Consider the following 102,957-nt stretch of genomic DNA (forward strand, 5'->3'; position numbering starts at 1 on the left):
GACGTCGGTGGCGGAAGCGCTGGCACGCGAGAGCGGCAGGAGGTAGGAATTTATCTTTCCTGCTTAAAAATCGCTCAGCAGATTATGAAGACTTTAAAAAGAGGCGGAATCACGAAAAGTGTTCTGCTTTTCTTTCTATTAGGAAAGTGCATTATTTAAGGATAGGGAACAAAGAACCCTGAGCAGAAAGCAAGATAAGAGCAGCAAGCTGCGTTGATTATAAAATCAAATAATAAATAGCGTAGATATTTTACCTTTTTGTCAGGTGATGTCTTATTTCATGAATATGATTATTCCAAGTTAATACTATGAATATAACTTAAAGATACTATTGGAATAATGTCCTGAATATTGTATAATATTCGGGACAAAAGGAGGAATTAACTTGGCAAATAGTTATTCCAGAAAGATTCAAGAAAGGATTCGGGATGCTGCCGAAGGAACTGTTTTCATCGGCGCAGATTTTGCTGATATTGCAGATACAGAAACGGTAAGACGAAATTTAAATCGTTTGACACAGGCAGGCTTAATCCGACGAGTTCTAAAGGGAGTTTATGAAAAGCCGGAATACAGCGAAATGCTGAAGGAATATGTAGCGGCAGATCCGGAAGTCGTGGCCAAAGCGCTGGCACGGAATTATCACTGGAGCATTGCCCCGTGCGGGAATACAGCTCTGAATTTGCTGGGACTTTCTACACAGGTAACCGCGGTTTGGTCCTATATCAGCGATGGTCCTTATAAGACCTATGAATGGGATTCCACAAAGCTGGAATTTAAGCATCGAACAAACAAAGAGATTACAGGACTTTCCTATATGACGATCCTTGTAATTCAGGCGTTGAAAACATTGGGGAAAGCAAACGTTACAGAGAAAACGATCCAGATACTTCGTTTTCGATTAAGTAAAGAGGATAAAGAGGTTATGTTAACAGAGGCGGCAGAGTCCACAGATTGGGTTTATAATACAATTCGGAAGATTGCGGAGAGGGACTGAAAAAGTGATCAATGTTGCTAGATTTTCGGACAATGATAAACGGATACTCTTTAGAAATACAGCTCATAAAATGGGGCTGAATGATACCGTTGTGGAAAAGGACTTCTGGGTTTGCTTTACACTCGATTATTTATTTCATCGGTCTCCTTGGATGGATTTTATAACATTTAAGGGGGGGACCAGCCTTTCAAAAGCCTTCAACCTGATCAACCGGTTTTCGGAAGATATTGATCTGATCCTGGACTGGCGGATATTAGGATATGGCAAAGACGAGCCTTGGGAACAGCGTTCAAACACAAAGCAGGATGCATTTAACAAAGAGGCCAACATCAGGGCAGAGATTTTTTTAAATGAAATTTTCTGCCTGGCAATCAGGAAGGATTTATCACAAGAGCTTGGCTGTGAAGTAAACATTAAAATGGATGAAAAAGAAAAGCAAACAGTCATTTTTTCTTATCCGAAACTGTTTACCAATACCAGAATCCTGCAGGTGATTCGTTTGGAAATTGGAGCCTTGGCGGCATGGACGCCAGCGATGACAGCCGAGATCACACCCTATGCCGCGAAGTATTATCCGGATATTTTTCGCCAGAAAAGCACCTCCATTTTGACTGTGGCTCCAGAACGGACATTTTGGGAAAAGGCTACAATCTTACATCATGAGGCGAACAGGCCGGAACATTTGGAAATGCCCCAGCGCTATTCCCGACATTATTATGACGTATATCGAATGGCTGATTCCCCAGTAAAGGAATCTGCCTTTTCGCAGCTTGATCTTCTGAAGAAGGTTGTGAACTTCAAAATGAAGTTTTATCCACGGGCTTGGGCAAAGTATCCGGAAGCTGTGCCAGGGACGTTAAAGCTTATACCAGCGGAGTATCGTTTTGCAGCTTTGAAGGCAGACTACGAGGCTATGAAAGATATGCTTTTCGGAGATGTTCCTGAGTTTGAGACAGTTATCGCTGGAGTCCGGGAATTGGAAAAAGAAATCAACATGCTCAAATAAGCATAATTCGGTGAGGATTTTGTGTTTTTAGATTATTTCCATCGTCCTGTGATGGCAACAGAAGAACGGGAAGAACGCTTTAAAACTATTATTTAAAGATCAAGGATCTGCCTCCGCTGATCCTTGATGACGAAGATCGGAATGTTTATTATGAAGCGCTGCAAGCGTATGACGAACAGGAAGATGCGGAAGTTATGCGGACGTTTATCGAATTTTCGTTGATCAAAGCATGGAAAAAATGCATGAAAGAAAGCGCCTGAGAAATCAGTTGCCGGATCATAAACGCTGAAGACTGGAAACAGTCTTTTTTGTTTGTGATTTTCTTAGTATCGTAGAAAATTGAATCAAATTGAGAGAGTGAAGGGGAATGACGGTGAGAATTTCATTCGATCTGACTGCAGGGGCTTTTCTTCAATATTGAGAGACGTTAAAGTAAAAGCAGGAAGGGAACGTGATCGGAATGGAACCTGTTTTAATGGAAGATCTTGAACGTTACTGCTTTTTATCAAAACTGACCGGGAATCACAATGCGGATCATCCGGTATTTGTCTGTGTTGCTGGACGGATGGATAAGGAAGCAAATTGTTACCGCTATACATTGAAAATGAATAAAAATGGAGAGTGGCGGACTGTCTGCGAGTTGGAAAAACCAGGCGTCCTGTTGTTTCTCGACGCGGATACACTGTTGTTAAGCGGGGTGAAATCCACGGATGCCCCAGTTCAGCCGAATTCTGCCCAAACCCGGTTTTCCACATTCTTGTGTTCGACGGAGGAATGGAAAGAAACGTTCACGCTGCCGCTGAAGACGACGGATGTTCAGCGATTAACGAAAACCCAGCTGCTGATCAAAGCGGAAATTCAGCTGGAAGCCGCCGATGCTTATGCCTTGGATCCAGAACAGGCTGAGGCCTGGCAAAAAACACAGCGGGAAAACGCCGATTATACCGTGCTGGAAGAACTGCCGTGGTGCGCGGATGGCCGCGGTGTTATTCAGGGAAAACGGATGCGGTTGTTTGTTTACGACACATTAACCACAGAATTATTCCCGCTGACCGATCCGCGGATGAACTGCGGCAGTGTTTCCACTTGCCCTGAGTTGGGGAAAGCTTTGTTCACCGGGATGACCTATGGGCGGAAGGCATCCCAACGCGAAGGCTTGTATTGCTTCGACGCCCAAACGGGAAGTGTGACGACGCTGATCGAAGAAGGGGTTTACCGGCGGATCAAAGAGCCGCGTTTTGTCAGCGGAACGGTTGTGTTCGCCGCGACCGACGGTCTGCGGTATGGCAAGAATGAATCGCTGAACTTCTACACACTGAATCCGGATACCGGCGCTGTGACGCTGTTGGCAAAGCTGGATGATCCGCTGGGCAGCTCGATCGTTACCGACTGCCGGTTAAGCAGCGGCAGTGCGGTAAAAACGGACGGGACTTCGCTTTACTTTACGATGAATCAAGGCTGGACGACGCCTTTATTCCAGCTTGATCTGAAAGGAAATCTCAGACGCGTGCTGGATTTTAACGGTTCTATTGACGATTTTGACGTGACAGGACAAACCGTGCGGTTTATCGGTCAACGGGCTCATCGGCTTCAGGAAATCGAACAGGCACAACTGCCGCAAGGCAAGCTGACTTCGCTGACCGATTGGAACGCGGACGCGCTGGCCGATCGCGATGTCATCCAGCCGCGGTATCTGTCATTTCATTCTGGCGGCAGGCAGATCGACGGCTGGGTTCTGACGCCCTGGCATTATGATCCAAACCAACGCTACCCGGCGGTGTTGGAAATCCACGGCGGACCCAATACCGCTTATGGTGAAGTTTTCCACCATGAAATGCAGATGCTGGCGGGCAAGGGATATTTCGTTCTTTTCTGCAATCCAGTCGGTTCCGTTGGCCGCGGGAACGCGTTTGCGGATATCCGCGGACGGTATGGCTGCGAGGATTATCAGAATTTGACTGATTTTCTCGACGAAGCCATTCAGGCTTATCCGGCGATCGATCCAAAACGAATCGCGGTGAGCGGGGGCAGCTACGGCGGGTTTATGGTCAACTGGATGATCGGCCATACACACCGCTTTGCCTGCGCGATCAGTCAGCGCTCCATCGCCAATTTTATGACGATCTACGGTCTCAGCGACTTCGGCTATTATTTCGTGCGTGATCAGCTGAGCGCGGATCCGCTGAATGAACAGGATCAGGCCAGGCTGTGGCGCCATTCGCCGCTGCGCTATGCCGGACAGGTCAAAACACCGACGCTGTTTCTGCATTCGGAAGACGATCATCGCTGCTCGATCAGCGAGGGCTTGCAGATGTTTACCGCTTTAAGCGATCGCGGCGTACCGACCCGGATGGTGTGCTTCAAGGGCGAACATCATGAGCTGAGCCGCAGCGGCAAGCCGCTGCACCGTCTGCGCCGGCTCGCGGAAATCCAGCGCTGGCTTGACTGCTATTGTCCAGCGAACGGATCATCGGAAGCGGTGTTTTCAGGGAAAGAAGGACGTTAACCGCCTCCCTTTTTCCTTGCTGAAAAGAAAGGAAAATCCCGTCGAATCCGGTCCGAAATAAGATTGACACCTCTGGCGAAATCGCTTACAATAAAAACGAAGTTGGATTGTTATTGTTTTATAAAACAAGCAAAACCAATTTGCAGGGCTTTTGTTCTGCAGATTGGTTTTTTTGTTTTTCAGGGTAGTTGTCCATAAAATTACAGTTCAGCTTGCAGGACATGGAAAGAGAGGAATTCCTTATGAAAGTCTTGATCGGCCAGTTTGTTACGGAATCCAACGCCAACATTCCCCATCAGTGTGAAATCACGGATTATGACATCGCCTTCGGCGAAGAATGTATCCAGAAGATGCAGATCCGTCCGGTTTTTGAGAAGCACGGGATCGAGCTGATTCCTTCGATTTACGCCAATGCCGGAGCGGCGGGCGTCGTCAGTCCGCGCGCGTTCGCTTATATTGAAAGCTGCTTTCTGAAGGCGGTGAGGGAACATCTCCATGAGATCGACGGAATTTATTTCATGCTTCATGGCGCGAGCGAGGTCGCAAAGCTGGAAGGCGGATCCGGTGATCATCACATTCTTCAGGAAGTCCGCAAGCTGGTCGGCCCTTATGTTCCGATCGCGGTGGCCTGTGATCCGCATGGCAATCTGAAACAGGACTATGTCGAATCGATTCAGATTCTGCGCAGCTATCGGCAGTCGCCGCATACGGATAAGGAAGAAACCTATGAAAAGGTGACGAGCTTGTTATGCGAGCTGCTGAAGCACCGCCAGGCAATCCACGCTGTGTACCGCAAGCTGCCGTTGATTCTGGGTGGGGAACAGAGCGTTTCCGCGGACGAACCGGTGCGCTCAATCAACCAGTATATGGACGAGCTGGAACAGGATCCGCGGATTCAGAGCTGTTCCTGGCATGTCGGCTATATCCGCCATGACTGCGACGTCGCCGGCTGCGGCATCGTCGTGGTGCCGGCCCGGACCGAGGATCAGGCCTACGCGGAAACGATCGCCGATCAGTTGGCGGCGTATGTCTGGGACCGCCGCCATGAATTCCATTACACCGGTCTGACCGCAAAGCCCGAGGAAGCGCTGGCGATGACGCTGGCGTTTGAGGGAAGCCCGGCGGTAATCACCGATTCCGGAGATAATACGACCTCCGGCGCAACCGGATGGAACACGTTTGTGCTGCGTCAGGTGTTAGCGGTGGAAGCACTGAAAAAAAGCTTCCTGTTCGCGCCGATCTGTGATCCGAAGACCGCGGATCAGCTGAAAACCTGTCAGCCTGGCGAAACAGTCCGGATTGATTTGGGCGTGGGCTATGACGCGCTTTCAGAAAGCGTCCCGCTGGACGTCGTCGTGAAAAGTCATGGTGAAATCGCGCGCTTTGTCGGTGAGGAACTGATCAAAGTCTTCGGCAGCTGCACGCTGGTAAGCGTCAAAGACCGGCCGATTGATATTATCATTTCAAACACCAGCCAGCCGATCATCGTCAATCCGCAGCTGCGCCACCTCGGCATCGAATGGACGGATTACGACGTCACGGTCGTGAAGCAAGGCTATATCTTCCCGGATTTCAAAGCGCAGGCCCAATTCTACGTCATGTCGCTGACCGACGGCGCGACCCCGCAGGACACCGCTTCGATTCCCTTCAAGCGGATCATGCGGCCGATGTTCCCGATCGATCAGATTTAAAGCCAGTAAGTTCAAATCAATGTGTCCCAAGGAGGAAATCAAGATGAAAGTTATGGTAGGCTTATTTACAACCGAATCCAACGCCAACGTGCCGGGGAAAAACGAGATTGGCAGCTACGATCTCGGCTTCGGCGACGACTGTGTCCGCAAGCTGCGGGTCGGCGAGGTATTCCAGGCCGCCGGGATCGATGTGATTCCGTCCGTGTATGCCAGCGCCGGGGCCTCCGGCGTGATCACGCGCAAAACCTTCGATTACATCGAATCGCTGTTTGTCCGCACGGTCAAGGAACATCTCCATGAGATCGACGGCATCTATCTGCATCTGCACGGCGCCAGCGAGGTGGAAGGTCTGGGTTCCGGGGATCATCACATCCTGGCCGCGATCCGCAAGCTGACCGGCCCGTATCTGCCGATCGCCGTAGCCTGCGATCCGCATGGCAACCTGTGCCAGGAATATGTGGACAACTGCACGATTCTGCGCAGCTACCGCGAGTCCCCGCACACCGACGCGGATGAAACCAAACGTCAGGTCGCGCAGATGTTATGCGATCTGTTGAAGCACCGTCAGAACATTCATGCGATTTACCGCAAGCTGCCGTTAATCCTCGGCGGGGAACAGAGCGTGTCGACGGACGAGCCGGTTCGCTCAATCAATCAGTTTATGAATGAGCTGGAACAGGATCCGCGGATTTTGAGCTGTTCCTGGCATGTCGGCTACATCCGTCACGACAGCGACGTCGCCGGCTGCGGCATCGTCGTCGTCCCCGCCACGGAAAAAGACAGCGCTTATGCGGAAACGGTTGCGGATCAGCTGGCTGCCTATGTCTGGGACCGCCGGCATGAATTTCACTACACCGGCCTGACCGCGAAACCGGAAAAAGCGCTGGAAATGGCGCTGGCCTTTGAAGGCAAACCGGTATTTATCACCGATTCCGGGGATAACGTCACCTCCGGCGCGACCGGCTGGAATACGTTTATCTTACGTCAGGTGCTGGCTGTTCCGCAGCTGACCAAGCGCTTCCTGTTTTCCAATATCTGCGATCCGAATACCTGGCAGCTTCTCGATTCGCTGCCGTCCGGGACAGAAACTCAGATCACGCTGGGCGTTGGCGCCGACGCAAATTCCGCACCGGTTACGCTCGATGTGATCGTGCGAAGCAAGGGCAGTCTGCGCGGATATCTGATGCATGATCACGATGCGCATTACGGGGACGCCGTCGTCGTGTCCGTCAAGGGTCTGCCGATCGAGATCAGCGTGGCGTCCACGCGCCAGACAATGTGTGAGAAACATCAGTTTGATGCGCTGGGGATTGATTGGGATGATTACGACGTGATCGTCGTCAAACAGGGCTATATCTTCCCGGATCTCAAAGCGAAGGGCCAGCTGTGCATCATGTCGCTGACCGGCGGCGCGACGCCGCAGGATACCGCCTCGATTCCATTCAAGCGGATTCAGCGGCCGATGTTCCCGATCGATGAGATTTAGGGGACAGAGTTCATGAAGATTTTAATCGGTTTCTTCACCACCGAGTCCAACGCAAACATCCGGCAGAAAGCGACGCTGGCGGATTATGATCTGGCATGGGGGGAAGACTGCCTGCGAAAAAACAAAGTCAGCGACGTTTTCAGCCAGGCCGGGATTGAGATGATTCCCACGCTGTATGCCAATGCGGCCGGGGCCGGCGTGATCGAAAGAAAGGCCTTTGAGTATATTGAAAATAATTTCTTAACGGCGGTGCGGGAGCATCTGCACGAGCTGGATGGGATTTACCTGCATCTGCACGGCGCCAGTACCGTGGAGGGGTTAGGCTCCGGCGATCATCACATTCTGAAGAAAATCCGGGAATTGACCGGGCCGTATCTGCCGATTGCCGTGGTGTGCGATCCGCATGGGAATCTCACGCAGGAATATGTCGAAGCCTGTACGATTCTGCGCAGTTATCGGGAAAGTCCGCATACCGATGCGGATGAAACGAAACGGAAGGTGGCTCAGCTGCTTTGCGATCTGTTGAAAAAACGTCAGAATATCCATGCGGTTTACCGCAAGCTGCCGTTAATTCTCGGTGGGGAACAGAGCGTGTCGGCGGATGAGCCGGTGCGTTCGATCAATCGGTATCTGGATGAGCTGGAACAGGATCTGCGGATTCTGAGCTGTTCCTGGCATGTCGGCTATCTGCGTCACGATTGTCCGGAGGCGGGATGCGGCATCGTCGTCGTTCCGGCCAGCGGAAAGGATCAGGCGTATGCGGAGACGATCGCCGATCAGCTAGCGGAGTATGTCTGGCAGCGGCGGCATGAATTCCACTATACGGGATTGACGGCAAAGCCGCAGGAAGCCTTGCGGATGGCGCTGGAATTTGATGGCAAGCCGGTGTTTCTGACCGATTCCGGAGATAATGTGACCTCGGGCGCCAGCGGATGGAATACCCGTGTGTTGCGACAGTTTCTCGCTGTTGGTCATTTACAGAAACGCGTCCTGTTCGCGTCGATCTGCGATCCCAAGGCCGTTAACCAGCTGCAGGATCACGCGGTCGGCGAACGCGCGGTCTTTAACTTGGGCATGAATGCCGACGTCCATTCTGAAAGCGTCACCTTGAAAGGCACGATCATCGCGAAGGGACCGTTAATGGGCAATCTGTGGAGCGGGCGTCAGCGGGTCTGGGGACAAACCGTCACCGTCCAACTGGAAACGAAACCGATCGATGTCTTGATCGCTTCCAAAAACAATACGTTGTGCGAACAGCACCAATACGAGGCTGCGGGCGTGGATTGGGATGACTACGACGTGATCGTCGTGAAGCAGGGCTACATTTTTCCGGAATTAAAGGCGAAAGGGAAACTGTGCGTGATGTCGCTGACCGACGGCGCGACGCCGCAGGATACCGCCTCGATTCCCTTCAAGCAGATTCAGCGGCCGATGTTTCCAATCGATGAGATTTAAGGAGGGAAAAGCGATGAAAGTTATGATCGGCACATTGTATGCCGAATGCAACGATCAGATTCCAACGCGGGCCCGGCTGGAAAATTTCGATCTGGCCCGGGGCGAAGCCTGTATTGATAAAATGAAGATCCGGTCTGTCTTTGAACAGGCGCAGATCACGCTCATTCCGGCGCTGTATGCCGACGGCGGATCGACCGGTGTGATCGAGCGGCCGGCTTACGATTATATTGAATCCCAGATGCTTCAGACGTTAAAAACGCATCTTCACGAACTGGACGGAATCTATTTGTTTCTGCACGGCGCCAGTGAGGTGGAAGGGATGGGGTCTGGCGAACATCGGCTGCTGAAAAAAATCCGGGAGCTGACCGGGCCGTATCTGCCGATTGCCGTCACCGCCGATCCGCACGGCAACCTGTGCCGGGACTATGTGGAACAATGCACGATCCTGCGCAGCTACCGCGAATCGCCGCACACCGACGCCGACGCGACGAAACGCCGAGTCGCGCAGATGTTGTGCGATCTGTTGAAAAAACGGCAGAATATCCATGCCCTTTACCGCAAGCTGCCGTTGATCTTAGGCGGGGAACAGAGCGTGTCGACGGATGAACCGGTGCGCTCAATCAATCAGTATATGGATGAGCTGGAAAAGGATCCGCGGATTTTAAGCTGTTCCTGGCATGTCGGTTATATCCGTCACGATACCGATGTCGCCGGCTGCGGCATCGTCGTGGTGCCGGCCACGGAAAGCGACAGCGCTTATGCGGAAACGATTGCGGATCAGCTGGCGGAATACGTCTGGCAAAAACGCCATGAATTCCACTACACCGGTCTGACGGCCGATTTGGAGGAAGCGCTGGACATGGCTGTCAATTTTGAAGGCAAACCGGTGTTTGTCAGCGATTCCGGGGATAATGTCACCTCCGGGGCGACCGGCTGGAACACGTTGGTATTACGCCGTGTATTGGCGCGGAAGACGCGGACAAAATCATTTCTGTTTGCGGCAATCTGCGATCCCGGAGCATTTGGGAAGCTTAACGCCCTGGCAGTGGGATCTGCCGCACAGTTTACGCTGGGCGTCAATCATGACGCCTGCTCAGAAAGCGTGGCGCTGCGGGGAACGATCAAAGCCAAAGGCAAGCTGATGGGCTACGCGCTGCATGACGTCAACGCGGTGTTCGGCGAATGTGTCGTTGTTTCGCTGCAGGATGAGAACATCGACATTATCGTCAGCAGCACCCGGCAGGTGCTGTGTGAGCAGCATCAGTTTGAAAACGCCGGCGTGAACTGGGATGACTACGACGTGATCGTTGTCAAGCAGGGCTATCTTTTTCCAGAGTGCAAAGCGAAGGGCAGACTGTGCGTCATGGCGCTGACCCCGGGAGCGACGCCGCAGAACACCGCGATGATTCCGTTCAAGCGGATTCAGCGGCCGATGTTTCCGATCGATGAAATATAAGGAGAACAAGAAGATGGAAATTAATGCCCAACGGTTATGGGACCGGCTTCACCAGTTAGGCCAGATCGGCGTCGATCCGCAGGGCGGCGTCACCCGCTGGACTTTTACCGACGCGGATACTCAGGCGAAGAACTGGCTGATCGGCGAAATGAAGGCGGCCGGGCTGGACGTGCATGAGGATCCGGTCGGCAACGTCATCGGCGTCTACAATCCCGGCGGCAGCCCGTTAGCGCCGGTGCTGTGCGGCTCCCACTTCGACACCGTGCGCAACGCCGGCATTTTCGACGGCTGTCTGGGACTGTTGGCGGGCGTGGAAGCGGCGCAGACGTTTAAGGAAAATCAAACAGAATTGAAACGGCCGCTGTGGATTATCGGTTACCGCGATGAGGAAGGCAACCGGTTCAATTCCGGGATGATCGGAAGTAAGACGGTCACCGGAAAGGCGTTGCCTGAAGATTTCCTGGTTCAGGACGCGGCGGGCATCACGCTGAAGGAGGCGATGGAACGCTGCGGATATCATCCGGAAGCGTATCGTCAGGGTCAGATCGATCCGATTTATGCCAGCATGGAGCTGCATATCGAACAAGGCAAGGTTCTGGAACAGAATCAATGTCCGGTCGGGATCGTCGAAGGCATTCCGTATCTGCGCTTCTATGAAGTGACGCTGAGCGGATGCAGCGGCCATGCGGGCGCGACGCCGATGAACGACCGGCAGGATCCCGTGCTGGCGATGACCGAATGGATTCATCAAATCACGGAATCAGCCCGTCAGAAGACCTACACCGTCGCAACAGTCGGCTGCATTCAGACCTTCCCCGGCTCCACGAACGTCATCTGCGATCACGTCACCTTCACGCTGGACATCCGCAGTCTGGACGAAGCTCAGATTGAAGCCTGCCTGCGGGAGATCGAGACGTTGGAAGCCCGCCTGGAAAGCGAGGGCATTCAGGTCCGGCGCGAACTGCGGCATATTCTGTATGGCATGGATTGCGATGAACGGCTGAAACACCAGCTGGAAATGATTGTGGAAAAGCGGGATCTGCCGGTCTTCCGGCTGATGAGCGGCGCGGGCCATGACAGTCAGAATTTCAAGGATGTCTGTCCGTGCGCAATGATTTTCGTCCGTTCGGTCAACGGCTATTCGCACCGCAAGGAAGAATATACGCCGATCGAAGACTGCGCGGCAGGCGCGAATGTGCTGCTGGACATGCTTTATCAGCTTGCCAACGAAGAAGATCGTGCATCGTCATCCCCGCAAACGATCCTTTGAAACGATTGCCCGGTGATCAGCACCGGTTCGTTTCCGCTCATCATCCATGCAGGAAAAGAAACAAGCGTCATTGAAAAAATCCAGGATCAACAAGAATAAATAAGGAGAGAAGTCACTATGAAAGTTTTGATGGGAACCTTCGTCACAGAATCCAACGCCAACGTCCCGGCTAAAACCCGGATCAACCATTACGACATGGCCTTCGGCGAGGACTGCCTGCGCAAGATGAACGTTGCGGACATCTACGCCGCGGCCGGCATTGAAACGATCGGCGCGATCTACGCCGACGCCGGCGGCAACGGCGTCGTCACAAAAGACGCGTTTGATTACATCGAAGGCTGTTTCGCGGACGCGGTCCGGGCGCACCTGCAGGAGATCGACGGAATTTATCTGTTTCTGCACGGCGCCAGCGAAGTCGAGGAGATCGGCTCCGGCGATCATCACATCCTGAAAACAATCCGTGAAATAACCGGCCCGTATCTGCCGATCGCCGTGGTTTGCGATCCGCACGGCAATCTGTGTCAGGAATATGTGGACAACTGTACGATTCTGCGCAGCTACCGCGAATCCCCGCATACCGACGCCCAAGCATCCAAACGCATCGTCTCGCAGATGCTGTGCGACCTGCTTCACGACCGCCAGCACATCCACGCCGTATACCGCAAGCTGCCGCTGATCCTGGGGGGCGAACAGAGCGTATCGGCGGATGAACCGGTGCGTTCAATCAACCGCTACATGGACGAGCTGGAACACGATCCGCGGATCCGCAGCGTGTCCTGGCATGTCGGCTACATCCGGCATGACTGCGACGTAGCCGGCTGCGGGATTGTCGTCGTGCCTCAGAACACCGCCGATCAGGCCTATGCGGAAACCATCGCCGATCAGCTGGCAGATTATGTATGGAACAAGCGCCATGAATTCCATTATACGGGATTGACCGCCCATCCGGACGAAGCGTTGAAAATGGCGCTGGACTGCGCGGAAAAACCAGTGTTCATCACCGATTCCGGCGATAACGTCACCTCCGGCGCAACCGGCTGGAACACGTTCGTTCTGCGCCAGGTTTTAGCGGTAAAGGAGCTGAACAAACGCTTCCTGTTTGCGACGATCTGCGATCCGGCCGCCTATGAAATGTTGGCAAAGCTGCCGGACGGCACGGAAACAAACTTGAAACTGGGTGTGGGTTATGACGAATACTCCGCCCCGGTGACGCTGGAAGTCGTCGTGAAATCAAAGGGCGAGCTGCGCGGCTTCATGTACCGCGATCATAACCGGGCTTATGGCTACTGCGTCACGGTCAGCGTGAAGGGACTGCCTGTCGAGATCATGGTTGCCAGCAATCGTCAGGCGATGGTGGAAATCCACCAGTTTACCGATGCCGGTATTGCGTTGGACGACTACGATGTGATCGTCGTCAAGCAGGGCTATATCTTCCCGGAACTCAAGGCTGCGGGCAAGCTGTGCGTGATGTCGCTGACCGGTGGCGCGACGCCGCAGGACACCGCGTCGATTCCGTTTAAACGAATTATGCGGCCGATGTTTCCGATCGACCAGATATGAGGTGAAGACCATGAAAATAATTGCGGCTAAATTTACCCTGGAAGCCAACGAGCACGTCCCGATGTTCTGCGATCTGGAAAACACCGCCCTGAGCTTTGGCAAAGAGGCGCTGTCGCACATGCAGCTGGGCGATGTGTTTGACCGTCCGGACATCGAACTGATCCCGGTTCTCTGCGCTGATGCCGGCTGCAGCGGCGTGATGCGCAAGGGCTGTTTCGATTATCTCGAGCAGCGGATTTTGAGCGCCGTTCGCGAACATTTGCCAGAGCTGGACGGGATCTATCTGCATCTGCACGGCGCGAGCTTCGTGGAGGAAATCGGCAGCGGCGAGCAGCATTTAGTGCGGGAAATCCGCAAGCTGACCGGACCGTATCTGCCGATCGCGATCGCCTGCGACCCGCACGGCAATCTGACGCGGGATTATGTGGAAAACACGACGTTTATCCGCTCTTACCGGGAAGCGCCGCACACCGATATCGCGGCGACGGTGCAGCGCACCGCCCAAACGCTGATCGAGCGGATCGAACATCCGCAGAGCGTCCGGCCGGTGTACCGCAAGCTGCCGTTGATTCTGGGCGGGGAACAAAGCGTTTCGCTGGATGAACCGGTGCGCACCATCAACCAATTTATGGATCAGCTGGAACAGGATCCGCGGATCTTAAGCTGTTCGTGGCACGTCGGTTATCTGCGTCACGACTGTCCGGAGGCTGGCTGCGGGATCGTCGTGATTCCTCAGACGGAAGCCGATCAGGCGTATGCTGAAACGATCGCCGATCAGCTGGCGGAATTCGTCTGGAACAAACGCCATGAATTCCACTACACCGGCACCACCGCGGTCCCGGACGAAGCGCTGGCGATGGCTCTGGCCTTTGACGGCAAGCCGGTCTTCATCACGGATTCCGGCGATAACGTTACCTCCGGCGCAATGGGCGCGAACACGTTCATTTTAAGACAGGTACTGACTCTGCCGGCGTTGTCCAAGCGCATTCTGTTCGCCGCGATCAACGATCCAGCCGCTTGCCACCGGTTGATGGCCTGTGCGGAGAACGAACAGGTTTCGCTGCGTTTGGGGATGGGACTGGATGCATACAGTGAACCGGTCGATCTCGATGTTACTGTGCTGCATCATGGCCGTCAGGCGGGAACGGCGATGTATGGCGAGGAAGGCGATTACGGACCGATCGTTACCGTGCGGCTGTCGGGGACACCGATTGATATCGTGGTCACTGACAACAATCATTCGTTTGTCGAAATCCGTCAGCTGACCGCCTGCGGCATTAACGTGGAAGACTATGATATTTTCATCGTCAAGCAAGGCTACATCCATCCGGAGCTGAAGGCTCTGGGCAAGCTGTGCGTGATGTCGCTGACCGGCGGGGCGACGCCGCAGGATACCCGGCTTATTCCGTTTAAACAAATCTTGCGCCCGATGTTTCCGATCGATGAAATTTAACGCTGTTCAGGTGCGGTTCATCGCCCGGCAATCCCAGAGCTTTTCTCCCCTTGCTGGTCTTTGCGGAGGAAGAATGGGATGCCGTCCATGAACCCAAACGGACAATTTCCCGCGGATTTTCTGTGGTCTGCTTCCACCAGCGCCTGGCAGTTTGAAGGCGGCGCGCTGGACGAAGGCAAAGGCCCGTCCGTTCAGGATATCCGGCCGGGTCAGCGGGAAATCCTGCGAACGGCCTCCGATCATCTGCATCATCTGGAGGAAGACGTCGCACTGTTGAAAGCAATGGGATTAAAGGCCTATCGCTTTTCGATTTCGTGGTCCCGCGTGCTGCCGCAGGGGCGCGGTCAAGTCAACGCGCAGGGACTGGCGTTTTATACCCGTTTGATCAAGCTGTTGAAGGAAAATCAGATAGAACCGATCGTCACGCTTTATCATGACGATCTGCCCTGGGCGCTGGCCAGGCAGGGCGGCTGGGCATGCCGGGAAACGATCGACGCCTTTGAGGACTATTGCGGGCTGATGCTCGATCACTTCGCCGGGCAAGTCCTGTACTGGCAGCCGATTTGCGAACAAAACCTGTTGACGATCCATCGGCTGCTTTCACCCTCCAGTTCGCTGGCGCAGGCATTTCAGGAAAATCATCACCGGACGCTGGCGCAGGCCCGCGTCTTCCGGCGGTTTCATCAACGCGGATATCCGGGCTGGATCGGTCCGGCGCTGAATCTGGTGAAGGTTTACCCGCTGACACCGGACCCCGAGGATGTGGAAGCCGCAATGAATATGGAATTGATCCGGAACTGGCTGGATCTCGATCTGGCCGTGAGCGGCCGGTATTCCGCCCCGGCCGCGGCGCTGTTAACCCGGCTGGGCGCGATGCCGAAGCTGGAGCCTGGGGATGTGGAAACTTTAAAAAGCGGGTTGGCGACGATGGTTTCGTTCAGCAGCTATACCTCGGTCACCGTCAAAAAAGGCGCGGCCGCAAGTTTCACGGATCCCACCGGGATGAAATATGGCTTCAATCTGCCCGGAATCTTTGAAATTGTTAAAAATCCAAAGCTGGGAACGAGCGGCTTCGACTGGGAAGTCGATCCGGCGGGAACCCGCCTGATCCTGGAAGACGTGGCGCAGCGCACAGAGCTTCCGCTGTTCATCATCGAACGCGGGCTGGGATTGAAGGAAACCCCGGATACCCGGGGTGAGATCCGGGATGTCCGGCGGATTGCCTATCTGCGGAAACAGATCGAGCAGGCACGCCTGGCGCTGGCGCACGGCGTACCGCTGATCGGATACTGCACCTGGAGCGCGTTTGATCTGGCCAGTACGCAAAACGGCTATCAGAAACGATACGGTCTGATCTACGTCGACCGGGAGGATGACGATCCCAAAGACTGCCGGCGGATTCCCAAGCTGAGCTATGCCTGGTTTCAAAAGGTCATTGCCAGCAACGGACAGGATCTGGAACTGACGGAAGAACTCAACGGTGAATCCGAATAATTTAAAAATCAGAGAACGGAGGATAGGAAATGAAGGAAAAATTTCTATGGGGCAGCGCGACTGCCGCTTACCAATGCGAAGGCGCCTGGGATGCGGAAGGCAAAGGCCCGAGCATCTGGGATCAATTCTGCCACAGCGAGAAGAACACGACCGGGATTACCGGCGATGTATCCTGCGACTTCTATCATCATTATCAGGAAGATATCCGGATGATGGCCGAGGGCGGTCAGAATACATATCGTTTTTCCATCAGCTGGTCGCGGATCGTGCCGAAGGCGGACCGTGTGATCAATGAAAAAGGCTTTGAATTCTATGACAAGGTTCTGACGGAATGTGAAAAATACGGGATTGTGCCGAATGTGACCTTAGTTCATTATGACCTGCCGGATTATGTCGGCGATCAGGGCGGCTGGTGCTGGCCGGGCATTTCCGATGAATTCGCCTATTACGCAGCGGCGGTGTTCCGTCATTTCGGCGACCGGATTCCGCTGTACGTCACGATTAACGAACCGACGCACAACGCTTCGTGTTGTTACATGGTCGGCAATTATCCACCGAACGAACAGGTCAATATGCAGCATTTCTGCGAGTGTGCCTACAACATGATTCTGTGCAACGCCAAGGCGATCCGCGAATTCCGCAAGCTGAAGCTGAACGCCAAAATTGGTTTGGTGCACGCTTCCTGCAGCGCTGAATCCGTGCTGGATACGCCGGCGCATCGCGAGGCAGTCGAAAACGGCGATCTGTTTACCAACGACTGGGTGCTGGATCCGGCGATCAAGGGCGAAATCCCGCAGAAGCTCATCGACAAGGTGAAGGCTTCCGGCATTGATCTGTCCTTTATGAAAGAGGAAGATCGGGCGCTGATCCGGGAGAACACGATTGATTTTCTCGGTCAGAACGCGTACAGCCGGCTGCTGGTCAAGCCGTATGTATCTGGAGAAACCTGTGCGACCGTTAACAACGCCGGGAACAATGACGGTTCCGGCAAAGCGGCGAAGGAAGGCAAGACCGTTAAGGGCTGGTTCGAGTCCGATACCGATCCGCGGGTTCCGCTGAATCCATGGGGACGGGAAATCTATCCGCAGTGCATCTACAACACCTTGATCAAGCGAAAGCAGAAATATGGCGATATTCCGATCTATATTACGGAAAACGGTCATGGGGCGTATGATGTTGCGGATGAAAACGGCTGGGTTGAAGATGATGACCGGATCCAGTTCCTTCACGATTTTCTGGAACAGATCCTGAAGGCCAAAGCCGAGGGCGTGAACGTCATGGGCTATTATGTCTGGTCGACGATGGATCTTTACAGCTGGATCAATGGCTATAAGAAGCGCTATGGTCTGGTGCGTGTGGATTATGAGAAGGGGCTGAAGCGGATTCCGAAGAAAAGCTATTACTGGTATAAACAGTTCATCGAGGAGCATCAGGATCTGTAATAAGCCAACGGAAAGCCGGTGGGCATGAAAAACAATTCATGAACCGATAGCTAAATCCAGCTTGTGCTGAATGGAAAAGAAAAAACAGGAGGTGAAACGATGCAGAAATCTGAATTTTTATGGGGCAGCGCGACAGCGTCTTATCAATGCGAGGGCGCGTGGAATCTGGACGGCAAGGACGTTGGCGAATGGGATGTGTTTTCCCATGAAAGCCCGCTCAACATCAACGGCGCGACGGGCGATGTGTCCTGCGACTTTTATCATCATTATCAGGAAGATATTCAAATGTTAAAGGCCGGAGGACAGAACTCTTACCGCTTTTCCCTGTCGTGGTGCCGGATTCTGCCGGAAGGCCGGGGCCGGATCAATGAGGAAGGGATTGCGTTTTACAACCGGGTGATCGACTGCTGCCTGGAAAACGGCGTGGTTCCCAATGTGACGTTGTTCCACTACGATCTGCCGCAGGCGCTGGCTGCGCAGGGCGGCTGGGCGAACCGGGAAATCGTCGAGGCGTTTGCCGAATATGCCGAGGTGTGTTTCAAGGCGTTCGGCGACCGGGTCAAGCTGTGGGTGACGATCAACGAACCGAAATATTACGCTTATTGCAGCAATATCGTAGGCAATTATCCGCCGAACCACAAGCTGGATTTTGACCGTTATTTTAAGACGCTTTATCATGAAGCGCTGGCGAGCGCGAAAGCCGTCGCGGTTTACCGGAAGTTACATCAGGACGGGCGGATCGGGATTGTGCATGACAGCAGCAACGTCGAGGTCGCGCCGCAGACGAAGGATCCCCAGCGGATCCGGATGATCGCCGATCTGTTTTACAACAAGCTGATTCTGGACTGTGCGATCAAGGGCGAGCTGCCGGGCACATTGCTTCCATGGCTGAATGAAAACGGGATCGACACTTCCTATGTGCGGTTTGAGGATGCATTGACCTTGGCGGAAGGAAAAGTCGATTTCCTGGGGCTGAATGTCTACAATCGATTCTATATTACAGACTATAGCGAAGGGGAAACTGAAGTTTTCCACAATAACCGCGGTGCGGGATCGGCGGCGAAGGAAGGCATCCGGATTAAGGATTGGTATGAAACAACGATCGATCCCTCGACGAAGCGTAATCTGTGGGGGCGCGAAATTTATCCGCGCTGCATGTTGAACACCTTGCGGGAAATTCGCGAACGGTATGGCGACATTGATGTCTACATCACGGAAAACGGTCACGGCTGTTATGAAACGCCGGATGAAAACGGCGTCGTGCAGGACGATGAGCGGATTGAGATGATGCAGGGCTATATTGATTTTATGTTCCGCGCAATGGAGGAAGGTTGTCCAGTCCGGGGGTATTATGCCTGGTCGACGATGGATTTGTACAGCTGGGTGAACGGCTATGAGAAACGGTATGGGCTGGTGCGCGTCGACTTTGAGGACAACTGCCGGCGGATTCCGAAGAAAAGCTATGGCTGGTATAAGCAGCTGATCGAAGATTTTCAAAAATAATTATTTCCTAATTGCAGCCGGAGTTGACGACAGCTCGATGCAATCGTGTTGAAAAGCACAGGGCCTCCCTTCCTGTGCTTTTTTCTGTTTTCATTTCTGATAATCGTTTGCGTGAATAATCAAAAAGTCGGCGGCACAGGACAGAAAGACATCCTGAAATATTGACAAATCCGATATTTAAAAAGAAAGGGCAGAACAGAAGCGGGTTAATTCTTATTTAATGTTGTGAGCAATCGTGACCTCCATTCATAATTTGATCCCCATGTTGTTCAAGTTTTCAACAGAGAATCCACAGCTGCCCTCCTTTTTAATAGAGATGCCTTGACAGCGGGATGTCAGGAATGAATTGACTGAGGAAGGCGAGGGGAAAGTAAATTCTGTGATCAAGATTGTATTCTGGTCAGTTTTCAATCGCTAAGCGTGCGGTGTTTTTCAACGTTCAGATTGAGGTCAACAAGAAATTTCGTTACTGCTTTTTAAGCAAATTTTAATTGAGCTTCGATTGGCTGTTATTTGTTTATAGATATAAAGAAGAAAATGGAACGATCTTTCATAGTTTATGGATTAAAAACAGTAGTCCTTTACTAAATCATGATTTACTCAATCTGGATTTGATAAAGGAACATTTCACTCATTCTCCCGCTGTTTCAGGGATAGACTTATAAAGCCATTTCCGTTTAACCGCTCTGTCCCCGGATCGGTAAAAAGTTGAGAAAATTCAGGAGTTTCCGATGGGAACAGGGTTGTAAGATCATGAAATTCCGATATAATGAATCTGGAAAAAGAAATCAGGTGAAATTATGGAAACACAGCGTTTAACTAAGAAGGACAGCGCTCAAATTGTAGAAATTTTAAACCGCGGCGGCGTCGTGGCTTTCCCAACCGATACCGTTTACGGATTGGCCGTTCGTTATGACCTGAAAGAAGCAATCCTGAAAATGAAGGAAGCGAAACAAAGACCGGAAACCAAGCCGTTTCCGATGATGGTTTCGTCGAAAGCCCAGATTGAACGGGTTGCCGTTACCGACGCGCGGTCGCAGAAATTGATCGACCACTGGATGCCTGGGGCCTTGACGCTGGTGTTTAAGAAAAGACCGGAAGTTGACGAATTGGTGACCAATGGATTCCCGACGATTGGAATCCGGATGCCGGATGATGAGTTTGTTTTGGAAATCATCAATCGCGTCGGTGTTCCCCTGTTAGTGCCGAGCGCCAATTTAAGCGGACAACCGTCGTGTACAACGTCGGAAGAAGTGCTGAAGCAGCTGGATGGCCGGATTGACGCGGTCGTTCTGGGCGAAAGCGGCGCGAGTACGGCCAGCACGGTCTGCGATACGACCGGCGATGAGCTGAAAATCTTACGGCAGGGACCAATTAAGCTGGAAGATCTGAAAGCTTCAATTTAAGGATTTAACAGGCAAAAAAAATAAGAAAAGGAGCGGTGAAGATGAAAATTGCAATGGCTTGTGATCATGGCGCTTATAAGAATAAGGAAGCGCTGAAAGCAAAATTGATTCAGGAAGGTTACGAGGTTGAAGATTTCGGATGTTTCAGCGAGGAAAGCATCGACTATCCGAAAGTGGCTTATCCGTGCGCGAAAGCGGTTGCGGAGGGAAAAGCGGACCGCGGCATCGTCATGTGCGGCACAGGGATTGGCGTCAGCATCGTCGCGAATAAAGTGCCGGGCATCCGCTGCGCGCATGTGCATGATCTGGAAACCGCGAAGCTGACCCGCGAGCATAATGATTCCAATGTGCTGGCAATGGGCGGACGGATTATCAGCCAGGAGCTGATCGAACAGATTGCCGAGGTTTGGCTGACGACGCCGTTTTCCAACGAAGAGCGGCATCAGCGCCGGATTGATCAGATTGCGGAATTAGAAAAGAAAGCGTAATTTCAAGCTCAGTAAAAAACGATCGTTCATTTCTGATAAGAAAATGACAACGATCGTTTTTTTTATGATTCATATAAGTCAGACGGTTCTCATCGAAGCGCTGCTTTTTTACAATGGACCTTATTTGTTCAGCGTGTCGATCACAACCGGCAGCACCTGCTTCTTCCGCGAGATGAAGCCCGGCGCAAAACCGCCCGTCAGCACCGTCTTAAACCCTTCCTCGATGACCCAGCCTTTTTTCCCCGTATACAGGAAATGCGAGCCGGAACCTTTCGGATCCGTGAATAAGATCAACAACAGATCGTAATGATGCTGCAGATTCTGCTCTTCCAGATACGCCAGAAAATCCGGCTTGATCTGTAAATATTCGTCCGGGCAGCGGCACACAACCTGTCCGATCGCCACCTTGCTGTCCTGAATCCGGAACTCCTTGAAATCCTCATACATCAATTCCTGGAACGATTTGTTCATCAACGAATCCGATGTTCCGACCAACTCCTCGGACAAGGTCTGCCGGTCAACGCCGGAAATCTGCGCCAGCTTCTCCGCGGTGAGGCGATCGATCTCGGTTGTGGTCGGCGATTTCAAATTCATGGTATCCGAAAGCAATCCGGCTAACAAAACCCCGGCGATCTGCGCGGGAATCTCAAGCTGATGCTGCTCATAGAGATTGGCGACGATCGTGCAGGTGGAGCCGACGATCTGGTTCACAAACGAGATCGGACTCTGCGTTTCAATCCCGCCTAAACGATGATGATCGACAATCTCGATGATCTCCGCAAATTCCAGATCATGAATACTCTGTTCTTTTTCATTATGATCGACTAAAATCAGCTGTTTCTTCCGATAATTAAATAAGTGGTACCGGGAGATCGCTCCGATCACTTCCTCTTTTTCATTGACGACCGGATAGGTGCGGAAGCGCGTCTTCGCAATCCGCTGGCTGGCCCCGTCGACCGTCTCGCTGTTCCGGAATACGACCACATCCCGGGTCATGACCTCCTCAACGCTGGGACTCTGGAAAATGCTGTGCGCCACCGTGATCGCACTGAGCGGCGTATGCAGAATGGAAACCTGTTCCTGTTTCGCCATCTCCAATGTGATCGAATCCACCCAGTTCTCACCGCAGATCAAAATCAACGACGCTTTCTGGCGGATCGCCGAACGCTGTACCTCCGGGTTGTTCCCGACGATCACGATCGTGCCTGCTTCGATGTTGCTGTTCTGACCTAAAGAAGGCATCAGATGAACTTTTCCATTCGGATGAAACGGCGCTTCATGAAGCAGGGAAGCCCGCGTGGTTTTCAAAATGTTGGCTAACGGCACCCGGCTCATCAGATCCTCCAACGCCTCCTCATCTGCCGTCCACAGATTCGTCAGATCAGAAACGGAGACGATGCCCTCCAGATGATGCTTCTTGTCCACGACAAAGATCCCTTTGTTTTTCCGGGACAGGATCGCATCAAGCGCTTCCTTCATCGTCGTGTCCTTGCTTAAAAGCATCGCTTCGTCCATGTCGATTTCCGCCAGCGTGCATTTGGCGCTCGTCAAAAGCATCGGCACTGGCAGCTGGAAACGGTCCAGGATGTATAAAGTTTCCTTGTTGACCGCGCTGAGCCGGGCCGCCACGGTGTTGAGGCCCAGCTTGTTTTTCAGCGCTGAATAGGCGATCGCCGCACAAATCGAGTCGGCGTCAGGATTTTTATGACCAATCACATATACAGGTTTATCCATAGTTTATCCTCACTGACTTCATCATAGCGAAGTTTTTCTGGAAAAACAAGGTCGATTTATGACCGCTTCCCTGCAGATTGCTCAAAGTTTGCGGGCGTTGGCAGTTTTCTAGCACTGATCCGCAGTTTCCTTCGTCTGGAACTAGGGACTCTGGCTGCGTTCATGAGGACAAAACAGCATTCTGAAATGAAGATCAGCCTTGTCCAGGCGTTGACAAAACAGGGTGGTTTGTCCGCTTTTCCGACATATTATTTTGTTTGTCTATGTTCGCAAGGCCGGGCTTTTGCGTATAATAACACCCGAAAAGGAGGTCGTGCGAAAACTCACGAGAAAGTGAGCTGGAATCCTTTGTATTTTGATCAGGGTCAATGGTATAATAACCGTGATAACGCTAACAGAATAAGGAGAGAGCTTATGTTGAAAGTATTGAATCACCCGCTGATCACACACAAGCTGGCCCAGATGCGCAAGGTGGAAACCGGAACCAAGGATTTCCGTCAGAATCTGGATGAAATCGCCGGGTTGATGGCGTATGAAATCTGCCGCGATCTGCCGACCAGACCGGTGACGATTCAAACGCCGATCTGCGAATGCCAGACGGAAGAACTATCCAAGGAAATTGTTCTGATTCCGATCCTGCGCGCCGGGCTGGGGTTAGTCAACGGCATCACCGATCTGATTCCGACCGCCAAGGTTGGATTTATCGGTCTGTACCGCGATGAAGAAACCTTGCAGCCGCACGAATATTTTGCCAAGTTCCCCAACACGATGCCGGACGCCGTGAATATGGTGCTGGATCCGATGCTGGCGACCGGCGGTTCCGCCGTTGCGGCGATCGACATGATCAAAAAACGCGGCGCCAAAACGATTAAGCTGGTCTGTCTGGTCGGCGCGCCGGAAGGCGTCAAAGCCGTTGAGGAAGCGCATCCGGACGTCGATATCTATCTGGCCGCGCTGGATGATCACTTAAATGAAAAAGGCTACATCGTTCCGGGTCTGGGCGATGCCGGCGACCGGATCTTCGGCACGCGTTAGTGAAAGGCCTTGTTCAGGCGTTGACGCTGGGCTTCACTATCGTCGTTTCCATTCTGGCGCCGACGCTGGTCGGACTGGCGCTGGATCATGTCTGCGCCGTCCGCCCCTGGGGCACAGTCGTCGGAATTGTCTGCGGCGCGTTCTGCGCGTTCGGGGCTTTGTGGCAGCTGACAAAAACAAAGTAAGGAAAACGTATGCGTAAACAAGCCATTTCTATCGCGCTGGTTGTATCGGGCCTGATCGTGCTGACCGGCGTCTTCACCGATTGGCGGATTGCGTCCGGCTACGTCTTCGGCGCAATGATTTCCGCACTGCTGTACTGGCGCACGACGATGTTCTGCGATCAGGTTCTTGATCAGCAGGCAGCCGGGAAAATCGGCCTGATCGGCCATTTCCTGTTCAGCTATCTTCTGATGGCGCTGCCGTTGTTGATCGCGGCGCTGGCGCCCGAGGTGTTCAATATCTTCGCGGCGGCCGGCGGTCTGTTTCTGATGAAATTTGTTCTGATTCTTGATTCTGTTTTAGAAAGGAGGGAAAAAGATGGGTAAACCGCTGCACCTGACGATCCAATCGGATGTCTTCGTCATTCTGGGCGTCACTATCCTGTTGTGTCTGGCCGTCATCGCACTGTCGAAGAAAATCGACAAGACCGATCCGCTGGCCAAACCGCACGGGCTGGTCCTGTTGGCAATCATGCTGGTGGAAACGCTCGATAACCAGGTGAAGGACAATGTCGGACCCCGGATCGCTAAAAATCTGTCGCCGTATGTCACGACGATTGCGATTTACATCTTTTTAAGCAATATTCTGGGCCTGTTCGGCTTCTCTTCTCCCACAGGCAATTACAGCGTCACGCTGATGCTGACGATCATCACGTGGGTGCTCGTCCAGATCGCGCAGCTCAAAGCCGGCGGCTTCAAGGCGTACATGCATTCGTTTATCGAACCGATTCCGGTCTTTCTGCCGATGAATATCTTCGGCAAATTCTCGACGCTGCTGTCGATGTCGCTGCGTCTGTTTGGCAACGTGCTGTGCGGAGGCATTATCATGTCTCTGGTTTACAGCTTTACGTCATGGTGCTCGACCGCTTTAATCAATTTTATTGTTCCCGTCGGATCGGCGATCAACTTCATCGCTCCGATTCTGACCCCGGCGCTGCATTTCTACTTTGATTTGTTCGCCGGATTTATCCAGACCCTGATCTTCATTACCCTGACGATGGTCTTTATCGGCAATGAAGTTCCGGACGAGATGAAAAAAGCATAACTATTAGGAGGAAAAAATTATGGATATCGCAAAAGGTTTAATCGCAATCGGCGCCGGTCTGGCTGTTATGACCGGTATGATGACAGGTATTGGTGAAGGTTTCGTCGCCGGCAAGGCCGTTGAGGCGATCGGCCGCAATCCGGAAGCGGAAGGCAAAATTCGTTCGACGATGATTCTGGGTATCGCGCTGTCTGAAACCTGCGCCATTTACGGTTTGTTGGTAGCGATCCTGCTGATCTTCGTCTTCTAAACCAGACACGTGTACGAAAACGATAGAGCAGGAGGGAAGATATGATTGAGATAGATGTAATCGGCCAACTGCTTCCCAATCCGATTACGATGCTGACGCAGCTGTGTTCCACGCTGGTGCTGTTTCTGGTCATTAAGAAATTTTTGTGGAAGAGCATCACCGGCATGCTGGACCGGCGCGCCGAAAAGATGCAGGAGGAGCTGACCGCCAGCGAGCAGGCCCGCCAACAGGCGCAGCAGGATCGCGAAAACGCCCGTCAGGAATTGAAGGAAGCGGTAACCCGTTCCCAGACGATGATTGAAAAGGCGACGGTGGAAGCCAAATCCGTGCGTGAAGAAATTGTGCGCAAAGCAAAAACGGAAGCCGATGATCAAATTATCCGGGCACGCGGCCAGATTGAGTTGGAACGCTCGCAGATGCAGAGTGAAATCCACCGGGAAATGGTCGAAGTCGCAATGAGCGCCGCGGAGAAGCTGATCGGAGAAAAGAGCATTGAGGCCGGCGATCGTCAGGCTGTCGATCAATTTGTAAAGGAAGTAAGCGCGTATGGCCAGTCAGGTCGCTGAACGGTATGGCGAAGCGCTGTTTGAACTGGCAAAGGAAAGCGGCGAACTGGTCCGCTGGGGACAACAGGCCCGCTGCTTAGCGGCCGTCGTGGAAGAAAATCCGCAGCTGCTGGATTTTTTCAATGCGGTGAAGATCAGCGCGGAAGAAAAAAAACAGATGGTGAACACCCTGTTTGCCGGACAAGTTGACAGCATGTTCATTCATTTCCTCGATTTGCTGATCGACAAGAAACGAACGAAGCATGCCGTTGAGATTCTCCGCCAGTTTATCAGTCTGGAAAACGCCGAGCGCGGCGTGGCGGAAGGGGTTGTCTATTCCGCACGCAAATTGGCGAAGGAAGACGTGGAGCGCATCGAACAAGCGATGGCGAAGCGGCAGGGACAGAATCTGGAACTGACCAACCGGGTCGATCCGCGGTTGATTTCCGGCATGAAAGTGGTGATCGGCAATGAAGTCATTGACGGCTCCATGAAATCAAAAATTGAATCACTGAAAAGTGAACTGTTGAAGGAAAGCAGGTGAGAGAATGAGTTTAAGACCTGAAGAAATCAGTGCGCTGATCAAAGAACAGATCAAGCACTATGAAGATAAAATTCAGTCGAACGACGTCGGCTATGTCATTCGTGTCGGCGACGGCATCGCGCTGATTCAGGGATTGGACAAAGCGATGTCCTCCGAGCTGCTGCTGTTCCCGCATGATGTTTACGGCATGGTGCTGAACCTGGAAGAAGACCATGTGGGCGCAGTATTGCTGGGCGACGACACGCTGATTAAAGAAGGCGACGAAGTCAAACGCACCGGCCGGATCGTCGAGGTTCCGGTTGGGGACGGCATGCTGGGACGCGTCGTCAACGCATTAGGCCAGCCGATTGACGGCAAAGGCCCGATTGTCAGCGACAAGACCCGTCCGGTAGAACGGGTAGCGCCGGGCGTTATGACGCGGAAAAGCGTGCATCAGCCGTTGATGACCGGTTTGAAGATCATCGACTCCATGATTCCGATCGGCAAAGGTCAGCGTGAGCTGATCATCGGCGACCGTCAGACCGGCAAGACGGCGATTGCGGTCGATACGATTCTGAACCAGAAGGGACAGGACGTCTATTGTATTTATGTGGCGATCGGTCAGAAGGCAAGCACCGTCGCGCAGATTATGGAAAAACTCCGTCAGCACGATGCGATGGACTACACGACGATCGTTGCGGCGACGGCCAGTGAAATGGCGCCGCTGCAGTATCTGGCGCCGTATGCCGGCTGTGCGATCGGCGAGGAATGGATGGAACAGGGCAAAGATGTCCTGATCATCTATGACGACCTCTCCAAACACGCGGTCGCTTACCGCACCATGTCGCTGCTGTTAAGAAGACCACCGGGACGTGAAGCATATCCGGGCGACGTTTTCTATCTGCATTCCCGTTTGTTGGAACGGGCGGCGAAGCTGAACGACGAGCTGGGCGGCGGTTCCCTGACGGCGCTGCCGATCATCGAAACCCAGGCCGGCGATATTTCGGCGTACATTCCGACCAATGTCATTTCGATTACCGACGGTCAGATTTTCTTGCAGACTGAACTGTTCAACGCCGGCGTGCGGCCGGCCGTCGACAGCGGCTTGTCCGTATCCCGTGTCGGCAGTGCAGCGCAGACCAAAGCGATGAAGCAGGTTTCCGGCTCGCTGAAGCTGGATTTGGCCCAGTATCATGAAATGCTGAGCTTCTCTCAATTCGGTTCCGACCTGGATCCGGTGACCAAAGCGACGATCGATCACGGCGCGCGGCTGACCGAGCTGTTAAAGCAGGGCCAGTATTCTCCGCTGACGATGAGCCAGCAGGTCTTGTCGCTGTTTGCCGCGAAGAACGGATATCTCAAAAATGTACCGGTTGAACAGATCAAGGGCTTCGAGGAAGGCATGCACAAGTTCTTCGCTCAGGATAAAGCCGATCTGATCGCCCGGATTGAATCGGAAAAGAAGCTCGACGCCGATCTGGAAACCGCGCTGAAACAGGCGATGGACGAATATCTGCAGCAGTTTCAGCTGATCAGTGGGATGTAATCCATGGCGCAGGGAAAGCAAGCGTTAAAGGGACGCATCCGTTCCGTCAGCGCCACCCGGAAAATCACCAGCGCGATGGAACTGATCGCCAACGCCAAGCTGCAGAAGCAGCGTGTGCAGATGGAAAAGAACCGGGAATACGCGGATACGCTGCGCCAGATCGTCAGTCAGATTCTGGCGAACAACCCGGAAAGCGAATGCGTTTATTTAAAGAAAAATCAATCGTCGCGTACGCTGACGTTCATGTTCACCTCGGACATGGGCTTGTGCGGGGCATACAACGCCAATCTGCTGCGGATGGCCGGCGAAGTTCTGGATCCGCAGGATCCGATGATCGTGATTGGAACCAAAGGCACAAGTACGCTGCGGCAGAAGGGATTTAATCTGATCCGCGAGCCGATCGGCTCCGATCATGTTGATTTCTATGTGTTTAACGATCTGGCGGATGAAGCGCTGAAACTGTACGTCAGCGGCGAGATTGGCAAGATTCAGATTCTCTATTGCCAGTTTGTCAACGCTGTAACGTTTACGCCGCAGCTGCTGACGCTGCTGCCAGTCAGTCCGATGGAACGCGAAGGCCGGGAGTTTAAGGTGGAAACCTTATTTGAACCAGGGCCGGACGCCATTCTGAATTCGTTAATCCCGATGTACGTCCGCTCGTTGTTATACAGCACGCACATGCAGACCAAAACCGCGGAACAAGGTTCCCGGCGGGTGGCGATGGAAAGCGCGACGGATAACGCCGACGAGCTGATCGACAAGCTGACGCTGCAGTACAATCAGGCACGTCAGGCGGCGATCACGCAGGAAATCACAGAAATTGTCGCCGGGGCGGACGCCTCGTAGCGAAAGGAGAATTTATGGCTAAAAATATTGGAAAAATCGTACAGGTCATCGGGCCGGTCGTGGATATCCGTTATGCCGCCGGTCAGCTGCCGGCCTTGAACAACGCGATCGTGGTGGAGAAAGGCGAAGGCCAGCGCATCACCGTCGAGGTGGCTCAGCATATCGGCGACGACGTTGTCCGCTGCATCGCGATGGCTTCCACCGATGGTCTGGTCCGGGGCATGGACTGCCTCGATACCGAAGCGCCGATCAGCGTGCCGGTAGGCCAGCAGGTGCTGGGCCGGATGTTCAACGTCCTGGGCGAGGAGATCGACGGTCTGGGCGAACTGCCGGAACCAAATAAAAAACTGCCGATTCACCGCGCCGCGCCATCCTTTGAGGAACAGCTGACGTCTGCGGAAATTCTGGAAACCGGCATCAAGGTCATCGACCTGCTTTGCCCGTATGCCCGCGGCGGCAAGATCGGTCTGTTCGGCGGCGCCGGCGTTGGCAAAACCGTGCTGATGCAGGAGCTGATCCACAACATTGCCAAGGAACACGGCGGCATGTCCGTTGTCGCCGGGGTCGGCGAGCGGACCCGTGAAGGCAACGATATGTATCACGAAATGAAGGACTCCGGCGTTCTGGACAAGACCGTGCTGGTCTATGGTCAGATGAACGAAAGCCCGGGCGCGAGAATGCGCGTGGCGCTGTCCGGTTTAACGATGGCGGAATATTTCCGCGATCAGGAAGGTCAGGACGTCCTGTTGTTTATCGACAATATCTTCCGTTTTACCCAGGCGGGTTCGGAAGTTTCCGCACTGCTGGGCCGGATGCCGTCGGCGGTCGGTTATCAGCCGACGTTGGCGACGGAAATGGGTCAGCTGCAGGAACGCATCACCTCGACCAAGCGCGGTTCGATCACGTCGGTTCAGGCAATCTATGTGCCGGCGGACGATCTGACCGACCCGGCGCCGGCGACGACGTTCTCGCATTTGGACGCCAAGACGGTTCTGGATCGTTCGATTGCGGCGCTGGGCATTTATCCGGCAGTGGATCCGCTGGAATCCAGCTCCCGCATGTTGGATCCGCTGGTTGTCGGCGACGAACATTACGAAGTCGCCCGCGGCGTCCAGCAGCTTCTGCAGCGGTATAAAGAGCTGCAGGATATCATCGCGATCCTGGGGATGGACGAATTGTCGGATGAAGACAAGAAAATCGTCAACCGGGCGCGCCGGGCACGTAACTTCCTGTCGCAGCCGTTCCATGTCGCGGAACAGTTCTCCGGGTATAAGGGGAAATATGTACCGTTGAGTGAAACGGTCCGCAGCTTCAAAGAGCTGTTGGCAGGCAAGTATGACGATCTGCCGGAACAGGCGTTTATGTTTGTCGGCACGATTGAAGAAGCGGCGGAGAAAGCCCGCCAGCTGGGGCAGTAGCATATGATCCACTGCCGCGTGGTGACGCCGGAAGGACTGGCGAAGGAAATGGATACCACCATCCTGAATGTGGTCAGCACTGTCGGTCAGCTGGGAATTTTATCCCGTCATGTACCGCTGGTCACGCCGCTGGCCATCTCCCGCATGATTACGGAAGAAAGCGACGGCCGCAAGGAATACGCGGTCGCCGGCGGTCTGTTATATTTTGAAAACGATCTGGCGACGATCCTGACCGACGCGATTGAGTCCAAAGAGGAAATCGATCTGCGCCGGGCCGAGGAAGCGAAGCAGCGCGCCGAAGCACGGCTGGATGATCCGAATATGGATATGCGCCGGGCCGAGGTGGCTTTGAAAAAAGCGATCAACCGGATCTCAGTGAAAAACGAGCTCAAATAAACCAAAGAAAACGGCGATCTGATCTGAAAAGGAAAGGTCGTCGTTTTTGATGTTTTCACCGATCTTTTAATCAAGCTTGACAAAGAAAAGATTAAAGGGATTGAATTTCGGTCAGCCGGAAAGAAAAAATAGGCGGGAACTGGCGTAGAACTGATTTGTTTTCATGAGTTTCAGAAAAGGATCGTCTGTTATTGACCCATTCTCTCGCAAAGCGGTTTCAATCTGAAAAAGAAACTCTTATAATGATAGGAAAGGGAAGGGTGACTTATGAAAACAGTTTATATCCATGGAATCTTGTTAGATGGTTCTGAGAACATGGAACCGCAGGTGGGGATGGCCGTGATTACCGAAGGGGAAAAGATTATTGCGATCGAGCCGCAGCAGTCTGCTTATGAAGGCGCGCAGGTCGTCGATCTGAAAGGGCAGTACATCATGCCGGGGCTGATCAATCTGCACGTTCATCTGCCGGCCAACGGCAAGCCGAAGAAGAAACAGAGTGATCCGAAGAAATTGGTCAAACTGATGACAAGCAACAATTTCCTGCGCAAAATCATGTTGAAGATGTGCGAAGGGTACGCAAAGACACAGCTGATGAGCGGCGTGACGACGATCCGCACGGTCGGCGGCGTTGAGGACGTTGATACGAAGATCCGCGATGCGGTGCTGGCGGGCAAAATCGACGGACCGCGGATTTTGGCGGGAAATATGGCGATTTCTGTACCAGGCGGCCACATGGCCGGATCGCTGGCGTATGAGGCGACCTCTCCGGAACAGGCGCGGTCTTTTGTTCGTCAGATCGCCAAGGACAAGCCGGATCTGATCAAGCTGATGATCACCGGCGGCGTGCTGGACGCGAAGGTTAAAGGGGAGCCGGGAGAATTGAAAATGTCGCCGGAAATCGTGAAGGCGGCGTGCGAAGAAGCGCATGCCCTGGGGCTGCAGGTAGCGGCGCATGTGGAAAGTCCGCAGGGCGTACAGGTCGCGTTGGAAAACGGCGTCGATACGATCGAGCATGGCGCGAAGCCGAGCGCGGAGATTATCCAGCTGTTCAAAGACCGCAAGGCCTGCCAGGTGGCAACACTGTCGCCCGCTTTGCCTTATGCGTTATTTGACCGGGCTGTCAGTCATGTTTCAGAAATGGAACAGTACAATGGCAAGGTCGTTTTCGACGGCATTGTCGAATGTGCGAAGGAATGTCTGGCCAACGGCATTCCGGTCGGCCTGGGCACGGATACGGGCTGTCCGTATATCACGCATTACGATATGTGGCGGGAAGTCAACTACTTCCATAAGTTCTGCGGTGTTTCCAACGCTTTCGCGCTGTATACCGCGACTAAACGCAACGCCGAGTTGGTGGGAATCGGCGATCAGACAGGTTCCATCGAGGTCGGCAAGTTTGCGGATTTCATCGTCACGGAAAAGAATCCGCTGGAAGATCTAACAGCGCTGAGGAAGGTCAGCATGGTGGTCGCCCGCGGCAAGCGTTATGCGGATCCGCAGGTCAAGAAAATGCCGGAGGTCGAACAGGCGCTGGATCAGTTTATTTAGACATAAGGATATAAAGACACAGGTCGCCGGACTGCAGAGATACAGCCCGGCGATCAGTTTATTAAGCTTAAAGAGGGATGAATAAGCATTCAATTTGATCATTTAAGGATTCAATGATATCAAATTTACGAAAATGATAAAATTGAATGGAATTAATCCGGATATCATAATAAAAATCAAATCGTAGAAAAGATTGTGAAATTATCAATTCATAAAATTCCAAATCTGGAGTAAAATTATACTTGTTAAAAGAAATATTCCGAAATGGGAATTTTAATTGAATTAATTTGAGATTCATCTCATGGTAGAATAAATATGACAGAGAACTATCGTGATTGAAAGAGTAATCGACATAGGCGATCGTCCTGGAAAGATTTATGAATCATTCAGGTCATCCATGAGTTCAACTTTGTTGGAATTTATCCTTTGTGCGATGAGTCATGAGCTGTTTGACTGGATGATCACTCTGTCTTCTGATCATGAAGCGCCACCTTCCTGTAAAAAAATTAAACTACCGCTTGTTTTCAGACGGATGAATTTAATCTACACTGGAGTAAATCGGTAGTTTTTTTAGTGTTCTCTATAAAAAACTTTCCTGCAGGAAAAGAAAAGGATTTTTATTGAGATTGACTAGACTATTACAATCGTCTTGACATCATAAGACTATTGTAGTAGTCTTTATTTAACAAGAAGACTATTGAAGTAGTCTGAAAGGAGGACAGGATGAAATTATTCGATTCTGAATTAAAAATCATGGACGTCTTATGGCGGAAAGGCAAAACACCGGCAAAGGAAATTGCCGATGAGCTGGGCCAGAGCATTGGCTGGAATAAGAATACGACGTATACCGTGATCAAAAAATGTTTGGATAAGGGCGCGATTTTGCGCACAGAACCCAACTTTCAATGTGAGGCGTTAGTCCGCCGGGAAGAGGTTCAGAAAGAGGAAACCGTGGAGCTGATCAATAAAATGTTCGGTGGAAGCGACGAGCTGTTCTTTTCTTCCTTCTTAAAGAATAAGGGACTCAGCGATGAAAAAGCCGACGAACTTCTGAAGCTGATCGAAAAGATGAAATGAGGAAAAAATCATGTGGATTATTAAAATGAATATGCCGCTGGTGCTGATGAGTTTGGTCGGGGGCGGAATGATCGTCATCGTGGTGCTGCTCAAAAAAATATTCGGACGGTTTCTGCCGAAACGGTTGTTTCCGCTTTTATGGATCTGCGTCCTGATTCGTCTGCTTCTTCCCTTTTCATTATCGACGCCGTTCAATCTGACTTCACTGCCTGACTGGAAGCTGCCGGTATTCTTTGAACGGTTTGCGGAAAGCACAGATGTGATTGTACAAGCCGGGACAGCCGGTCAGACTGCGGAAACAAACGTAACCGAGGATCGGCAAATTGCTTATACAACGACTAACGAAGTCACGCAGTCAGCGCTTCCGGCATTGCAATGGAATTGGGCGACAATTCGCATGGTCGGAACGCTGCTTTTGGGAGGATTTTTATTCTGGCGCTATACCCAGACACGCCGCAAATTTGACGATAGTATTTTGATCGAAGACGATGAACGGGTCAGCTCCATTCTGGAAGAACGAAATGTGCGGGCGGAAGTATATCTCAACGATCAGATTCAAGGTCCGCTGGTTTCCGGCGTGCTGCGTCCGCTGATTTTCCTGCCCGCGAGTCTGGATTTCCGGGATTCGGAACTGCTGCGAAACATCCTGCTTCACGAATGCGCGCATATCCGCCGCCGGGATAACCTGATGAAGCTGGCCGCATTGCTTGCGCTCTGTATCCACTGGTTTAATCCGCTGGTCTGGCTGATGGTCAACTGGATCAGCCGGGATCTTGAGGAAGCGTGCGACGAAACGGTGCTGACGATCCTGGATATCCAGCAGCGTCAAAGCTATGCCCGGGCGCTGATTCAGATGTCGCGCAAACGTCTGAAATTTGCCTGGAACTACTGTGCGTTCAGCCGCAATGAAGTGGAACGCCGGGTCCGCAGCATCGCTGCCTATAAACCGTTGAAGAAAATTATGACAGTCAGTTGTCTGGGCCTGCTGGTCTGCTTTACCATGATCACCGCGGCGGCAGCCCAAACCCCGTTTTCCTCAGAGCTGTCGTCCATGTGCTATAGTGCGGACTCCCGCTTTATGCTGGAAGCGGAACTGACGCGGGATCTCAATCTGCCATCGACGCAGGAAATCCGCAGCCGTGCCGATCAAGCCTTGATCCAGGTATTGCGCCAGAATCCGCAGGATGGCCTGAACGCTTTGAAAGAAAAAGCCGCAACCGCGCTGGCTGCCGAATTTCACGCCGAGCCGCGGGCCTTCCATATTGCCGCTTATCTTAACTTAAGGGAGGAGAAACTGAATCAGGAATATCGGGAACATGAGCTGATCTATGACCACGAAGGCTATACTTACCAGGGAAAAAAGGTCAGAGTGATGGAGGACAAAATGGCCGGCCTATACTCAATGCAGAGCGATGGTCAGGTTGACGTCTATATTGAACGCGATGACCACGGCCAGATCGTTGATCTGAAAATCTACAGGGTTCAAGATTAATTTGTCTCTGATTCAGAAAGGACACTTTGGGACAGGAAAGAATAAGTTTTACATCGGAGTTTTTACGCTGATTAATTTTAAGAAAAGGATAAGATAAAAGGATAAGATAAAAGAAAACCAGAATGCAAATTGATACGTACAATGACAAGGATACAAAGTCCGTATCATTATTTGGAAGCAACAGGCATTCTGGTTTTTATCATGATTTTAGAAAGATGAATTTCGCAGTCTATCGACACAAGTCAATAAGTTAAGTTTTAAGGTTTGCATGTCTTGCATGGGATATAGCCCATGTTGATCACTTCTTCTCGATCACCATGATAATCCCAACGATTACTGCTTTTTATGGTTTTGACGTGGCGGCAGCTTGGATAGTGAAATTTCATTGTATTTGTATTTAATACATAATCCGCACTCTCACTTTGATATCCTTGCTGACTTGAGGATTCCGATTCCAGGACAATTTGTTTTTCGCTGACGGCAACGGTAATATAATCTTCCAATCCATCACCTTCAACATGGATTTTGGTTGTCCCTGCAGCGACGCCATTGACATTGCCTTGAGAATCGATCGTTGCAATTTCTTCATTATCAGAATAATAGTTTAAATAAGAAGGTGTATTCCCGCCGCTTGAACCATACTGAACATAGGTGCTGACAGTATCCCCGATTTTGATTTGCCAGGCGTTGCTATAATAAGAAGTATTTGCGTATAATAAGAGGGTTTGAGGAGACTGTGCCGGTTCCGGCGTCGGCGCGGGAGTTGGAATCGGGGTAGACTTGACTGCCGCCGGTGAAGGCGTTGGCGAAGGGAGCGAACTTGCAGCGGGCGAAGTGGATGAAGTTGGAGAACTCTCTCCAGCTTTCTGTTCCTGCTCCTTTTCTGCTCCGTTTGAAACATTTTTTTCTTCTTTCTGCGATTCATTGAAATCGTTGACCGCAAGAGCATCGGGTTCCTGAGTTGCCTCAACTGTAGCGGCAGGTGTGGCAGCGGCGGCCGGTTTATCTGTGGAAGGAACATTGGAAAATAAGATCCCTGAAAAGAACAAAAGAAGCATAAGAACAACAGTCAGACTGGGTTTGACTCTGTATTTCTTCTTTATTTCTGCGATGGATTTGATCGGGGCAATGAACAAAGCTGCGAAAATGAACAGGACTGTTGCGAATAATCCACCTCCGGAAATAAAGTTGGCCAGAGCTATCAAGACAATGAATGCAGCGAGGATTCCGGTAAAGCAACGTAAAAGAACGGGGCCTGGCGATGATTTCTTTTTCATTAAAATGAACTCCTTTCATAAAGGCCTGGAATATAAATTTATTATATCATTAAACATTCTTTACTCTAATTAATTTGAAAGAAGCAGGGAAAATGAGTCCTCGTTTTGTAAAACAGGGAAAAAGTTGTTTCATTAGCGTGATCAAGGCTCAGAAAGAGGACTGATGAAAGGATGTTAAAAATAAATCAGCAAGCTGAAAAGAATAAAAAACAGGCATATTGCCTGATGTGATATCGGAAAACCCGCGGTTCAATTTTTTGATCTGATTTTCATTCTTTGATAATCATTTATCATTTTATCGGTAAAGCAGAATCGAAGGAAATAAGAACAAATACGGCGCCGTCAAAACCGCCAGAACTAACGCCGCTTTGCGCTTCTCACTGAGCGACCAGTCCAGCTTGCGGAAACTGATTTTGAGGTTGAAAAAATAAATCAGAGCTCCTGCTGTCGCCACTATCAGCGCAACAAGCAGAAATCCGGCAAAGTTGGAAAATGGATTAAACTGCATTGCGTAGGGAAACGGATCGCTCAAAACGGTGGAGAGAATAAGCAATATTGCGGCGCCGATGAAATCCGCCAGATAACCAAACGCAAAGATCCCAGGAAAGCTCTTTTTCCAGGCTGAAACGAAAGACTTATGATTCATCTTGCAGCCCAGCGCCAACACCAGCGAATCAATCGCGGCGTTCCCAAGGAATGTGATCAGGAAAAGCCAGGTGGAAGGAATAAACAAAAAGAACCAGATGGGAAACAGAATATTATAGAAGCGATCTTTTTTCATAAGCTCTCCTTTACTGAATCAGGCCATTGCGCCAGCTCTGGATTTTCAGCAGCGGCGTATCATTGCCTTGTGAAGATTCCGGTTATCTCTATTATATAAGGAAAAACGATGTGAAGGAAGAAGACCGGCGAAACGTAAGAAAATCGTAATGGGCCGGCATGAATCACTTACCTTTTTATGCCGGCAAGGAAACCAGAGATAAAAGTAACGTTTGACAGCCAGCCTCTTAATCCAGTATGATGAACGAAACAAGACTGTTCGCTGCCGCTTCTGAAAATGAGATTTTGTCCGCTGGAAAAAAGCGGAAGCGGCAAAGAGGGAAAGGAAGGATCTTATGGAAGCGATCGTTCGTGTCGTTGTGCATCTGGCCTGTTTTGCGCTGGCACTGTACGCCATGCAGGCCCTGAACTATGAAAAACTGATCCGCAAAGGGCGCGTCGTGCAGGCCCAGCTGCTGTATATTCTGACCGCGATGTGCATCGCTTTGTTAGCGGCGCAGTTTTTACTCAATCTCGTCATCAAGATCCATGTATAAACAAAAAGGATAGGGACATACTCACCACTAGAGGTGAAATCCATGTATATGTACGAAAAGAAAAGTACCAAAGGCAAAGCGACAGCCGTGATCTTGATGACGATGATTCTGATTCTGATCTCCGGTTTCTTCATTGCCAATTCCACTTTATTCAACAACAAACCCGTCCTTCCGGTCAATCAGCCGGACGCCGTGGCTTCCCTGCATATCCCGGTCGTGCTGCCGGCAGACGAAACCGTCGCCGCGCCGTTTGCGATCAACGCCAAGGAAGTCCTGCATTTCTTCGATAAAACAAAAAGCGAAGACGTGCTCAGTCAGGCCGTTACGGAATTTGAAGGCGTGTATCGTCCGAATCAGGGACTCGATTACGCGTATGACGGCAAAGTCTTCGAGGCCACGGCGATGCTTGGCGGAACGGTGACGGAAGTCAAAGAAGACGCGATGTTCGGCAAGAGCGTCACGGTGAAAACCGGGGAAGATCTGGAAATTACCTATCAGAGCTTATCCCAGGTATCGGTAAAAAAAGATCAGGTTGTCAATCAGAATGATGTCCTTGGCCTGGCAGGCGAAAACATCTATAACAAGGATCTGGGAATCCATCTTCATGTCGTAGTGCAGAAGGACGGTAAGCTGATTGATCCGGCAACGGTCATCGGCATGAAGCCGGCTGAAATAAAATAGCACTTCGGTGCTGTTTTTTTCTGACAGGTACGCGCTGCGATAGCCCTTGAAATAGTTACAAATTCATTAATTCTGGTGTTATTTTAAGGAGTTGTGTTATAATGTTTGTGTTTACACGAGATGCGGAGGTTGGTTTATGTTGTTTACCAAAGAAGTAGGTATCGACTTAGGTACCGCGAATACATTAATTTACGTTAAAGGAGAGGGCATCGTGTTGAACGAGCCTTCCGTTGTTTCATTAGATGCAGAAACGAAGAAGTGCCTGGCTGTCGGCCAGGACGCGAAGGAAATGCTGGGCAGAACGCCGGGCCGCGTCAGTGCGATTCGTCCGTTAAAGGACGGCGTCATCGCCGACTTTGAAGTTACCGAGCTGATGCTCGAGCATTTTATCCGCAAGCTGAAACTCAAGGGAATGTTCTCCCGTCCGACGATTCTGATCTGCTGCCCGTCGAACATCACGTCCGTCGAACGCAACGCGATCCGGGACGCGGCTTACCGCTGCGGCGCCAAGCGCGTTTACATCGAAGAGGAACCAAAGGTTGCGGCGATCGGTGCGGGTCTGGATATCGCCAAGCCGACAGGCTCGATGGTTCTGGATATCGGCGGCGGAACGACCGACGTTGCGATTCTGTCCCTGGGTGAAATCGTCACCAGCACGTCCTTAAAGATTGCGGGCGATAAGCTCGACCGCGATCTGATCAAATATGTAAAGGAAAGCTATAAGCTGTTGATCGGCGACCGCACTGCGGAAGAAATCAAGAAGCGCATCGGCACGGCCTGGAGAGGCAGCCGCAGCGATTCGATGGACGTCAGCGGCCGTGACCTGGTCACCGGTCTGCCGCACACGATCACGCTGAATTCGGAAGAAACAGAACTGGCCATGCGTGAAAGCCTGCAGGACGTCGTCCGGGCCTGCCGTACAGTTCTGGAACAGACACCTCCGGAATTGAGTGCGGATATCGTCAGCCGCGGCGTAGTCTTAACCGGCGGCGGCGCGCTGCTGCAGGGGATCGATCAGCTGCTGATCAACGAGCTGAACGTTCCGGTGTATGTCGCTGAAAACGCGCTGTCCTGCGTAGCGGAAGGCACGGGCGTCATGCTTGAAAATCTGCATCTTGTTCGCTAGTAACCAACAATATCGCTGATTCAGCGATATTTCTTTATCGTAGTCTGGGGGTACTTTCAATGCTGCATTTGATTGAAGGCGCCTTTCCGTTCTTTGCGCTGCCGTTTGTGATTTCTCTGATCTGCGTACCGATTGCCAAGCGCATCGGATTCGCCTTAAAGGTGTACGCAGTGGAAAACAATCGAACGGTTCATCACGGAAAGATAGTGCAGATGGGCGGTCTGGCCGTTTTCGTCGCCTTTATGATTTCAATGGCCTGTTTTTTGAAGGCCGACTCGACCATCAACGGGATCCTGATCGGAGGCTCGGTGGTCTTTTTGGGCGGCTTGCTCGACGACATGATCAATTTGTCGCCATTAAAAAAACTGTTGTTTGAAGTCGCCGGGGCGCTGATCGCGATTCTGGTCGGCGGCATCGGCCTGACGTCGATCACCCTGCCGTTTGGCATTGAGATCAATATGATGCCGTTTTCCTTTCTTGTTTCGTTTATCTGGATTGTCGGCGTGACCAACGCGATCAACCTGATCGACGGACTGGACGGCTTATCGGCAGGCATCTGCTTTATCGTCGTCTGCACGATCGGCTTCATCGGTTTCTTTATGGGACGCCGGGATATTCCGGTGATCTCCTTGATCCTGGCGGGTGCGATCGCCGGATTTCTGCCGTACAATTTCCATCCGGCGTCGATCTTCCAGGGCGACTGCGGGGCGTTGTTCCTCGGATTCACGCTGGCCTGTCTGTCGCTGCTGGGGTTTAAGACGACGACGTTCATCACGCTGGGCTTCCCGGTGATCATTCTGTTCGTTCCGATTTCCGACACGCTGATCGCAATGGTGCGGCGGAAGCTGAGCGGCAAGGGGATCATGCAGGCAGACCGCTCGCATTTGCATCACATCTTAATGTATAAGCTGAAACTGGGACACCGCAACACCGTGCTGGTGCTGTATCTGGTGACGGCGCTGTTTGGCGGCTGTGCCGTCTTGAGCTATTTTAATGAACAATGGGGCATGATCATGCTTGTGTTGCTGACGATTGTGGCCGAGATCTTTGTGGAAGCGACCGAAATGATCAATCCGAAGTGGCATCCGTTATTGGGACTGTGCCGGCGCCTGACGGGACATCCGAAGAAGAAGGCGTTAGTCGAGGAAACAGATCCGAGCGACGCCAGCGAAATCCTGAGTGAAACAGAGTCCGATGCGGAGCATACGGAAGCAAAGGATCAGGAAGAGAAGGGGCCGGCAAAGACAGAAGCCTCGAAAGAGGAAGAGCCATCGGATGAAAATGAAGCAGATTCCGAGAAGAACGAAGACCTGAAATAAAAGGAATAAAAAAGACACGGAATTGGAAGGGGTTTGCGAACTTCATGAATTCCGTGTTTTTAAATGCATAAAAACTGTTTTTTTTACGGTGGGGAAAGGCAGAAGAAAGGCAAAAGAAAGGCAGAAGAAAGACAAGAAAGACAAGAAAGACTGTTAGCCGTCAGCCATTTTCGTTAAGCTTCAAACAACGCTTCGAAATAATGAATGAGATAATGATAAAACGGATGAATCAGGGCTGTCCGGGCGCTGTCCTGCGGATGCAGGGAGATTCTTAATTCCCGGGCACATTGCGGACTGGCTATCGGAATCAGCTTCACGTCTTCGCCGATGGCTCCCCAGGTATGTTCGGGCCAGAAACCGATGCCGCTGCCTGCCCCGATCAGATTGCGCACCGTTGCCGGGCTGTCGCTTTCAAAGATAATTTTCGGCTGAAAGCCTGCCGCCTGACAGAATTGATCGCAGATCTTCCGGAATTTCCGGTTTCCGGCCAGACAGATAAAGCCTTCTTCCTTTAACTCTTTTAAATCAATGGAGCTCAGCCTGCTGTAAAGGGAGGCAGAAGGAACCGCAAGCAGAATCGGTTCCCGGAAAGAAACGGAATTGTCCACTTGGTGCGAAACCGCTGGCAGTTCTGTCAGCGTATCGACGGATAAATCACAAATTTGCGTCAGTTCATTCTGCATGATGGAAAACAAGATTTCCGAATGATCATGTTTATAGGCGATCACGGCGTCCGTCACAGCCCGGGAAGCCGCCAGGACATTGATATGCAGCGTGCAGGCACTGCGCTGAGCCAGCTGCCGCATCTGCTCGGGGATCTGATCTAAAGCTGACAGAGGTTCGCGAAGCATACCGTAAAGCGCACGGCCATAGTCCGTCAGCACGATGTTGCGGCCGCGCGAGGCAACCAGGGGAATGCCGAGTTCATCCTCCAACCGGTGAATTGATTTGGTGATCGCCGGTTGTGCGACGTGCATCCGTTCTGCAGCCCGGGTCACGTGCTGAAGCTCGGCCACGGCGGCAAAATAGCGTAGCTGGGTTAACTCCATAATTCTTCCTCCTTTCATAACGGTTTGTTATTAATTCGATCAATATTAACTATTACTTATTATACATGAACGGTGCTATACTTGGAAAGTCTGATAGGGGGTTTTTTATGAATAAGGATTTAACCGTAGGGAAACCGGCGGTTGTGCTGTGGAAATATTCGCTTCCCCTTTTCGGGAGTATTATTTTCCAACAGCTTTACAACATTGCCGACAGCTTTGTGGCCGGCCGCTGGATCGGTACGTCGGCCTTGGCGGCCGTGGGAAATTCCTATGAAATTACATTGATTTATATCGCGTTTGCGTTTGGCTGCAATATCGGCACGTCAGTCGTTGTAGCGCGGCACTTCGGATCGAAAAATTATAACCGGCTGAAGACGGCGGTGACGACCTCGCTGATCACCAGCACGGTGATCGGACTGGCGCTGACCGGGCTGGGCTTGATCGGCGCGGACTTCCTGTTGAAGCTGATTCAGACGCCGGCGGAAATCTTCGGGGATTCGTTAGAATATCTGTTAATTTATCTGGGCGGCTTCCTGTTTCTTTTAATTTACAACATTGCGACGGGGATTTTTTCAGCGCTGGGTGATTCGCGGACGCCGTTTTATTTCCTGGCGGTGTCTTCCGTTACGAATGTGTTTGTCGATATTCTGTTTGTCGCGCAGCTGAACATGGGCGTGGCTGGCGTAGCGTGGGCGACGTTTCTTTGTCAGGGCGTTGCGGCGGCCGCGGCGTTGACCGTCGTGTTGAAACGGCTGCGAAGTCTTCCGGAAAGCGGAAAGGCGCCGCTGTTTTCCACTGTTTGTCTGAGAGAGCTGACGCTGATTGCGGTGCCGAGTATCTTACAACAGGGCTTTATTTCCGTTGGCAATATCATGATTCAAAGCATGATCAACGGCTTTGGCATGGCGGCGGTGGGCGGCTATTCCGCGGCGGTGAAGCTGAATAATATGACGATCACTTCGATTACGGCGATCGGCAACGGGATGTCCAATTATACGGCGCAGAATGCCGGGGCCGGAATCCCGGAACGGATTGAAGCGGGACTTTCGGCTGGAATCAAACTGGCGGGGATGATCGCGCTGGTGTTCGCTGGGTTGTATTTGGCGGCCGGTCCGACGTTTGTCGGCTTGTTTATCACCGACGGCAATCAGGCGGCCTTATCCGCCGGCGTGATGTTCTTGCGCATCGTTTCGCCGTTCTATCTGGTGATCGCAGTGAAGCTGATCGCGGATGGAGTGCTGCGCGGAGTGAATCGGATGAAGCTGTTTATGACGGCGACGTTGACGGATCTGGTTATCCGCGTTGTCTGCGCTGGTCTTTTCTCAACGGTTCTGGGGCTGGGCTTAACTGGAATCTGGCTGTCCTGGCCGGTTGGCTGGCTGATCGCAGCCACAATGTCGGTGTCCTTCTACCGTGCGGTGAAGCAGCAGCGCTTCGATATCCCGCAGGAAGCGATCCAGCCGGAAATGCCGGCCGAAGAAACGGCGGCGGAATGGATCGAAAGTGAAGCATAATCCAAACTGAGCCAGATCTGAAATAACACTGTATATTCTGATTTTCAAGATGGAAACCTGATGCAATGATTCAATCCCGCATCGGTGGTGAACGCTTTCTGGATTTGCGTTGCCGCCGGTAAAGGGGATTGGATCGGAAGTCAGGTTTTTCTTTTGGAACCGGATGAGGTTGAATTAATTTTTCTGCAATACTTGTGAGCGGCAGGCAGGAAAATTCGTATGCAGAAAAAAAGTATTCTCGCAAACCGAGAAGAAAGCAGGCAAAATGCGAAATCGGGCAACATTATAATCAGGAAGGTGAAGAATGATGAAAAACAACCTGATGCTTGAACGTCCGGCTTTGAATTTGTCGCCGATTTACAGTGAAGATCCTTCGCTCAAGGAACAGTGGGGAGCGTATCTCTCATTAAAGGAAGAAGAATTTTCCGCGCTGTCGGTCCGGCAGGCACATTGCCATCTGGTCAGCGAAGCGAACTGGCTCAACCGCAAGGATGCCCGCAGCTGTGTCCAGCTGGGCGTGAAAGCGAAGATCGGCGATATCTGTTACATCGACTTTGGCCAGGCGTATCTGAATGAAGCGGGTTTTCAGCACTTCGGCGTGATCCTGTCCTTCTGCAATGGCAAAGCGTTCGTCGTGCCGATGACGTCCAATCCGGTAACCTATAAAATGGCGTATGATCCGATCGAATGTCCGAACGGCCGCCGGCATCTGATGCGGATTGGTCTGATCGAAGGCATGAAGAAAGAGTCGGTGCTGTTTCTGAACGACTGCAAATACATCAATACCGCCCGGATTATAGACGTCAAAGCGACGATCCCTGAAAACAGCGCGCTGTTCCGTCATATTGTCAACCGCGTCAAAGAATGCCTGATGCTTTAGAAATTGAAAAGAACTGGAAGATTCGACAGGGTTTTCAGCGAAGCTTTCTTACAATAGCCTTAAGAAGGTGAAAAACATGAGTCAGCTGACCCTAAAGAAGTCTACGGCATGGCTCCGGAAGTTTCATAGGAGCGATGGGTTTTTAGTTTTCAGTTTTTTCTTCACTGCGCTTTCGTTTCGATCCGCAGTGTTTCTTTATCCCGGACTGGCCTTTTTCTATCAGCGCAACCGCAGGGAGGGAATGGCGGCGGCAATCGGCACGCTGGCTGGCAGCTGTTTCTCTGGCTTTGCCGGATTTTACTGTCAATTACTGCTGCTGGTCTTCTTCCTGCTGCTGATTTGTCTGATCCAGCTTTTGCGGCAGAATTTATTCGCGTGGTTTCCAATGATCTGCGGTCTGAACGTCCTGCTGGCCAGTCTGGCGACCGGAACGGCCTTCGCGCAAGGGTTGGCCGCGGCGGGGGCGGGGGTTCTGATCTGCCGCTTCACCCAGTCGGACTGGATGTGGATCGACACGGAATTCAAGCTCAGCATGATGATGCTGGGAATTCTCGGAAGCAGTCTGATCTATCCGATCATGACCATCTTTCCATTGGAAGGCGCATGGATGGCGTCGGTGCTGGTGATGGCATGTCTGGCCATGACGATGCCGGTGCGTGAATATCTGGCGTTGTGTTTAGGCTTGTTATTCTGTTTTCCCATCGGCAGTCATACGCCGGTCTGGTGCGCGGCGTTGTTATTGTTGAACATCCTGCGTCAGGATATGGGCTGGCTGCGCTTCTTAGGCTGGATGGTGCCGTTAATCTGGACCCGGCAGCCAGCCTGGTCGCTGGCTTCAGCGATCGTGATCTTTCTGGCGGCGCAGCAGTTCCCGACCTCGCAGATCACGCAGCGCTGGGTGAGTGAGGAAAAACAGACGCTGAACGGTCAGCGGATCGAAGGCCGCAAGCGGACTTTACTGCACCAGTTATCGCAGTTTTCGCATATCTTTGATTTGATCGCCGATTATTTCAAACCGATTCAGCCTAGTCAGTCGCAGATTCTGGAGGGCATGGCCGATGCTCTGGATACCGTGGCGATGCAGATGAAGCAAAGCGTCGTGGATGACGAAGCGCTGAGCGATAAACTGGTGAATCTGTTGGAAGGGTATCACTTTGAAGTCAAGCGCGTCCATGTTCAGCAGTGGGAGGAAGGTCCGCTGCAGGTAGTGATCGACTTCTCCCAGCTGTCGCACAGCGAATTGGAGGAAGTCGTCCTGCCTCTGATCCACATGGTCGTCGACCCGGATCTGAAGGTGACGCGGTTTCAGCGCAACCGGATTTTCTATACCGGCAGCCGGCTGGAGTTGTCGACCTCTCAGCCTTCAACATTGAAAACACGGTTATTTACTTTAAAGAAGGATCCTGAGGTTTCCGGCGATACCAGCGCGGTGTTCCGCAACGGCCAGACAACGATCTGTACGATCAGCGACGGGATGGGCTGTGGCCCCCAGGCGGCCCGCAGTTCCCAATTTGTCACGCAGGTGCTGCAGCGGATGCTGAGCGCCAAGCTGCCGGTGGAAGCGGCGGTGCAGAGCATCAACGCTCTGCTTCACGCCGATCAGCGGGAGTTGTTCGCAACCTTGGATTTCCTGTGTTATGACCAACGCCGCCATCAGGCGTTCCTGAGCAAGTCCGGCGCATGTCCGACATATCTGATCCGGGAGGATCAGATCATGGAAATCAGCGGTGAATCGCTGCCGATCGGGATCATTCAGGAAATCGAAACAGATTGCTTTCAGATTGACTGTCAGGATCAGGACTGCTTCGTGATGAGCAGCGACGGCGTGGAAAAACAAGTGCTCGATCAGTGGATCCGCGGCGGCGATCCGGATCAGATTCTGCAGCGGATTGAAACCGGTCTGCAGGCGATGGAGGAAACCGGCTGCGCCGACGACGTGACCGTGTTAATCGCCCGTGTCAGCAAGCGCTGACGCGGGTTTTTCACATTTTGGACTTCAAAACAGAAAAAAAGCCTGAATTTATACAATAATCCGGGATTGTCGCAGGCGAATCGCTTGGCAACGGAATACTTCTGTGGTTCAATAAATAAAACCAGGATTCAAGCGGAAGGAGGCGGTACGATGCGGTGGAATCAGCTGGCGGAAAAAAAGTGGATCGTGGGTGTTTCCGGGGGGCCGGATTCGATGGCGCTTCTGGATTTGTGCCGCCGACATCGTGTGAGCGTTGTGTGCGCCCATGTGAATTATCATCATCGGCCGACTGCCGACCGCGATCAACAGATCGTTGAAGCGTATTGCCGCAGCTATGCGATCCCGTTTTATTCGCTGGATCCGGTCAAGGAAACGTCCGGAAACTTTCAAGCCTGGGCGCGCGAGGCGCGGTATGCCTTCTTTGCGCGGCTGGCCGATCAGGAAGCGGCGGCAGGTGTTCTGATTGCTCAGCATCTGGACGATTTTCTGGAAACGGCGCTGCTTCAGCAGGAGTCTGGAAGGCAGTGCGAAGTGCTGGGCATCCGGGAAGAAGGCCGGGTGCTGGGCGTGGTCGTCGTCCGGCCGTTGTTAAGCTGGACGAAGCGGCAGCTGCAGGAATACTGCGGCCGGCATAAAATTGCCTATGGGATCGACGAATCCAATTTGAGCGACGATTACCGCCGCAATCGGCTGCGTCATCATGAACTGGCGGAACTCAGCGAAGCGCAAAAGCGGAGTGAAGTCAGAAAACTGAAGGCGCGCAACCGCAATCGTCAGAAAAAGAAGGAAGCTGTCAAAGCGAAGCTGAATCCTGCGGATCCGGTCATTTCCCAGGAAATATTTCTCACGCTGAGCGAAGCGGAACAACGAATTTTCCTGCGGGCATGGATGCAGGAACAGGGCGTGGTTCCGCCTTCAGAAGCCTTTCTCATCGAGCTGATCAAAGCGCTGAAGCAGAAAAACGGGAATTTCGACGTGAGTTTCAGTAAAGACCGCCGGTTTCAGGCGGCTTACGGATTCTTTTCACTTGACTTCACAGAAGAGGTATCTTATTGTTATGTTCTGGATAAAATAGAATTGTTCGCGACGCCGTATTTCAGGATCGCGGAGAACGGAGAATCCACGGAAGCGGTCACACTCTATCAGGAAGACTTTCCGATCACGATCCGCAATCCCCGTCCCCAAGACGCGATACAGCTCCGATTCGGCACAAAACGCTTAAACCGGTGGTTTATCGACAGGAAGATCCCGCCGGATCAGCGCCGGCGCTGGCCGGTTGTCGTCAACCGCCGCGGCGAGATCGTTCTGGTCCCGAAAATAGGCTGCAATGTCGCACATTACTCTAACAATCCAACTTGTTTTGTGATAAAATAGGGATATTCTGGAGGTTTGGCTATGCATCCGTGTTTAGAAAAAGTTTTACTTAATGAAGAAGAAATTGTAGCTCGCTGCAAAGAGTTGGGACAACAAATTACCCAAGAGTACAAAAACAATGAACAACCACCGCTGTTAGTCGCGCTGCTGAAGGGATCCGTCCCTTTTTTGGCAGAATTGATCAAGCACATTGATCTGGACATTCAGTTTGATTTTATGGACGTTTCCAGCTATGAGGGAACAGAGTCGATCGGCGATATCAAGATTATCAAGGATCTGGACTGCTCTGTCAAAAATCTGGACATCCTGTTGGTCGAAGACATCGTCGATACCGGCAGAACGTTAAAAACGGTCAAGACGATGCTGAAAAACAAAGGGGCGCGGACTGTCCGCGTCGTCACGCTGCTCGATAAGCCGGACCGCCGGGTTGTCGATATTGAGGCGGATTATACCGGCTTTGAAATTCCAAACGAATTCGTAGTCGGATTTGGACTGGACTTCAATCAGAAGTACCGCAATTTCCCTTTTGTCGGTGTCCTGAAAGAAGAATGCTACAAGTAACGCTAGCGAAGGAGTGATACAATGCGTAATAATCGTTGGATCAATTTTGTTCCGTATCTGATTGTGATCCTGGCGCTGTTCAGTTTGATGAACATGAATACCGGGACTGCGACACAGAATCTGACCTACAACGAGTTTCAAAAGTTAGTTGAAGAACAGAAAGTCACCGAAAGTGCAGTGACGGTCGGCGACAATGTGATTAAAATCAAGGGTGTTTTCGAACAGGACGGCAAGAAGGTCGGCTTTACCGCTTCCGTGCCGCGCTCGGAAACCGAAGTCGACGCGCTGATGAGCGCGCTGGAAGCTGCCGACGTCAAGGTCAGCGACATGAACGAATCGAATCTGTTTTTAGATACGATCTTATCGTTGATTCCGTTTGTGATTTTCGGTGCGATGGCGTTTTTCCTGATTTCCAAGATGAACGGCGGCGGCAATAACAAGGCCTTTGAATTCTCAAAATCCCGGGCCCGGCTGGAAGGCAACATCAAGGTTCGCTTTGACGACGTTGCCGGGTGCGATGAAGAAAAACAGGAAATGGCGGAAATTATCGACTACCTGAAATCGCCGAAGAAGTTCGCCAAGATGGGCGCGCGGATTCCGAAGGGCATCCTGATGGTCGGTTCGCCGGGTACTGGTAAAACATTATTGGCGAAGGCGGTTGCGGGTGAAGCGGACGTTCCGTTCTATTCGATTTCCGGTTCGGATTTCGTTGAAATGTTCGTCGGCGTCGGCGCCAGCCGTGTCCGCGACATGTTTAAAAAAGCGCAGCAGACAGCCCCGTGTATGATCTTCATTGATGAAATCGACGCGGTCGGCCGCCAACGCGGCGCGGGTTTAGGCGGCGGTCATGATGAACGGGAACAGACATTAAACCAGCTGTTAGTCGAGATGGACGGTATAACGGACAATGCCGGAATCGTCGTGATTGCGGCGACCAACCGGCCTGACGTCCTCGATCCGGCGCTGTTGCGGCCGGGCCGTTTTGACCGTCAGATTACCGTTTCTCTGCCGGACCGCAGAGGCCGTAAGGCCATTCTGGAAGTCCATGCCCGCAACAAGAAGCTGGCTCCGGAAATTGATCTGGACGCTTTAGCGAAGCGGACGCCGGGCTTTTCCGGTGCGGATCTGGAAAACGTGCTGAACGAAGCCGCGATTCTGGCGGTGCGGGAGAACAGCGATTTAATCCACATGCACAATCTGGACGAAGCGATTGACCGCGTCATGATGGGACCGGCCAAGAAGTCCAGAAAATATGATGAAAAATCCAAGAAATTGGTGGCTTACCATGAGTCCGGCCATGCGATTGTCGGCCTGAATCTGGAAAACTCCAATATTGTTCAGAAAGTGACGATCATTCCGCGCGGCACCGCCGGGGGCTACAACCTGATGACGCCGAAGGAAGAAAAGATCATGAACACGAAGAACGACCTGATGTCGGCGATCACCGGCTACATGGGCGGCCGCGTCGCGGAAGAAGTGTTCTTTGACGATATCACAACCGGCGCGGTGAACGATATCGAGCAGGCGACGAAGATGGCGCGGGATATGGTCACGCTGTACGGCATGAGCGATCTCGGCCCGGTTCAGTATGATCATGGTCAGCAGAACGTCTTTTTGGGCCGCGATTACAACTCGGCGAGCAACGTATCCGGACAGGTTGCGTTTGAAATTGATCAGGAGATTCGCAAGATCATCGACCAGTGCCATGATGAAGCCAAGAAGATTATTCTGGAGCACAGAGATGAACTGATCAAAATCGCGGAAGCGCTGATTGAAAATGAAACGCTGACTGCCGAACAGATTGATAAGATCATTAAAGGCGAACCGTTTTTGGATCTGCCGACACCGGAGATGAAAGCGGCAGCTGCCACGGAATCGGCGGAATCTGCGTCCACGATTGCGGAAACGCCGGAAAATTCACGTCCGGAAGCGGAAGCTGAATAAGTTAACGAAAGGTGGTCTATGCGGCCATCTTTTCTTGTTTGCCAAGGATGAGCGTATGATCTGTTATACAGCGGATCGTTTTGAAATGATTCTGGCTGCGGGGAAGAGGATCATATTCCAGAATTGGAATACAGAACAAGGCTGCCGAAGCGTTGGAATCGAAGCAAGTTGGAAATCAGGTATGGTTTATTGGACCGGGAATCGATTATAATTAAGAAGTTCAGAGTTTATTGCAACCTTCTCAAATTGACAATAACCTGAAAAAAACAGAATAAACGATGGACATGCAGGCTATGAAGTAAGGCAGGAATAACTATGGAATACAATCAAATTTTAGCGAAACGGATACAGGAACTATGCAGGCTTAAACACATCTCAGTAGAGATCTTGGGGAAAAAAGCGAAGATTAACGAGCGGACGTTGACGCGGATCGTAGAGGGAATGTATAAAAATCCAGGTATGGCAACAATTTTCCGCATTGCCTGTGCTTTTGATATGACTTTGGCGGAATTTCTGGATTTTCCTGAAATCAATGATTATGAATTTTCCGAATCCGGATGCGCCTCTTTGTCGAAGACGAAGGATTCCGAGGGATAAAACGGGCGATTCAGGCATAGAAAAAGCCGGAAAAAGGGGTTACAATACAAACAGGAGGTTTGTTATGAAAATTAGTGAAGTCATACAGAAAATGAAACAGTATCATCGCGGAATCGCCAATGGCAAACCGATTGACGACGCGGTAACCCGGGATCAGATCCTTTACGGAAATCCGGATCAGGAATGTACCGGCATCGTGACGACGTGTTATGCTTCAGTCGACGTCATCCGCAAGGCCAGCGCCAGCGGCGCCAATCTGATCATCAGTCATGAAGCGCTGTTCTGGAATCACGGCGATCATACCGACTGGCTGGACGAAGCTCGGAATAAAACCTTTCTGGCAAAAAAGCAGCTGCTGGATGAAACCGGCATCGTCGTCTGGCGGGATCATGATTATATCCATTCCGGGATTCCGATGAACGGCGGCTATGTAGACGGGATTTTTCATGGCGTTATGGTCACTTTAGGCTGGGAAAAATATTTATGCTGCGATCCGGTCCGCCCGATGGTTTTTGAGATACCGGAAACGCCGGTTAAGGAAATTGGACGCCTGATCATGGAGAAATTCCATCTGATCGGATTGAAAATGCTGGGAAACACCGAGGCGAAGGTCAGGAAAGTCGCGATTGCCAGTCACATCCTGGGCGGCGACAACGACATGATCACCCGGATCGATCAGGAAAATATCGACTTGTTGATCTCGATGGAACTGATCGATTTTACCGTCAGCGAATACATCCGCGACAGTGCGATGCTGGGGATGCCGAAAGCGATTCTGGCAGTCGGCCATTTTAATACGGAGGAACCGGGAATGGAATACATGGTCAGCTATATCCCAAAAGCGCTGGGCGAAGCCGTTCCGTGCCGTTATATCCAGTCCGGCGATATGTATGAATTCATGACTGCTTAAACGATGGCATAATTTTCTTAAGGGGCAAAGGTGTTCAGATGCCGCCGGATAAGCTTAAACAGAAGGAATCAAAGTCAGTTGTTAAACGACAGCTGGCTTTTTTTATTGTATCGAAGATCAGTTTTCTGATCCCCATTGCTCTGAAAAATTCCTGCGTCAAAACAACGGGGGAACTGAATGTAAAAAATATAAGAGATAAAAATATAGTCATATTATTGAATGATTATACATATATAGTGCTAGGCGTAAGGCGAGAGAGAGGGCGAAAGACAAAGAGAGAAAGCGAAAATAAATAACATAATAAAGCAATAAATGATTACAAAGTCACTGATTTACGATGCTTTCATTCCAACTCAAAAAGAAAATCCTACAAAAATCTACAAATTTATCTTGACGTAAGCGTATTCACGAAATATATTATGTATATACAATAAACAAAAACATGATTATACAGGAGGAGAAAAATGGAAAAACCGACGATGGCTGGATATATTCTGGATCAAGGCCGGGCACTTCGTCAGTCGTTTGCCGAAAGAGCCTGTTTCGTCAATCCGATGATTGAATTGTTCCTGAATCAAGATATCCGGAAAGTTTATTTTCTGGGTTCAGGAACAAGCTATCATGCGGCGCTGAGCTTTAAGAACTGGTTTGAAAAATACCTGAAGGTGGAAGCGGAAGTCGTGATTCCGACGGTATTTACGAATTATACGCAGATCAATAACAATGAGATCTATCAGCCGCATCAGATTCTGGTCGTCGGCATCAGTCAGTCAGGCACCAGCGTTTCCACGGTGGAGGCGATGCGCAAAGCTAAAAATGCGGGCTACTTTACCGTTGCGCTGACGGAAGCGTTGTCCAGCCTGATCACCCGCGAGGTCGACGTCGTCGTGCCGTTAACCTGCGGCAAGGAAGAAATCCCGATCGAAACCCGAGGCTACATCATCACGCTGCTGACCGGTTATCTGTGGGCTGTTGAAATTGCCTCGGCGCTGGGACAGCTGGAGAAAGCGCAAAGCGAGCAGAAACTGCAGGAAGCGGAAACGATGCTCGAGCATTTCGATGCGTTGATCGAAGAAGTCCAGCAATGGATCGACCGCAATCAGCCGGAGCTGCTGGACATGAAAAAGGGGCATATCGCCGCTTATGGAACAAATTATCCAACCGCGCTGGAAGGCGTTCTGAAAATGTATGAAACCTTCCACAAGCCGCTGAGCGCCTATGAATTGGAGGAACTGATCCACGGGCCGCAGATGGCGTTCGACGATCAAACCTACCTGTATTTCATCGCAAGCAATGAAGTTGAACGCACGCGGATTCCACTGTTTCTGGACTGGATCCGGGAGAATGAAGTGACCGAGCACGTCTTTGTCTTTTATGCCGATCAACAAGCAACAAATCCGAAGGATCTGCATTTCCGCAGTCCGATCGCGCCCGACTTGAGTCCGCTGGCCTTCGTTGTTCCCTTCCAGCTGATGGCGGCCCGTAATTGTGAGGAAATCGGCTACGACACCAGCGTCTATCCGCCGAAACGCCGGGCGTTCGCCCATAAGAAACCGGAGGAACAAGCATGAATCAATTTCTGATCGCCACCCATTCCACGCTCGCCGAAGGGCTGGCCAACGCCATTCATTTCTTCAACAGCGACGCCGCTAACATTCATTATATCAACGCCTATGTCGAAGATAATGAATTTGAAAAAGCGCTGCGCGCCAAGCTGGCTGCCATCGAACCGGGCAACCTGGTTGTTCTGACCGATCTGGCCGGAGGCAGCGTGAATCAGATCGCTGCGAAGCTGATGCAGGAAATGGCCTTTGTCTTGGTGACCGGCGTCAACTTTCCGTTAGTGCTGGAAATGGTTTATCAAAGCGAAGACATTACACCGGAGCTGGCCGCGCAGATCGTGGAGCGCGCAAGAGCGGAAATGATGTGCATGAACACGCTGAACACTGACGCTGAAGAAGCAGATCTAACCGAGGACGACGAGCTGTAAACAAAATCATTGAGGTAATGACCTGAACTGAATCAGGCGTTATAAAAAGGAAAGGAGGATTTTATGATTATTTTAGTCAGAGCGGACGACCGGTTAATTCACGGCATAGTGGCTGTGTCCTGGACTTCCGCGATCAAGCCGGAAACGATTCTGGTAGCCAACGACGAGGCGGCAGGGGACAGCTTTAAGGCCGCGACGATGAAACTGGCCAAACCGGCAGGCGTCAAATTGATCATCAAGACTATCGCGGATTCGATCAAGGCGCTGAACAATCCGATCAATGACCGGAAGAAAATATTCCTGGTCACGGAAACTGTCGAGGATGCCTGCACTATCTGGGAGAGCGTTAAGGGGATCGCCAAGCTCAACATCGGCACAGCCGGCGTCAACAAGAAGCCGGGCGAGGACTACATCCCGACGCTGCCGCAGGTCTTCATGACGCGGAAGGAATTTGAATGCGCCAAGAAAATGGCCGACGCCGGCGTGGAAGTCTTTGCGCAGATCACGCCGTCTTTGGACCGCATGAACTTCAAAGATATTGAAAAAATATTTGCCAAATAAAAAATTATAAGGAGGGCAAAAACTTATGCTACAGGGATTCTTAGTCGCGCTCGTCGCAACCTTGATCTACATGGAAAGCCGCATCGGCGGTCAGCACATGCTCGACCGACCAATTCTCATCGGCCCGATCGTCGGCCTGATCATGGGGGATTTCACCATGGGTTTAATCATCGGCGGCAATCTGGAACTGGTCTGGATGGGCTTAGTCGGTATCGGAACGTCCACACCGCCGGATGTCGTTGTCGGCAGTGCGCTGGCCACTGCGCTAGCAATCAAAACCGGCGCTTCCTATGAAACCACGCTGGCTCTGGCGATTCCAATCGCGCTGTTGGCTCAGGTCGGTTCCATCGGCGTCTGCATCCTCAACACCACCTTCGCGCACCACGCTGACAAATGCGCCGACAAGGGCGACTGGAAGGGCGTTGAAATGTCCAACTGGATGGGCAGCGCGCTGTACTTCGTCTTCAAATTCACGATGATTTTCTTAGGCTTCTTAATCGGCGGCGACGTCATCACGGCGATCGTCAACAACATTCCGCCCGTTATCCAATCCGGTTTGGCTCAGTCCGGCAACCTGCTTCCGGCGTTAGGAATCGCGATGTTGATTCAGCTGACCTTCGACAAGAAGTTCGCGGCGTTCTTATTCCTGGGCTTCGCTTTAGTCGCTTTCTTCAACGTCAGCACGATCGCCGCGGCGGTGATCGGCGTAATCTGCGCTTATGTTTACTATCAGTTCGCTCCGAGCGGCAAGTCCGGCTCCATGAGCGCCAGCGATGAAAGTGAGGAACTGTAAGATTGACGATCGGCATGAAAAAATTAAGCTCGAAAACCTTAAAGAAAGTTTATAATCGTCACTATCAATTATTGGGATGCTTCAACTATGAACGTCAGATGTCGACAGGCTACGCCTGGACAATGATGCCCGCCATCCGCGAGCTGTACGGCGAAGATGAAGCGAAGATGAAGGCCGGCGTCAAACGCCATCTGGAATTCTTCAACTGCGCGACCACACCGAGTCCATTTATCATCGGGATCACCTGCGCGATGGAGGAACAGTGCGCCAGTGCGCCGGACGGCGAATTTGACGTCGCTTCGATCAACTCCGTCAAGGCAGCTTTGATGGGACCGTTAGCCGGCATCGGCGACAGCTTCTTCTGGGGCACCTTCCGCGTCATCGGTGTCGGTGTCGGCGCGCCGTTAGCGGTCGCCGGCAACATCTTAGGCCCGATCCTGTATTTCCTGATCAACTTTATTCCATCGGAAATCGTCCGCCGCGTCGGCTTCAAAATCGGTTATGAAGGCGGCAGCGAATTCCTGACCCGGATTTCCGAAGACGGCACGCTGAACAAGCTGACGGAAGCCGCCCGCATCATGGGTCTGGTCGTTATCGGCGCGATGATGGCTTCAATGGTCAACGTCAATCTGGTTACAGTCCTCAACATTAACGGCGCGCAGGTTGTCCTGCAGGAGATCTTTGACGCAATCTGCCCGAAGATTCTGCCGCTGGGACTGACCTTCGCGTGCTACTGGGGCTTACAGAAACGCTATTCCGGCACGGTCATCATGATCGCACTGCTGGTTCTGGGTGTTCTGGCTGTCGCTTTGGGTCTGTTGTAATCGAATGAAACAGGGGTGAAACGGGATGAAAAAACAAGAAGTTCTGGAAAGCCTGAAAGACGGCTTAATCGTTTCCTGCCAGGCGGTGCCGGAGGAACCTCATTATATGGAAGGCATCACCGTCAAGTTCGCGGAGTGCGCGGCTTGGGCAGGAGCGAAAGGCATTCGCGCGAATTCCCCGGAGGATATCCGGGCGATCAAAGCGCAGGTCGATCTGCCGGTCATCGGAATCTGGAAAATCAACCGCAATGTGAAGGACGTTTATTTAACACCGAATCTGGAAGCAGCCAAAGCGGTATGGGAAGCCGGCGCGGAGATCATCGCCGTGCAGGCGACGCATCACTACCGCGACGATGGCAAGCTGGCGTATGAAACGATCCGGGAAATCAAGGAAAACATTCCGGAAGCGCTGATCTTCGCCGATGTCAGCACTGCGGAGGACGCGCGGATTGCCGCGGAAATGGGGGCGGATTTCGTCGCCCCAACCTTAGCCGGGTATACGAAAGCCGGCGCCTTCGACAAGCTGGAAATCAAGGACGCTCCGGATTATATCCTGCTTCGGGATATCGTCGACGCCGTTAAAGGCACCGGCGCCCGCGTCATCATGGAGGGCAAGGTGGCCACACCGGAGATCGCGGTTCAATGCCTGTATATGGGCGCTTACGCCGTCGTTGTCGGCAACGCGATCACGCGTCCGCACATCACGGCCAAACGGTTTGCCCGGGCGCTGAACCGGTTCCATGACTAATCCGATCCTCTGGATCACGCTGCTGTGTTTGTTCGGCAGCGTGATCTATAAAAAATGGGTGAGCGAGAAAGCGCTGCGGAAGCTGTATGCGTTTAAAATGAAACAGGATACGGACAGCTTTCTCAAACTGCTCGATTCCCCTTACTGCCGATTTAATTTTTCCAAGGTGTCGCTGTTGATGATGAAGCTGAACTATTTTATTGATCTGCAGGATCATGATCAGGTTCGCGCGACCTACGCGCAGTTCGCTTCGCTGAAGATGAACGCGGATGAAAAGATCGCGCTTTATTCCCGGATGTTCGGCTACGCCCTGCAATTTCGCGACCGCGCGCTGGCCGAGACCTGCCGCGACCAGCTGATGCCGTTGTTAAACGGGAAAAAGGGACAGAAAGCGGAACTGATCCGCGGGGAAGTGGAACAGCTCGACCGTATTTACATCCAGAAAGACACCACGTTAATCCAGGAGCTGACCGAGGCGCTGCCGGAATGTGAAAACGACGAAATCAAGTCGCTGATCGCTTTCCGTCTGGCTAAACTTTACCATTATAAAAACCAGCCGGAACAGGTAGAGATTTACCTGAACCAGGCAATGCGGTATACTAATAATGATAAGAATAGAAAATCGCTGATGGCGATGATCAGCGATCCCTCGGAGCTGGATTAAATGAATAAATATGAACAAATAATTAATTACTACCGTCAACAGATCGTCGATAAAGTGCTCAAACCGGGCGATCAACTACCCAACGAAATCGAAATTGCGCAGGCGTTTAAGGTCTCACGCATGACCGCAAACAAGGCCCTGAATATCCTGGCCCAGGAAGGCTGTATCCGCCGGGTCAAAGGACAGGGAAGCTTTGTCGACAACCAACAGATCGTTAAGGCGATCGGCAACCTGACGAGTTTTACCGACGACATCACGAAGATGGGGCAGAAGCCGGGCGCGATTCTGATCGAATATCGGATCGAGCGGGCGGATAAACTGCCGAAGCTGATGGAAAAAATGAAGCTGAGTCCGGACGATGCGATTCATTATATCGTGCGCATCCGCACGGCGGATGAAACGCCGATCGCGATCAGCTATACCTATCTGTCGCAGAAATACATGTCCAGCGTGGACCTGCGGAAGATCGAAGGCTCGGTCTATCAGATCATGCAGGAAAACGGGGCGCAGTTTAAGTACAGCGACGGCGAGATGACGGCGATGATGCCGACGGAAGAAGAAAAGCGGTTGTTGAAAATCAAGGATGTGGCGTTATTGCGTAACATCACCTGGATGTACGACCAGGACGACGATCTGATCGAATACACGGAGATGCTGTATATCGGCTCCCGTTATAACTATTACTACCGGACAGTCAATCAATAAGGAGGCTAATTCATGACGGAAAAAAACTGGGATATGTACCAGTATATTCTGGAATCCAAGCCGGCGGTGCGCAACATCGTCGAGCACCAGGATGAAATATTCAAAGAAGCGCTGGATTACTGCGCAGACGGCACGATCGAACAGATCTATGTCGTCGGATCAGGCACATCCTATCACGGCGCGCTGGCTTGTAAAAAGCTGCTTGAGGATGTGCTGAAGGTTAAGGTCTTTGCCAGCTATCCGATGCAGTTTAAGGACAATGAACTGATTCTGAACCCGCACACGCTGGTCATCGGAATTTCCCAGGCCGGCCGCAGTTCTTCCACGATCGCGGCGCTGGATAAAGCGCGGAAACTGGGCTTAAAGACGATCGTCGTTACCGGCGAGGCCGGCAAACCGGTCAGCGATCATGCGGACGTCACGATATTGCTGGCAATCGGCATGGAATATGCCGGCCCGAAGACCAAGGGGTATATCGGCACGATGGCGACGATTATGCTTCTGGGCATGAAGCTGGCGGTGCGTTTAGGCCGGATTTCAGAAGAAGAGAAAACGCGGTTAACGGAACAGATGGTGAAAACCTGCGACAACATTCCGGAAATTGCGGAACAGGCGAGCCAGTGGTATCTGCGCAATAAGGAAGATCTGCTTCCTTGCCGCCGGATGATTCTGGTCGGCTATGAAAGCTGCATCTCGGCCATGATGGAAGGCACGCTGAAAATTCTGGAAGCGGTGCGTTACAGCGTCGTCGGCTACGAGCAGGAAGAATTCATGCACGGCGTATATCATTCGATTCACGAAGACACGATGATGGTTTATCTGGCTTGCCCGGGGCAGTATTTTGAACGCTGTCTGCGGATGCGGGATTACTTCGCCCGTGAGCGGCATAACCCGAACTATGTGATCACTTCGGATGCTTCCCAAGCTGAGGATCCGCACAACTTCGTTTATCCGTTTGTCAACGATCCGTATTTCGCAACGATGGAGTATATTGTGCCGCTGCAGGTGCTGGCGAGAAAATTATCGCTGGATCTGGGCATAGACTGCAACGTTGCCAGCGATCCGGATTTCCACAAAAAGATGGGCAGCTATACTTACTAGATCGTTTTCCTCCCTTTCCTCGAATCCAGGAAGTGAAATGCTGCGTCTGCCAAAGGATCATTTTCGGCAGAAAGTTCAATAAAAAAGCGTTGTCCTTGAAGGCAGCGCTTTTCATATAGAATGAGCGGGTTCCGATTCAGTTTATTTCTGGGTTTGCAGTTAAACCATCGCTGATTGTCTGGCTTCAATATATAGATCAATATCTTCGACAATATACTTTTCTCCGGTTGTATGCAAAGCTTCAAAACAAGAATAGATGTAATCCCATACACGGTATTTTGTGAACAATTCAGAAACCTGTCTGCCGGTTAAGCCTTTTGCGGATTTATACCTTTCGATACAATAGATTAAAAAATTACCTTCTTTACTCATCATCATGCCTCCTCCGGGAATGTGAATGTGCCTGTCTTTTTTTCTTCATCGAACATATTGAACAAAGTCAGCGCACTCAAATGCCACAACTTCGTATCTTCCTGCTCCAGAAAAGAATATACCTGAGAGTCATAAAATTCTTTAGAGGCAGTAACTTCATCAAACGGGTAATTCTCAGTGATCAGGTGGACTACCTGCGGAACAAGAAGTATGAGCATCGCTTCAAATTTCTGCTTTTCCATTAAAATTCCTCCTCCGGCACCGTGCCAATAAACTTTAAGTAGCTTAACGCTTTTCCTGAGGTGAGCACTAACTGATTATACAGCTTTTTGATTTTAAGAGCCTCCAAGGTCTGTTCCTTAGTCAATGCTCCAGCGGTATAAAGGGTAAATGTGGTGTAAACATTATCGTTAGCAACAGGTCCCAGGATAAAGTCAGATGTTTCTCCCGCATAGTTGCCTGATCTGTTATCTGATACGAAAAAAAAATAGTATATCCTAATTTCAGAAACCCTTAATAAAACACTAAGATCAACTGAATATCCCACACATGATTTGTTCTTAATATCAATAGTTTATGCTCATCTAATCCTAGGTCGAGTAGGAAACTTTATTCCTACTTCTATAATCCGAAAAAGCAGGCGATCTCTCAGCCTGCTTATCCTGAAACTATCTTTGCCAGCTTATCCCATCGGGAAGAAACCGACCGCCGTTAATAAAATGCCTAAGCCCAACAAAAGGAATAACAGCTTGTTGACGCTGACTCCTTTCTGGATGTAATGATAAACAACGACAGATAAGACCAACGGCAGTAAATTCGGCATGATGCTGTTGAGAACATCCGCCAGAATAAACGAACCGCCGCCCATGTTCAGCTGCAGGGAGACCGGCACCGCGACAATCGTCGGAACCAGTCCGCCGATGACGACCAGACCCAGAATCTTTGCGGCCTCCGTCACTTTTTCCAGAGTGCCGTCAGCCTGGATTTTCGCCAGGAATTCCCGGCCACCCTGATACCCCAGCTTAAAGCCATAGACACGGGTCAAGGTTGACGGCAGTAAATTCAACAACAGATACAGCACGACCCCGAGCAGATTGCCGGCCGCAGCCAGCGGAGCGCCGATCCCGCAGGCGATTACCCGGAACGTTCCCCAGAAGAAGCTGTCGCCGATCCCGGCCAGCGGTCCCATCAAAGCGATCTTGACGGAACTGATCGACTGTGGATCAAACGTACCTTCCGGTGCGTTGGCGTATTCCTCTTCCATCGCGCAGGTGATGCCCAGACAAAACGGTACGAAAGCGCAGGTCGTATTGAACATGACGTTGTGACGGATCAGGGCTTCTTTCAGATCTTCCGGATCCGGATAGAGTTTCTGCAGCGCCGGAAGCAGGGCGCGCATGTAGGAAATCCCTTGCTGCTTATCGTAGGTATAACACCCCAGCGCCTGATAGGAACGCCAGAATACCTTATTCAGTTCCTTTTTTGATAATTGAACCGGATTCGTCATGATTAGTCGTCCTCCTCTGCTCTCGGTTTAAATTGATAATAGATGTATGCGCAGACCAATCCCGTCAGTGCGACGCCCATCGTGCCCATTCCCAGATAGGTTGGAAGCAGGAAGCCCAGCGCAAAGAAGCCGGCATATTTCCAATCAAACGTAAATTTCAGCAGAATGCCGATGCCGATCGCAGGCAGGAGCTTGCTGGCATTGATCAGACCGTAGCGGACGACGCCCGGAATGGAATCAATGACCGCCTGGATCGCGACGGATCCGGCCATAAAGCCCAGGGCGATAACGACAAAGTAGACGATGAAATAAATGATGCCTCCGCCGATTCCAGTCCACCAGATCATCTTGGTATCACAGTTTTCCACCGCTTTGTTCGTCAAGGAAGACAGAACGGCAGAGTTCACCGACGAGATAAACGTATTCATAACGCTGGCCAGCAGCGCGACCGGGATTGCCAGCGCGACGCCTTCCTCGACGGTCAGACCACTGGTGATGACCAGCGCCGAGGCCAGCACGCTGCCGCTGACAACCTCTGTCGGCGCAGCCCCGATCTGAACGACACCGGCCCAGATCAGCTCCAGCGTACCGCCGATGATGACGCCTTGCTTTAAATCCCCTAACAAAAGTCCGACGAGCGTACACAGCCAGATCGGCCGCGCGATCATCTGCTGCCCGAACCAGGATTGTTCGATCCGTCCGTAACCCGCGACAAGACCGACGAGAATAGCTTGTAAAATCATACCCTTTTCTCCTTCTTATTCAAATTTTTTAGCGAAATCCGTAAAATCAACGGCCGGCATTTGCGGAGTGATCTGCGCGAACACCTCGACGCCCTGATCATGAATGCGTTTCAGACACGCGAATTCTTCTGGGGAGGCAAAGACGCCGTCGCTGATCTCCACTTTTCCTTCGGTTACCCGCCCCTTTGTACCGTCGACTTCAGGGCCGACATTGACGCGGCGAATCTCCGGACATTGGCTGACGAGCGCTTCCGCGTCGGCGATGGTGCCGACCGTGATAAAGATTTTCTTCGCTTTGTATTTCGGTCCGTTCAAGCGGTCAACCGCCTTGGCCAGCGTCCAGACATACATGTCCACATTGGCCGGCTTGGCCAGCTTTAACGTCATTGTGTGAAAACTGTCGTTGGCCGCCGCATCGTTGGCAACCACTAAAACGTTCGGCTTGAGTTCCCCGACCCAGGTTACGGCGACCATGCCGTGAACCAGCCGTCCGTCGACGCGCAATAAACTGATCATATTGATTTTCCTTTCTAGTCGTCCTCTTCCCCGCAATGAAGCAACAAGTCGTTCATGTAACAGGTTTGACGACAGGCATTCGCAATGATTTCCTTTAAGTGCAGTCCATCCAGATCGGTTTCTGTAAAAACACATTCCAGAATCATCGCCAGATTCATACCCGTGATCAGATGGAATGAGTAATTACGCAGGTTTTTGAAAAAGATCTGATTGACGGAGCCTCCGTATAAATCGGTAAAGACGATGCAGTTTTGGCCGGCATATTGTTGAAGGATTTTTTCCACCTTTGCTTCAAAGCCGGATTCCTGAACGGTTTGTTCCAAAATGACGATGTTTCGGGCGCCGAAAAATTCCAGCGTTTCCTTCATGCCCGACGCAAGCCGGCCATGGGCGGCGATGATAATTTGATTCATTCGATGTTTTTTCCCCCTTTCAATGGATGAAACTGGATGAGAGCTGCCTGATTTAAACTCAGTATAATCTATAAATATATATTTGTAAATATAAAAATTATAAAAATATATATTAAAAATTATAGCCAACAATAATTACATCCCTAATATAAGACAGATTTGCATGACTTCCAGCATATTTCTGACAAAAAACCGCTGAATATCCCGAATTCTTGGGGAACAGAAATGATTTCCAGAAAAGGTAATTTTCAATAAATATATATTTACTGTTGATTTTGGAACAGATTGTGGTATATTTATGATGAGCTGCCCGATGATTCAAGAAAAAGGAGAACAGAATAAAGCATGGAAAAGGAAAAACTCTCAATGATCGGTCATATTCAGGATACACCCCGGGTTTTAAAGAAGGCTTACGCTACCCGCAATGAATATATGACCCGCTTTGTTGACGCTTTTGTCGAGCATGATTTTAAGAAGGTCTATTTCCTGGGATCCGGTACTTCCAATCATGTTTCGATGGTTATTAAAAATCTCTTTGTCGAGCTGCTGCACGTTGAAGGCGTTGCCTGCGCGCCAACGTTGTTTACCTATCATGAGAATCCGAATCCGTCCGGAATTTTTAAAAAAGAAGAAATCTGCGTCATCGGCTTTTCACAGCACGGCGACAGTATCTCGACCTGTGAAGCGGTAAAAAAAGCTGCGGATGACGGGTATTTCACCATTGCGGTGACCGAGCAATTAAACAGCGTGCTGGAAGAACTGGCTGACGTATACTGTCATTTAGTCTGCGAAGAAGAAGAAATCGGTCCGGAAACGCGCGGTTATACGGAAACCATCTTCCAGTTTTACATCCAGGCCATTGAGATCGCGCGGCGTAAAAAACTGATTGATCAAGCCTATTATCAGCAGTTGGATGAAGCGGCCAAGGCGTTGGCCGACAACCTGGAAATAGTTGTCAATGAGTCGATCGACTGGTATAATCGTAATAAAGAAGAATTTTATCAAATGACAAAATCCTCCATCGCAGGCTATGGTCTGAACTATCCAACGGCGCTGGAATCACGCCTGAAATTCTTTGAAACGTATTCCCGGCCGTGTACCGGTTATGAAATGGAAGAACAGATGCATGGACCGATGCGGGCTTACAATCAGGATAACTATATCTTTATGATCGCTTCCGAGGGCCGGAAAGAACTGGAACGTTTGAAAGAGTTAGTTCCATATTATAAAGACGTCTTCACAAAACATGTATTTGTGGTCACCTGTGAGGAGGATGTGGCAAGTTCAGAAAGAGATCTGAAATTCTCAGTGAAAACGACGGATCTGCTTTCGCCGATTCTCTATGTGATTCCTTTTCAGGTGCTTTCAGCACTGATCTGCGAAGACACGGGAATCGACACGAAGGTCAGTCCGGTCAAAAAGCGTTACGTTTCGTCGCATTATCCAAGCCTCAGACATGGAAATGTGGAAGAAACGAAATAAATAGAACACGGCAATTCTGAGAACAAAAGAATTGCCGAAAGTTTAAAAAGCAGGGGGTAAAACATGCCGAAACTTCCAAAATATGTGGAAATCGTGAATTACTTTAAAGAGAAAATCGAAAGCGGAGAGATTGCCAACGATGAACCGTTTCCGCCGGAAAGCGAGATCTGCGCCAGGTTTTCCACCAGTCACATGACGGTTTCCCGGGCCATGAACGAATTAGCCGTGCATGGGTTTATCAAGCGGATAAAAGGCAAGGGCACGTTCGCAGATGACAAATTCAAGGCGAAGATCAAAAAAAGCTCGGTGCGGACTGAAAGCATTACGGATATGATCCGCAACGCCGGATTGGAACCGTCGGCTGAATTGATTAAATATGGAATTATCAAAGGCAAGGAAGCTCCGGACATCGCCGCTCTGCTGCATGTAGCGGAGGACGACTTTCTGCATTTCTTCATCCGGACACGCTTCGGCAACGGCAGTCTGATCTGTATTTCGTATTCCTATATCTCGCAGAATATTCTGCCGACGATGGATATTAAACGGCTGGAAGGTTCACTGAACCAGTACATCGAAGAATTGGGGATTGAGCGTTCCTACGGATATATGGAATTGGGGGCCTGTCTGCCCAGCGCGGAACAGGCCAAGCTGATCGGCTCCAATCATGTTCCTCTGCTTCGTCAGACAATCCTGTGGAATGTCAACGACGAACCCTTTGAATTAACGACGCACTATTTTGTTGGAGATAAGTTTACGATCACGCAGGATAAGATCACGGCGCGGTCCACACAGACGACGCTGTCGGATCACGCGCGGGAACCGCTGGTCAAGTAAGGACTTTCCGGCAGATCCGTCGGATCTGAATGGATTGTTCTTCCTTCATTCTGCTTCAGATAAAAAATGTAAAAAGAAGGGACGCTCTCATTGAAGGAGCGTCCCTTTAGTTCTTCCGGCTTCCGTACAATCCGGGTAAACGGAACACTTTTGGAATCGGAAGTTCCATAACAAAGTCGGTGAAGAATCGGACATCAATAAGAAATTCAATACAGTCCATGATCAGGAAAAATAGAAAACCGTAAGAAATCCGTTATAAAAATTCACAATTCTCCGCTTTTTCTTTTCCCCGGGCAGGCGTATAGTGATGTCAAAGGAGTGTGAAGTTATGCGATTTGGAATATTAGGTTATGGCGGGATCGCGCAGCGCTTCGTTCATGACAGCGTCCAGGTTGAAGAAGCGGAGATTACATGGATTGCTTCTCAGACCTCAGCTAAGCGGGAAGCGGCGGCCGCGGCGGTGTCGGGCGCGCGGATTGTCGACAACTATCAAGCCTGTCTGACCAGTCCTGAGGTCGACTGCGTTTACATTGCGCTGCCGCATGCGCAGCATAAAGCGATGACGCTGGCGGCGCTGGCGCAGCATAAACATGTCCTGGTGGAGAAACCCGCCGCATTTACCAGCGCGGACTGGGATCAGCTGTGCGCGGAAGCGAAACGTCAGGATTGCTTCTTAATGGAAGCGCTGAAGACGCCGTTTTACCCGACCAGCGCGATCGTCAAAAATCTGATCGAAGACGGGGCTATCGGGCAGGTGACCGGCGCCGATGTCAATTACTGTTACGATTTAAAAGGCCAGACAAAACCGGGCTGGTACATTCTGGATCCTCTTCAGGGCGGCGCGCTGTACGATATCGGCAGCTATCTTTATTATTTCGTGCTGGATCTGTTTCCGGACCTGACGCCGACTCTGACCGTGACGGCCCAGCTGCGCGATCACATCGACGTTCACTTCCAATGCGAACTGATGACGGCCAGCGGCGCGCGCATTCTGACCGAAGGCGCGATCGACCGTGAACGTCCGCGTGAAGCTGTGATCCGGGGAACGGAAGGCACGCTGCGGATTCCTTACTATTACCGGGCCGAGGAAATCATTCTGGAAAACGCCCGGGGAATACAGACGATCCGGCCGACGATTCAGTATACCGATCTGGCGGGGGAGATTGCGGAAGTCTGCCGCTGTGTTGGCAACGGCTGGCGGGAAAGCCCGCTCTATCCGCAGGCCAAGACCCGGGAAGTGCTGGCACTGATGGAAGCAATCCGCAGCCAGTTTCCCCATTGAAATCATGGGAATCAAAGTGTGCGAAGACCTTCGTTTCTAATCCGCAAACAATAAAATCTTTTGTTGATTCAGCCCAGAGGAGAAAAAAAACTTCACCAGAAATGGTGATTTTTTTCAGCTTCTGCCGCTGAACTGGACTTTCTATACTGAAGGAAGAACGAAGGTCAGAGCGGAGGGGAAAGGGATGGATAAGCATCAGGAATCAATGAAACACTTTTACCGGCAGGCCCTGAATCTCTGTCTGGCGATGATCGCGCAGCAGCTGATTCTCAACCTGATCACGATTATTGACAACGTGATGGTCGGCCGGTACGGCGATCTTTTCGTTTCGTCGGCCGCGATTGTCAACCGCCTGTTTACGGTGCCGAGCAGTTTCCTCAACGGCATTCTGGCGGGCGGGGTTGTGTTTCTCGCCCAATATGCCGGAATTGATCAGCCGCAGCGGATGACTCAGACGTTCCGTTTTTCCCTGGCGGCTTCGATCGCGCTGTTGTTTCCGTTTATCCTGGCTGGCCTTGCTTTTCCGCAAACGCTGATCCGGCTGTTTTCTTCCGATCCGGCGCTGGAAGGCCCGGCAGCGGTCTACCTTCAGCTGCTGGCGCTGTCGATGATTCCTTATGTGCTGTCGCAGGCGATTACCAATGCGATGCGGGCGATCGGTCAGGTGCGCCTTCCGCTGTGGGGCAGCTGCGCCGCCGTCATCGTTAAGATTTTGGCGAATCTGATTTTGCTGGAGGGGATCCCTGGCGGCATGTTGGGGGCGGGTCTGGCGATGCTGCTGTGCCGGTGTGCGGAAGCTCTGATCATGATTGTCCTGATGAAACGCTCGCGGTGCGTCTATGCGCAGGCATGGAAAACGATTCCGAAAATGCCGCGATCGCTGGCGGTTCAGATTGGGAAAACAATGCTTCCGATCGGATTGAACGAATTATTCTACGGCCTGGGGCTGGCGATGTTATTTAAAGGCTACTCGTCGTTCAGTACGCCAATAACGGCCGGATATGCCATTGCGATGACCTACTATGAGCTGTTCCGGGTGCTTTTTCCTGCGGCCGGCACAGTGCTGACCATTCTGGTCGGTCCGGTTCTGGGACAGGGAAAGAAAGCGGAGGCCAGGGAGGTCGTGCGGCGTGTGTTCAAGCTGGCGCTGGGACTTTCCGTTGCGTTTGGAATCCTGATTGATCTCTGCCGCTGGACAATCCCGTTGATCTACACAGGTTCTGCGCTTTCGCTGCGGACAGCGGATGAGCTGATGCGGATCATGGCGCTGTTATTCCCGCTGGCGACCGGACATTTTCTTGTGTATTTCGTCTTCCGCAGCGGCGGGGACAGCCGGTCGATCTTTCTGATCGATTCCCTGTTCATGTGGATCATTCCGATTCCTTTGTTGATTGGATTAACGAGGGGAACTAACTTGCCGCTGACTGCGGTTTACTGCTTGGTGGAAGTCAGTTATGTACTGAAATGTCTGTTAGCACTGGCTTTGTTGAAAAAGGAACGATGGCTGAACAATCTGACCCAGCCGGAGGTTTCTCAAAAAGAGATGTCGGCTTCGAAGCGGGAAATTGAAAATGGCGACCCCGCAGTACCACAGACAAACCGGATCGAAGCGCTTGAGGAAAGTCCGGATGCTCCAACTCCGAAAATCTCGCAGCCCTAATCGAATTCTTTTTCTTCTATTCGGAAAGTGCATCTCAAAAGAAAGAAGAAAACGATGACTTTTAAGAGTACTATTCCGCTAAAGAGTTTTAAAGTAATGGGATTCATCGTTTAGGTGCGCACTGAAAAAGAAGGAGGATTAGGGAGAAAAAATTGAAAATGACCAATACGGTGAACGAGAAAAATGATAAAAATAAAGCAAACTCAAATGCGTTGAAATTAAGGCGGATGAATTGTATAATTAACTCATTAGAGGCTTATAGCGTTCTCTGAAGGCAAAACCTTCTTCATGAAAACGATAACGTGTTCTGACCGGGTCTATGTTGATGAATTTCTTCCTGAAGACCCGGAGTCCGGCATCAGCGCGGGCTTGCAGAGAATCTCGTGAATCCGGGTCGTGAGGATGGAGGCAGAATAGCCCGGCGTGATCACAATGGCAGTATCCGCTCCGCTTGCGGTTCCGCCCAGAGCTACGACGGGTTTTCCCCATTCGATCACGTCGGCGTCGAGCGCCATCACCGCACATTCAAAACAAACCTTGACGCCCTGACCCAAAGTCCGCAGTGTGGCGGCCATGATTTCCAGCGGATAAATCCCGCTGAACTGACGGCTCAGTCCCCGTTCCCCACTGCTTAACGCGTGGCCGGCGGTGACGATTACGACGCCCTGAGCTTCCAGTTCACGTTTGGTTTTTGCGTCCATCCGGTTGAGACCGCGAGCTTGCACGTCGGTGACGGAACGGACGTCGATCAGTTTTCCGGTAAATCCCTGTTTTCGGGCTTCGGCGATGACGATTTTGGCGGTCGCGCCGGAGGATGAGGCGAAGACGAGATCGGTATTCAGCTGTTTGGCTTTGCGGATGCCCTCGGCCACCGCTGCGTTGGTGTTGTGAGGTCCGGGTTGAGCAAATAAAAGCATGATTGATCGCTCCCTTCTGTTTCTATTATAGCGGATTGCCGCACAGAAATCAGGGGGAACGCTGCACTAAGCTTGGTGATCTTTTTCCGTTTTTGTTCCAAAGCACAATCTTCCTATAATAAATCCGCAGGAACACAGAAAGGAGGTTGAAGATGGAGAAAATCGTCATCTTTGATATGGACGGCGTGCTCGTCGATACCGAACCGGTTTATTACAAACGGCTTGAAGATTTTCTGATCAGCCGGGGTTATGCGTTTCCCCGCGCGGTGCTCGACCGGCTTGTCGGCGAAAGCAGCCGCAAAACATTTTCGATTCTAAAACAGGCGGATCCAGCATTTTATGATAGTGAGGAAACCTATCGCCGCGATTACCGGGCGTACCATCAGGGGCAGCGGATCGCGTACCGCGAGCTGGCGAATCCTCACGTACATCAAACGCTGAATCAGCTGAAAAACACCGGCTGGCGCCTGGCTCTGGCGTCCAGCTCGCCGCGCGCCAACATCGAACAAGTGCTCCGGGAGCTCGCGATCCTGCCCTTGTTTGAAGTGATCGCCAGCGGCAATGATTTCCGGGAAAGCAAGCCGAATCCGGAAATCTATCTGCACGTCGCCGCCGAGCTTCACGCCAAGCCTCAACAATGCACCGTGATTGAAGATTCCACCTACGGCATTCAGGCTGCCATCCGCGCCGGCATGCGCGTGCTGGCCAAGCGCGACCAGCGGTATGGATTTGATCAATCCCCGGCCCACGCCTTGTTTGACGATTTGGCGGAAATCCCGGCGCTGCTGGAAGGCCGCCCGGCTGATGCACTGCACTAGAATTAGTGAAATTAATTGAGTAGTTAATGATTACAAAGCTTTCTATAATGGCATTGAAAAGGACGAATGGAAAGAGGAATAATGTGAAATATCTGATCGCGAGTCATGGCGAATACGCCGCCGGACTGACCAGCGCGGTGTGCCGGCTGGCAGGCGAAAATCCGGACGTGACAGCCCTGTGTGCCTATACCGACGAAACGCCTCTGGAAACCCGCATGCAGAAGATCATGGCGGGGCATGAAGCGGAAACCTGGATTATCATGACCGACCTGCTGGGCGGCAGCGTCAATCAATACATGATGCGCAGCCTGCTGAAGCCCAACTGCCACATCCTCGCCGGGGTCAATCTCGAATTGATTCTCAACGTGCTGAAACTGGAAGAAACAGACGATCTGGCTGCCGATCTGCAGCGCTGCGTCAGCGAAGCGCAGAGCCGGATCTGTTATGTTAATTCATTTATTCAAAAGAAAGGAAGCGAGAGCTGAAAACAAACCGACAGGCCCACCGCATCACAGACCAAGGTTAAGAAAGGGGTAAACACTTATGTTACTAAACGCACTGCTTCTGTCGTTGATCTATCTCGTGTCGCGAACCGATATGATCAACGGTTACATGATGCTGACCAAACCGATCGTTCTCGGTCCGCTGGTCGGCCTGGTTCTGGGGGATCTGCAAGCCGGAATTCTGATCGGCGCCACGCTGGAGCTGGCCTTCATCGGCGTCATGAACATCGGTATTTCGGTATCCATGGACGTTTCCATCGCGACGATCGTCGGCGGCGGACTGGCGATTCTGTCCGGTCAGGACGCGGCGTTCGCGCTGACCATCGCAATTCCGACCGGCATTCTGTTCAATATGTTAAAAACCTTCATCCGCGTCGTCATGCAGTACTGGATCGTTGAGATGCAGAAAGCCTGCGAAATCGGCGATTACAAGAAGGTGGAACGGTATCACTGGCTGACCTGGTGGCTGTTCAGCCTGATCATGATGATTCTGGTCTTTGCCTCCATCTATTTAGGCACCGGCGCAGTTCAGGCGGTCGTCGATTTCATCCCGGAATGGATCTACAACGGCTTAAAAGTCGGCACGTCGATCCTGCCGGCACTGGGCTTCGCGATGCTGCTGAATATGATCTGGACCCGCGAAATCGGCGCGTTCTACTTCATCGGCTTCGTGCTGTCAGCCTTCCTGGGCATGACCAATACGGGCGTTGCGATTCTGGGCGCAGCCTTCGCGGTGATCGCCTTCTTCTTCATCAAGTCGGAGGACAAGGAAGCGGCGGAAGAGGAAGTCACAGATGAAAAGCGCGAAACCAAGCGTTTGAGCCGCAAGGCGTTAATGGGCGTGTACTGGCGCGCGCATACGCTGGAAGCTTCGTTCAACTATCAGAATTATCAGGGCTCGGGTTATTGCTACGCGATGATTCCGGCGTTAAAAGAACTCTATCCGGATAAGAAGGATCTGGCGATGGCGCTCAGCCGTCACTATGAATTCTTCAACACGACGCCGCAGGTATCGACGCTGATCTTCGGTATCTCCTGCGCGATGGAAGAAGAAATCTCAAGCAATCCGGATCTGGCTCCGGCTTCGGTCAACGCTGTCAAAGCAGCGCTGATGGGACCGCTGGCCGGCATCGGCGATTCGCTGTTCCAGGGCACCTTCCGCGTCATCGCGGCCGGCGTTGCGGCGCAGTTAGGCTTACAGGGCAACGTGCTGGCGCCTTTCGTCTTCATTCTGCTCTACAACGCACCGCATTTCCTGGCCCGCTGGTATCTGATGTGGAAGTCGTATGATTTCGGAAGCAAGTTTATCAACAAGATCTACAAGTCGAACATTATGGACAAGCTGACGCTGTGCTTCGGCATCCTGGGCCTGATGGTGATCGGCGCGATGACGATGTCGATGGTTTCGGTTTCGACGCCGTTAGTCATTCAGTTTGGCCAGATGGAACCGTTAGCGCTGCAGTCGCTGTTTGACGAAATTCTGCCGGGCCTGCTGCCGCTGTGCATTACGTGGGCGACCGCCTGGCTGTTAAAGAAGCAGGTCAACATGCTGCACATCATGATCGGCATGTTCATTCTGGGCATCGTCTGCAACGTCATCGGCATTCTCTAATCGTAGTCTTCAAATTGCTTATGTCTTCCTGTCCCTTGGACTGAAGCGTCCGTCTTAAATCAAGTTTAGCGCGTTTTAAAGCGGCAGGACAGGCAGACCGCATTGCACAAGGAGGGGAACAAGGCTTTTGCGAAGGGCCTTGCTTCCTCTTTTCCATGAAAAACATAAGGAGGAATTGTCGAAATGGAAACGATGATGGGTTATATTGAAGAAAGCGCGGCGCAGTGCCGCCGCAACATCGAACAAGCTTCACAGCTGGTGCAGCCGGCCGTCGATCTGTATACGAAAAAGGAGTACAACCGGATCCTGATCATCGCCTCCGGATCTTCCTACAACGGCTCCTGTCTGGCGAAATACTTTGTCGAAAAGGTTCTCAAGGTCAGAACGGAAGTCGTCACTTCGTTTACCTTTAATCATTATGAAACGATCTTTGACGAAAAGACGTTTGTCTTCGGCGCAGGTCAGAGCGGCCGTTCGACCAACACCAACGACGCCCTGCAGAAAGCCCGCGATCATGGCCTGACGGCGGTCGGTTTGACCGGCAATGTCGAGAGCGTCATGAAGGAGCATTGCGATCTGTGCCTGAACTGGGGCATGGGGATTGAAAAGATCGGTTTTGTCACCAAGGGCGTTGTTACACTCGGTTTATATTACATGTTGTTCGCGATTGAAGCGGGCAAGGCCAAGGGTCTGATCAGCGCGGAGGAAGCCGCCGGATATTATGAACAGCTGAAGCTGGCCTGTGACATGATGGATCAGACGGTAGAGAAAGCGAAAGTCTGGTATGCCGCCAATGAAGCAGAGCTGACCGACCTCAAGCGCGTGCAGATTCTGGGCTATGGCCCGAATCACGCCGTTGCACTGGAAGGGGCGTTGAAGATCGCGGAGACGACCGGCCATGCCGCGACCGCTTATGAGATGGAAGAATTCCTGCATGGACCGTCGATTGAAACCAACGCTGAGCGCACGGTGATCATCGTCGATTCGCTGGGACAGCCGAGCGACCGCGCGGTCAAAATGTACGAAAGCGTCCACGAACTGACCTCCCGCGTCTATCTGATCACCAACCGCAAGATCGACGATCCGAAAGTGCTGACGATCGATCATCACCTCGACGAACATTTCAGCGTCCTGTTCAACGTTATCCCATTCCAGGTGATCTCCGCGATGGGCCGCGACAAATGGGTCAATCCGCTGGACGAAGCCCGCAAACGGATGAACGACATCATGGGCTCCAAAGCGCCGAAAACCGGCAACGAAGTCGGCTTGTAAAAAACAAGGAGGAACAAGCGAATGATAAAATTACTGCGTGTTGACGACCGTCTGATCCACGGCGCGGTCGGATTTTCCTGGACGAAGCAGCTGTCGATCACCATGATCATCCTCGCCAACGACGCGATCGCCAAGGATGATTTCCAGAAAATGACGCTGGATATCGCCAAGCCGCTGGGGACAAAGCTGGTCTGTGAAAGCGTGGAGAAAGCGAAGGCGCTGATCCGCACTCACTTAAAAAGCAGCACCAACGTCATGGTCATCACCAACAACATCCCCGACGCCGCCGACATCCTCACCAGCATCCCGGAAATCGGTTCGCTGAATCTGGGCGGAATCCGCAAGAACGCTGAAACGAAGGAGAACCTGATCGGCGCGATCGCGGTGTCGCAGAAGGATATCGAGCTGTGCAATAAGCTGGTCAGCGACGGCTTTGAGGTCGAGCTGCGCCTGATTCCGGATGGGAAGAAGACGTACTTCAAGGATTATAAGCTGCAGTAGCACATCATGCAGGGGCAACCCTGCATTCTTTTAAGAGAGGAGGGGAAGCGGATGGAATACATCAGCGACCGCCTGGAACAAATTTTGATTTTGCTGGGGGAAGCCTCCCAGCCGCTGACCAGCGCCCAGCTGGCGGAAAAGGTCAAGGTGTCGGCGCGCACGGTCAAAAAAGACATCGGCGAGCTGAACGCGATCCTCAAGGACTACGACGCGGCTATTCTGGCCCGGACCGGGGTCGGTTACCAGCTGTCGGTGGGCGATGAATTTCTCTATAATCAGTTTCTGACGGAGCTGAAGCGGCGTGAGCTGCGAACCGCGCAGACCGTGCCGAAGTACCGTTACGAACGCGTCAATTACATCGTGAAGAAGCTGTTGACGGTGGATTATTATCTGACGATCGAGGATTTAGTCGACGAGCTGTATATCAGCCGCTCCACGCTGACCGCCGATCTGAAGGAAGTGCGGGAAATCTTCAAGGACTACAATCTGGAGCTGATTTCCCGGCCGAATTATGGAATATTGTTAGTCGGGGAGGAAATTGCCAAACGGCTGTGCATCGCCGAATATTTCTTTCACGCCAATGTCTCGACAGGCTATTTTGCGGCTGACAACGCGATGTTTGTTTCCAGCACCAATCAGAATGAAATCCGGTTTGTGCGCGACCTGTTGGAAGAAATTATGGAAAAATACGGCATTCACATGTCCGATCAGTCGCTGCAGAATTTCGTGATCCACATCATCGTCTCCATCCGGCGCTGGAAATTCTACAATTACGTAAAAATTGAGAACGGAAATCTGGATGAGTTTCGAACGAGCGTCGCGCGGGAATGGCCGGCGGCGCAGGATTTGGTGCAGCGGCTGCAGGACAAGCTTGAAATCTTATTGCCGCAGGAGGAGATTCTCTACTTCGCGCTGCATTTCAAGTCCAAGCACATCACGGAACTGGACGAAATTACCAGCGAGGAAATCGAACAGGTAGAGAAAACACTGTACGATATTTACCGGATGCTGCAAAAGCGCTTCGGCGTGATCGCGATCAATAAGGATCGCTACGAGGAATATCTGCGGATGCACATCCCGGCGATGGTTGCGCGGCTGCGCAGCGGTCTGGTCATGCGCAATCCGATGATCTATGAATTCCTGAATAAATATTTGTTTTCCACTCACATCACGATGATGATCAGCGATATTCTGGAACAGAATTTCAACGTCCGGATGAATAAAAATGAATTTGCCTATCTCGTGCTGTATACCAATCTGTTGTTCTCCACGGAGAGCCGGCCGCACGGCGCCAAGATTTTAGTCGTGTGCGGACGGGGCCGGCCGGAAACGATCACGCTGATCAATGAGATCAACGAAAATCACGCGGCGCTGGCGAACATGATTGAGATCTGCGACGTCGGCGAGTTGGAAAATCATGATCTGCATCAGGCGGAACTGATCCTCAGCACGGTGCCGCTGCAGGCATCCTATCCGGTGCCGTCGATTTATATGGACGGCCGGCTGTCGTATGGCGAACAGATCCAGCAGTCGATCAAGCACAACCGCCTGTCCTTCCGCAAGCTGGCGCGCTATTTTTCCCCGCGCTATTTCAACGGCAGTCTCAAGGGGAGCGTGCGCGACGAGGTGTTCCGCGAGGTGGCTAAAGCGTTTGACAACTGGAAAGAGATTCTGGCGATGTTTTGGGAAGCGGAGCATATCCTGTCACATGAAACGACCAAAGGCGTCGTCTTCCTGCACACGTTAAAACCTTTGCCGGAAAGCTTCATCTATATCGGTTTTCTGAAAAAGCCGATTATCTGGAACAAGCTGTGGGCACAAGCGGTCATCTTCGTCAACATCAACGGCGATCTGGATTCGCTGCGGCTGGGCTATGATTTCATCAGCGAGATGATCAACGATCCCCGCGAACCGTTTTCAGGGAAAATCACGGAGTATGAAGATTTGATTGAAGTGTTAAGTAAAAATTAGAAAGGAGCGGGCACATGCGATATTTGATTGCCGGACATGGCGACTATGCCCAGGGCGTGGCCAACACGCTGAAATTTTTCAAGGATGATCTGAACAACGTGGATCTGCTTCCGTACAATAACGATTTTGAACAACAGCTGCAGGCGTATCTGGACCGGCGGGATCCGGCGGAGCCGTTGTGCGTCGTGACGGATCTGGTCGGGGGGAGCGTCAATCTGGAAGCGATGCGGCAGCTGCGGACGCGGGATTTCTATCTGATCAGCGGAGCGAATATTTCGTTGTTATTGGAAATGTTGTTTTCCGAGGTGAGCGACGGGACGCAGATCGAGGAGATTGTAAACGCGGCGAAGGATCAGATGGTTTATGTCAACGCCATGATGGGAGCGCGGTCTGAATGATCCGGCAGGTCAGCGTGGACGATCGCCTGCTTCATGGACAGGTGGCGTTTTACTGGACCAGCTATTACAATCTGGATATGATTCTTGTCCTGAACGACGAGGCGGCAAACGACGAATTCACCAAGATGATTCTGGGGCTGGCGAAGCCGCGCGAGGTGCGCTTACAGATCGCGGAGGTGGAAGCGGGCTTTGAGATCGTACGCAGGCAGCTGGAATCGCGGGAGAACGTGCTGATCATCGTCGGCAGTCTGTTCGACGCCAATCAGGTGTTGGAACATTTTCGCGAGCTGAAAACGCTGAATCTGGGCGGCCTGCGGATGCGCCCCAACGGGAAGATCCTGAACGAGCGGACGGCGCTGACCAGCGAGGACATCGCGATCTGCCGGCGGTTATTAGAACGGAAGATTACGATCACGGTGCGGCATTCGCCCGAGGCAGCGGAAAGCTTGTTGACGGAGAGTGTGCTGAAGCAGCTTTAGAAGTCAGGATCAGACAAAGCTATCCTGAGCTTTTAACCGAGGCGTTTTTTGCCAAAGGATTTCGCATCCCCGACCGCGGAACAAACGGCGAGGACAGGCAAATGATCGAGAACGCGATCAGCCAGCGGAGGCAGCGCAAGCTTGCTTCATTTCAGTCGGGAGAGAATGCGGCCTCTAAAGATATAAAAAAATCAGGGTTTCGCGGCTTAAGCGCCGGAGCCCTGATTTTTAAAATGCTTTCTGAACTGCGTCGGGGTTACCCCCAGCGCGGTTTTAAAGGTGCTGCAGAACAAATAGATGGAGGAGAAGCCGGTCGCGTCCGCAATCGCGGTGATCGAATCATCTGTTGTTTTCAGCAATTCCTGGCTTTTCTGCAGCTTAAACTGCAGGATGAACTGGCTGGGCGACTGCTGGACGAGCTTTTTAAAGCAGCGGTATAAATAACTCTGCGAGACATGCGCGATTTCGCACAGCTTGTCGACCGTGATATTTTCGCTCAAATGCTCCTGCAGATAGCGGACGCATTGGTTGAATACCGTTTCCTCGCTGGAGCGGATATGCGGGGAAGCTGCCCGCTGATGATCACCTTCCTGCCGCAGAATCCGCAGCCGCAGCATCAGGCTTTGCAGAAGCAGGACTGCTTCCAGATAATAACCCGGCTCCTGCTCGTTGACCTTTTTAATCGTGTGCTGCAGCTGATGCACCAGCACTTCGTTGATCGTATCGTGCAGCACCAGAATCTGCGTCAGCTCCAGCGACTCGATAAACCGTGCGATTTTATGCACCGGCTGAACGGTAAAATGGAGAAAGAAAAACTCGATTGTATCTTCGCCGACGGAACTGACCGTATAAAAGGCGTTGATCGGCACGATCAGCAGATCGCCCGGCCCGACCTGGTATTCCTGATCCTCAACGATAATCCGGCAATGTCCATGCAGGAAGAACAGGATCTTGAAATGGTTCATGAAAATGCTGTGATTGATCAAAGGCGGCTTCTTGGAAAACCTTCCTATTTTAAGAATTTCATAATCAAATTCTTCTTCGATTTTGGAGAAATTATCTTTCTTTATGGGCGTATAAATTGAATTCATTCCACAATCACCTCAGTTTCTGTTGAATTAAGTATAACATAGATTTCCATAATGCAAAAATGAAGGTTCTGAAATTCTTAAAATCAGGAGTGAATTTGATATTGTGAAAACATTATTAAATGATAAACTTACAATCAGAAGGGAAGGAAAGAAATGAAGAAAACAGTAGCCTTATGTTCAGCCTTCTTGTTGATGGTTTCCGCGATGAGCGGATGCTCAACATCCAACAACAAGCCTGCGGAACAACAACCGTCAGCGCCGGCTACGGCGTATGATGAAGAGAAAACAGCCGACGTCATCGTCGTAGGCGCAGGCGGAGCGGGGTTATCCGCTGCGATCGCGGCCACCGACAACGGCGCGCAGAACGTCATCATTATTGAAAAGACAAACCGTACCGGCGGGAATCTGAATCTGACGTCCGGCTCGATGTCTGCGGCGGAAACCTCGCTGCAGAAAGAAGCCGGCATCGAAGACACGAAGGCTTCCTTTGTGGAAGACATCATGAAAAACGGCGCTCAGCTGGGCAACCGCGAACTGATCGAAACCTTTGTTAACGAAGATACCGACATGTTCGAATGGATGCTGGAGCACGGGTTAGCCGACAACGAATTCTCGTTAGACAAAGCGACCGGCGGCAAAGCGGTCTTCGCGCCGGAACATCAGTTATATTCCGTTCAGCGGACCTACAAACCGAAGGCCGACGACAAGGAACATTATTCCAGCGCCGCGCATGAGGTGCTCGATCAGTACATCAAGACGCTGGACAACGTTACGATTGATTTCAACACCGACGGCGTGAAGTTGCTGGCGAACGACAAGGGTCAGGTCTTAAGCGTTGAAGCGGTTACCGAAGACGGCAAGACGATTAAATATACTGCCAACAAAGGCGTCGTTATGGCGACCGGCGGTTATTCCGGAAACTTCAAGCTGATGGGCAAATACGCGGAACACGGCGCGGATTACCTCAGCTCTACAACCTCGATGGGCGAAGGGCTGCGGATGATGCAGGAAGTCGGCGCCAACGTCGATGAGACAGCGATGAGCTACATCCCGACGTTCCCGATGGGCGTGCAGACAGGTCCGCAGAGCGGAACGATCGGTTCCACTTACACCTGGAAGGCCGGCGGCATCTGCGTCAATCAGGAAGGCAAGCGGTTTGTCAACGAACAGGAAGCGCGCGTCGATGTGCGTGAAGTCGCGCTGGAAGAACAGCCGGGCGCGGTTCAGTATGATATCTTCACCGACAAGATCGTTGCGGATCTTTCTGCAGCCGGCGGCGATATGATGTATCAGCTGTATTTCAATCCGGAAACCGGACGGGCGAAGAACCTGGTGAAGTCGGCGGCGACGCTGGAAGACCTGGCCGCGCTGATCAACGTTCCGGCGGATGCGCTGAAGGCTACGGTTGAAACTTACAACAAAGCCGTCGACGGCGAAGCTGAAGATGAATTCGGACGCAGCTTTGACGCGACGCCATCCGCTTACAGCCTGGCGGTCAACAAGATCGAAGGCGACAAGTATTATGCGATTCCGTTAAAAGCGTTGGTTGTGATGACGCTGGGCGGCGTTTCGATCGACACGCAGACGCATGTTCTGGATGAAAGCGGCAACGTCATTCCGGGTCTGTACGCGGCAGGCGAATGCACCGGCGGCATCTGGGGCAAGTTCGTTTCCGGCGGCACCGGCGTCATGGGCCCGATCACCTTCGGACGGATTGCAGGCCGTACTGCAATGACGGACACCTTGGCGGAAGGCTATACCGTGAAAGCGGCATCCAACCTGTTCGACGCTTCCTTGTTTGAGAAGGAAACGGCGTCCGCGGATCGCTTCGATATGAGCAAGACGCTGAAAGACGGCGAATACACGGCGACGGTCGAAGGCCAGGAAGGTCAGATGACAGTCAAGACGACAATCGCAGACGGCAAGATCAGCGCGGTTGAAATCGTTGAACAGCATGAAACAGCGGGTGTCGCCGATAAGGCGATCAGCGATCTGCCAGCGGCGATCGTTGCGGAAAACTCCGTCAATGTCGACACGATCTCGGGCTGCACGCTGTCCAGCGGCAGAATTCTTGATGCGGTCACCGACTGCCTGAACCAGGCTTCCGCACAGTAATTCAAGTTTACCTCAAGAAAAAAGACAGAATGATCAAAAGCGATTGTTCTGTCTTTTCTTATAGTATGAATGGGAAAGAGTTTGCAGCGGATCAATAAGTTTGTTATCCAATGTTTTGTTATTCAATGCAGAGCATCGTGCTGACGTGGAAAATTGGCAAATTATTCAATTTTTGCCAGATTTTCACGTCATTTTAGCTATTCAGTGAAGTCATTATTAAAGAGAGTGAAGCTGAAAAGTCTGTGAACCTTTAAACACAGAGGAAAAATAAAGGTTTCCAGTAAAGATTTGCTTTATTCTTATTTATAAACAAATCAGGGTGTTTGACAAGCGCCGGGTTTAATAATAAACTTAGGGTGCAAAAAAACAGGATAGAAAAGAGGTTTTTTCAATGAAGGATACATTAATTCACGCAATCAGTGCGAACGGGCATATTCGGGTGCTGACCTGCACCTCCACGCAGCTGGCGGAACAGGCGCGGAAGCAGCATGATCTGTGGCCGACCAGTGCGGCGGCGTTAGGCCGCGTGCTGACGATCACCGCGATCTTGGGCAGCATGTTAAAGACGGAAAAAGAAAAGGTGACCGTCCAGATCAACGGCGGCGGTCCCATCGGAACGATCATGGCCGACGGCTGGGCGAACGGCAATGTGCGCGGATTTGTCGGCGATCCAGAAATTTATCTGAAATATAACGATACCGGCAAGCTGGCGGTCGGAACGGCGGTCGGCAAGGATGGCTATTTAAAGGTCATTAAGCGGATGAACATGAAGAACGACTTCACCGGTCAGGTTGCGCTGGTCAGCGGCGAGATCGGCGAGGACTTCGCGTATTACTTTACAATTTCTGAACAGACACCTTCCGCGGTATCGCTGGGCGTACTGGTTGATACGGATAACTCGGTGATAGCGTCAGGCGGAATTCTGATCCAGATGATGCCGGAGGCCACGGAAGACGATATCAAGCTGGCGGAAGCCGCAGTCGCGAAGCTGCGTCCGGTTTCGGAGCTGGTGAAGGAAGGCCATGACGCCAGGGCGCTAGCGGCGATGTTGTTTGACGATCTGGAAATTCTGGAAGAAAAGCCGATCCAGTGGCATTGCGACTGCAGCAAGCAGCGCTTCAAAGCAGCGCTGACAACGCTGGATCGCGCGGAATTGGAAAAGATGCTGGAAGAAGACCACGGCTGCGAAGTAAAGTGCGAATACTGCAACAATAAAGTTCAGTTTACCGAAGATGATCTCCGCAGCATCCTGGAGTTCAAAGCGGCATGTGGAAAATAAGAAATCTTGAAATTGCCAATCCGGTCGTCATTGCGCCGATGGCCGGGATTTCCAACGCGGCGTTCCGGACGATCGCGCATGAATTCGGCGCGGGTCTGATCTATACGGAAATGATCAGCGACAAAGCGATCTGTTATTCCAATAAAAAGACGATGGAGATGACACAGCTGGCTCCGAATGAGCATCCGATCGCGATGCAGCTGTTCGGTCATGAAGAAGCGTCGATGATTCAGGCGGCGCAGGTGCTGGATAAAACGGACTGCGACGTGATCGACATCAATATGGGCTGTCCAGTACCGAAGGTTGTCAATTCCGGTTCCGGCAGCGCGATGATGAAGGATCCGGAAGCGACCTGTCAGCTGGTGCGTAAAATTGTGGCAGCGGTGGAAAAGCCGGTGACGGCCAAGATCCGTCTGGGCTGGGACAGTTCTTCGATCAATGTGCTGGAAATGGCGCGGGGATTGGAAGCAGCCGGCGTCAGCGCGCTGGCGGTTCATGGCCGGACGCGCAGTCAGCTGTATGAGGGCAAGGCCGATTGGAGCTGGATCAAGAAGGTGAAAGAAGCTGTTTCGATTCCAGTGATAGGCAACGGTGATCTGCGCAGTGTGGAAGACGCTGTGGCAAAAATTCAGGAGACTGGAGTCGATGCGGTGATGATCGGCCGGGGCGTATTGGGCAATCCGTGGCTGATCCGCGATCTGGTCTGCGCGTTCTCCGGGGAAGGGTCAGCCGAACCCGTCAGCGATCATGAAAAATTTGAGATTGCGCTGGAACACGCCCGCCGGTTGTGCACATTAAAAGGCGAACGGATTGGTATGAAGGAGATGCGCGGGCACGCCTGCTGGTACATCCAGGGCATTCCCTACTCCAACCGGATGAAAGATCGTATCAATCAGATGACAACCTATGCTGAATTTGAGTCGATGCTAAAGCTTTATGAAGAAGCGCTGGTCAGCGGTAATTTCGACAGGCTGTATCCGGCAGAGTAAATGAATCAAGAACGAAAGCCATTCCTGAAATCCGGGAGTGGTTTTTTTCCTTTCGAAATTGACAAACGGAAAAGATTGTTATACTGTATTATTATGAATAGTACAGATTGCGGATACGCAATCCAGCAGATCCTTTTGCGATCTTGGGGGATAATCAGAATGGGAAAGAAATTGTTTGCGATGTTGACGATGGCCTTCATGCTTTGCGGGTGCGCAACGGAAATGAATGCGCTGCAGGAAGAAAAAGTGGGAGAACAATGCACGAAACCGGTAGAGCTGAGAGTCGCTGCATTATCTGAAGTCTGGTCAACCGCGCAGTATTATTATGGATATTGGAATCAGATGCCGGAGGATTTTGACTGGGATGAGAAATATCAGGAATTTTTACCGCGGGTGATGAATGCGGAAACGGATGATGAATATGTTGACGCCATGCGGGAATTTGTTGCTTTGCTTCATGATGGACATACCAACTTTATTCCCGCGTCAGAATATCAGCTGAACAAAGCCTACCTGCCTTTTGACCTGGAAGATCTTGATGGCAGGCTGTTTCTCAAAGCTGCCAGCCGGAATTATGAAGTTCCTTTAGGCAGTGAACTCCTTGAAGTGGAAGATCAGCCCGCACTCGATTACATCTTGAAGAATTTTGAAAAGTATGTACCGGTGCTGACGGAACCCGCCCATGAAATCGAAACGGTAGAGCAGTTTTTAAAAGATGAAAAAGGAAAAGAGATTACATTAAAATGGTTAACCCCGCAGGGTGAATTTGTAGATTCAAAAGCCAGTTATGAAACCTCAGGTTCCATTTATGTAAATCAGTTAAAAACACCGTCACTTTCAGATAAGAAACTTCTGCTTAAATCCAGTCCTTATTTTATGTGTGAACTTAACGAAGATCTTGTGTATTTGGAAATAACATCTTTTATGGGAGACAGTGAAGATCTCTATTATGAACAAGTCATGCCCCTGCTTGAACCATATTCAGGGGTAATTATTGATATTCGTCACAATGGCGGTGGGAATTCATATAATGGGGATATCGTGTTAAATTCTTTTACAGATCAGCCTTTACCAAGAACCTTCCGCTTTGAATCTGAATTTCATTCTTCCTGGATTCCGTATGGAGACAATGATGATTCTCTCTTCTATAGTGGAGGAGAACTTGACGAATCTGCTCAGCGCATGGTAAAACATGAGTATTATGGGATAGATGAAGAAATTGATGATTATCTGAGCCATATCGAAGAGCTTGAGGATCATCGGGAATTTCCTAAGAAACCTTTTACAATGGATAAACCTGTCGTTATTCTTACTTCGCCATATGCTGGATCGGCGGCGGATACTTTTTCTGTTACAGCGAAAGCTATGGATAATTTTACACTGATGGGTCTGAGAACCCATGGAGCGACAGGAAATATTTATGATGTCTCTCTTTCAGATGGAAGCAAGTATACTTTATCAATTATGAATTGTTACGGTCCAAATAAAAAAAGTATTTGGAATCGCGGTGCAGATCCGGACATTGAAATGTGGACAACGCCGGAAGATTTACTGAGCGGTGAGGATACCGTTTTAAATGCCGCGATTGAAACACTGCAGCGTCAAATCAAGGAACGAACAGGAGAATGACATGTTTACAATAGATCAGCACAGCCGTCAGCCGATATATGAACAGCTGAAGGAACAAATTATCCGGTATGTCAGTCTTGGGGTTCTGCAGCCGCAGGACCGGATGCCCTCAGTGCGGATTTTGGCGCGGGAGTTGGGGATCAATCCCAATACGGTGGTGAAAACCTATCAGGAGCTGGAAGACGAAGGCATTCTGGTCACAGAACCTAAAAAAGGTTTTTTTGTCAGCGATCAGAATGTGCATTCCATTTTAAGTTTGAGACAAAAAGAAGAATTCCGCAAAGCGGTAATCCGTTGCCGGGAAACCGGAATCTCTGAGGATGACGCGCAGAAAATTGTCCGGGAAGTCTATGAAGGAAAGCAGGGGTAAACCATGTTAAGGGTGGAAAATTGCCGGAAGGTGTATGACGAACAAACGGTATTGGAACATTGCAGCTTGGAGTTGGCGTCCGGTTCGATCCTGGGGCTGATCGGAATCAACGGAGCGGGGAAATCCACGCTGCTGCACTGTATCAGCGGCGCGATTCCCGTCGATGAAGGAACAATTACATGGAAAGAACAGCCGGTGCTCGATCATCCGGAGGTTAAACAGAAGATTTTTCTGGTTCAGGATGAACCCGTTTTTGCACAGACGGAAAATGCCCGGGAACTGATCGAATATCTTTCCTTATTTTATCCGGCCATGGAATCGGAGTTATTCTACGATCTGTTAAGCCAGTTAAAGCTCAATCCGAAACAACCTTTCTCCGCTTTCAGCAAGGGGATGAAACGGCAGGTTTTGATGGCCGCAGGGCTGGCGGCGCACCCGGAGCTGCTTTTGATCGACGAGGTGTTTGATGGGTTGGATCCATTTGCCCGACGGCTGCTTCAAGGTCAGCTGGCGGCGCAGACCGTTGAGGAAGGCATGAGTTCGATATTAACCTCGCACCGGCTGAGCGATCTGGAGAATTTTTGCGATGAATACGCGTTGTTGGACAAGAAGCGGATTCTGCATCAGAACTCCATGTTTCAAACGCAAAAGGAGCTGGTTAAAGTCCATCTCGCGTTTGATCATCCGATCAATCCCGCGATGTTTCAGGATCTTGAGGTGCTGAAGCTGGAAATTCATTCCCGGATGGCGCAGGCGATTCTGCGCGGCGATCATGACGAGGTGGAAGCGAAGCTGCGGAAGCAGAATCCGGTCATTCTTGAAATCTTTGATTGTACGCTGGAAGAAATATTCCTGGCGCAGCTGGAAAAGCGGGAGGAACTGCAATGATTCACAAGAAATTATTAACGTTCATGTTAAAGAAAGATTTTAAATTGTTTCTCTGCCTGCTGCTTCTGGATTTGTTGATCATGCCGTTTGTCTATGTCAATTTTCCAACGATGATGGACGATGCCAGTCTTCTGTTTAACTTTTATTTTATCTATCTGCTGCTGCTCATCATCATCCTGATCCGGCGTCAGCTCGGCTTTACGATGAAGTGGGAGGAAAAAATTCATGACTATCAACTGCCGCTGACGAAAAGAAGTTTGATTTTGACACGGTTAACAGCTGGAATCCTTGTCTTCCTGATTCCTTATCTGATCGCCTGGCTGATCCTGGGGATTCTCATGCTTGATCGCCATGCCACTGTGATCTCAATCTGGAATGGAACGGTGCAGCTGATGCTGGCGATGATGATCTATCTTTGTTTTTGCGCCTGGGTATTTCTGCGCAGCCGCAAATCGTTTCAGGCGATGCTGACGATCGCGGTCTGGACGCTGGCTCCGGTCTTTGTCGTGTCAGCGTCTGTGGATATTATGCGGGAAACGGTTACTTATCGCTATCAGCTCAGGGAATTCTTTACGCTGCTGCATGATTTCGGTTGTCTGCCGGGTTTGTTTACCCTTGCAGCAAAAGGATTGATTTGCGACTCTACATTTCCTTCGTTAGGAAGCTGTCTGCTTGTCGACGGCATTTATCTGGCCGTCGCGTTGCCCGCTGTCTATCAGGTGACCAAGAATTCAGCGGGGAATGAACATAAAACGTTAATGCAAAGCGCTGTATTTAAGCTGATGCCGGCCGCTTCCGCCGCCGGCGTGCTGATTTTGGGATCGTTGACGGCGGTCAGGCCCCAACAATGTCTGCTTTCCGTGATTCTGGCAGCTGTGCTTTATTTGTTGATCCATTTTCTTTCTTACTCGAAGATTCAGCTGAACAAAGTGATGCTGCTGGTACTGACCGTCGAGTTTCTGGTGGTTCAGGGAATTTTCTTGTCGTGGCGGGTCAGCGGCGGCTGGGGCATGACCCGGCAGACGACCGTTGAAGACGTCTACTTTATCAATTACTATGATGGTCTTGGCAAAGTCGGCAGCTATTATAAATACTTTAACGTCGAGAATACCGCGAGTTTAAGTAAGGAGGATAAAGAAATCCTGATTCAGGCTCAGGTGGAAACGGATAAGCGGTATCGCCGCCAAGGGTTGAAGGACGCGGCAGGCGCCATCCAAATGATTTACCGCACTCATGATGATAAATACAGTTATTATCTTCCTTATTATGCGGATATTATGGAACCGGCGATAGAACTGCTGGAAGAACAGGATGTTCCAATCTTCACTTATCTTCATGTTGATTATCCGGGCTGGGAGAATGCCTTCTATTTACAAGGGCTGAACATCAAGCTGTTTTAATTCAGTTTGAGGTTATCCCCGTCAATTAAGCTGCGATCCAATGAAGAATAAGCTAAACGCAGATTCAATCCGCTCTGGTTTTCCTTCCGGGAAAATTTGTAAAACCCGTTTATAAAGCTCTGAAATGACATTTCACCCGTTGACAAACAATTTGAAAATGCTATAATCTAAACGATTATTTGCGCGAGGAACAGAGGAGTAATCCGGAAACGCTGCAGCGAGAGAGTCCCGGACTGGTGAAAAGGGATATGCAGAATCCGGACGAATAAAGGCTGGGAGCGTCAACGCAGACCTGCGTTACGGGCAGACTGAAATCAATCAGTCACTAAGATGATTAAAGCGATTTAATCATGAATTAGGGTGGTACCACGATGACAACTCTCGTCCCTATCGGATTTGAGAGTTTTTTTATTAGCAAAAGGAGGAAAAGAAAATGGAACAGAAGTTATCAGAACAGGAACTGGTTCGCCGTCAGAAGATGGAGGATCTTCGGGCCAAAGGCATTGATCCGTTTGGCCATGCGTTTGCGCGCACGCACCGTTCCGCCCAGCTGCGGGAAGAATATGGCGAAGTAAGCCAGGAAGAGCTGGAAGAAAAGAAGATTCCGTGCGCCATTGCCGGCCGCATCATGACCAAGCGCCGGATGGGCAAGCTGGGCTTTATGCACTTGCAGGACCGCGACGGCCAGATTCAGGTCGTCGTCAACAAGGGCGTGGTCGGAGAAGAGGTTTACGAGCTGTTTAAGGCTGCCGATCTGGGCGATATCGTCGGGATCGAAGGCTATGTCTGCAAGACCAACACCGGCGAACTGTCGGTGAAGGCGGAGAAACTGGAGCATCTGACCAAGGCGCTGCGGCCGTTGCCGGAAAAATTCCATGGCCTGCAGGATGTTGAGGAACGTTTCAGAAGACGGTATGTCGATTTGATCATGAATGAAGACAGCCGCAAGATCGCGATGCTGCGTCCGAAAATCATCCGCGCTGTCCAGCATTATCTGGATGGTCAGGGCTTGATGGAAGTCGAAACCCCGGTGCTGCAGCCGATTTTAGGCGGCGCCGCGGCAAGACCGTTTGTGACTCATCACAACACACTGGATATGGATTTCTATCTGCGGATTGCGACGGAGCTGCCGTTAAAGCGCCTGATCGTCGGCGGACTGGAAGGGGTTTATGAAATCGGCCGCCTGTTCCGCAACGAAGGCATGGATCCGAAGCACAATCCGGAATTTACAACCGTGGAAGCGTATGTGGCTTACAGCGATATCGAAGGGATGATGTCGCTGAACGAAGGTCTGTTTGAAAGCGTTGCAATGGAAGTCTTCGGCAAGACTGACTTTACGCTGGGCGACAAGCAGATTTCCCTGAAAGCTCCGTATAAGCGCTGGCACATGGTCGACGCGGTAAAGGAAGTCACCGGCGTTGATTTCTGGAAAGCCATGAGCGTCGAGGAAGCGCTGGCTTTGGCAAAGGAACACGGCGTTGAAGTCCAGCCGCATGAACGCACAGTCGGTCATATCATCAACCTGTTCTTTGAACAGTTCTGTGAGGAAAAGATCACGCAGCCGACGTTTGTCTATGGACATCCGGTAGAGATTTCGCCGCTGGCCCGCAAGAATGCAAAGGATCCGCGGTTCACAGATCGCTTTGAGCTGTTGATTTACGGCACGGAATATTCCAACGCGTTCAGCGAGCTGAACGATCCGATTGATCAGCGCCAGCGTTTTGAGGAACAGCTGAAGCTGAAGGAAATGGGCGACGCGGAAGCCAGCGAAATGGACGTCGATTATGTTGAAGCGCTGGAATACGGCTTACCGCCGACCGGCGGCATCGGCATCGGCATCGACCGCTTCGTGATGCTGCTGACAGGTCAGGAATCAATCCGCGAGGTGCTGTTATTCCCGCACATGAAGAACCGCAACGAGTAAGAAAAAACAGAACCAGAAGAGGAATGGCTGATTCAAAGGCGATTCCTTTTTTTGTTGAATCAAGGAGGATGTTTCATTGGAATTTTTGTCGGTCATGCCTGTTTGTTTCCCAAGGGATCCGGAAATAAAAGAAACTGATAATTCAATCGTGAATAATGGTAAAATGATAGCCGAGAGGTGAAGCCTATGTTTAAAACCGGCCAGTTATCCCGGGCTTTTGAAATTGATCGAACGAGCTTGAACTATTATGTCCGCACCGGTCTGCTCAATCCGGAAATGCTGGACAATCAATATCATACCTACTCGTTTCAGGATTTCGTCGCACTTTCCTATATCCGCCATTACCGCGGTCTCGGCTTTTCCATGAGCGAGATTAAAGCGCTGACACGGCAGAGCGACAACGAGGAAAAACTCCAATATTGCCAGAATGAAATGCAGACGATTGACGATCAAATCCGCCTGCTGCGGCTGAAACAGCGCTTTCTGGAAAATTTCATCAACCTGCTTCGTTTCTATGAAAGCTATCGCGATCATCCCATGCTGCTGATGACGGAACCTTATTATTTTATCAAACGGGAAGCGTTGGGCGATCCGGTGCTGAAGGCGTTGTATAAGCAGCTGCCCAGCAATGAATTCACGGCGATCTGCGATCAGGAGTTCAAAGTGACGCTGCGGCCGCAGTCGGCGCAGGGACTGGTGCTGAAAGAAGCGTGGGTCAGGGAATTTCAGCTTCCGCTGCCGGAACAGGCTATTTTTTATCCGGCGGAACAGCGCTGCCTCTGCGCGTTTCGCGTCGGGGGAACTGCGTTTGAAACGCAGCTGCAGGCATCCTTGCGCGGTCTCTATCAGACAATGGAAAACCAGGGGGTGCGGCTGCAGCGGGAGTTCGTCATTTATCTGTTGATCAGTAAGTACAATCAGGAGGACGAATATTTCGACGTCTATGTCGATATTCCTCTGAAAACGCTTGACTGATGAATAGTTCATCAGTTTATACTTGCTTTGTGAGCGGATGAACGAGTTCTGCTTTCAAGGAGGGAAAGATTTTGAAAGAGTGTTCAAGAAGAAATTTCATCAAAGGCATGGCCGCGTCAGCGGCAACGCTGGCTGTCGGCGGTTTGTTAGCCGGATGCGCGGCGAATGAAGCGCCGAAAGCTGAAAACCAGGACGGCGGGGAACAGCGGACCTGGGATAAGGAAACGGACGTTCTGATCTTAGGCGCTGGCGGCGCGGGCATGTGCGCAGGTTACGAAGCAACCCAGGCCGGTGCGAAAGCGTTGATTCTGGAAAAAGCGGAAAGCTTCGGCGGCACGTCGATCCGTTCCGGCGGGATTATCCAGGCTTCCGGCACCGCGGCCCAGAAAAAGCTGACGAGCTATCAGGAGGATACGGCGGAAAAACATGCGCAGTATTATCTGGAAGAGGGCGAAGGCACGCTGGACGAGGAACTGGTCAAGGATATGACAGCCGGCTCGGCGGGCCATATCGAATGGCTGGAAAGTCTGGGGCTGGAGTTTACCAATGTCACCGGCTCCGCTCATGTGCCGATGGCGGATGAGAGTAATTATGCCGACCGGATTCATGGTACGGACGTCGGCGCTTCCGGGATGTTCACGGCGGTTCATGACGCGGCGGAGAAGAGCGGCGTTGAATTTATGTATAACACGGAAGCGACCAGGCTGATCGTTGAAAACGGCAAGGTTGTCGGCGCGGAAGCGTTATCGGAAGGCAAAACCATCGCGATCAAGGCGAATAAGGGTGTGATCATCGCGACATCCAGCATTGATCACAATCAGGAAATGAGCAAGGCGCTGAGTCCGAATCAGTATTATGACAATGCCAATTCGATCTGCGCGGCGGCGCCGACCAACACCGGCGACGGAATCCGGATGGCGGCGGCGATCGGCGGACAGCTGACGCATTTCGGCGGGGTCATCGACCTGACGGGCAAGACCAGCGCAGGCATTAACCGCCAGACGCCGCTGATGCCCTGTTTCTTCGTAAATAAATATGGCCGTCGTTTCGCCTGCGAAGATACGACGTATGCTCTGACTTCGCGCGAACTGTGGCGGGAGATGACCAAGACGAATCACGTCTGCTACACGATCTGCGGCCCGAATGCCGTTATGACCAAAGAAAAGCTGGATGAAATGGTGGCGTCCGGCAAAGCCTTCACGGGGGCGACGATGCAGGAGTTGGCGGCGCAGATTGACGTCGACGGCGAAAATCTGCAGGCGACGCTGGATCAGTGGAACAAGGATATCACAGAATCCGGGAAGGATCGTCAGTTTGACCGCGCGACCGGATTGGAAGTCATCGAAGGTCCGTATTATGCGTTTGAAGAAGGGTTCATGAACCTGGGCTCGATCGGCGGTCTGAAGATTACCCTGAACTGCGAAGTCGTTAACACCCAGGGCGAAGTGATTCCGGGGCTGTATGCCGCAGGCATGGCGTCCGCCGGCTGGGTGGGTCCGTTCTATCCGGGATCGGGAACCGCTTTGCTGGGTGCGATTCACTGGGGCCGCAAAGCCGGCAAGGTCGTCGGCGCGCTGTAAGTCTGCGGGCTTAAGCATTGATCAGCGGAAGTTAAATTTGATCTATTTAAAAACGACAGGATGCAAATAATGGCCTGTCGTTTTAACGTTCAAAAAGAGTGGCAAAGGTCAGAGCGGGAGGGGAATTCGCCATGAAATCGTCCTTCCTGCACTAATGCTTCATCTGATAATCCGTGCCCCACGCCTGCATCGCATCGAGCACCGGCTTTAAACTATACCCCAGTTCAGTCAGCGCGTATTCCACCCGCGGGGGCACCTCGGCATACACGGTGCGCGTCAGTAAGCCGGAAGCTTCCATTTCCCTTAACTGCGCCGTCAGAACCTTCTGCGTCACCGTACCGATCGACTTCTTCAATTCCCCGAAGCGTTTCGCCCCGGGCAGTAAATCCCGCAGAATGAGAACCTTCCATTTGTTGCTGATAAGCGTCAAAGTGACTTCCACCGGGCAGGCTGGCAGTCGCTTCTCCTGGATTGCCTCGCTCATAATCTTCCTTCTTTCCTCATTAGTATCTTTTTGGAACCTAGAGCACAATTAAGTGCTTACTTTCGTTTTGATCCCTTTAATGCTATTCTAATCCTGACGAAGGACAAACACAAGTCCTTCTGTGGAAAACCTGAAGGAGGAAAAGAAAATGCAGGAAGTGATTCAGTTCTTAAACGAAAATCCGGTTCAATACCTGGCGACGGTTGGCCGCGATGGCAAGGCGAAGTGCCGTTCGTTCATGTTTGCCGGCGAAAAAGACGGCAGGCTGTGGTTCTGCACAAACAACACGAAGGAAGTCTATCAGGATATGCTGACGAATCCCAACGTTGAGCTCAGCGCAGCCAGTCCGGCTTATGCCTGGATTCGCCTTAATGGTAAAGTTGTTTTTGAGGATAACCGTGCCGTTAAGGAAATGTGCCTTGAAAATCCGATCGTCAAAGGCCAGTATCAGACGCCGGACAATCCGATCTTCGTCGTCTTCTATCTGGCGGATGCGCACGCTGTGATCGCTGATTTCTCCGGCAATCCGCCGCAGGAATACTCGTTCTAATCGACAAACCGGCAGACCGTTGAGGTCGGCCGCTTTTTAGCACAGAAAGGGGACGAAGTCATGGAAAAGGAAGATATTTTAAAAATCTTGCAGGAAGACATTCATTCGGTAATCGTCGCGACGCTGGATGACGAAGGCCGGCCGCAGACCCGTGCGATCGACATCATGCTGATCGAAGACAGGAAACCGATCTTTTTGACTGCGCGTGGAAAAGCTTTCTATGATCAGCTGACAACGCAGAAGTTTATCGCGTTGTCAGGCGTAAAGGCCGGCATTTCCGTCTCGCTGCGAGGCAAGGTCCGACCGGCGGATCCGGGATTGCTGGAGCGGGCTTTCCAACAGAATCCCTACATGCAGATGATTTATCCGGGAACGACCCGGCAGGCGTTGGTCATGTTTGAGCTTTATGAAGGACAGGGCGAAATTTTCTATCTTAATCCGCGGCCGGTTTACCGCCAGCGCTTTACGATCGGCCTAGCTCAACCGGCAGGCATGCGGTATGGGATCATGGCGAAGTGCGACGGCTGCGGCGTTTGTCTGAGTGTTTGTCCGCAGCAGTGTATTGCGTTGATCGGTAAGCAGGCGCAGATTCAACAGGAACATTGTCTGCATTGTGGACAGTGCCAGCTGCATTGCCCGAAGCACGCTGTGGTGCGCGAACCATGAATCAGGATGAACGCTGTACCTGGCTGATCCGTCAACTTCTGCGTGAACAGAGATGGGAAGAGCAGATTGAAATCCCTGATCAATTTTCCCAGCGCCAGCACTTGCTGCGCGGTCTGATGAACGTGCGCCCGCCCTGGCCGATGGATCCAAAGTGGCTGCGGATTCAGGACGATTATTTACAGACAGAGCTGAATTCTTCTGTCATATCCGACGCGGCCACATTGCCTGAGTTGGAACCGGGCATCAGTTTGTGGCAGGGCGACATTACCAAAATCAAGGCGGATGCGATCGTCAATGCCGCCAACAACGCGCTGCTAGGCTGCTTCATACCCAATCATGGCTGCATTGACAACGCGATTCATTCTGCCGCCGGGATCCAGCTGCGGCTGGCATGCCAGACCTTGAGGGAAAATCAGAATATGCCGGAGCCGGTCGGTCAGGCTGAAATCACGCCGGGGTTCAATTTGCCGGCTTTGTGGGTGCTGCATACCGTCGGTCCGCAGGTCCGCGGCGTGCTGACCTCACGGCATTGCGAGCAGCTGGCAGCCTGTTATACCGCATGTTTACAGAAAGCGGCCGCCTGTCAGCTGAAAACGCTGGTCTTCTGCTGCATCTCGACGGGAGAATATCATTTTCCTTCCCAGACTGCCGCGCAGATTGCGATTCGTACGGTCCGGACGTTTTTAAGGAAAAATGACGAACCGTTGAAAGTCGTGTTTAATGTGTTCCGCGATCACGACGCCCAACTTTACCGCGCAGGATTGGGCTGTGCTGAAGAGGAAGACAACCGGTGAAAATTGCTGATCTGAAAACAGGATCCGCGGCTTCTATCCGAGCGATGAAAGAACGTTCAATACGTCAGAAAGGTGAGATTTACGATGAAAGATCAACGAGCCAGCACTGTGGAAAATTCCATCACAGCCTTGCGGAAAGCGCTGAATGAGGCGCAGGCGGTTGTGATCGGCGCGGGGGCCGGCTTATCCATCAGCGCCGGCTTCACGATTTCCGGTCCCCGGTTTTATGAATATTTTCAGGATTTCGCGGATACGTATGGATTTCAGGACATGTATTCCGGCGGCTTTTATCCGTTTACAACGCTGGAAGAATATTGGGCTTACTGGAGCCGTTATATTGAGCTGAACCGCTATCGCCCTGCGGAGTGTCCGGTTTATGAAGAACTATGGGAACTGGTAAAGGGAAAGGACTACTTCGTGATCACGACGAATGTCGATCATCAGTTTCAGAAAGCAGGTTTTGACCGCCGCCGGTTGTTTTATATGCAGGGAGATTACGGATTATGGCAATGCAGCGTGCCGTGTCATCAGAAAACCTATGACAATGAGGCGCTTGTGCATGAAATGGTCCGGTCGCAAACCCATCTTCGGATCCCCTCCCGGCTGATTCCCCGTTGTCCCCGCTGCGGCAAACCGATGAGTATGAATCTGCGGATTGATTCCTCATTTGTCGAAGATGAAGGCTGGCATGCGGCATCACAGCGTTATGGTGAATTTCTCCGGCAGCATATGCACAAAAGAATTTTGTTTCTGGAGCTGGGCGTGGGCTTGAACACGCCGGGGATTATAAAATACCCTTTCTGGCAGATGACAGCGCAGAATTCCAAAGCAATTTATGCCTGCATCAATAAAACGGAAGCGCTATGCCCGGAAGAGCTTGCAAAACAGGCGATCTGTATTCAACAGGATATCGGTCTGGTTCTTGCCCAGCTGTAATTTCACATCTTCGTTTGAGCGGAGAGAGAAGTGCTGAAAAGAAGACGTCTGTCTGAACTTCATTTTTGTCCGCCTGGTAATGAATAAGAGGAACGACCAGAGAACTTGTCATAAATCGAAATGGTCAGGAGACTGACCTTTTTGACGTGGGAATCCACAATGGGATGGAAAGCAGGCCGATGTCTTGACAAGACCTGGACTCTGCGGTTTCTAACGAAGGGGATTGATGAGAAGCGGACTCTGCGGTTTCAATGAGCGGAGTTTTGATCATCATGACGAGCGCAGCGGCAAAGTGAAAATTCACGATAGAAGTGAAAAAGGAGATCAAAAGAACTTGAAACTTGTCCTGATCTGTTAGAAACTTACATCAGAAGACTCTGGATCTTCATCGGACATCCGGAGGATTAAAGGAGCGGAACCAATGAAATTAGAATTAACGGCAACAGGGAAAATCAAATACTGTGTTTTTCATGCGGAAGCTGTACCCTTTCGTCAGGATGACTATGGCGGCCCGGCGTGGCAGTGCCGCTTAGGAGAGGAACTGCGCACGTCAACTTCGCCGCGTTTTAAGGAAGGCTGGTTTAAGGAAGCGTTCTTCGGGGTTGAACTGCGCTATCGTTTCCAGACGGAAGGAGATAGTCTGATCATCGAGGCGGAAGCGGAGAACCAAAGCTCGCAGACAATGCCGCTGGATCAGCTGGGGCTGCGCATCGGTCTGGATTGCTGCATGGAAAGCTATCCGCAATGGGACACGGTATTTGCGCCGACGCTATTGCGGTGTGAGAAAACATACTTCTGGGGTTTTCTGTCCAGTCCTTCAGGCCGGCGGCTTGGAATTTACAGCCCGGATCCGATCGCCAGCTGGCATCTCGACTACAACCGGTTTTTCGCGGATGGCGGACATCGGATCATGACGTTCTGTCTGGACTTTCTGCAAAGCGGGAAGCTGCCGGACCGGCATCCTCAATCCCGGCCGCTTAAGCCGTGGGAAACGCGCCGGTGGCGGATTGAAATCGCCGAGCTGGCTGCAGAACAAGCGGTGCCATCGTGGCTGGCGGAAAAGGGCGTACCGGTTTTTGCGGGCGAGCGCTGGAGCGCGGAATGCGGAAGTGTGCTGGAATTTGAACTGTTGTCCCGGACGGAACCAACGCTGTTGGCAGAGGGACGGGCGGTGCCTTGTTCGCTGAAAAAGCCGGGCGTATACACAGTGCGGCTGAAATCGGACCAGCCCCGCGAACTTCGTCTGACGGCCTCGAATGGGAAGCATCAGAGTGAAGCGTGGGTTCAGTTTATCCATCCATGGCGGACGATCATGGAAGAAGCGGCGCGGCAGGCGCTGAGTCAGCCGCAGAAAATGGGAACGCATTGCGAGAGCTGGTATGGTTTGTTTACCGGCGCGGCCGCGATCCTTCATGATCTGGATTTTGACCGTGCGGCATATCTTAAAAAGGTTCGCGAGCTGGTGCCGCTGGGCTTTGACGTTGAACAAGGCTGTCCGACTGTGCATCCTGGCCGAATTCAGAATACCGCCTGCATGATCGGTTTGATGGCGGATCTCGGCGCCGCGCTGCACAGTGACGAACCGCTGGAACTGGGCGCGAGACTGGCTGACTGGCTGATCGAGCACAGTCAGCGGGAAGACGGCGCTTTCTGCAACGGCAAAGGAAAGCACTACACGAGTGTTATTTATATTGCGAAAAGCCTGCTTGAACTGGTTCTGGAAGAACGCCGGCAGCCGGAAGCTTTATGGCAGGCGCGCGCCCAGCGGCATTTTGAGGCGGCGAAGCGGGCGGTTGACGAGCTGGCGCTGCATCGGGATAACATAGAAACCGAAGGCCAGGCCACGCTGGAGGACGGCATGCTGACCTGCTCTGTCGCGCAGCTGACGATGCTGGCGAAAATGCTGGAGCCGGAAGCACGCCGGCCGTATATTGAAGCGGCAGAATGCTTAGTCCGCAAGCATCGCTGTCTGGAACGGACCGTCGTGGCGGACAGCCGCTGCAGCGGGACGACGCTGCGGTTTTGGGAAGCGCAGTACGACGTGCTGACGATGGGCAACATGATCAATTCTCCGCACGGCTGGAGCGCCTGGAAGGTGTACGGCATGATCGATCTGTATCTGCTGAGCGGCCGGCGTGACTATCTGATCGACGCGATGAATACGCTGATGAGCTGCGTCAGTCTGCTGGATGTGGAAAACAAAACGCTGAACTGGGCGTTTGTGCCCGATCCGCACCGCGAGGTCATGTCCTTCGTTGGGGATCCGGAAAACCCCGGCCGCGGAAAGTTTCAGGCGCGGACGATCGCAGAGGAGCGCGTCGGGATGATCAGCGGCTGGTATCATGCACCTGAAAATACCGCGGTGTTTGGATATCTTGGCAGCTGGCCGGACGTGACGACCGATCAGGGCGGCTGCTGCGACAACGATGTGCATGAGATTTTCAAATGCGTGGAGGAAGTCATCTTAACCCGCGCCTATGTTCATGAAGAAGACGGCCGATGGGACGCATTTCACTGCACCGTGGAAAACACGGCAGAGGGACTGACGATCCGGCCGCGGGAAGCGTTAGTAGATCAAGTTCATGTCCAGCTGACGCAGCCGATGAACATCACAGTGGAGTTTGCCGGCGAGCGAGTGACCGCCCGGCTGCAAAGCGGCTGGATCATTCGGACAGGAACTTGGGCAGAGTGAGGCGGCAGGGAGGAAGAGAATGTCGGGAAAATGGAAGATCGGGGTTGCGGTCAGCGCCCTGTTGTTAGGCGGCTGCGTCAAAGCGGGTACGCTGCCGAAGAAGAACGAACCGCTGACGCTCGTCATCGCCACGGATCTGCATTATTTAGCGCCGGAGCTGCACGATCAGGGCGAGCGCTTTCAACGATTGATTGAGGAAAGCGACGGCAAGCTGACGGAAAAGAGCGAAGCTCTCGTTGATCAGTTCGTACAGGAAATGCTGCAGAAGAAACCGCAGGCCGTCCTGCTGAGCGGTGATCTGACCTTCAACGGCGAAAAGCTCAGCTATCAGCGGCTGGCGCGGAAGCTGCAGGTTTTGACGGAAGCGGGCATCGACGTGTGGGTAATTCCCGGCAATCATGATCTAAATAACGCCTCGGCGGCTTCGTTCAGTCAGGCTCAGGCTCGTCACGTCGAATCGGTCGACGCGGCGGAGTTTGCCGCGATCTACCAGAATCTGACCTGTCATCCCGCAATCAGCTGCGATCCTCAATCGCTGAGCTGCCTCGTTCCATTAGCGGAAGACGTTCAGCTGCTGCTGATCGACGCCAATCGTCCGGAAGATCCGGGCGCCGTGAGCGAAGAAACGCAGCGCTGGATCGAGCGTCAGCTGGAAAAAGCGCAGGCAGATCAACAAACCATACTCTCCCTCAGCCATCAGAATCTGGCCGATCACACGGCGATGTTCTCCTATGGATTTACCGCGCGGGGGGCGGCATCCGTCCGAGCGCTGCTCAGCACTTATGATGTGCGCGTGAATTTCAGCGGACATATGCATATTCAGCATATCCAGAAGCAGGAGGGGCTTGTGGATGTCGCAACATCCTCCTTGTCCGTCACGCCGCTGCACTACGGTGTGATCACGCTGGATGCGGACCGCACGCTGCATTATCAGACCGAATCGCTGGCCGATCCTGACTTGCAAAGTCAGGCAAAGCTTTGTTTTGATCAGACGACCCGGCGGCAGATGCAAAGCGCGCTTGAGGTGCTGAAACTGAGCCCGCAGGAAACGGCGGCGATGATCGAGCTGGCGGTAATGATGAATGATGAAATTTTTGACGGAACACTGGCGGAAAACAAGCCGCGGATCCGACAGGATGCAGCCTGGTATTTATGGCAAAGGGAAGGGAAAGACTTGTTTTTCGGTCAGTATCTGGAAGCGATGTGGAACGAAGCGACGCCGGACAATAATGAAATCACGCTCCCGCTGCGGTGAACTAAAAACCGAACGATATTCCTTTCGCCAATATCCGAAGCCGGACGCAATCCGGCAATTCAATTTAACAGGGATCGAAAGGGAACCTTTGTTGCTCTGCGGAAAATGAATCGCAGACCAGAGAAGATAAGCATTTTACATTTGCAAAATCTGGAACTATACTGAAGATGAATCAGGAAGAATCTGAGCGTCTGCGGTATTTTTTCATTCCTTTCGTTTATTCGGACAAGGAAGATCCATGGAGAAAGTATAAAATGCCGGAGGCGGACAGGTTAAAGGAGGCATGAAAGATGGAATTCACTCAAGTTGTTCAAAACCGTTACTCGTGTAAGAAATTCGACGGCCGGCCTGTGGAAAAAACGCAGCTGGAAGCGATTTTAGAAGCTGGAAGGCGGGCGCCGACAGCGAAGAATCTGCAGGAACAGAGAATTTACGTCATCCAGTCCCAAACCCTACTGGCAAAGTTGGATCAGGTCACGCCATGCCGGTATAACGCGTCCACGGTCGTGGTGGTCGCTTTCGATAAGAACAATGTGTTCACCTATCCGGGCGGACAGCGTGACTCCGGCGTCGAAGATGCGACGATCGTCGCGACGCACATGCTGCTGGCAGCGGAAAACGCAGGCGTCGACAGCTGCTGGGTCAATCTCTTCAATCCGGAAGAAATGGCAAAGATGTTGAATTTGCCGGAGAATGAAGAAGTGCTGATGGTTCTCGATCTGGGGTATGCGGCAGAAGGCTTTAAAGCACTGCCGGCGCACAGTCAGCGCAAGCCGCTTGCCGAGACCGTGACTTATTTGGAGTAGAAGGAGGAAAAAGGGATGAGTAAAAAATTAGTCGCTTATTTTTCAGCCAGCGGAGTAACCGGGAAAGTTGCCAAAACTCTGGCTTCCGCCATCCATGCCGATCTGTTTCAGATTGAGCCGGCGACGCCCTATACCGATGCCGATTTAAACTGGAATGATCCGCAATCCCGCAGTTCCGTGGAAATGCGGGATAAAACATCCCGGCCTCAAGTGAAAAACAAAGTGGAAATGATGGAGGACTATGACACAATCTTCGTCGGATTTCCGATCTGGTGGTATGTCGCGCCGACGATCATCAACACTTTTTTGGAACAATATGATCTGACTGGGAAAAAGGTGATTCCCTTCGCGACCTCCGGTTCCAGCGGGATGGGCAATACCAACGCGGAACTCCGGGGCTCCTGTTCCGGCGCACTTCTTTGCGAAGGCCAGCGCTTCGCTTCCTCGATTGGGGCTGATGCGCTGAAAGCCTGGGCTGATTCATTCTAAAATACTGCTGAAGCACTGTGGAGAACCGCGGTGCTTTTTTTCATATTGAATCTAAAAAATAAAATGTGATCTATTTATCTCAAAGTGATTGACTTTTGAAAGATGTGTGATATATTTATCTCATAAAGAGAGAAATATATCTCTTGGAGGTGCTCTGATGAATCGAAAGTCAATGACACGTTGGCTGCTTGCCGGGGGTCTGGTTCTGGCGGTGATGCTGGCGTCCTGTGCTTACTCTGTCCTTTACAATGAAAGCCGTTGGGTCGCACCGATGGACTTATCCACCTATCAGTTCCGGATGGAGGATCTGCCGATGTTGATCGCGGTGCCGCTGTTTGCCGTATATATTCTGGCGTCGGGCTTCCGTTTGTTTCAAGCCGCAAGACGGCAGCGTCTGCAGGATCAGCCGGGCTACACCCGGCATCTGGATCCGCGGATGGGGTTGTTTGGTTTATTTGGATTTCTGGGCTTTCTTGGTTTCTGGACCTATGCAGCCCAGCGTGTGATCTTTCCGTTTTTCTTCTTCATCTTCTTCGGCTTTTTCGGCTTCTACTACGAAGGCAAGCTGTCTGATACGCTGGCGGATGAAATGTTTGAGGAACACCGTCTGAAAGCGCAGTTAAAAGCGTATAAGATCGGCATGAGCCTGATCTTCCTGATGCTGTGGCTGGTCGGCTTTGGTTTATTCAGTCAACAGCTGGACTATGTCGCGATTTATCTGACCATCGGAATTTCCCTGGCCTATGCCGTTACGGTGTTCATGAGCGAATATCTGTTATATCGCTATGAACGTCAGGAGTAGAACGATGCCGGAATTTACCTGTCAGTTAAAACAATACCGCCTCGCCAGGGGCCTGACGCAGGAACAGCTGGCGGAGCTGGTGCATGTCCGCCGGGAAACGATCATGCGGCTGGAAAAAGCCCAGTACAACCCGTCGTTAAAGCTGGCGATTGATATCTCCCGCGTTGTTGAACAGCCGATCGAAAAGCTTTTTATCTTTGATTGAGGAATTTTGCTTGACCCGGACGCCGCGTCCGGGCTTACACTGAGGCTGCGAGGTGAAAAAGATGCGAATGAACGAAGCGGCTGAACAGCTCGGACTGAGTCAGCGGGCGATTAAATACTATGAAAAAGAAGGGCTGCTGAAAGTGAAGCGGGATGAAAATGGCTACCGCAACTTCGATGAACATGATCTGGAACGTTTGAAAAAGATTACGCTGTACCGCAAGCTGGGGATCGCAGTTAAGGATATCGAAAACTTACTGAAAACGGAAGATTCCGCGCGGCTGCGGGAAATTCTTGCGCAGAAGCGTGATCAGCTGCGGCAGGATCAGACACAACTGCAGTTGCTTGAAAAGTATCTCAACGACGGCAATCTTGACGAAGCATTCCAGCAAATCGACTACGAAACGATCGGTCAGGCAATTCAGGACATGTTCCCGGGCTTTACCGGCTATTACTTTATGCATCATTTCATGCCCTATTTACAGATCCGGATCACAACGCCCGAGCAGCAGGAAGCTTATCAGCGGATCCTGGCGTTCTGGGATACGGCGACCATCAAAATCCCGTTGGTGACGCGGCTGATCAGTTATCTCCAATACAAGCTGAATCGCCTGGATTTATTTGATCAGACGGAAATGATGGAAAAGCGCATGCGGCAGATGCTTGAAATGAGCGAGCACGATTATGAAAAGCTGAAAAAACAGGTGTTAAGCGGGGTGAAGCTGAAGACGAGCTTCCCGATGAAATACCAACCAGTCTTCGTCAGTCAGCGTAAATTCATGAAGCGGCTTCAAGATGCCGGATATAACGATCTTTTTATTCCAAGCATGATCGCGCTGTCGCCTGCTTACAAACGCTATCACGACGCATTGACAGCGATTAATCGGCGGTTGTGCGACGATCTGGGCCTGTATTACGATTCCAACTATGTGCTGAGGCTGAAGAAAAAGGCTACGGCTCAATAAGAGGCCGGCGCGAAGAAGGGGCAGATAGCTCTGAACGCGCCGGTTTTTCTGCGATTTCCAACCGGAAATACAGAAATAGCGCAAATTCAGCGTTGGCTGGCTCTTATCCTTTTTCATTGAAATCACAAAAAAAAGCTTGACCTGGAGCTAACTACAGGTGTTAATGTAATAGAAGACGAAATGAGGGATCCTGGATGAAAACAGATGCGCCGTTAGTTGTGGTTATTGATGGCCAGGGCGGCATGATCGGACGGAAACTGTGCGATCAGCTGCTTGAAACAAAGCCGGAAATGAATCTGTTAGCGCTGGGCACCAACAGCGCCGCTACGTCCGCAATGCTCAAAGGCAAGGTGCATCAGGCAGCGACGGGGGAAAACCCGGTTCTGGCCGCAGCGCGGCGGGCCGCGGTGATCGCGGGCCCGGCCTCGATTGTCGTCGCGGATTCGATGCTTGGGGAAATCACGCCGAAGATGGCAGCCGCGATTGGACAGAGCGAGGCGGAGAAGGTTCTGATTCCGCTGAACCGCTGCGGCATTCTGATCGCCGGGGTGCAGGAGTGTCCGGTCGATGAGCTGATTGAAAAAGCGGCGGCGATGATCCTGAAGCTGATCGTCTGATTCAGGATTCCGGCTGCAGCCGGAATCTTACGTCTTACCGGAAACAAAAAAAGCGAATGCGGAAATCACGAAGGTTTCCAAGCGGCAGAGCACTGTTGTTTTTGAGTAGGAGCAAACAAAGATGAAAAACACGAAACACTTGATTTTTACTGCCTTGTGCATGGCCTTAGGCGTCGTTTTGCCGATGGCTTTCCACATGATTCCCAACGCCGGCAGCGTGATGCTGCCGATGCATATCCCGGTTCTGCTGTGCGGCCTGGTCTGCGGTCCGGTTCTCGGCTTGATCTGCGGGATTTTCACCCCGGTTTTATCGTCGTTGATCACGGGGATGCCGGGGCCGGCCTATCTGCCAAGCATGATCTGTGAGCTGGCGGTGTATGGTTTGCTTGCCGGAGTGATGATCAAGCTGATCAAAACGGAAAAACCGCTGGTGAACCTGTACGCTTCGTTAATCACAGCGATGATCGGCGGCCGGATTGTGTATGGTCTGATGAACGCTTTGATTTTCAGAGCCGGGGCATATTCAATTCAGATGTGGATGACGGCGTCGTTCGTCACGGCGCTGCCGGGGATTATCCTGCAGCTGCTGCTTCTGCCGGCCGTCGTTTACGCGCTGCAGAAGGCGAAACTGGCGTGAGTGAGCTGAACAAGATTCTGCTTTGGCATGCCGGACAGTATCCGGCGATGCAGCCGCAGGATGCGGTGAAGCTGATTTATCAGAACGAATTCGGCTGCGAGCATTTGATCGAAGATCCATCGGGGATGCTGGCATATTTAAAGCGGGAGATCGCCGAGAACGCCCAGCCAAAAGCTGAACGTTGTTGGGATGAGATCGGCAATGGGTTGGTCCGGCTGCATCTGGCCGGGCTTAAGGAACACGACGCGGAAGCGATCCTGGACGCAATGCGGCAGACGGCCGCTCAGCACTCAGGCTCGGAAGACAGCTTTCAGTCGAAATTGAAAGAAATGCGCCGGTTATGTCAGGCGAATAAGCTGCCGTTTGACGAACAAACGCTGAACGCCTGGCTGGCCGGTTATCCGGGCGGCCCGGTTCATCATTCCGCCATTTTCCGCAGTCAGCATCATCCTGCCTACCGGGTCATGTTGCGAAGTCTGGCTGAGGCCCTGAGAAATCAAAATTCCTGAATATGAATTTCCCCAGATCAAACGAAAGTTAAAATCGAAAGCAGGGAAAAGAAAGGTTCTATAAATTTTGGTGTTGGTAGAAACCAACGCCTTTTTTTCTTGAGCATAAAAAAAAGAGACATAGGTAAGAATTTCCGTTACAATAAAATCACCACAAATTACAGAAAGGAAATCTCACTATGTCCATTACTCATTCTATCGTATCTGTTCTCAATTTAAAAGATCCTCATCTTCATTTC

101 protein-coding genes and 1 other annotated feature (1 of these 102 cut by a window edge) are annotated in these 102,957 nt (G+C 51.6%); of the genes, 87 read left to right on the forward strand and 14 right to left on the reverse strand.

Annotated features, from left to right (window positions below; all coding sequences use genetic code 11):
* The 16 genes from I2D94_RS00550 to rpiB all read left to right on the forward strand — a co-directional run.
* On the forward strand, window positions 1–46 hold the final stretch of the coding sequence (locus tag I2D94_RS00550) for an HAD hydrolase family protein (protein WP_195395230.1). The gene continues 746 nt to the left of window position 1, outside the view; the window shows 46 of its 792 coding nt (coding positions 747–792); its start codon lies off the left edge, out of view; it ends in the stop codon at window positions 44–46.
* A gap of 339 nt (window positions 47–385) precedes the next feature.
* Window positions 386–994: a DUF6088 family protein gene (locus tag I2D94_RS00555; RefSeq protein WP_195395231.1), complete on the forward strand. Its 609-nt coding sequence runs from the start codon at window positions 386–388 to the stop codon at window positions 992–994.
* Between the two features lie 70 nt (window positions 995–1,064).
* Complete coding sequence (locus I2D94_RS00560) at window positions 1,065–2,000, forward strand: nucleotidyl transferase AbiEii/AbiGii toxin family protein (RefSeq protein ID WP_229056709.1); 936 nt, start codon at window positions 1,065–1,067, stop codon at window positions 1,998–2,000.
* Between the two features lie 460 nt (window positions 2,001–2,460).
* On the forward strand, window positions 2,461–4,506 hold the full coding sequence (locus tag I2D94_RS00565; RefSeq protein WP_229056710.1) for a S9 family peptidase: 2,046 nt from the start codon (window positions 2,461–2,463) through the stop codon (window positions 4,504–4,506).
* Between the two features lie 242 nt (window positions 4,507–4,748).
* Window positions 4,749–6,197, forward strand: a complete 1,449-nt coding sequence (locus I2D94_RS00570) for a M81 family metallopeptidase (protein WP_195395234.1) — start codon at window positions 4,749–4,751, stop codon at window positions 6,195–6,197.
* Between the two features lie 43 nt (window positions 6,198–6,240).
* Window positions 6,241–7,683 carry a M81 family metallopeptidase gene (locus tag I2D94_RS00575; protein WP_195395235.1) on the forward strand — a complete coding sequence of 481 codons (1,443 nt, stop codon included), beginning with the start codon at window positions 6,241–6,243 and terminating at the stop codon, window positions 7,681–7,683.
* A 12-nt stretch (window positions 7,684–7,695) separates the two neighbouring features.
* Window positions 7,696–9,138, forward strand: a complete 1,443-nt coding sequence (locus tag I2D94_RS00580; protein WP_195395236.1) for a M81 family metallopeptidase — start codon at window positions 7,696–7,698, stop codon at window positions 9,136–9,138.
* Between the two features lie 13 nt (window positions 9,139–9,151).
* A complete protein-coding gene (locus I2D94_RS00585) occupies window positions 9,152–10,594 on the forward strand; it encodes a M81 family metallopeptidase (protein WP_195395237.1) in 1,443 nt (480 codons plus the stop codon).
* Between the two features lie 13 nt (window positions 10,595–10,607).
* Window positions 10,608–11,864 (forward strand): Zn-dependent hydrolase, encoded by a 1,257-nt coding sequence (locus I2D94_RS00590; protein ID WP_195395238.1) that lies wholly within the window; start codon window positions 10,608–10,610, stop codon window positions 11,862–11,864.
* A gap of 117 nt (window positions 11,865–11,981) precedes the next feature.
* On the forward strand, window positions 11,982–13,424 hold the full coding sequence (locus I2D94_RS00595) for a M81 family metallopeptidase (RefSeq protein WP_195395239.1): 1,443 nt from the start codon (window positions 11,982–11,984) through the stop codon (window positions 13,422–13,424).
* Window positions 13,425–13,434: 10 nt separating this feature from the next.
* Window positions 13,435–14,877 (forward strand): M81 family metallopeptidase, encoded by a 1,443-nt coding sequence (locus I2D94_RS00600; protein ID WP_195395240.1) that lies wholly within the window; start codon window positions 13,435–13,437, stop codon window positions 14,875–14,877.
* 78 nt (window positions 14,878–14,955) lie between these two features.
* A complete protein-coding gene (locus I2D94_RS00605; RefSeq protein WP_229056702.1) occupies window positions 14,956–16,371 on the forward strand; it encodes a glycoside hydrolase family 1 protein in 1,416 nt (471 codons plus the stop codon).
* A gap of 29 nt (window positions 16,372–16,400) precedes the next feature.
* Entirely contained in the window at window positions 16,401–17,813 is a 1,413-nt protein-coding gene (locus I2D94_RS00610) for a glycoside hydrolase family 1 protein (protein WP_195395241.1), read from the forward strand.
* Window positions 17,814–17,912: 99 nt separating this feature from the next.
* Window positions 17,913–19,316: a glycoside hydrolase family 1 protein gene (locus I2D94_RS00615; protein WP_195395242.1), complete on the forward strand. Its 1,404-nt coding sequence runs from the start codon at window positions 17,913–17,915 to the stop codon at window positions 19,314–19,316.
* An 800-nt stretch (window positions 19,317–20,116) separates the two neighbouring features.
* Window positions 20,117–20,722 (forward strand): L-threonylcarbamoyladenylate synthase, encoded by a 606-nt coding sequence (locus I2D94_RS00620; protein WP_072683262.1) that lies wholly within the window; start codon window positions 20,117–20,119, stop codon window positions 20,720–20,722.
* 41 nt (window positions 20,723–20,763) lie between these two features.
* Window positions 20,764–21,210: a ribose 5-phosphate isomerase B gene (rpiB, locus tag I2D94_RS00625; RefSeq protein ID WP_072683263.1), complete on the forward strand. Its 447-nt coding sequence runs from the start codon at window positions 20,764–20,766 to the stop codon at window positions 21,208–21,210.
* Window positions 21,211–21,330: 120 nt separating this feature from the next.
* Here rpiB and I2D94_RS00630 read toward each other — a convergent pair whose 3' ends face one another.
* Complete coding sequence (locus I2D94_RS00630; RefSeq protein ID WP_195395243.1) at window positions 21,331–22,944, reverse strand: putative manganese-dependent inorganic diphosphatase; 1,614 nt, start codon at window positions 22,942–22,944, stop codon at window positions 21,331–21,333.
* Window positions 22,945–23,358: 414 nt separating this feature from the next.
* Here I2D94_RS00630 and upp point away from each other — a divergent pair, with 414 nt between their 5' ends.
* The 14 genes from upp to I2D94_RS00700 all read left to right on the forward strand — a co-directional run bounded on the left by upp (window position 23,359) and on the right by I2D94_RS00700 (window position 34,886).
* The gene (gene upp, locus I2D94_RS00635) at window positions 23,359–23,979 is read left to right on the forward strand and encodes a uracil phosphoribosyltransferase (protein WP_072683265.1); all 621 of its coding nucleotides are present in this window, start codon (window positions 23,359–23,361) and stop codon (window positions 23,977–23,979) included.
* Window positions 23,979–24,164, forward strand: a complete 186-nt coding sequence (locus tag I2D94_RS00640) for an AtpZ/AtpI family protein (protein ID WP_195395244.1) — start codon at window positions 23,979–23,981, stop codon at window positions 24,162–24,164. The genes upp and I2D94_RS00640 overlap by 1 nt, the downstream gene beginning before the upstream one ends.
* A 9-nt stretch (window positions 24,165–24,173) precedes the next feature.
* The gene (locus I2D94_RS00645; RefSeq protein ID WP_195395245.1) at window positions 24,174–24,527 is read left to right on the forward strand and encodes a hypothetical protein; all 354 of its coding nucleotides are present in this window, start codon (window positions 24,174–24,176) and stop codon (window positions 24,525–24,527) included.
* The gene (locus tag I2D94_RS00650; protein WP_195395246.1) at window positions 24,520–25,245 is read left to right on the forward strand and encodes a F0F1 ATP synthase subunit A; all 726 of its coding nucleotides are present in this window, start codon (window positions 24,520–24,522) and stop codon (window positions 25,243–25,245) included. Before I2D94_RS00645 ends, I2D94_RS00650 begins: the two co-directional genes overlap by 8 nt.
* A gap of 19 nt (window positions 25,246–25,264) precedes the next feature.
* Entirely contained in the window at window positions 25,265–25,495 is a 231-nt protein-coding gene (atpE, locus tag I2D94_RS00655; protein WP_006057958.1) for an ATP synthase F0 subunit C, read from the forward strand.
* Between the two features lie 41 nt (window positions 25,496–25,536).
* Entirely contained in the window at window positions 25,537–26,061 is a 525-nt protein-coding gene (gene atpF / locus I2D94_RS00660; RefSeq protein WP_072683269.1) for a F0F1 ATP synthase subunit B, read from the forward strand.
* Window positions 26,042–26,584, forward strand: coding sequence for a F0F1 ATP synthase subunit delta (locus I2D94_RS00665; RefSeq protein WP_195395247.1), 543 nt, complete (start codon window positions 26,042–26,044; stop codon window positions 26,582–26,584). The genes atpF and I2D94_RS00665 overlap by 20 nt, the downstream gene beginning before the upstream one ends.
* Before the next feature lie 4 nt (window positions 26,585–26,588).
* Window positions 26,589–28,109: a F0F1 ATP synthase subunit alpha gene (gene atpA / locus I2D94_RS00670; RefSeq protein WP_195395248.1), complete on the forward strand. Its 1,521-nt coding sequence runs from the start codon at window positions 26,589–26,591 to the stop codon at window positions 28,107–28,109.
* A 3-nt stretch (window positions 28,110–28,112) separates the two neighbouring features.
* A complete protein-coding gene (atpG, locus tag I2D94_RS00675) occupies window positions 28,113–28,955 on the forward strand; it encodes an ATP synthase F1 subunit gamma (RefSeq protein ID WP_195395249.1) in 843 nt (280 codons plus the stop codon).
* Between the two features lie 14 nt (window positions 28,956–28,969).
* Window positions 28,970–30,373, forward strand: a complete 1,404-nt coding sequence (gene atpD, locus I2D94_RS00680; protein ID WP_072683273.1) for a F0F1 ATP synthase subunit beta — start codon at window positions 28,970–28,972, stop codon at window positions 30,371–30,373.
* 3 nt (window positions 30,374–30,376) lie between these two features.
* Complete coding sequence (gene atpC, locus I2D94_RS00685) at window positions 30,377–30,769, forward strand: ATP synthase F1 subunit epsilon (protein WP_072683274.1); 393 nt, start codon at window positions 30,377–30,379, stop codon at window positions 30,767–30,769.
* 267 nt (window positions 30,770–31,036) lie between these two features.
* Window positions 31,037–32,317, forward strand: coding sequence for an amidohydrolase family protein (locus tag I2D94_RS00690; protein ID WP_195395250.1), 1,281 nt, complete (start codon window positions 31,037–31,039; stop codon window positions 32,315–32,317).
* A 723-nt stretch (window positions 32,318–33,040) separates the two neighbouring features.
* Complete coding sequence (locus tag I2D94_RS00695; protein WP_195395251.1) at window positions 33,041–33,394, forward strand: BlaI/MecI/CopY family transcriptional regulator; 354 nt, start codon at window positions 33,041–33,043, stop codon at window positions 33,392–33,394.
* A 10-nt stretch (window positions 33,395–33,404) separates the two neighbouring features.
* Entirely contained in the window at window positions 33,405–34,886 is a 1,482-nt protein-coding gene (locus I2D94_RS00700) for a M56 family metallopeptidase (protein ID WP_195395252.1), read from the forward strand.
* 257 nt (window positions 34,887–35,143) lie between these two features.
* Here the strand turns inward: I2D94_RS00700 and I2D94_RS00705 are convergent, their stop codons facing one another.
* Window positions 35,144–36,163 carry an Ig-like domain-containing protein gene (locus I2D94_RS00705; RefSeq protein WP_195395253.1) on the reverse strand — a complete coding sequence of 340 codons (1,020 nt, stop codon included), beginning with the start codon at window positions 36,161–36,163 and terminating at the stop codon, window positions 35,144–35,146.
* A 295-nt stretch (window positions 36,164–36,458) separates the two neighbouring features.
* Window positions 36,459–36,944, reverse strand: a complete 486-nt coding sequence (locus tag I2D94_RS00710) for a hypothetical protein (RefSeq protein WP_072685435.1) — start codon at window positions 36,942–36,944, stop codon at window positions 36,459–36,461.
* Between the two features lie 334 nt (window positions 36,945–37,278).
* Here I2D94_RS00710 and I2D94_RS00715 point away from each other — a divergent pair, with 334 nt between their 5' ends.
* The 4 genes from I2D94_RS00715 to I2D94_RS00730 all read left to right on the forward strand — a co-directional run bounded on the left by I2D94_RS00715 (window position 37,279) and on the right by I2D94_RS00730 (window position 40,605).
* Window positions 37,279–37,479, forward strand: a complete 201-nt coding sequence (locus I2D94_RS00715; RefSeq protein ID WP_072685436.1) for a DUF1146 family protein — start codon at window positions 37,279–37,281, stop codon at window positions 37,477–37,479.
* Between the two features lie 42 nt (window positions 37,480–37,521).
* On the forward strand, window positions 37,522–38,160 hold the full coding sequence (locus I2D94_RS00720; protein WP_006057935.1) for a M23 family metallopeptidase: 639 nt from the start codon (window positions 37,522–37,524) through the stop codon (window positions 38,158–38,160).
* Window positions 38,161–38,296: 136 nt separating this feature from the next.
* Window positions 38,297–39,286, forward strand: a complete 990-nt coding sequence (locus tag I2D94_RS00725; protein ID WP_006057934.1) for a rod shape-determining protein — start codon at window positions 38,297–38,299, stop codon at window positions 39,284–39,286.
* Between the two features lie 59 nt (window positions 39,287–39,345).
* Window positions 39,346–40,605, forward strand: coding sequence for an MraY family glycosyltransferase (locus tag I2D94_RS00730; RefSeq protein WP_195395254.1), 1,260 nt, complete (start codon window positions 39,346–39,348; stop codon window positions 40,603–40,605).
* Between the two features lie 173 nt (window positions 40,606–40,778).
* Here the strand turns inward: I2D94_RS00730 and I2D94_RS00735 are convergent, their stop codons facing one another.
* On the reverse strand, window positions 40,779–41,654 hold the full coding sequence (locus I2D94_RS00735; RefSeq protein ID WP_072685438.1) for a LysR family transcriptional regulator: 876 nt from the start codon (window positions 41,652–41,654) through the stop codon (window positions 40,779–40,781).
* Between the two features lie 107 nt (window positions 41,655–41,761).
* Between I2D94_RS00735 and I2D94_RS00740 the strand changes: the two genes are divergently transcribed.
* From I2D94_RS00740 to I2D94_RS00820, 17 genes are all read left to right on the forward strand, one after another.
* The gene (locus tag I2D94_RS00740) at window positions 41,762–43,168 is read left to right on the forward strand and encodes an MATE family efflux transporter (protein WP_229056703.1); all 1,407 of its coding nucleotides are present in this window, start codon (window positions 41,762–41,764) and stop codon (window positions 43,166–43,168) included.
* Between the two features lie 304 nt (window positions 43,169–43,472).
* On the forward strand, window positions 43,473–44,048 hold the full coding sequence (locus I2D94_RS00745; protein WP_229056704.1) for a hypothetical protein: 576 nt from the start codon (window positions 43,473–43,475) through the stop codon (window positions 44,046–44,048).
* A 76-nt stretch (window positions 44,049–44,124) separates the two neighbouring features.
* Complete coding sequence (locus tag I2D94_RS00750; RefSeq protein ID WP_195395256.1) at window positions 44,125–46,020, forward strand: SpoIIE family protein phosphatase; 1,896 nt, start codon at window positions 44,125–44,127, stop codon at window positions 46,018–46,020.
* Window positions 46,021–46,170: 150 nt separating this feature from the next.
* Entirely contained in the window at window positions 46,171–47,394 is a 1,224-nt protein-coding gene (gene tilS / locus I2D94_RS00755) for a tRNA lysidine(34) synthetase TilS (protein WP_195395257.1), read from the forward strand.
* A 21-nt stretch (window positions 47,395–47,415) separates the two neighbouring features.
* Window positions 47,416–47,955, forward strand: a complete 540-nt coding sequence (gene hpt, locus I2D94_RS00760) for a hypoxanthine phosphoribosyltransferase (protein WP_072685442.1) — start codon at window positions 47,416–47,418, stop codon at window positions 47,953–47,955.
* Window positions 47,956–47,976: 21 nt separating this feature from the next.
* Window positions 47,977–49,899, forward strand: a complete 1,923-nt coding sequence (ftsH, locus tag I2D94_RS00765; RefSeq protein WP_072685443.1) for an ATP-dependent zinc metalloprotease FtsH — start codon at window positions 47,977–47,979, stop codon at window positions 49,897–49,899.
* A 315-nt stretch (window positions 49,900–50,214) separates the two neighbouring features.
* On the forward strand, window positions 50,215–50,496 hold the full coding sequence (locus I2D94_RS00770) for a helix-turn-helix domain-containing protein (RefSeq protein ID WP_195395258.1): 282 nt from the start codon (window positions 50,215–50,217) through the stop codon (window positions 50,494–50,496).
* 64 nt (window positions 50,497–50,560) lie between these two features.
* Entirely contained in the window at window positions 50,561–51,406 is an 846-nt protein-coding gene (locus I2D94_RS00775; RefSeq protein WP_195395259.1) for a Nif3-like dinuclear metal center hexameric protein, read from the forward strand.
* 464 nt (window positions 51,407–51,870) lie between these two features.
* On the forward strand, window positions 51,871–52,977 hold the full coding sequence (locus I2D94_RS00780; RefSeq protein WP_072685447.1) for an SIS domain-containing protein: 1,107 nt from the start codon (window positions 51,871–51,873) through the stop codon (window positions 52,975–52,977).
* Complete coding sequence (locus I2D94_RS00785) at window positions 52,974–53,396, forward strand: PTS sugar transporter subunit IIA (RefSeq protein WP_195395260.1); 423 nt, start codon at window positions 52,974–52,976, stop codon at window positions 53,394–53,396. The genes I2D94_RS00780 and I2D94_RS00785 overlap by 4 nt, the downstream gene beginning before the upstream one ends.
* A gap of 63 nt (window positions 53,397–53,459) precedes the next feature.
* A complete protein-coding gene (locus I2D94_RS00790; protein WP_195395261.1) occupies window positions 53,460–53,957 on the forward strand; it encodes a PTS sugar transporter subunit IIB in 498 nt (165 codons plus the stop codon).
* 25 nt (window positions 53,958–53,982) lie between these two features.
* The gene (locus I2D94_RS00795) at window positions 53,983–54,750 is read left to right on the forward strand and encodes a PTS sugar transporter subunit IIC (RefSeq protein ID WP_195395262.1); all 768 of its coding nucleotides are present in this window, start codon (window positions 53,983–53,985) and stop codon (window positions 54,748–54,750) included.
* Between the two features lie 14 nt (window positions 54,751–54,764).
* Window positions 54,765–55,574 carry a PTS system mannose/fructose/sorbose family transporter subunit IID gene (locus tag I2D94_RS00800; protein ID WP_072686122.1) on the forward strand — a complete coding sequence of 270 codons (810 nt, stop codon included), beginning with the start codon at window positions 54,765–54,767 and terminating at the stop codon, window positions 55,572–55,574.
* A 25-nt stretch (window positions 55,575–55,599) separates the two neighbouring features.
* Window positions 55,600–56,322, forward strand: a complete 723-nt coding sequence (locus I2D94_RS00805) for an N-acetylmannosamine-6-phosphate 2-epimerase (RefSeq protein WP_006057916.1) — start codon at window positions 55,600–55,602, stop codon at window positions 56,320–56,322.
* A complete protein-coding gene (locus tag I2D94_RS00810) occupies window positions 56,315–56,986 on the forward strand; it encodes a hypothetical protein (protein ID WP_195395263.1) in 672 nt (223 codons plus the stop codon). The genes I2D94_RS00805 and I2D94_RS00810 overlap by 8 nt, the downstream gene beginning before the upstream one ends.
* Window positions 56,987–57,691 (forward strand): GntR family transcriptional regulator, encoded by a 705-nt coding sequence (locus tag I2D94_RS00815; RefSeq protein WP_072685451.1) that lies wholly within the window; start codon window positions 56,987–56,989, stop codon window positions 57,689–57,691. It abuts the gene before it with no gap.
* A gap of 12 nt (window positions 57,692–57,703) precedes the next feature.
* Window positions 57,704–58,792, forward strand: coding sequence for an SIS domain-containing protein (locus I2D94_RS00820; protein ID WP_195395264.1), 1,089 nt, complete (start codon window positions 57,704–57,706; stop codon window positions 58,790–58,792).
* A gap of 159 nt (window positions 58,793–58,951) precedes the next feature.
* On the opposite strand, the gene I2D94_RS00825 is transcribed toward I2D94_RS00820, so the two are convergent.
* The 7 genes from I2D94_RS00825 to I2D94_RS00855 all read right to left on the reverse strand — a co-directional run bounded on the left by I2D94_RS00825 (window position 58,952) and on the right by I2D94_RS00855 (window position 62,343).
* Window positions 58,952–59,164 (reverse strand): DUF3791 domain-containing protein, encoded by a 213-nt coding sequence (locus I2D94_RS00825; protein WP_039863790.1) that lies wholly within the window; start codon window positions 59,162–59,164, stop codon window positions 58,952–58,954.
* A gap of 2 nt (window positions 59,165–59,166) precedes the next feature.
* Window positions 59,167–59,406, reverse strand: a complete 240-nt coding sequence (locus I2D94_RS00830) for a hypothetical protein (RefSeq protein WP_006057910.1) — start codon at window positions 59,404–59,406, stop codon at window positions 59,167–59,169.
* Window positions 59,406–59,711, reverse strand: a complete 306-nt coding sequence (locus I2D94_RS00835) for a DUF3990 domain-containing protein (protein ID WP_370544602.1) — start codon at window positions 59,709–59,711, stop codon at window positions 59,406–59,408. Before I2D94_RS00835 ends, I2D94_RS00830 begins: the two co-directional genes overlap by 1 nt.
* Window positions 59,712–59,846: 135 nt before the next feature.
* Complete coding sequence (locus I2D94_RS00840; RefSeq protein ID WP_195395265.1) at window positions 59,847–60,671, reverse strand: PTS system mannose/fructose/sorbose family transporter subunit IID; 825 nt, start codon at window positions 60,669–60,671, stop codon at window positions 59,847–59,849.
* Between the two features lie 2 nt (window positions 60,672–60,673).
* Entirely contained in the window at window positions 60,674–61,414 is a 741-nt protein-coding gene (locus I2D94_RS00845; RefSeq protein ID WP_195395266.1) for a PTS sugar transporter subunit IIC, read from the reverse strand.
* 15 nt (window positions 61,415–61,429) lie between these two features.
* A complete protein-coding gene (locus I2D94_RS00850; RefSeq protein WP_117894699.1) occupies window positions 61,430–61,930 on the reverse strand; it encodes a PTS sugar transporter subunit IIB in 501 nt (166 codons plus the stop codon).
* 14 nt (window positions 61,931–61,944) lie between these two features.
* Window positions 61,945–62,343 carry a PTS sugar transporter subunit IIA gene (locus I2D94_RS00855; RefSeq protein WP_195395267.1) on the reverse strand — a complete coding sequence of 133 codons (399 nt, stop codon included), beginning with the start codon at window positions 62,341–62,343 and terminating at the stop codon, window positions 61,945–61,947.
* Window positions 62,344–62,688: 345 nt separating this feature from the next.
* On the opposite strand from I2D94_RS00855, the gene I2D94_RS00860 reads away from it, so the two are divergent.
* The 4 genes from I2D94_RS00860 (at window position 62,689) to I2D94_RS00875 (ending at window position 67,601) form a co-directional block, all read left to right on the forward strand.
* On the forward strand, window positions 62,689–63,825 hold the full coding sequence (locus I2D94_RS00860; protein WP_195395268.1) for an SIS domain-containing protein: 1,137 nt from the start codon (window positions 62,689–62,691) through the stop codon (window positions 63,823–63,825).
* 63 nt (window positions 63,826–63,888) lie between these two features.
* Window positions 63,889–64,659, forward strand: a complete 771-nt coding sequence (locus I2D94_RS00865) for a GntR family transcriptional regulator (protein WP_195395269.1) — start codon at window positions 63,889–63,891, stop codon at window positions 64,657–64,659.
* Between the two features lie 328 nt (window positions 64,660–64,987).
* A complete protein-coding gene (locus tag I2D94_RS00870; RefSeq protein ID WP_195395270.1) occupies window positions 64,988–65,941 on the forward strand; it encodes a Gfo/Idh/MocA family protein in 954 nt (317 codons plus the stop codon).
* A 184-nt stretch (window positions 65,942–66,125) separates the two neighbouring features.
* Window positions 66,126–67,601, forward strand: a complete 1,476-nt coding sequence (locus I2D94_RS00875; RefSeq protein WP_195395271.1) for an MATE family efflux transporter — start codon at window positions 66,126–66,128, stop codon at window positions 67,599–67,601.
* A gap of 317 nt (window positions 67,602–67,918) precedes the next feature.
* Here I2D94_RS00875 and I2D94_RS00880 read toward each other — a convergent pair whose 3' ends face one another.
* A complete protein-coding gene (locus I2D94_RS00880; RefSeq protein ID WP_195395272.1) occupies window positions 67,919–68,518 on the reverse strand; it encodes a pyruvate kinase alpha/beta domain-containing protein in 600 nt (199 codons plus the stop codon).
* 152 nt (window positions 68,519–68,670) lie between these two features.
* On the opposite strand from I2D94_RS00880, the gene I2D94_RS00885 reads away from it, so the two are divergent.
* The 8 genes from I2D94_RS00885 to I2D94_RS00920 all read left to right on the forward strand — a co-directional run bounded on the left by I2D94_RS00885 (window position 68,671) and on the right by I2D94_RS00920 (window position 76,072).
* The gene (locus I2D94_RS00885; protein ID WP_195395273.1) at window positions 68,671–69,336 is read left to right on the forward strand and encodes an HAD family phosphatase; all 666 of its coding nucleotides are present in this window, start codon (window positions 68,671–68,673) and stop codon (window positions 69,334–69,336) included.
* A gap of 83 nt (window positions 69,337–69,419) precedes the next feature.
* Entirely contained in the window at window positions 69,420–69,821 is a 402-nt protein-coding gene (locus I2D94_RS00890; RefSeq protein WP_195395274.1) for a PTS sugar transporter subunit IIA, read from the forward strand.
* A gap of 58 nt (window positions 69,822–69,879) precedes the next feature.
* Entirely contained in the window at window positions 69,880–71,451 is a 1,572-nt protein-coding gene (locus I2D94_RS00895; protein ID WP_117894708.1) for a PTS system mannose/fructose/sorbose family transporter subunit IID, read from the forward strand.
* Between the two features lie 183 nt (window positions 71,452–71,634).
* Window positions 71,635–72,723 carry an SIS domain-containing protein gene (locus I2D94_RS00900; RefSeq protein WP_195395275.1) on the forward strand — a complete coding sequence of 363 codons (1,089 nt, stop codon included), beginning with the start codon at window positions 71,635–71,637 and terminating at the stop codon, window positions 72,721–72,723.
* A gap of 21 nt (window positions 72,724–72,744) precedes the next feature.
* On the forward strand, window positions 72,745–73,224 hold the full coding sequence (locus I2D94_RS00905) for a PTS sugar transporter subunit IIB (RefSeq protein ID WP_195395276.1): 480 nt from the start codon (window positions 72,745–72,747) through the stop codon (window positions 73,222–73,224).
* Between the two features lie 51 nt (window positions 73,225–73,275).
* Complete coding sequence (locus I2D94_RS00910; RefSeq protein WP_072685468.1) at window positions 73,276–75,195, forward strand: BglG family transcription antiterminator; 1,920 nt, start codon at window positions 73,276–73,278, stop codon at window positions 75,193–75,195.
* Window positions 75,196–75,209: 14 nt separating this feature from the next.
* Window positions 75,210–75,593: a PTS sugar transporter subunit IIA gene (locus tag I2D94_RS00915; protein WP_195395277.1), complete on the forward strand. Its 384-nt coding sequence runs from the start codon at window positions 75,210–75,212 to the stop codon at window positions 75,591–75,593.
* Complete coding sequence (locus I2D94_RS00920) at window positions 75,590–76,072, forward strand: PTS sugar transporter subunit IIB (protein WP_195395278.1); 483 nt, start codon at window positions 75,590–75,592, stop codon at window positions 76,070–76,072. The genes I2D94_RS00915 and I2D94_RS00920 overlap by 4 nt, the downstream gene beginning before the upstream one ends.
* A 206-nt stretch (window positions 76,073–76,278) precedes the next feature.
* Here the strand turns inward: I2D94_RS00920 and I2D94_RS00925 are convergent, their stop codons facing one another.
* A complete protein-coding gene (locus I2D94_RS00925; protein ID WP_195395279.1) occupies window positions 76,279–77,163 on the reverse strand; it encodes an AraC family transcriptional regulator in 885 nt (294 codons plus the stop codon).
* 153 nt (window positions 77,164–77,316) lie between these two features.
* On the opposite strand from I2D94_RS00925, the gene I2D94_RS00930 reads away from it, so the two are divergent.
* From I2D94_RS00930 to I2D94_RS00975, 10 genes are all read left to right on the forward strand, one after another.
* A complete protein-coding gene (locus I2D94_RS00930) occupies window positions 77,317–79,278 on the forward strand; it encodes an FAD-dependent oxidoreductase (RefSeq protein WP_195395280.1) in 1,962 nt (653 codons plus the stop codon).
* 391 nt (window positions 79,279–79,669) lie between these two features.
* Window positions 79,670–80,557: an Hsp33 family molecular chaperone HslO gene (hslO, locus tag I2D94_RS00935; RefSeq protein WP_195395281.1), complete on the forward strand. Its 888-nt coding sequence runs from the start codon at window positions 79,670–79,672 to the stop codon at window positions 80,555–80,557.
* Complete coding sequence (gene dusB / locus I2D94_RS00940) at window positions 80,545–81,546, forward strand: tRNA dihydrouridine synthase DusB (RefSeq protein ID WP_195395282.1); 1,002 nt, start codon at window positions 80,545–80,547, stop codon at window positions 81,544–81,546. Before hslO ends, dusB begins: the two co-directional genes overlap by 13 nt.
* A gap of 159 nt (window positions 81,547–81,705) precedes the next feature.
* Window positions 81,706–83,175, forward strand: a complete 1,470-nt coding sequence (locus I2D94_RS00945) for a S41 family peptidase (RefSeq protein WP_195395283.1) — start codon at window positions 81,706–81,708, stop codon at window positions 83,173–83,175.
* Between the two features lies 1 nt (window position 83,176).
* Window positions 83,177–83,545, forward strand: coding sequence for a GntR family transcriptional regulator (locus I2D94_RS00950; protein WP_072685486.1), 369 nt, complete (start codon window positions 83,177–83,179; stop codon window positions 83,543–83,545).
* Between the two features lie 3 nt (window positions 83,546–83,548).
* Window positions 83,549–84,433: an ATP-binding cassette domain-containing protein gene (locus I2D94_RS00955; RefSeq protein ID WP_195395284.1), complete on the forward strand. Its 885-nt coding sequence runs from the start codon at window positions 83,549–83,551 to the stop codon at window positions 84,431–84,433.
* Window positions 84,430–85,833 carry a hypothetical protein gene (locus I2D94_RS00960; RefSeq protein ID WP_195395285.1) on the forward strand — a complete coding sequence of 468 codons (1,404 nt, stop codon included), beginning with the start codon at window positions 84,430–84,432 and terminating at the stop codon, window positions 85,831–85,833. The genes I2D94_RS00955 and I2D94_RS00960 overlap by 4 nt, the downstream gene beginning before the upstream one ends.
* A 177-nt stretch (window positions 85,834–86,010) precedes the next feature.
* Window positions 86,011–86,225 (forward strand) — a binding site (T-box leader).
* Window positions 86,226–86,266: 41 nt separating this feature from the next.
* Entirely contained in the window at window positions 86,267–87,757 is a 1,491-nt protein-coding gene (lysS, locus tag I2D94_RS00965) for a lysine--tRNA ligase (protein WP_195395286.1), read from the forward strand.
* Window positions 87,758–87,943: 186 nt separating this feature from the next.
* Window positions 87,944–88,732, forward strand: a complete 789-nt coding sequence (locus I2D94_RS00970; RefSeq protein ID WP_195395287.1) for a MerR family transcriptional regulator — start codon at window positions 87,944–87,946, stop codon at window positions 88,730–88,732.
* Between the two features lie 71 nt (window positions 88,733–88,803).
* Window positions 88,804–90,312 (forward strand): FAD-dependent oxidoreductase, encoded by a 1,509-nt coding sequence (locus tag I2D94_RS00975; RefSeq protein ID WP_229056705.1) that lies wholly within the window; start codon window positions 88,804–88,806, stop codon window positions 90,310–90,312.
* 151 nt (window positions 90,313–90,463) lie between these two features.
* Here the strand turns inward: I2D94_RS00975 and I2D94_RS00980 are convergent, their stop codons facing one another.
* Window positions 90,464–90,796 carry a helix-turn-helix domain-containing protein gene (locus I2D94_RS00980; protein WP_072685491.1) on the reverse strand — a complete coding sequence of 111 codons (333 nt, stop codon included), beginning with the start codon at window positions 90,794–90,796 and terminating at the stop codon, window positions 90,464–90,466.
* A 148-nt stretch (window positions 90,797–90,944) separates the two neighbouring features.
* On the opposite strand from I2D94_RS00980, the gene I2D94_RS00985 reads away from it, so the two are divergent.
* From I2D94_RS00985 to I2D94_RS01050, 14 genes are all read left to right on the forward strand, one after another.
* Window positions 90,945–91,346, forward strand: a complete 402-nt coding sequence (locus tag I2D94_RS00985) for a pyridoxamine 5'-phosphate oxidase family protein (RefSeq protein ID WP_195395288.1) — start codon at window positions 90,945–90,947, stop codon at window positions 91,344–91,346.
* 60 nt (window positions 91,347–91,406) lie between these two features.
* Entirely contained in the window at window positions 91,407–92,012 is a 606-nt protein-coding gene (locus I2D94_RS00990) for a 4Fe-4S dicluster domain-containing protein (RefSeq protein WP_195395289.1), read from the forward strand.
* Window positions 92,009–92,806, forward strand: a complete 798-nt coding sequence (locus I2D94_RS00995; protein ID WP_195395290.1) for a protein-ADP-ribose hydrolase — start codon at window positions 92,009–92,011, stop codon at window positions 92,804–92,806. The genes I2D94_RS00990 and I2D94_RS00995 overlap by 4 nt, the downstream gene beginning before the upstream one ends.
* 84 nt (window positions 92,807–92,890) lie before the next feature.
* Window positions 92,891–93,742: a Sir2 silent information regulator family NAD-dependent deacetylase gene (locus I2D94_RS01000; RefSeq protein ID WP_195395291.1), complete on the forward strand. Its 852-nt coding sequence runs from the start codon at window positions 92,891–92,893 to the stop codon at window positions 93,740–93,742.
* Window positions 93,743–94,163: 421 nt separating this feature from the next.
* A complete protein-coding gene (locus I2D94_RS01005; RefSeq protein WP_195395292.1) occupies window positions 94,164–96,434 on the forward strand; it encodes a hypothetical protein in 2,271 nt (756 codons plus the stop codon).
* A gap of 19 nt (window positions 96,435–96,453) precedes the next feature.
* Entirely contained in the window at window positions 96,454–97,689 is a 1,236-nt protein-coding gene (locus tag I2D94_RS01010) for a metallophosphoesterase (protein WP_195395293.1), read from the forward strand.
* A 290-nt stretch (window positions 97,690–97,979) separates the two neighbouring features.
* On the forward strand, window positions 97,980–98,495 hold the full coding sequence (locus tag I2D94_RS01015; RefSeq protein WP_195395294.1) for a nitroreductase family protein: 516 nt from the start codon (window positions 97,980–97,982) through the stop codon (window positions 98,493–98,495).
* 15 nt (window positions 98,496–98,510) lie between these two features.
* On the forward strand, window positions 98,511–98,984 hold the full coding sequence (locus I2D94_RS01020) for a flavodoxin (protein WP_195395295.1): 474 nt from the start codon (window positions 98,511–98,513) through the stop codon (window positions 98,982–98,984).
* Window positions 98,985–99,141: 157 nt separating this feature from the next.
* On the forward strand, window positions 99,142–99,786 hold the full coding sequence (locus tag I2D94_RS01025; RefSeq protein WP_195395296.1) for a DUF3796 domain-containing protein: 645 nt from the start codon (window positions 99,142–99,144) through the stop codon (window positions 99,784–99,786).
* A 4-nt stretch (window positions 99,787–99,790) separates the two neighbouring features.
* Window positions 99,791–99,991, forward strand: a complete 201-nt coding sequence (locus I2D94_RS01030) for a helix-turn-helix transcriptional regulator (RefSeq protein WP_072685506.1) — start codon at window positions 99,791–99,793, stop codon at window positions 99,989–99,991.
* Window positions 99,992–100,052: 61 nt separating this feature from the next.
* Window positions 100,053–100,955 (forward strand): MerR family transcriptional regulator, encoded by a 903-nt coding sequence (locus tag I2D94_RS01035; RefSeq protein ID WP_195395297.1) that lies wholly within the window; start codon window positions 100,053–100,055, stop codon window positions 100,953–100,955.
* A 194-nt stretch (window positions 100,956–101,149) separates the two neighbouring features.
* Window positions 101,150–101,572: a DUF3842 family protein gene (locus tag I2D94_RS01040; protein ID WP_072685511.1), complete on the forward strand. Its 423-nt coding sequence runs from the start codon at window positions 101,150–101,152 to the stop codon at window positions 101,570–101,572.
* A gap of 121 nt (window positions 101,573–101,693) precedes the next feature.
* Complete coding sequence (locus tag I2D94_RS01045; RefSeq protein WP_072685512.1) at window positions 101,694–102,209, forward strand: ECF transporter S component; 516 nt, start codon at window positions 101,694–101,696, stop codon at window positions 102,207–102,209.
* Window positions 102,206–102,718, forward strand: a complete 513-nt coding sequence (locus I2D94_RS01050; protein WP_195395298.1) for a hypothetical protein — start codon at window positions 102,206–102,208, stop codon at window positions 102,716–102,718. The genes I2D94_RS01045 and I2D94_RS01050 overlap by 4 nt, the downstream gene beginning before the upstream one ends.
* The last annotated feature ends 239 nt before the right edge of the window (window positions 102,719–102,957 follow it).

This window comes from Holdemania sp. 1001302B_160321_E10, from assembly GCF_015552275.1.
Classification (GTDB): Bacteria; Bacillota_I; Bacilli_A; order Erysipelotrichales; family Erysipelotrichaceae; genus Holdemania.

Coding starts and splice junctions, on each gene's coding strand:
- I2D94_RS00560 (WP_229056709.1), top strand. CDS start 1,065: ATGGGGCTGAATGATACCGTTGTGGAAAAGGACTTCTGGGTTTGCTTT.
- I2D94_RS00565 (WP_229056710.1), top strand. CDS start 2,461: ATGGAACCTGTTTTAATGGAAGATCTTGAACGTTACTGCTTTTTATCA.
- I2D94_RS00570 (WP_195395234.1), top strand. CDS start 4,749: ATGAAAGTCTTGATCGGCCAGTTTGTTACGGAATCCAACGCCAACATT.
- I2D94_RS00575 (WP_195395235.1), top strand. CDS start 6,241: ATGAAAGTTATGGTAGGCTTATTTACAACCGAATCCAACGCCAACGTG.
- I2D94_RS00580 (WP_195395236.1), top strand. CDS start 7,696: ATGAAGATTTTAATCGGTTTCTTCACCACCGAGTCCAACGCAAACATC.
- I2D94_RS00585 (WP_195395237.1), top strand. CDS start 9,152: ATGAAAGTTATGATCGGCACATTGTATGCCGAATGCAACGATCAGATT.
- I2D94_RS00590 (WP_195395238.1), top strand. CDS start 10,608: ATGGAAATTAATGCCCAACGGTTATGGGACCGGCTTCACCAGTTAGGC.
- I2D94_RS00595 (WP_195395239.1), top strand. CDS start 11,982: ATGAAAGTTTTGATGGGAACCTTCGTCACAGAATCCAACGCCAACGTC.
- I2D94_RS00600 (WP_195395240.1), top strand. CDS start 13,435: ATGAAAATAATTGCGGCTAAATTTACCCTGGAAGCCAACGAGCACGTC.
- I2D94_RS00605 (WP_229056702.1), top strand. CDS start 14,956: ATGCCGTCCATGAACCCAAACGGACAATTTCCCGCGGATTTTCTGTGG.
- I2D94_RS00610 (WP_195395241.1), top strand. CDS start 16,401: ATGAAGGAAAAATTTCTATGGGGCAGCGCGACTGCCGCTTACCAATGC.
- I2D94_RS00615 (WP_195395242.1), top strand. CDS start 17,913: ATGCAGAAATCTGAATTTTTATGGGGCAGCGCGACAGCGTCTTATCAA.
- I2D94_RS00620 (WP_072683262.1), top strand. CDS start 20,117: ATGGAAACACAGCGTTTAACTAAGAAGGACAGCGCTCAAATTGTAGAA.
- rpiB (WP_072683263.1), top strand. CDS start 20,764: ATGAAAATTGCAATGGCTTGTGATCATGGCGCTTATAAGAATAAGGAA.
- I2D94_RS00630 (WP_195395243.1), bottom strand. CDS start 22,944: ATGGATAAACCTGTATATGTGATTGGTCATAAAAATCCTGACGCCGAC.
- upp (WP_072683265.1), top strand. CDS start 23,359: ATGTTGAAAGTATTGAATCACCCGCTGATCACACACAAGCTGGCCCAG.
- I2D94_RS00645 (WP_195395245.1), top strand. CDS start 24,174: ATGCGTAAACAAGCCATTTCTATCGCGCTGGTTGTATCGGGCCTGATC.
- I2D94_RS00650 (WP_195395246.1), top strand. CDS start 24,520: ATGGGTAAACCGCTGCACCTGACGATCCAATCGGATGTCTTCGTCATT.
- atpE (WP_006057958.1), top strand. CDS start 25,265: ATGGATATCGCAAAAGGTTTAATCGCAATCGGCGCCGGTCTGGCTGTT.
- atpF (WP_072683269.1), top strand. CDS start 25,537: ATGATTGAGATAGATGTAATCGGCCAACTGCTTCCCAATCCGATTACG.
- I2D94_RS00665 (WP_195395247.1), top strand. CDS start 26,042: ATGGCCAGTCAGGTCGCTGAACGGTATGGCGAAGCGCTGTTTGAACTG.
- atpA (WP_195395248.1), top strand. CDS start 26,589: ATGAGTTTAAGACCTGAAGAAATCAGTGCGCTGATCAAAGAACAGATC.
- atpG (WP_195395249.1), top strand. CDS start 28,113: ATGGCGCAGGGAAAGCAAGCGTTAAAGGGACGCATCCGTTCCGTCAGC.
- atpD (WP_072683273.1), top strand. CDS start 28,970: ATGGCTAAAAATATTGGAAAAATCGTACAGGTCATCGGGCCGGTCGTG.
- atpC (WP_072683274.1), top strand. CDS start 30,377: ATGATCCACTGCCGCGTGGTGACGCCGGAAGGACTGGCGAAGGAAATG.
- I2D94_RS00690 (WP_195395250.1), top strand. CDS start 31,037: ATGAAAACAGTTTATATCCATGGAATCTTGTTAGATGGTTCTGAGAAC.
- I2D94_RS00695 (WP_195395251.1), top strand. CDS start 33,041: ATGAAATTATTCGATTCTGAATTAAAAATCATGGACGTCTTATGGCGG.
- I2D94_RS00700 (WP_195395252.1), top strand. CDS start 33,405: ATGTGGATTATTAAAATGAATATGCCGCTGGTGCTGATGAGTTTGGTC.
- I2D94_RS00705 (WP_195395253.1), bottom strand. CDS start 36,163: ATGAAAAAGAAATCATCGCCAGGCCCCGTTCTTTTACGTTGCTTTACC.
- I2D94_RS00710 (WP_072685435.1), bottom strand. CDS start 36,944: ATGAAAAAAGATCGCTTCTATAATATTCTGTTTCCCATCTGGTTCTTT.
- I2D94_RS00715 (WP_072685436.1), top strand. CDS start 37,279: ATGGAAGCGATCGTTCGTGTCGTTGTGCATCTGGCCTGTTTTGCGCTG.
- I2D94_RS00720 (WP_006057935.1), top strand. CDS start 37,522: ATGTATATGTACGAAAAGAAAAGTACCAAAGGCAAAGCGACAGCCGTG.
- I2D94_RS00725 (WP_006057934.1), top strand. CDS start 38,297: ATGTTGTTTACCAAAGAAGTAGGTATCGACTTAGGTACCGCGAATACA.
- I2D94_RS00730 (WP_195395254.1), top strand. CDS start 39,346: ATGCTGCATTTGATTGAAGGCGCCTTTCCGTTCTTTGCGCTGCCGTTT.
- I2D94_RS00735 (WP_072685438.1), bottom strand. CDS start 41,654: ATGGAGTTAACCCAGCTACGCTATTTTGCCGCCGTGGCCGAGCTTCAG.
- I2D94_RS00740 (WP_229056703.1), top strand. CDS start 41,762: ATGAATAAGGATTTAACCGTAGGGAAACCGGCGGTTGTGCTGTGGAAA.
- I2D94_RS00745 (WP_229056704.1), top strand. CDS start 43,473: ATGATGAAAAACAACCTGATGCTTGAACGTCCGGCTTTGAATTTGTCG.
- I2D94_RS00750 (WP_195395256.1), top strand. CDS start 44,125: ATGAGTCAGCTGACCCTAAAGAAGTCTACGGCATGGCTCCGGAAGTTT.
- tilS (WP_195395257.1), top strand. CDS start 46,171: ATGCGGTGGAATCAGCTGGCGGAAAAAAAGTGGATCGTGGGTGTTTCC.
- hpt (WP_072685442.1), top strand. CDS start 47,416: ATGCATCCGTGTTTAGAAAAAGTTTTACTTAATGAAGAAGAAATTGTA.
- ftsH (WP_072685443.1), top strand. CDS start 47,977: ATGCGTAATAATCGTTGGATCAATTTTGTTCCGTATCTGATTGTGATC.
- I2D94_RS00770 (WP_195395258.1), top strand. CDS start 50,215: ATGGAATACAATCAAATTTTAGCGAAACGGATACAGGAACTATGCAGG.
- I2D94_RS00775 (WP_195395259.1), top strand. CDS start 50,561: ATGAAAATTAGTGAAGTCATACAGAAAATGAAACAGTATCATCGCGGA.
- I2D94_RS00780 (WP_072685447.1), top strand. CDS start 51,871: ATGGAAAAACCGACGATGGCTGGATATATTCTGGATCAAGGCCGGGCA.
- I2D94_RS00785 (WP_195395260.1), top strand. CDS start 52,974: ATGAATCAATTTCTGATCGCCACCCATTCCACGCTCGCCGAAGGGCTG.
- I2D94_RS00790 (WP_195395261.1), top strand. CDS start 53,460: ATGATTATTTTAGTCAGAGCGGACGACCGGTTAATTCACGGCATAGTG.
- I2D94_RS00795 (WP_195395262.1), top strand. CDS start 53,983: ATGCTACAGGGATTCTTAGTCGCGCTCGTCGCAACCTTGATCTACATG.
- I2D94_RS00800 (WP_072686122.1), top strand. CDS start 54,765: ATGAAAAAATTAAGCTCGAAAACCTTAAAGAAAGTTTATAATCGTCAC.
- I2D94_RS00805 (WP_006057916.1), top strand. CDS start 55,600: ATGAAAAAACAAGAAGTTCTGGAAAGCCTGAAAGACGGCTTAATCGTT.
- I2D94_RS00810 (WP_195395263.1), top strand. CDS start 56,315: ATGACTAATCCGATCCTCTGGATCACGCTGCTGTGTTTGTTCGGCAGC.
- I2D94_RS00815 (WP_072685451.1), top strand. CDS start 56,987: ATGAATAAATATGAACAAATAATTAATTACTACCGTCAACAGATCGTC.
- I2D94_RS00820 (WP_195395264.1), top strand. CDS start 57,704: ATGACGGAAAAAAACTGGGATATGTACCAGTATATTCTGGAATCCAAG.
- I2D94_RS00825 (WP_039863790.1), bottom strand. CDS start 59,164: ATGAGTAAAGAAGGTAATTTTTTAATCTATTGTATCGAAAGGTATAAA.
- I2D94_RS00830 (WP_006057910.1), bottom strand. CDS start 59,406: ATGGAAAAGCAGAAATTTGAAGCGATGCTCATACTTCTTGTTCCGCAG.
- I2D94_RS00840 (WP_195395265.1), bottom strand. CDS start 60,671: ATGACGAATCCGGTTCAATTATCAAAAAAGGAACTGAATAAGGTATTC.
- I2D94_RS00845 (WP_195395266.1), bottom strand. CDS start 61,414: ATGATTTTACAAGCTATTCTCGTCGGTCTTGTCGCGGGTTACGGACGG.
- I2D94_RS00850 (WP_117894699.1), bottom strand. CDS start 61,930: ATGATCAGTTTATTGCGCGTCGACGGACGGCTGGTTCACGGCATGGTC.
- I2D94_RS00855 (WP_195395267.1), bottom strand. CDS start 62,343: ATGAATCAAATTATCATCGCCGCCCATGGCCGGCTTGCGTCGGGCATG.
- I2D94_RS00860 (WP_195395268.1), top strand. CDS start 62,689: ATGGAAAAGGAAAAACTCTCAATGATCGGTCATATTCAGGATACACCC.
- I2D94_RS00865 (WP_195395269.1), top strand. CDS start 63,889: ATGCCGAAACTTCCAAAATATGTGGAAATCGTGAATTACTTTAAAGAG.
- I2D94_RS00870 (WP_195395270.1), top strand. CDS start 64,988: ATGCGATTTGGAATATTAGGTTATGGCGGGATCGCGCAGCGCTTCGTT.
- I2D94_RS00875 (WP_195395271.1), top strand. CDS start 66,126: ATGGATAAGCATCAGGAATCAATGAAACACTTTTACCGGCAGGCCCTG.
- I2D94_RS00880 (WP_195395272.1), bottom strand. CDS start 68,518: ATGCTTTTATTTGCTCAACCCGGACCTCACAACACCAACGCAGCGGTG.
- I2D94_RS00885 (WP_195395273.1), top strand. CDS start 68,671: ATGGAGAAAATCGTCATCTTTGATATGGACGGCGTGCTCGTCGATACC.
- I2D94_RS00895 (WP_117894708.1), top strand. CDS start 69,880: ATGTTACTAAACGCACTGCTTCTGTCGTTGATCTATCTCGTGTCGCGA.
- I2D94_RS00900 (WP_195395275.1), top strand. CDS start 71,635: ATGGAAACGATGATGGGTTATATTGAAGAAAGCGCGGCGCAGTGCCGC.
- I2D94_RS00905 (WP_195395276.1), top strand. CDS start 72,745: ATGATAAAATTACTGCGTGTTGACGACCGTCTGATCCACGGCGCGGTC.
- I2D94_RS00910 (WP_072685468.1), top strand. CDS start 73,276: ATGGAATACATCAGCGACCGCCTGGAACAAATTTTGATTTTGCTGGGG.
- I2D94_RS00915 (WP_195395277.1), top strand. CDS start 75,210: ATGCGATATTTGATTGCCGGACATGGCGACTATGCCCAGGGCGTGGCC.
- I2D94_RS00920 (WP_195395278.1), top strand. CDS start 75,590: ATGATCCGGCAGGTCAGCGTGGACGATCGCCTGCTTCATGGACAGGTG.
- I2D94_RS00925 (WP_195395279.1), bottom strand. CDS start 77,163: ATGAATTCAATTTATACGCCCATAAAGAAAGATAATTTCTCCAAAATC.
- I2D94_RS00930 (WP_195395280.1), top strand. CDS start 77,317: ATGAAGAAAACAGTAGCCTTATGTTCAGCCTTCTTGTTGATGGTTTCC.
- hslO (WP_195395281.1), top strand. CDS start 79,670: ATGAAGGATACATTAATTCACGCAATCAGTGCGAACGGGCATATTCGG.
- dusB (WP_195395282.1), top strand. CDS start 80,545: ATGTGGAAAATAAGAAATCTTGAAATTGCCAATCCGGTCGTCATTGCG.
- I2D94_RS00945 (WP_195395283.1), top strand. CDS start 81,706: ATGGGAAAGAAATTGTTTGCGATGTTGACGATGGCCTTCATGCTTTGC.
- I2D94_RS00950 (WP_072685486.1), top strand. CDS start 83,177: ATGTTTACAATAGATCAGCACAGCCGTCAGCCGATATATGAACAGCTG.
- I2D94_RS00955 (WP_195395284.1), top strand. CDS start 83,549: ATGTTAAGGGTGGAAAATTGCCGGAAGGTGTATGACGAACAAACGGTA.
- I2D94_RS00960 (WP_195395285.1), top strand. CDS start 84,430: ATGATTCACAAGAAATTATTAACGTTCATGTTAAAGAAAGATTTTAAA.
- lysS (WP_195395286.1), top strand. CDS start 86,267: ATGGAACAGAAGTTATCAGAACAGGAACTGGTTCGCCGTCAGAAGATG.
- I2D94_RS00970 (WP_195395287.1), top strand. CDS start 87,944: ATGTTTAAAACCGGCCAGTTATCCCGGGCTTTTGAAATTGATCGAACG.
- I2D94_RS00980 (WP_072685491.1), bottom strand. CDS start 90,796: ATGAGCGAGGCAATCCAGGAGAAGCGACTGCCAGCCTGCCCGGTGGAA.
- I2D94_RS00985 (WP_195395288.1), top strand. CDS start 90,945: ATGCAGGAAGTGATTCAGTTCTTAAACGAAAATCCGGTTCAATACCTG.
- I2D94_RS00990 (WP_195395289.1), top strand. CDS start 91,407: ATGGAAAAGGAAGATATTTTAAAAATCTTGCAGGAAGACATTCATTCG.
- I2D94_RS00995 (WP_195395290.1), top strand. CDS start 92,009: ATGAATCAGGATGAACGCTGTACCTGGCTGATCCGTCAACTTCTGCGT.
- I2D94_RS01000 (WP_195395291.1), top strand. CDS start 92,891: ATGAAAGATCAACGAGCCAGCACTGTGGAAAATTCCATCACAGCCTTG.
- I2D94_RS01005 (WP_195395292.1), top strand. CDS start 94,164: ATGAAATTAGAATTAACGGCAACAGGGAAAATCAAATACTGTGTTTTT.
- I2D94_RS01010 (WP_195395293.1), top strand. CDS start 96,454: ATGTCGGGAAAATGGAAGATCGGGGTTGCGGTCAGCGCCCTGTTGTTA.
- I2D94_RS01015 (WP_195395294.1), top strand. CDS start 97,980: ATGGAATTCACTCAAGTTGTTCAAAACCGTTACTCGTGTAAGAAATTC.
- I2D94_RS01020 (WP_195395295.1), top strand. CDS start 98,511: ATGAGTAAAAAATTAGTCGCTTATTTTTCAGCCAGCGGAGTAACCGGG.
- I2D94_RS01025 (WP_195395296.1), top strand. CDS start 99,142: ATGAATCGAAAGTCAATGACACGTTGGCTGCTTGCCGGGGGTCTGGTT.
- I2D94_RS01030 (WP_072685506.1), top strand. CDS start 99,791: ATGCCGGAATTTACCTGTCAGTTAAAACAATACCGCCTCGCCAGGGGC.
- I2D94_RS01035 (WP_195395297.1), top strand. CDS start 100,053: ATGCGAATGAACGAAGCGGCTGAACAGCTCGGACTGAGTCAGCGGGCG.
- I2D94_RS01040 (WP_072685511.1), top strand. CDS start 101,150: ATGAAAACAGATGCGCCGTTAGTTGTGGTTATTGATGGCCAGGGCGGC.
- I2D94_RS01045 (WP_072685512.1), top strand. CDS start 101,694: ATGAAAAACACGAAACACTTGATTTTTACTGCCTTGTGCATGGCCTTA.